The sequence below is a fragment of the Ruicaihuangia caeni genome, from assembly GCF_029952955.1.
GTDB lineage: Bacteria > Actinomycetota > Actinomycetes > Actinomycetales > Microbacteriaceae > Ruicaihuangia > Ruicaihuangia caeni.
Genome location: NZ_JASATX010000001.1, coordinates 920,920 through 1,036,262, shown reverse-complemented (window position 1 = coordinate 1,036,262; position 115,343 = coordinate 920,920). Strand labels below are relative to the sequence as shown.

Sequence of the window (115,343 nt, the reverse complement as noted above, 5' to 3'; positions counted from 1 at the left end):
ATCCTGTGCGCCGGAGGCCGTCGGCGCCGCTATGACGCAGCTCGAACGGCGAGTGGCAGGGGTCATGAAGGGCGCGGCGGCACGAAGAGCCGTGCGCGACGACGCCGAGCACTGGCCATGTGCGGCGGAGGGTGATGCGATGAAGATACTGCGTCGATTCCTAATTGAGATTCGCGCCTTCGTTGGCGCTCATCGAAAGTCTGTGGTGACAGCCTCACACCCGGCGGAACCGATTGACCATGGGACAGTCGAACGGATCACGTGCGGCGAGGCCGACCCGATTCAAGTACTCGATGACGATCGCGTACGAGCGAATCAGATTCGTCTCAGTGTAGGGCACGCCCAGCGTTTGGCAATGCTCGCGCACGATTGTGCGTGCTCTCGCGAGGTGCGGCCGGGGCATATTGGGGAACAAGTGGTGCTCGACCTGGTAGTTCAGGCCGCCCATGAGCGCCGAAGCCCACCAGCCGCCGCTGATGTTCCTCGAGGTGCGCACCTGCTTGCTGAAGAAGTCGAGCTTCTCGTCGGCTCCGATGATCGGCATGCCCTTGTGGTTGGGCGCGAACGAGGCGCCCATGTAGACGCCGAAGACCGCGAGCTGCACACCGAGGAATGCAAAGGCCATGCCGAGCGGGAGGCTCGCAAAGATCACCGTGAGGTACAGCGCGAACCGAATAGCGATCGCGGTGAGCTCGACCCATCGGCCCTTCACCGGCCCGCGCGCGAACAGGGTTCGGACCGAGCGGTAGTGCAGGTTCAAGCCTTCGAGCAGCAGCAGCGGGAAGAACAGGTAGCCCTGCTTGCGAGTGATCAGGGCGATGATGCCGCGTTGCTTGGCGGCATCCTGCTCGATGAACGAGATGGTGTCGAACTCGATGTCGGGGTCCTTGCCCACCTTGTTCGGGTTCGCGTGGTGCCTCGTGTGCTTGTTCATCCACCACGCGTAGCTCATGCCGACGACGAAGGTCGCGAGGAACCGTCCGAGCCGGTCGTTCGCCGGGCCGGAATGCAGCACCTGGCGGTGCGAGGCCTCATGAGCGAGGAAGGCGAACTGGGTGAAGATCACGCCGAGGGCCCCGGCGATGAGCAACTGGAGCCAGCTGTCGCCGAGCAGCACGAAGCCGAAGCCCGCGCCGACGAGCGCGGCCGTCAGCCCGAGCCCGAGCATCGCGTAGAACCGGTGCGTGCGGCGAAGCAGTCCTGATTCCTTGATCACGCGCGAGACGGCGGTGTACGACTGCGTGATGTTCGGACGGTCGGTCTTGGGGGTGGTGCCGCGCACGGCTCCGAGGGTCGAGGTCAGACCAGGGGTGGAATGAGTGGTGGAGATGAGAAACCCAATGAATCGGCGGCCAGAGCCGCAGCGGCGAGAGCCGCACGTACGCCAAAGGCAGAACGCCGATCGCTGGTTCCGAGCCTAACCCCGCTTGCCGTGAGGGGGCTGGCAGTTCGCCTTCTCGGTGGTTCGCCGGGCGCCGCCCGCCATTGGTTCAGCCGAGCAGTCAGCCGAGCCAGGTCACCGGCACGATCGCGGTGAGCACCGCCGCGATCGCGAAGATGCCGGTGCCGAACGCGATGAGCGTCCACTGCGTGCGACGGCGCCTGACGACGGCCGCGACACCGAGCAGGAACAGCGTGATGGCCATGAGCGTGGTGTTGAGCTCGAGACGGTCGGAGTAGGCGTTGTAGAGGTCGCCCTCTTCGATCATCGCGGCGCTGGCGCTGTCCTGCTCCTGCCAGGCGCCGAAGCGGGCGGCGAAGTACTCTTCCGAGTCGAACGGCCCGACGTAGCCGTCCGCGGCATCCTGCTCCTGCGACCAGATCATGGCTGCGTCGAGCACTTCATCGACCGAGACGAAGTGCAGAGTGTCGAACTTCGTCGACGCGGCTGCGGCGATCGCCGGGTCGGGGTTCTCCATGTCGACCGTGAGCTCGGTGAGCCGCGCGAAGGTCTGCACGTCCTGCACGAAGAGCTGGTTCGCCTCGAGGTAGAGCGACTCCGCCTCGGTCTGCGCGCTCTGGCCCTTCGCATACGACGAGTCCGTCATACCGCCGTAGAGGGCGGCCTGAAAGGTCGCCCAGGCAGTGAACACCGATGCGACGCCCAGCAGGATCACGATCACCAGCTCGGTGTTGCCGAAGAGGTCGGCGAGCCTGAAGCCGCGATCGGGCCCCTCCGACGCGGACGGCTGCGCGGCTTCTGGGGTGGTCTGAGTGGTGTCGAGCGTCGTCACTCGTGCTCCTGAGCTGTTCGGGAACGCGTCACCTCGCTGTCGAGCGATCGCGATCGACGACATGAGCGGGCGTGCGGGTGCGGGGGATGATCGGGGCGCCGCGGGTGCGGCGAGAGTACGGTACTGCGCCGGATGCCGTCAGCGGTGTCGTCGGCGCGGAACTTCCCGCGTTTTGGGGGTGTGCTCTCCGACGTGCGCGGAAGTCTGGCGCGAGCCTCGCGGAGCGCACAGAATGGCGGCGCGGGCCGCGCCCTGCGGTGCCACTGGCGAGGGCTGTCGGCGCAGACACTATTCCCAAAAGGTCTTGGAGGACGCCATGGCGCAGCTCAACGCTTATCTGCAGTTTCGCGACAATGCGCGCGAGGCGATCACGTTCTACCAGTCGGTCTTCGGCGGCGATCTGACGCTCAGCACCTTCGGCGAGTTCGGTATCACTGACGACCCTGCGCACTCGAACATGGTCATGCACGCGCAGTTGATGGCCCCGGGAGGGCTCGCCCTCATGGCTGCCGATACGCCCCCGGGCATGGACTACAACGGCGGTTCGAGCATCTCGCTCTCCCTCAGCGGCCCGGCCGGCGACGATGCACTGCTCAGGGGCTACTGGGAGAAGCTGCTCGAGGGCGGAGAAGTCCGAGAACCGCTTGCCCAGGCGCCGTGGGGCGACAGCTTCGGCATGCTGCGCGACCGTTTCGGCATCAACTGGATGGTCAATATCGCCGGGGCGGGAGAGGGCGCCGCGGGCTCGGGCATGGGCGAGAGCGTCGCCGAACCCGGCGGCGAGGCGTCCGGCGCGGCCGACTGAGGCGTGCGCCTCTCGCCCGATGCTGGTGCGCAATGCCATCCTGAGGCCATGGGCATGTGGGTCGGGTGGATCGAGTTCGACATCCTGCTCGGCGATGTGCATTCGCTGAAGGAGAAGCGTTCCTACGTGCGGCCCCTGATCGCCGATCTCCGCCGCAAGTTCCAGCTCTCGGCATCCGAAGTCGACCATCTCGATCTGCACCGCCGCGTGGCGGTCGGTGTCTGCGCCGCCTCATCGGCGAGGCAGCACCTGGTCGAGTTGATCGATGACGTCGAGCGGTACGTAGCCAACCGTCCAGAGATCGACCTGTTGGCGAGCCGCCGCGGCTATCACCACTCGGAGGACTGAGCTGCCTCGAAGACCGAGCGCTGGAAGAGGAAGAGGCACAAGGCCGTTCGGCTCTGGTGCCGCGGACGGCCGGAGAGCACGATGAACGCCATGCAGAAGATCACGCCGTGCCTGTGGTTCAACGAAGAAGCCGAGCAAGCAGCGATGTTCTATTGCTCGGTATTCAGGGAGGGGCGCGTGCTCTCGGTGTCGCGCTACGGACCGGACGACCGGATGCCGGAGGGCACCGCTCTCGTGGTCGAGTTCGAGCTCGCGGGGCAGCGGTTCCAGGCGCTCAACGGTGGTACCGACTTCCCATTCACCGAGGCGATCTCTCTCTCGATCGAAACAGCCGACCAGGCTGAGACCGACTACTACTGGGAAGCGCTCACCGCCGGCGGAGGAGCTCCCGGCCCGTGCGGCTGGTTGAAGGACCGGTTCGGGCTCTCATGGCAGGTCGTGCCGAAGGCATATGTCGACTTGATCTCGACGAGCGACTCCTCGGCCGTCGCTCGTATCAACGCGGCCCTGTACACGATGCAGAAGATCGTCATCGCCGACCTCGTCGCGGCTCGCGACGGCGAAGCAGCCGGCGACGCGGTCGGCGATCCTCGCTGAAGTGACCTGGTCGTTCGTCCCGTGAGCGCATGCCGTGCTCGCTCGCTCTCGGGTGCGCCGACGCTAGACTGAGCCGCAACTGCAGTGCTGCGGGGGCGCACGACTGCAGCGCTCCGGAGCTCTGCGACATCGGGCGACGACAAAGGCAGGGCCGGTGAACATCAGCCGACACGCGCGACTGGGTCGCGGGCTGCTTGCCGCCACGCTCGCCGTGCTCACCGCCGCGCTCTCACACGGCATCGCCGATGGTGCGGCTCCCAGTGTTCTCGCGCTCGTGCTCGGTCTCGCGGGAGCGGCGCTCGTCTCCGTTCCCCTGGCCGGTCGCAAGCTCAGCTGGGCCGCGCTCGTCGCCGCGGTGGTGCTGAGCCAGGCGATCTTCCACGGCCTCTTCACGCTGTTCGGGCCGCAGCACAGCTACGTCACCGGTTCGGCAGCGCGGGCGTCCACTCAGAACCACGCTCATCACCTGGTGACGCTCGCTGATCTCGGCGCAACGCAGGGAGCGGCTGTCAGCGCCGTCGACGCCCACGCGGGGCATGACGACGCCGTCATGTGGGTCGCGCACCTCGCTGCCGCGGTGGTCACGGTGCTCGCGCTGCGGCATGGCGAGTCGACTCTGTGGCGCCTGTTCGAACTCGCACTCGGCTGGCGGGTCGAGCGGATGTCGCAGCCGCTGCGACCGATCCGCCTCTCGCCGGCGCGCCTGCTCACATCGTTCACCGCTCCGCTCCGCCCCGTCTCCCTCACGATCGGTGGCGCCGCTCGCTATCGCGGGCCTCCCGTGATGTCTGTCTGATCAGACCGACCATCACGATTTCGCGCGCCGCTGACGCGTTCGACGCCGCCTGAGCCGGCGCGACGCCGCCTGCAGCAGCGCGATGCCGCCCGTCGGGCGGCCGAAGGAGCAACCCTTGAACACGAACACGAACACGAACACGAACACCCTCGCCCACGGCATCCTCGATAAGCACAGGAAGCGGAGCATCGCTCGCGGCCCTCGGAGCCGCTCGGTACTCGCCGCGGCGGCTCTCGCGATCGCCGCCGGCCTCTCGCTCGCATCCTGCGCCCCTCAGGCCGGCGCACGAGGCACGGAAGCGGAGAAGATCGAACTCCATGACGTCTGGGCCAAGGCGGCCCTGCAGGCCGACGGCATGACCGGCATCTTCGCCGAGGCGGTCAATGCCTCCGACTCGCTCGTCACGGTAACCGGTGTCGAGAGCGAGGTTGCCGGCGTCGCCGAACTGCACGAGATCGTCATCGACGATCGCGGGGCGAGCGTCATGCGCGAGAAGCAGGACGGCTTCGAGATCCCGGCGAACGGCACGCGCACCTTTGCGCCGGGAGGTGACCACCTCATGCTCATGCAACTCGAGCGAGACCTGAAGCCGGGGGAGAGCGTGGCGTTCACGTTGCGTTTCGCCGACGGGTCGAGCAGCGATCACGTGGCGATCGTGAAGGAGTACGCGGGCGCGAACGAGAACTACGGCGACCACGACCCCGACGGCGATCACGATCACGGCCACGACGGCGATCACGATCACGGCGGCGAGGACCACTGATGCCCGCCGAGCGCATCACCGACTCCCGGACGCGGAGCGAGCGGGGCGTCTCGCGGCGGCACCTTCTCACGGGAGGCGTCGCCGCGGCTGCCGGTGCCGCAGTGGCGCTCGGCGGCGATCGTGCCGCTCGGGCCATGGTCGCCGAGTCCGAGTCGGGCAGAGCGGATGCCGCTGGTTCTTCCATCGTTCCGTTCTTTGGGGCGCACCAAGCCGGAATCGCGACGCCGCCGCAGGCGCACGCGGTGTTCATCGCGTTCGATCTGCGCGATGACGTCGATCGTGACGGCATCCGCCGCCTGCTCGTGCTGCTCACCGACGATGCGGCCAGGCTGACCGCCGGCCGGCCGCCGCTCGGCGACCAGGAGCCCGAGTTGGCCGAGCACCCGGCGAATCTCACCGTCACCTTCGGGTTTGGACCCAGACTCGTCGAGCGTGTCGACCCCGGCAAGGTTCCTTCCTGGCTGGGGCCGCTGCCATCGTTCGGGATCGACCGGCTCGAAGCGCGGTGGAGCGATGGCGATCTCATGCTGCAGCTCGCGAGCGACGACCCGGTCACGCTCGCGCACGCCCTGCGGATGCTGCGAAAAGACGCGCGCGCGTTCACCACGGTGCGATGGGTGCAACCGGGCTTCCGGCGCGCGCACGGAACCGAACAACCGGGTGCGACCATGCGCAACCTCTTCGGGCAGCTCGACGGCACCGTGAACCCTCAGCCGGGCTCAGACGACTTCGACCGCCTGGTGTGGGTCGACGATGCCGGCTGGCTCAGCGCAGGAACGAGTCTCGTGCTGAGGCGCATCGCCATGGATCTGGATGCCTGGGACGAACTCGACCGGCCGGCGCGGGAGCAATCAGTGGGGCGCACGCTCGCCACGGGGGCGCCGCTGACCGGAGCCGACGAGCACGACGAGCCAGATCTCACGGCGACGAATGCGATCGGGCTGCCGGTCATTCCCGCGTTCGCTCACATTCGTCGGGCTCGCACCGGCGACGTTCGAGAGAGGATCTTCCGCCGGGCGTACAACTACGAGACGCCGGAGGGTTCGGCAGGGCTGCTCTTCGGCTCATTCCAAGCCGATCCCGAGCGGCAGTTCGTGCCCATCCAGCGGCGGCTCGACGAACTCGACCTGCTCAATGTGTGGACCACGCCGATCGGATCGGCGGTCTTCGCCGTGCCTCCTGGCTGCGCTGAAGGCGGGTTCATCGGCGAGTCGATGTTCTGAGCTCGTCGGATGCTGCGACAGCTCTGGGGCGGCCCTGCCACCGCCCCAGAGCGACGCCTTCCATTCGCCCCGGCCGTTCCCCTAGGCTGGTCGTTCACGATCGCTGCTGCGTGCTTCGCAGGGAAGCCCGTAGTGCGACCGTGCGCCGCGGCATCCGTGACCCGGACGCCGCAGCGACGCTTGGAACTGGCGCTGCCGTGACGTTCAGGAAACGACCGTCGCGCTTGGTTCCTGCGCTCGGCTCCGAGCGCGACAATGCTTCGATACGCTGGTTACAGGAGGGGTTCACGATGGCTGACGCCGGATTCGACGATCGCACTGACGATGGTCGTGAGCGCGCGTCCAAGGAACCCGACGCCGCGCCGCAGAGCTCTGAGCCGCCCGCCGATACGGTCGCGCGTGACAACGAGACGACCGCGACGTTCAACCACGACTTCGGTGCACTGCTCTCTGCGATGGAGGCGGGGGTCTCCACCGAGGAGCAGGAGGCGCTCCGGGCGCTTCCCTCGGGCTCTGCTCTGCTCATCGTTCGCCGCGGACCGAATGTCGGTGCTCGGTTCCTGCTCGATGCCGATGTGACCACCGCCGGTCGTCACCCCGACGCCGACATCTTCCTCGACGACGTCACGGTGTCGCGCAAGCACGCGGATTTCGTGCGCGTCGGAACGAAGTTCGAGGTGCGCGATCTCGGCTCCCTCAACGGCACGTACTACAACGGCCAGCGTGTCGACTCGGCGACGCTCGTCGATGGCGGCGAGGTGCAGGTCGGCAAGTACCGGCTGACGTTCTATGCGTCGCGCCTCGACCTGACCAGCCCGGCGGCCCGCTAGTGGCGCGCTCTGCGGCCGCGCGAGTCGCGGCAGCACCGGCCCCTACCCGCGCGCAGTTCAGCATCGGCCAAGTCCTCGCACGACTGAACCCCGATTTCCCCGAGCTCACGCCGTCGAAGCTGCGCTTCCTCGAGGAGCGGGGGCTCGTGTCGCCCGCGCGCACCGAATCGGGGTACCGCAAGTTCTCGCAGGCCGATCTCGAGCGGCTGCGGCTGATCCTCTCGATGCAGCGCGATCACTACCTGCCGTTGAAGGTGATTCGCAGCTACCTCGACGAACTGGATGCCGGCCGCCAGCCCGAGTTCCCCGGGCGCCCCGATGTGGCGCTGCCCTCCATGCTCATCGCCGAGCGCAGGTTCACCCGCGAGGAGCTCGTGCGAGAAGCGGGTGCGACGCCCATGCTGCTCGGCGACGCGATCTCAGCCTCGCTCATCGCCCCGAGCGATCTCTTCAACGAAGAGGCGCTGAGCGTGCTGCGCGCACTGGTCGAGCTCCAGCGGAGCGGCATCGAGCCGCGGCATCTCCGTACGTTCCGGGCGGCGGCCGAGCGAGAGCTCGGTCTCATCGAGAGCGCCCTCGTTCCGATCGCAAAGCGGAACGATGCCTCCAGCCGTGCCAAGGCGGCCGAGCTCGCGCGAGAGATCGCGGCTCAATTGGAGGTGGTCAGGGGTAGCCTGATCAGGACGGCGCTCACCCGGATGGACGGATAAGCGACCGGGCGTTCGACACGCCGCATCGTTTTTCACGACCGAGGCCGAGATGGGCGAGGGGTTCGATACGGTGGGATCACTCCCGCGAAGTATCAACTTCAACATGAAGGTTAGGAAGTGCCATGAGCGAACTCAGCCGTAGCGAGGAACAGCGCTACGACCTCGGACTGCTCTTCACCGACGGTCTTCCTGAGCTCGACGACGCAGCCGGCTATCGCGGGGCCGTGGCTGCGCGCGCGGCGGGCATCAGCTACCGGCAGCTCGACTACTGGGCACGCACCGACCTGGTGCAGCCGACGGTCAGGGGAGCAGCCGGCTCGGGTTCGCAGCGGCTCTACGGGTTCCGCGACATCCTCGTCCTGAAGCTCGTGAAGCGACTGCTCGACACCGGCATCTCGCTGCAGCAGATCCGCGTGGCGGTCAACCAGCTGCGCGAAGCCGGCATCCATGATCTCGCACAGACGACGCTCATGAGCGACGGTGCGAGCGTGTACCTCTGCACGTCCAACGACGAGGTGATCGACCTCGTCAGCCGCGGTCAGGGCGTGTTCGGCATCGCCGTCGGCAAGGTGCTGCGAGAGGTCGAGACGAGCCTCGTGGAGTTCGACACGGCGCGCGAAGACCCGATGGACGAACTGGCCGCACGCCGGGCGTCACGCTCGAAGACCGCCTGACACACGCCACCCACGAGACGGATGCTTCGGCATCCGTCTCTTTCGTTGCGGCGATGCAGACTGGGTCTGTAAGGCCCTCAGGCCGAAAGCTCGCCAGCGCTGATCGCCGTCGCGGCGATCAGACGAGTGAAACCCCCGCGCATAAACCGGATGCCGAGACGGCATCCGGCGCTGGCGTCGCGGCGAAGGCCAGAAATGGCCTTCGCTCCAAGCTCCAGCGCGCTACGCGGAAAGTTCGATGCGCCCAGTGCGCACGATCCGCTCGAGCAGCTGGTCGAAGTTATGCGCCATCTCCTGCGCGCTCTCGCCCGGCCACACGTGGAGCGGCTTCGCCGCGCCCTGCGCCTGCTGCAGCGAGGTGCGCTCAGGCAGCTGGGGGCTCAGCACGAGCGGGCCGAACATATCGCGCAGCTCCTTGATGCGGAACTGGTGCTCGAGCGACTGCACGCGGGCGCGGTTCACGATGATGCCGAGCGGCTGCAGCCGAGGTGAGAGGCCCCGCCGGATCTCCTCGATGGCGCGGAGGGCGCGGTCTGCTGCTGCGACCGAGAACAGCCCGGGCTCGGTCACGACCGCGACTCGGTCGCTCGCGGCCCACGCGGTTCGTGTCAGAGCGTTGAGGGAAGGCGCGCAGTCGATGAGTACCAGGTCGTACTCCGACTCGACGTGCGCGAGCGCCTCCTCGAGCTTCCAGATGTCGCGGATGCTCGGGTGGGGTCCGTCGAAGTTGATCGCCGAGGGACTGCCGATGAGCACGTCGACCTTGCCCGGGCGGCCACGAGTCCAGCCGCTCGGCGCGATGGCCTGTCGCACCGTCTTCTCCTTGGGAGAGGTCAGCACATCGGCGATGTTGAGGTGGCCCGCAGCCTGCACGTCCATGCCGGTCGAGACATCCGACTGCGGGTCGAGGTCGACCACGAGCGTGCGAAGACCCTTGGCGAACGCCGCCGACGCAAGGCCCAGCGTGACGGTGGTCTTCCCGACGCCCCCCTTGAGGGAGCTCACGCTCAGTACATGCACGAGAAGAGACGATACCTTCCCGAGACTTAAAAGCCCTAAATCTTGCTGGGAGCGCGTGCGAAACGCGGGGTTCGCCCGATCAGTAGGCTCAACCCGACTGGAAGGGGCTCAATGTTCAAGAAGATTCTTGTCGCGAACCGCGGCGAAATCGCTATTCGTGCATTCCGCGCCGCCTATGAACTCGGTGCGCGCACTGTCGCGGTGTTCCCATATGAGGACCGCAACTCGATGCACCGGTTGAAGGCGGACGAGGCGTATCAGATCGGCGAGGTGGGGCACCCTGTGCGCGCATACCTCGACGTGAACGAGATCATCCGCGTGGCGAAGCTCAGTGGCGCAGACGCCATCTACCCGGGCTATGGATTCTTGTCAGAGAACCCCGACCTCGCGCAGGCGGCCGCCGAGCACGGCATCGCGTTCATCGGTCCACCGAAGAGCGTGCTCGACATGGCCGGCAACAAGGTGACCGCCAAAGAGCACGCCGTCGCTGCGGGCGTGCCGGTGCTCAAGTCGTCTCCCGCGACGACCGACGTCGACGTGCTGCTCGCTGCGGCCGACGAGATCGGCTTCCCCGTCTTCGCGAAGGCCGTGGCCGGTGGCGGAGGCCGCGGCATGCGCCGGGTCGACACGCGTGAGGAGTTGCGTCCCGCACTCGAAGCCGCGATGCGCGAAGCCGGGAGCGCGTTCGGCGACTCCACCATGTTCCTGGAGCAGGCAGTGCTTCGCCCTCGGCACATCGAGGTGCAGGTGCTGGCCGACCAGACCGGCGAGACCGTGCACCTCTTCGAACGCGACTGCTCCGTGCAGCGTCGCAACCAGAAGGTCGTCGAGATCGCTCCCGCGCCGAACCTCAGCGACGAACTGCGGCAGGCGCTCTACCGAGACGCCGTGGCGTTTGCGAAGTCGATCGGCTACGTGAACGCCGGAACCGTCGAGTTCCTCGTCGACACGATCGGCGACCGCGCCGGCCAGCACGTCTTCATCGAGATGAACCCGCGCATCCAGGTCGAGCACACCGTGACCGAAGAGATCACCGACGTCGATCTCGTGCAGTCGCAGATGCGGATCGCGGCAGGGGAGACTCTCGACGATCTCGGCCTGCATCAGTCGTCGATCTCCATGCACGGGGCAGCGCTGCAGTGCCGTATCACCACTGAAGACCCGGCGCAGGGCTTCCGGCCCGACACCGGCAAGATCACCACGTACCGGTCGCCCGGTGGCGCCGGCATCCGTCTCGATGGCGGCACGATCGCCTCGGGCGCCCAAGTGAGCCCGCACTTCGACTCGATGCTCGCGAAGATGACGACCCGCGGCCGCGACTTCGCGTCGGCGGTGCGCCGGGCCCGCCGCGGCCTCGCCGAGTTCCGCATCCGCGGCGTGTCGACGAATATCCCGTTCCTGCAGGCCGTGCTCGACGACCCGGCCTTCATCGAGGGTGACCTCTCCACCGCGTTCATCGATGAGCGTCCGCAGTTGCTGAGCGGCAATCGCTCGCGAGACCGTGGCACCAAGATCTTGAACTGGCTCGCCGATGTCACCGTCAACCAGCCGTACGGCTCTGGCGAGGGCCTCATCGATCCCGCCGAGAAGCTGCCCGCCGTCGACTTGGAGGCGCCCGCGCCCGCCGGTTCGCGTCAGCGGCTGCTCGAGCTCGGCCCGGTGCGGTTCGCGGCAGACCTTCGAGCGCAACGAGCGCTGGCCGTCACCGACACGACGTTCCGCGACGCCCACCAATCGCTGCTGGCGACGCGCGTGCGAACCAAGGACCTCGCGGCGGTGATGCCTCACGTCGCGCGCCTGACATCGCAACTGCTGTCGGTCGAAGCCTGGGGCGGTGCGACCTACGACGTCGCGCTGCGCTTCCTCGGCGAGGACCCGTGGGAGCGACTCGCGCTCTTCCGGGAGCAGCTCCCGAACATCAACCTGCAGATGCTCCTGCGCGGACGCAACACCGTCGGCTACACGCCGTACCCGACCGAGGTCACCGACGCGTTCGTGCGAGAAGCGGCGGCCACCGGCGTCGACATCTTCCGCATCTTCGACGCGCTCAACGACGTCGACCAGATGCGCCCCGCGATCGATGCCGTGCTCGCCACGGGCTCCACGGTCGCCGAGGTGGCCCTGTGCTACTCGGGCGACATGCTGAGCCCTGACGAAGATCTGTACACGCTCGACTACTACCTCCGGCTCGCCGAGCGGATCGTGGAGGCCGGCGCGCACATCATCGCCATCAAGGACATGGCCGGGCTGCTGCGCGCGGGCGCAGCGTCGGTGCTCGTCAGGGAGCTGCGAGCCCGCTTCGACCTGCCAGTGCATGTGCACACGCACGACACTGCGGGCGGGCAGTTGGCGACGCTGCTCGCAGCGGCACAGGCCGGCGCGGATGCCGTCGACGCAGCGAGTGCTCCCATGTCGGGCACCACGAGCCAGCCGTCGATGTCGGCGCTGGTCGCGGCGGTCGCGCACACGGATCGCGACACCGGCCTCTCGCTCGACGCGGTCTCCGACCTGGAGCCGTATTGGGAAGCGGTGCGCCGCGTGTACCGTCCGTTCGAATCCGGTCTGCCCAGCCCCACCGGCCGGGTGTACCGCCACGAGATCCCCGGCGGGCAGTTGTCGAATCTGCGCCAGCAGGCGATCGCGCTCGGGCTCGCCGACCACTTCGAGAAGATCGAGGACTGGTACGCCGCAGCGAATCGGATGCTCGGCCGGCCGACGAAGGTCACCCCGTCGAGCAAGGTGGTCGGCGATCTCGCCCTGCACCTGGCCGCCATCGACGCCGACCCGGCCGACTTCGAGCAGAATCCGCAGAAGTACGACATCCCCGACTCGGTGATCGGATTCATGGCGGGCGAGCTGGGGGATCTCCCGGGAGGTTGGCCGGAGCCGTTCCGCTCGAAGGTGCTCGAAGGGCGCACCGTGAAGCTGGGCGTCACCGATCTCACCGACGACGACCGCGCGGCGCTCGGCGGAGAAGCCGCTCAGCGTCGCAGCACCCTCAACCGTCTCCTGTTCCCGCAGCCCACCAAGCAGTTCGAGGAGCTTCGCGAGGAGTACGGCGACCTCTCGGTCGTGAGTACGATCGACTACCTGTACGGGCTCAAGCCGGAGGCTGAGCACGTCGTGCAGATCGAGCCGGGCGTGAACCTCTTCGTGAGCCTCACGGCGATCGGCGAGGTCGACGACAAGGGCCAGCGCAGCGTCATGGCCTCGCTCAACGGTCAGCTGCGTCCGGTTCCGGTGCGCGACCGCTCGGTGAAGGTCGAGGAGCGAGCCGCAGAACGCGCGGATGCGTCGAAGCCCGGCCACGTGGCCGCGCCCTTCGCGGGTGTGGTCACGATCCAGGCCACGCCCGGCGCACTGGTCAGTGCGGGACAGGCGGTCGCGACGATCGAGGCGATGAAGATGGAGGCGTCGATCACCGCCCCGGTGGCCGGCACCATCGTCCGCATCCCGATCGCCGGAACGCAGCAGGTCGAGGCGGGCGACCTGCTCGTCGAGATCGAGCCGGCGCGGACCGATGCGCAGTCCCCGGAGCGCGCTGACGGGCAGGAGACCTCGTCGCAGCGGGCATCGTAACTACGATTGGATAGCGGTGGATGCCGTTCGCTTCGGTGAGCGGCGTCCACCGCGACCCGCGTGGATCGCTCGCCGAGTCGGCGAACGTTGCTCGCATCGCCGCGCCGGCCGGGATCGGCTTGCGCTCTCAGTTCCATCGCGCTGCTGCACGGCGGCGAAGGCTCCACACGCCCTCGCCCGATGCTCAGCGCGTTCGCTCGTTCGGAGGACCAGACACCCATGGCTGTGCGCGACATCCGTGTATTCGGAGACCCGGTACTCCGATCACCATCTGATCCGGTCGACCCTGCCGACCCCCGGGTGCGCGCGCTCGTCGACGACCTCGTCGACACCGTGAAAGTGCCTGGCCGGGCGGGCGTCGCCGCCTGCCAGATCGGTGTCAATTTGCGGGCATTCAGCTACAACGTCGACGGTGAGATCGGCTACATCCTCAACCCCGTCATCGCGGAACTCGCTGGTGAGCCCGAGTTGGTCGGCGAGGGCTGCCTCTCAGTGCCGAACCTGTCGTTCCCGCGCCGTCGCTATCCCTTCGCGCGCGTCACCGGCATCGATCTCGACGGCAATCCGGTGGAGCTGCAGGGCGAGGGCCTCATGGCACAGGCACTGCAGCACGAGTGCGATCACCTCGATGGTCACCTCTTCATCGAGGGACTCGAGGGCGAGACGAAGCGCGAAGCGATGCGGCAGATCCGCAACGCGCCCTGGTACTGACGCGGGTACCGGCGCGCCGCGGCTGGCGCCTTCACAGGGAGACGAACGGGCCCGGGCACAAGAAACCTCGTGCCCGGGCCCGTTCGTCGGTTGAGCCGGAGCTCAGTGCGCCAGGGAGTGCCCCTGCGTCTCGGGCTGCACCGAGTACATCTGCTCGATGACGTCGGCGTAGTCGGCGAGGATGCGGTCGCGCTTGATGCTCAGCTTCGGCGTGAGGTGTCCGGTCGCTTCGCTGAGCTCATCGGTGAGCACCGTGAACTTCCGCACCGATTCCGCCCGCGAGACGCGCTGATTCGCGTCGTCGATCGAGCGCTGCAACTCGGCGAGCACCTTCGGGTGCTTCGCCGCGGTCTCGACGCTCATTCCGGCATCCTCACCATTGTTGTGCAGCCACACCGGGAGCATCTCGGTGTCGAGCGTGATGAGCGCAGACACGAACGGCTTGCGATCGCCCACGACGATGACCTGCCCGACCAGCAGGTTCTGACGGATCGGATCCTCGAGCGCGGCCGGGGCGACGTTCTTGCCGCCGGCGGTCACGATGAGCTCCTTCTTCCGGCCCGTGATGACCAGGTAGCCGTCGTCGTCGAGCTCACCGATATCGCCGGTGTTGTACCACTCGCCGTCGAACGACGCTGCAGTCGCCTCGGGGTTGTTCCAATACCCGGCGAAGACATTGACGCCCTTCACCCAGATGACACCGTCGTCGTCGACACGGATGCCGGTGCCCGGCAGCGCCGGGCCTGTCGTGCCGATCTTGAACTTCGTCACCAGATTCACCGTCGCCGGTGCGGTCGTCTCAGTCAGCCCGTAGCCCTCGAGGATCTTGATGCCGAGGCTCCGGTAGAAGTGGCCGAGGTACAGGCCGAGCGGCGCCGAGCCCGAGACGGCATATTTCACGCGCCCGCCGAGCGCTGCGCGCAGCTTGCTGTACACGAGCTTGTCGAAGAGCGCGAACTGCAGCTTGAGGCCCAGTGGCACCTTGCCGGCGTCGAGCGCCTTCGAGTGCTCGACCGCGACGTGGGCCGCCTTGCGGAAGATGCGGCCCTTGCCGCCGGCCTCCGCCTTCTGCTCCGACGAGTTGTACACCTTCTCGAACACGCGCGGCACGGCGAGCAGGAAGGTCGGCTTGAAGGTCGCGAGCGCCGGGAGCAGCTGCTTGGTGTCGGGCTGGTGCCCGACTCGGACGCCGGCGTGCACCGCGAGGATCGAGATGAAGCGGGCGAAGACGTGCGCGGTCGTGATGAACAGCAGCGTCGATGCGCCCGGGGCCACGACCTCCTTCATCGCCTCCGCGGCGTTCCGCGAGAGCTCGACGAAGTTCGAGTGAGTCAGCACGCAGCCCTTGGGCTTGCCGGTAGAGCCCGAGGTGTAGATCAGGGTGGCCATGTCGGAACCCTTTGCGAGCGAGCGACGGCGCTCGACCTCGGCGTCGTCGACCTCGCTGCCGCTGGCGATGAGCTTGTCGAGATCCTCGAGGTCGATCTGCCAGACCTTGCTGACCTGCGGCACATCGCCGGCGATCTCGTCGAAACGCGCGAAGTGGTCGGCGGTCTCGAGGATCGCCGCGGTCGCACCGGCATCGGTGATGCTGAACTTCATCTGGCTCGGTGACGAGGTCTCGTACACCGGCACCAGCACAGCGCCGGCGAACCAGACCGCGAAGTCGATGAGCGTCCACTCGTATCGGGTCTTCGACATGAGCGCGATGCGTTCGCCGGGCTGGATGCCGGCAGCGATGAACCCCTTCGCGAGTGACCGTACCTGTGCGAGGAACTCGCGCGCCGAGATGTCGTCCCATTCACCGTCTTCCCGCTGCAGCGCGAACAGCGGAGCGTCCGGGGTCTCCTCGACGCGCTTGAGGAGCAGGTCGGTGGTGTTCGCCGCGGGGTCTGCGGGGATGACTGCGGGTACGGAATATTCCTTCACGGGGACTCCTTCGGCACCGTTTCGGCGATAGGGGTACGTACTCTCAACTGTACCGTCCCACTCTTCGCGCGCGCCCGAGGCGCTGGCGCGCGGAGAAGCGGTCAATAGACTCGGTCGGGTGCTGACCATCGGGATCGATATCGGCGGGACCAAGATCGCCGGCGCCGTCGTCGCGAGCGACGGACGCATCGTGGAGGAACGCCGACGAGCCACCCCGGCCGACGACGTCGACGCGGTGCTCGACGCCATCGCCGGCGTCATCGAAGAATTGGCCGCCACGCATCCCGCCCGCGCGGTCGGAGTGGCCGCCGCCGGCTTCCTCGATGCCCAGCGTTCCCGTATCGTGCAGGCGCCGAACCTCGCCTGGCGGAACGAACCCCTGCGAGAGCGCCTCGAACAGCGCGTGAGCCTGCCGATCGTGCTCGAGAACGACGCCAATGCGGCCGGCTGGGCCGAGTACCGCTTCGGCGCCGGCCGAGATGTCGCGCATATGACGATGCTCACGATCGGCACGGGCATCGGCGGCGCGATCGTCATCGACGGCAAGCTCTTCCGCGGCGGTTTCGGGGGAGGGGCGGAGCCCGGGCACACCCTCTTCCAGCCCGGCGGACTTCCGTGCGGGTGCGGCGCGGTCGGGTGCTTCGAGCAGTACGGCTCGGGCAGCGCGCTGTTGAGAATGGCAGACGAGGCGGCGGATGCCGCGGGCCCCGGTTCGGCCCTCGCGAGCGCGCGCGGAAGTGAGCCGGTGCTCCCGGCATCCGCTCTCATCCGCCTGCTCGAAGACCGAGACCCGTCGGCGCTCGCGGTGCTCGAGCGTCTCGGAGAGAACATCGGGCGCGGCTGCGCGTCGCTCGGGGCAGTGCTCGACCCGGAACGATTCGTGATCGGCGGGGGAGTCTCCGTCGCGGGCGAGCTGCTGCTCGAACCGATCCGCCGCGCCTACTTCGCGGCTGCGCCGGCCGCAGAGTGGCGGCCACGGCCCGACTTCCGCGTCGCGCAATTCGCGAACGACGCGGGCGTCATCGGAGCGGCTGAGCTCGCCAGGGCAGAAGCACCGCCCTCATAGCGAGGCGTCAGCGCCGCAGTACAGTTGAGCCGTCCGCCGAGAGCAGCGAGGAAACCCGGATGTTCTACTGGTTCATGAAGAACCTGATCGTCGCACCGATTCTGCTCACGCTGTTCAGGCCGTGGGTCGTCGGGCGGGAGCATGTGCCGTCCAAGGGCGCCGTGATCATCGCGAGCAACCATCTCTCGTTCATCGACTCGATCATTCTGCCGATCGTGCTCGACCGGCGAATCTCGTTCCTCGCCAAGAGCGACTACTTCACAGGGCGCGGGTTGAAGGGGTGGCTCACTCGCTCGTTCTTCCTGGCGGCCGGGCAACTGCCGATCGACCGCTCCGGCGGCAAAGCCTCTGAAGCGGCGCTCAACACGGGGCTCCAGGTGCTCGCTGCAGGCGAGCAGCTCGGCATCTACCCGGAGGGCACACGCAGCCCCGACGGCCGGCTGTACCGCGGTCGCACCGGCATCGCGCGCATGGTGCTCGAGGGGCGCGTTCCCGTGGTGCCCGTCGCCATGATCGCCACCGACGAGGTCATGCCGATCGGCAGCCGTTTGCCGAAGATCCGCCGTCTCGGGGTCGTGTTCGGCGAGCCGCTCGACTTCAGTCGTTACCGCGGGCTGGAGGGCGATCGGTTCATCCTGCGCGCGGTGACCGACGAGATCATGCACGAGCTGCGCAAGCTGAGCAATCAGGAGTACGTCGATGTCTATGCGTCGAGCGTCAAGGAGCGCACGCCCTCGTCGAAACGGTGACGCTCCCTGCACGCGAGTTCGGGGAGGTCGCTCGAGCCGGCCGCTTGAGCCGGCCGCGGCCCGAATGCCGGGCCACTGAGTGGGACGCGCTCCTATAGGCTTGCTCGAACGTCGCTAGTGCGCGCACGCGTCAATGGGCGCGGCGCCGTCGGCATCCCACCACTCACTCACTGAAGGAATACCCGTGTCGAAGTCCGCACCCGCCATGCTCGCAGATCCGGATCTGTTGGCGGGGCTCGACTATTGGCGCACGCTTCCCATCAAGCAGCAGCCGGCATGGCCGGATGCGGATGCCGTGGGAGCCGTTGTGGCCGAGCTCGCCACCATGCCGCCGCTGGTCTTCGCCGGCGAGGTCGACAACCTTCGAGAGCGCATCGCCAAGGCCGCACGCGGCGAGGCGTTCATGCTGCAGGGCGGCGATTGCGCTGAGACCTTCGCCGGAGCCACAGCGGATCAGATCCGCGACCGGGTCAAGACCATGCTGCAGATGGCCGTCGTGCTGACGTACGGCGCGTCGATGCCCGTTGTGAAGGTCGGTCGCATGGCCGGGCAGTTCGCCAAGCCCCGCTCGAGCGACACCGAGACGCGCGGCGATGTGACGCTTCCGGCATACCGCGGCGACATCGTGAACGGCTACGACTTCACTCCCGAGTCGCGCCAGGCCGACCCCTCGCGAATGCTCCGCGGCTACCACACCTCGGCCTCCACGCTGAACCTGATCCGCGCATTCACGCAGGGCGGGTTCGCCGACCTTCGCGAGGTGCACAGCTGGAATCGGGGCTTCGCGGCGAACCCGGCGAATCAGCGCTACGAGGGGCTCGCCCGCGAGATCGATCGCGCCATCCGTTTCATGGAGGCCGCCGGGGCCGATTTCGACGAACTGCGCCACGTCGACTTCTACTCGAGTCATGAGGGACTGCTCATGGACTACGAGCGGCCCATGACCCGCATCGATTCCCGCACAGGCACGGCGTACGACACCTCCGCGCACTTCATCTGGATCGGCGAGCGCACGCGCGATCTCGACGGCGCGCATGTCGACTTCTTCTCGCGCGTGCGGAACCCGATCGGCGTCAAGCTCGGACCGACGACGACGCCCGACACCATGCTGCGGCTCATCGACAAGCTCGACCCGCAGCGCGAGCCCGGGCGGCTCACGTTCATCACGCGCATGGGCGCCGGCAAGATCCGGGAGGCGCTGCCACCGCTCCTCGAGGCAATCAAGAACAGCGATGCGCAACCGCTCTGGATCACCGACCCGATGCACGGGAACGGCATCACTACGCCGACCGGCTACAAGACACGACGGTTCGACGACATCGTCGACGAGGTCAAGGGCTTCTTCGAGGCACATCGCGCGGTCGGTACGCATCCCGGCGGGCTCCACGTCGAACTGACCGGCGACGACGTCACCGAGTGCATGGGCGGTTCCGAGTTCATCGACGAGGCGACGCTCGCGACGCGCTACGAGTCGCTGTGCGACCCGCGGCTCAACCACAAGCAGTCGCTCGAGCTCGCGTTCCTGGTGGCGGAGGAGCTCTCGAAGCGCTGATGCAGGCGTGCTGCCGGGCCGAGCGGGAACGCCTCGTTCCGGCCCGGCGGCAGCGCGTCAGCTTCGCGGGTCCGCTTCGCCTCCGGCCTCGATGATCGGAATGCTCGAGGTGTGCTGGTACGCCTGAGTGCGCCTCGGGATGAACAGCGCGAGCAGGATGCCGACGACCACGACCGCCGCCCCCATCACGAAGACGGTGCGGTATGCGTCCTCGGTCGGCAGCGGACCGTGCGGCGTATCGATGCGCGACCCCGCCAGGATGAGCCCCACGACGGTGGCAGACACAGCGGAGCCCAGCGTGCGCATCACGGCATTCAGACCGTTCGCCGCGGCCGTCTCAGTGGCCGGCACCGAGTTCATGATCAGCGTCGGCTGGGCTGCGTAGGCGAAGCCCACGCCGATCCCCATGACGGTGCTGACCAGCAGCACATGCCACACCTCGGTGATGAGTAACGCGCCGAGCACGAACGCGAACGCGATCACGGTTGAACCGAGCACCAGGCTCGTCTTGGGGCCGCGAGCGGTCGACAGACGCGCGGCGAGCGGCGAGACGAAGAACATCATGAGGCCGCTCGGCATGAGGCAGAGGGCTGTTATGAGCAGAGGCTGGCCGAGACCGATGCCGTTCACCGTCGGCGCCTCCAGCAGCACCGGCAGCGTCGCTGAGGTCACGAAGAACGCGAAGCCCACGGTGATGGAGGACAGATTTGTGAAGAGCACCGGGCGCCGAGAGTTGACCCGAAGATCGACGAGCGGCGAGGGGTGGCGCAGTTCGTATGCGGCCCAGCCCACCAGCACGACCGCCCCACCCACGAGGAGCGCGAGCGTCGGTGCGCTCGTCCAGCCCCAGTCCGCTCCCTTGGAAACCGCGAGCAGCAGGCAGGTCAGACCGATCATGAGGCCCACTGCACCGAGGTAGTCGAAGCGTCCGGCCGTGCGCAAGGTGCTCACCGGAATGATCCACAGCACGACCACGAAGAGCGCGACGCCGGTGAGGGCTGCGGCCCAGAAGAGCACATGCCAGTCGAAGTTCTCAGCGATCACGCCCGCGATCGGCAGGCCGACCGCACCGCCGACACCCAGCGTCGCGCTCACGAGCGCGACCGCTCCAGGCAGGTTCTTCGGATGGATCACGTCGCGGAGCACGCTGATCGAAAGAGCGATCACCCCCAGCGAGATGCCCTGCAGCACGCGGCCCACCAGCATCGGGATGAGCGTGAAGGAGAGTGCCGAGATGAGGGAGCCGGCGACCAGGATCGCCAGCAGCACCAGCACCATACGGCGCTTGCCGTACATATCGCCCAGGCGCCCGCTCACCGGGGTCGACACCGCAGAGGCGAGCAGGGTCGAGATGAGCACCCACTGAGAATCGGCGACCGAGGTGTCGAGCAGCTCGGGCAAGCGGGGGAGCACCGGCACGATGATCGTCTGCATGAAGGCTGCCAGCAGACCGGTCGCGGTCAGCGCCGCGATCATCGCCCGGTCGCTCGGCCTGCGGGTGAGTCGCCTTCGTTCCGCCTCGCTCAGGACCGACTCGCCGGATGGCAGGGATGCCGTCGGCGGAAGTCGTTCCCCCATGCCGGCCGTCACCCGCGGAAGGTCAATTGCACCGTGACCGTGGCGCCCTTGTCGACGCTCGTGCCCCCGGCGGGATCAGTGCTCTCCACCCTGAACTGCCCCGGCGCGACATCGGCGATCGGGCTGTACTTCACCTTGAAGCCCGCGTCTTCGAGCACCTTGCGTGCCTTCGACCACGGCTCTCCGGCCACGTCTGGCACTGCCACCTGCTCGACCCCGCGTGAGGTGATCAGCGTGAGCTCGGCACCCGTGGATATCGGTCCCTCGGGGATGATGGCGCGGATGACGTTCCCCTTCGGAACGGTGTCGCTGTACTCCGAGTCGCCGAGCACGCTGCGCAGCCCCACGGCCTCCAGCGCCTGCTGCGCTTCCTCGGGCGACAACCCTGCCACGTCCGGGATCGGCCCGAGCGAGACGACGAGGGTCGTCTGCTGCAGCTCGCCGTACTCAGTGGCTGATGCGAGGCTCGAGCCCGCGGCATCCAACAGGTCGATGACCTGCCCGGCGGGCGCCTCGGCATTGAAGTACGTGATGCTCTCCTCGGCGACGGTGAACCCGGCGCCCTCGAGCGCGGGGCGAGCGACGTCCTCCTGCGTGCCGATCACGGTCGGCAGCGGCAGCATCTGCGGCCCGATCGAGAGGAGCAGGGTCACAGTCGTTCCGCGGTTCACGGTGCTGCCGAAGGCGGGGTCGGTCGCTGCCACAAGACCGGGTTCGATGAGCGGATCGTGGATCTCGCCGGTCGCCTCGGTGGGCTCGAGCCCGAGTTCGATCAGAGCATCGCGGGCGGCATCCGGCGTCAGGCCGGCGAGGGAGTCGGGAACCACAACCTGCGAGCCCGGGCCCGCACCGAACCACCAGCCGGCGCCGACTCCGGCTCCCGCGAGCAGGAGCACGAGCAGCAGCGCGATCCACCCTCGCCGGCGCCGAGCGCGCGTGCGCGTGCCGAGGCGCGCGGCCGGCTCCTCTGCAGGGGTCTCCGGCGCGGCCGTCCTCGCGGTTCGGCGAGGACCGAGCACCTGCGTCTCTGCTGTGCTGGGCGCGGTGGCGCCGAGCACGGTCGTGGCGGATGCCGGGAGCACCATGGTCGGTTGCGCGCCGGTCACGGGCTGTGGCGATGACTGCAACAGCTGCTGGACCTCCGTGAGGTGCAGCAGCAGTTCTCCGGCATCCGCGGGGCGCTCGTCAGGGTCTCGAGCGGTCGCCCACAGCACGAGCTCGTCGAGCTCGGCCGGCACCCGGTTGTTGACGCTGCTCGGAGCGGGCACCGTGTCGTTCGCGTGCTGGAACGCGATCTGCATCGGCTGCTCGCCCTTGAACGGCTGTTCGCCGGTGAGCATCTCGTACATCATGATTCCCGCCGCGTAGATGTCGCTGCGGGTGTCTGCGATGCCACGCGTCACGAGTTCGGGGGAGAGGTACGCGACCGTGCCGAGCAGTGCCGCGCCGGTGGCGGTGTTGGCCGAAGCGGCGCGCGCGAGGCCGAAGTCGCCGATCTTGATGCGGCCGTCGTCGGCGAGCAGTACGTTCTCGGGCTTCAGGTCGCGGTGCACGATGCCGGCCCGGTGCGCCGCCGCGAGCCCTGACAGCACCGCCTCGGCGATGTCCATCGTCTGCTCGGCGGTGAGCGTCGAGTACTCCTGCAGCAGTTCGCGCAGCGTGATGCCGGGCAGGTACTCCATCACGAGGTAGGCCGAGTCGGCATCCTGCCCCTGATCGAACACGTTCACGACGTTGGGGTGCGAGAGCCGGGCCGCGGAGCGCGCCTCCTGAATGAAGCGCTGCGTGAACTGCTCGTCGTCGGCGAGGTGGTGGTGCATGATCTTCAGAGCCACCTGGCGCTCGAGCCGGCGATCGATCGCCAAGTACACGGTCGCCATGCCGCCGCGAGCCACTCGCGAGCGCACCTCGTAGCGCCCATCGATGAGCCGCCCGATCATCGGATCGGTGGTCTGGCTGCTCGTGGTCACCCGTCGAGTCTACGGGCGAGGCACTGATGATACGGGGAGCGACGCTGTGCGCTGAACGGCACTCATGCGCGCCCCGTTCAGCGCAACTCGGAGTACCAGGCGCGGGCGCTCGTCTCCCACTTGGCGTACGCCTCCGGGTGAGCCGAGACCTGCACCGCCTGGGCGGCCTTGGTGAGGGTCATATCCTGCCAGCCGGGGATGTCGAGCAGGCCACGCGTCACGCCCCGGTTGGGGTTCTGCGGGCCTCCGTAGAACAGCTTCGCGGAGTGGGTCGCGTTGAGAATCTGGGCGGGAGTGCCCCACCCGGCGCTCGGCCGCTGCTGGAAGAGGCCGAGCGAGTCGCGGTCGCCGTAGTCGATGTTGCGCAGGCTCGACTCCTGCATCGCGGCGGCGAGCGCGATCACGATGCCGTACTCGGGCACGCCGAGCGAACGGCCGACATCGACGATGATGCGCGCGTTGGCTCGCATTTCGGCGGTCAGCGGGGTCACGGTCTCGCCGGTCTGAACCACCGCTGCAGCCGGGATGGTCAGAGTGCGACCGGCATAGATCATGCTCGACGACGTCAGACCGTTGGCGTCGAGAAGCGCACGAAGCGTCACGCCGGTCTTCTGGGCGATCGCGGTGAGCGTGTCGCCCCGAACGATCGTGTACGTGCCTCCCGCGAGGGTCGAGGGTCCGCTCACGACGGGCGTGGTGGGCTCGGCGGGGGTCGGCGCCGAGACGGTCGGAGCGGCGACCGAAGCGGCGCTGAGCCCCGGGATCGCGATGGTCTGGCCCGGGTAGATGATGCTCGACCAGCTCAAGCCATTGGCAGACAGCAGCGTCTGCGTCGACAGCCCGTGGCGGGCGGCGATGCCGCTGATCGTGTCGCCGGTCTTGATCGTGTAGCGGCTGCCGGAGGAGACGGCGGCGGTGGGCGCCGGCGCCTGCTTCGGCGCGGCGGTCGTTCCATTGGCGAGCTTCAGCACCTGGCCGGGGAAGATCAGCGACTTCCATCCCAGACCGTTCATCGCCAGTACGGATGCCGTGGACAGCCCGAACTTCGCGGCGATACCGCTCACCGTGTCGCCCGACACGACGCGGTAGGTCGAGGGGGCGGCAGCAGCGGCGAGGCTTCCTGTCGTGACCGAGTCCGGTGCGACAGCACCCGCGATCGCCTGGTCGAAGGCCTCGCGCAGTTGCTGCTTCGCGCGTGCACGTTCGGCGGCGGAATCGACGGATGCCGAGGAGGCGCCCCGCTCGGAGTGCGCGTGTCGTTCGTGATCGCGCTGTTCCAGCCCGTGGGCTGCGCTGATGCCCGTGACGGCGACTGAGCCGGCCACCACGATCGGCACGGTGTTCAGCAGGCTGCGACTCAACGCGTATGAGTCGATCCGCGATGAGCGAGGGAGTGGCTGCGACGCAACGCCCGGCGTGAGGCCGGCGAACACACGGTGTGCATTCGTCGTCGAGTGCTGGTTCTGCTCCATGTCGCGTCCCTTGCTCCTGCTCGCGGCCCCGTGTCGGCGCACGACATCGAATCGGCGCACACGCTCAAACGTGTCACAGAAGATTATTCAAGTCAATCAGAGTGCCTATTGATACCAATGTGATTTGAGTTAACGCGTTCGTAACATAAAGAGGCTCGCCGTGCCCGGGGTACCGCGTGGCACCCTTGTGTTGTGACCGAAATACCCAGTGCAGTCGACCCCGACGTCACCGAGAGCAGCATCCCGAACCCCGAGCCCGCGGCATCCGAGCACCGATCGTCTGAGGCGACCGACGGCGACGCGTGGCTGACCGTCCCTGACCTCGTCGAGCGCCTCGGCGTCTCGCCCGGCCGCGTGCGACGGCTCTTCGAGGAGAAGATCCTGCTCGCCACGCGCGTCGACGGCGTGCTCAAGGTGCCCGCTCTGTTCCTTGACGGCGCGGCTCCGCTCAAGGAGCTGCGCGGCACGCTGCTCGTGCTCGCCGACGCCGGCTTTTCCGACGACGAGGCCATGCGCTGGCTGCTGGAGCACGACGAGGTACTCGGCGCGCGGCCGATCGACGCACTTCGAGCGGGGCGTCGGTCTGAGGTGCGCCGCGTCGCTCAAGCGCTCGGCTTCTGAGCCCCCGGTAGGCGTTTGACGCGTCTGTGAGGAGCTGACGCGCCAATGGGAATGCGGGCGTGCGCGTGGAGGATGCGGCCGCCCGCGTGCTTCCTGGGCGGACAGAGCGGCACCTCGGGTTGCGCGCGTCAGTAGGCGCGGGCCGGCGATGGAAGTGTCGTGAGGCGCCAGCCGGCCTTGGAAGTCGCGTGCCTCAGGACTCGCGGCTGGCGACCGAGTCGGCGAGGCGCCTGAACTCACGAGTCGCCGCGGTGCTCAACGGTGCGCCGTCGAGTGCGGCGACGGCTTCGGAGACGTGATCGGCGATCAGGTGCTCCACATCGGCGAGCGCGCCGCTGTCACGAATGGTGGTCTGCAGCATCTCGATCTGATGCTGGTCGAGCGACGGGTCGCCGAGCAGTTCATCGAGCAGTCTTCGAGCCGGTGAGGGGAGCCGGCGCCGTGCGATCGCGATCAGCGTCGTGTGCTTGCCCTCGCGCAGGTCATCGCCCGATGGCTTCCCTGTGATGTGCTCGTCTCCGAACACTCCGAGCACGTCGTCCCGCAGCTGGTAGGCCACGCCGAGCGGGAGCCCGAAGTCCCGCAGGGCCGCGAACTGGGCGAGCGAAGCGCCACCGAGACTGCCGCCGATGGCGAGCGGGGCCTCGACCGTGTACTTGGCCGACTTGTAGACGATCACGCGCCTGGTGCGCTCGAGGGAATCCGCATCGTCGCCGTGCCGCCAGCTCACCTCCTCGAGCATGTCGAGGTACTGGCCCGCGGTGACCTCTGCGCGCATGCGGGTGAACTCGGCGCGTGCCGAGTGCGCGGCATCCGAGCTGCGCAGTGATCGAAGGCCGTCGTCGAGCAGTTCATCGCTCCAGCCGAGCAGTAGGTCGCCCAGGAGCAGGGCTCCTGACTGTCCGAAGTGCCGCCCATTGCCTTGCCACTCGGCGCCCGCGTGCAGCGACTCGAAGCGCCGATGCGCGGAGGGCATGCCCCGGCGGGTGTCGGAGTTGTCCATGATGTCGTCGTGCACGAGAGCCGCCGCGTGGAACAGCTCGAGCGCGGCCGACGCCTTGACCGCGGTATTGAGATCTGGGTGCTCCGACGGCTCGGCGAGCGGGTCGAACTCGTCGTAGCCGGTGACCGCCTGCCATCCCCAATAACAGAACAGCGCGCGGAACCGCTTGCCTCCGCTGAGCAGCGCGCGGCTGAACTCGATGAACGGGTCGAGATCAGGGGAGATGGCCTGCAAACGGTCGTGGTGGTCGGCGAGGAAGCGGTCGAGTTCGCGCTGAACAAGGTCAACTAACCGCGTACTCTCAGCCACCTGCCTAGCCTAGCCTTGGGGGCGCGCATACAATTGAGTGCACAACACCACGCGTCGAGCCCGAGCAAGAGGGGGTGCGAGATGCCACTGTCTGAGCAGGAGCAGCGTCTCCTGGAGGAGATGGAGCGAAGCCTCTACCAGCACGACGCGGATTTCGTCGCGACGGTCGGGTCGCACCGAGGCAAGCCGAACTACACGATCATCGTGGTCGGCGCGCTCATGGTGCTCGCCGGGATCGGCGTGCTCGTCGCGGGCGTTGCACTGAGCCAACCCATCGTGGGCGTGCTCGGCTTCATCCTCATGTTCGCGGGCGTACTGCTGATCGTCGCGCCGCCGCGGAAGCTGCAGCGCCAGCCTTCCTCCGGATTCAATGCGTCGAAGCCCGGTGGCTCGGGCAAGGCAGGGTCGAGCTCGTTCATGGACAACCTCAACGATCGGTGGGACCGTCGCGCTGACGGGCGCTGACCCGCATCCCTCCACTTCGAACCACGCCGGCCTTCGGGCCGGCGTTCTGGTTTAACACGCGGCCTCGGCGCGGCCCGACCCGGCCCGGCCCGGCCCGGCCTTGCCGGTAACCCCATGTGCCTATAACCCCTTGCCGCTAACGCCTTGGTGCGCGGGTTTGCTGCACCCGCGATGGTTGCATCCCGCGCGGCTGCAGCAAACCCTCGCGAAGGGGATCTTGAGCAGTTCGCGCAGGGCCACCGACGAGGCCCGCCGCCGCGCCGCCAGTTCGTGCCGCACTGCCACCTCGTGCTGCTGTGCCACCTCGTGCTGCTGTGCCACCTCGTGCCGCTGCCACCTCGTGCCGTGCTGACGCGTACGCCGGTGCAGCGTCGGTCCGCCGACCCCGCCGGTCGCTGGTGCGCGGGTTTGCTGCACCCGCGATGGTTGTATCCCGCGCGGCTGCAGCAAACCCTCGCGTGCGCTTGACCGTCGCGCGCTGTGCTGCCTCCGGACGTGCGAGCCCAGCTCAGCGTTCGGCCGCATGCCCCTCCACCGCGCTCCACCGCGCCAATCCAGGGCTAAACCCCAAATTGGGGCGGCGAAAACAGTGAAAACCCTAGAGTTGTGGTTGAGAGTGGAGTAAAGTGGAGGCATTGAATCCCGTGGGCCGGCGGAAGGGGGTGACGCAGTGCTCCTCGGTACGTACGCCCCCAAGCTCGACGAGAAGGGCCGCATCATCCTTCCCGCGAAGTTCCGAGACGAGCTCGGCGACGGAGTCGTGCTGACCCGTGGCCAGGAGCGCTGCATCTACGTCTTCTCGAACGAGGGCTTTGCAGCGCAGCACGACAAGATCCGCGAGGCACCGCTCACGAGCCGCGCGGCGCGAGACTTCTTGCGGCTGTTCCTCTCGGGGGCGAGCTCGGAGGTGCCTGACAAGCAGCACCGCATCACGATTCCCCCGATGCTGCGCGACTATGCGCAGCTCGACCGTGACCTCACGGTCATCGGCGCCGGCAACCGCGCCGAGATCTGGTCGACCGAAGCCTGGAACGAGTACTACGCGGCCCAGGAGGAAGCCTTCTCCAACACCGAGGAGGAGGTGATTCCGGGACTCTTCTGACCCTGTGAGGTGACTCCCAGCCGTTCAGCGCCCTGTCGCACCTTCCCCGGTGACAGGTCGGAATGGATGGGGATCACTCCACAGGATCACGACCCGAACGCTATGGCCCCGTTGCATATCCCCGTACTGCTCGAGCGATGCGTCGAGCTGCTCGCGCCTGCCCTGCAGCGCGAGGGCGCGGTCGTCGTCGACGCGACGCTCGGGATGGGCGGCCACTCCGAAGCACTGCTCGAGCGTTTCCCCGCGGTGACGCTCGTCGGCCTCGACCGCGATCCCGACGCCCTTCGGCTCGCAGGTGAACGGCTCGCTCGCTTCGGCGACCGCGCGCGCCTCGTGCACACGGTGTACGACCGGATGCCTGAGGCCCTCGACTCTCTCGGCATCCGCGCGGTCGACGGCATCCTGTTCGACCTCGGTGTCTCATCGCTCCAGCTCGACCGCGTCGACCGCGGGTTCTCCTATTCCAAGGACGCGCCGCTCGACATGCGCATGGACATGACGAGCGAGCTCACGGCGGCGCGCGTCCTCGCTGAGTACAGCGAGGACGCGCTGCGCCGCATCTTCTTCGAATACGGAGAGGAGCGCCTCGCCGGCCGCTACGCCCGGCGCATCGTCGAGCAGCGCCAGACTCGCCCGTTCACGACCTCGGCGGAACTCGTCGAACTGATCCAGGCGGCGACTCCTGCAGCCGTTCAGCGCGCGGGGCACCCTGCCAAGCGCGTGTTCCAGGCCTTGCGCATCGAGGTCAACCAAGAGCTCGAGGTGCTCAAGCGCGCCATTCCCGCCGCGCTCGACTCACTCGCCGTGGACGGACGCATCGTCGTCATGTCGTACCAATCGCTCGAGGACCGCATCGTGAAGCGCGAACTGCAAGCGCGCACGACCTCGAGCGCACCCGCGGGGCTGCCCGTCGAACTGCCCGAGCACAAGCCGGCGTTCCGCCTGCTCACGCGAGGGGCTGAACAGGCCAGCGCCGAAGAACAGCAGCTCAACCCGCGCGCGACCCCGGTGCGCCTGCGCGCGGCAATGAGGATCAGGAGCACCGCATGAACCTCGCACGCGTACTCGCCGAGCCGCAACCCACGACTCCCATTCCCGCGATCCCCGGCCGCGCGCCGCTGCGCGCCGTCGAGGTTGCGCCCTCGCGGGACCAGCGGAAAGCGAGGCCGCGGACGCTGTACGCGGCGATCACCGTCGCGGGAGTCTTCGGCATCCTCATCGCCCAATTGCTCATGAGCATCGCGCTGGGAGAGGGCGCGTACCAGATCTCGGCGCTGCAGGGCGATCAGAAGCAGCTGGATCGCCGGGCCGAGACGCTCACCGAGCGACTCGATCTGCTCAGCTCGCCGCAACTGCTCGCGACCAGCGCCGAGTTCCTCGGCATGCGCAACGCCACCACCCCGGCGTTCCTGCGCTTGAGCGACGGCGCCGTGCTCGGGGCACCTGCAAGCGCGGGCGTTGCCGCTGGAGCGGTGACCGGCCCGGATGGTCAGCTGCTCGTTGCCAACTCTCTGCTCGAGCAGGGAGTGCTCGCCGGCCAGGGCGTCGCCGCGGCGGGCGCGCTCGACGAGGCGCCGCCGGCAGCGCCCGCTCCCGGCACGTGGGTCGTCGTCGGTGACGCATCTGCCTCAGGCGCGGCAAGTGCATCCGGCGCGGCTGCGACCTCCGATCCGGCGGCCGCAGGCGCGTCGAGCGGCTCGGCAGTCGCCGGCTCAGTATCGTCGAGCACCAGCGGCTTGCCGACGCCGAACACCCACTGACCGGTCGCTTCGTCATTGCGCGAGGCGCGATCAAGTCGGCCGAGGGCCGAACGCCCACGTCGCTCGTCGGTCGGGGCACACAACACGACTACCGATGACGGCACGATTCAAGCACCCGGGAGGCGGAGTCAGGTGAGAGTTCAGGCCAGCCCTGCACGACGGAACCGTGCTCGACTCGCGGTATCGCTGCTGGCCGTGATGATCCTCGCTCTCGGGTTCGTGGTGCGACTCGTCGATATCCAGGTCGTGCGCGCCGCAGAACTCAACTCTGAGGCCGAGGGCAATCGTTCGATCCCCGTCACCACCTACGGCACGCGCGGCGACATCATCGATCGCAATGGCGTGCCGCTCGCAGCGAGCGTGATGCGCTACGACATCACCGCGGCACCGGCGAACATCAGGGACTTCAAGCGCCGGCTCGATGACGGTACGACGCTGACCATCAGCGTCGATCGCGCCCTCGAGGAGATCGCCGCGATCACCGGGCAGGATGCCGCGGCGCTCAAGACGCTCGTGCACGATGCGCTGCGCGACACACCCGACTCGCTCTGGATGCTCGTCGAGAAGGGCATCACCGGCGAGCAGCTCGGCAAGGTGCAGGCACTCCGCATCCCGTGGGTGTACTTCGAGAACCGGCCGAGCCGCACCTACCCGAATGGCGCTGTGGCCGGGAATCTCGTCGGCTTCATCGGCACCGATGGGCCGCAGGCGGGGCTCGAGTACAGCGCCGACACGTGCATCGCCGCGACCAACGGGAGCTCCACGTACGAGCGAAGCGGCGACGGCGTGAGGCTGCCCGGGAGCACCGTCGTGCAGGAGGAAGCGGTCGACGGCGGAACACTGCACCTCACGATCGACTCCGATCTTCAGTGGTTCGCCCAGCAGGCCCTGGCCGAGCAGGCGATGGCGGTCGGCGCGGAGTGGGCCACAGCGACCGTCGTGCAGGTCGACAACGGGCACATCCTCGCCGCCGCCGACTGGCCGAGCGTCGACCCGAACGATGTCAACGCGAGCAACGTGAACGACCTCGGCTCGCGCCTGTTCACCGCACCCTATGAGCCCGGCTCGACCTTCAAGGCGATGACCGTAGCGATGATGATCGACGCGGGGCTGGTCAGCCCGACCACCAAGCTCATCGCGCCCGGACGGTTCACCATCCCCGGCGGCTACGGCGAAATCACCGACGCGTGGGCGCACGACGACCTGCCGTACACGGTTGCAGGCATCCTCGCGAACTCCTCGAACACCGGCATCTCGGTGCTGACCGACATGATGAGCGCGGAGAAGCGCCACGCATACATGGAGGCCTTCGGCGTCGGTTCGAAGACGGCCGTCGGGTTCCTCGGGGAGGATGCCGGCAAGATCACAGACCCCGCGGCCCTCGACGTCATCACGAACTACACGGAGATGTTCGGTCAGGGCATCACCGCGACGAGTGCGCAGGTCGCGAGCATCTACCAGACGCTCGGGAATGGGGGAGTGCGGATGCCACTGACCCTCGTCACCGGATGCGAGCACCCGGACGGCACGATCGATCATCTTCCGCCCACAGACGGTGTGCGGGTGGTCTCGGAGAAGGCCGCCGACGAGACGGTGCAGATCCTCGAGAACGTCATCTCGCAGGGCGGCCTCAGGCATAACGCACAGATCCCCGGGTATCGTGTTGCAGCCAAGACCGGCACCGCCGAGGTCGCGGAGAACGGGCGCTACGGCGGCCAGCGGATCGTCTCGGTCGCCGGGCTGGCCCCGGCCGAAGACCCGAAGTACGTCGTCGTGGTGACTATCGGCAAGCCGGATACGATGAAGACGTCGGCTGCTGCGGCGCCGACGTTCAAGAAGATCATGACCCAGGTGCTCACGACGTACCGCGTCACCCCCTCCACCGTGCCGGCCCCGAACATACCGCTGACATGGTGAGCAGCAGCCCAAGAAAGTGAACGACGTGACCTCACGGATACCACCGGTCTTGCGACCGGAGCATCCTTCATCCTGTTCTCTCTCTCAACTCGTCATCGAGTTCGGTCTCGAGCACCGGGGTTCGCTCGCCGGCCTCGAGGTGACCGGTGTCACGCTGAGCACCGACGATCTGCAGCCCGGCGACCTCTACGTCGGCGTGCAGGGCGCGCACGCGCACGGCGCGTCCTTCGCCGAGAAGGCTCGGGATGGGGGAGCGGTCGCCATCCTGACCGATGAGCGCGGAGCGGAACTCGCCGCGGGCAGCGGGCTGCCGATCATCCTGGTCGACTCGCCTCGCGCGGCACTCGGTGCCGTCTCGGCGTGGGTGTATCGAACGGCCGAGAACCCGCCGCTGCTCTTCGGCACCACGGGGACGAACGGCAAGACCTCCGTCTCATACCTGCTCGAGGCGATCCTGAAGCAGCTCGGGCTGATCACGGGGCTGAGCTCCACCGCAGAGCGCCACATCGGCGAGACGACCGTCGTGAGCCGGCTGACCACGCCCGAGGCGAGCGAGATGCACGCGCTGCTGGCACGGATGCGCGAGCACGAGGTGCGCGCCGTGGCCATCGAGGTCAGCGCACAGGCCCTCAGCCGGCACAGGGTCGAAGGCATCGTGTTCGACGTCGTCGGCTTCACCAACCTCAGCCACGACCACCTCGACGACTACGCCGATATGGAGGAGTACTTCGAGGCGAAGCTCGAGCTCTTCACGCCCGAGCACGCGCGCCGCGGGGTGATCTCACTCGACACGCCATGGGGCCGCCGGGTCGTCGAGGGCTCAAGAGTGCCGGTCACGACCATCACCTCGCTGCCTGACACGGATGCCGAGTGGCGTCTGGAACTGCTCGACGAGCGTGCCGAGTACACCGAATTCACGCTCCACGGTCCGGAGGGTCGTTCGCTGACCACACGGGTTCCGCTCATCGGACGCCACATGGCGGCGAACGCGGGCCTGGCCATCGTCATGCTGGTCGAGGGCGGATTCGAGCTCGAGGCGATCGCCCACGTGCTCGACCGCGACGGCGGGATCGTCGCCTACCTGCCCGGTCGCACCGAGCGTGTCTCGGGCGATCGCGGCCCGACCGTCTACGTCGATTTCGGGCACAGCGCTGACGCGTTCGAGAACACGCTCTCCTCCGTTCGCCGGTTCACCACCGGCCGCACGATCATGGTCTTCGGAGCCGACGGCGACCGCGACCCGAGCAAGCGACTCGAGATGGGACGCGTCGCGGCGGAAGGCTGCGACATCCTGGTGATCACCGACCACCACCCGCGATTCGAGGACCCGGCCTCGATCCGGGCGACGCTCATCGAGGGTGCGCGCATGGCGGAGAACCGGCCGGAGATCCACGAGGTCAGCCCCCCGGAGCAGGCCATCAGGGTCGCCGTGTCGCTCGCTCGCGAGGGAGACTCCATCCTCTGGGCCGGACCCGGCCACCAGGACTACCGCGACATCCGCGGCGTGCGGACCCCGTACTCCGCGCGCGATGAGGCTCGTCGCGCCCTCGCCGAGGCGGGTTGGGCGTGATCGCGCTCACCCTGCACGAACTCGCCGCCGCCATGAGCGGCCGCATCGTGCTCCCCAAGGGAGCAGAACGATCGTCGGTGCTGCACGCCGCTGCGCATGCGGCCGCGACCGAGACTCACCGTGACGAGGCCCACGCGCTCGTTTTCGACGGCTCGGTCGAGACCGACTCACGCCTCGTCGGCCGCGGCTCGATCTTCTTCGCGCTGCCCGGCGAGACCACCGACGGTCACCGCTTCATCGAGCAATCGGTGGATGCTGGGGCCGCATTGGTCGTGGTCGAGCGGGAGCAGGAGCACCTGGAAGTGCCACAGATCGTCGTCGCTGACGGCGTGGTGGCACTCGCTGCGCTGGCGTCGGCCGTGGTCCGCAGGGTGCGCGCCGAGGGCCGGCTGAGCGTCATCGGGATCACGGGCTCGAACGGCAAGACGTCGACCAAGAACATGTTGCGCGCGATCCTCTCCGCAGAGGCGCCCACGGTCGCGCCCGAGGGGTCGTTCAACAACCACGTCGGTGCACCGATCTCCATGCTGCGCATCGACCATGGCACTCGCTACCTCATCGTCGAGATGGGCGCGAGCGGCGCGGGCGAGATCGCGAGGCTCGCGGCGATCGCAGAGCCGGATGTCGGCGTGGTCCTGAAGGTCGGACTCGCACACGCCGGCGAGTTCGGCGGCATCGAGGCGACCCAGCGTGCGAAGCAGGAACTCGTCGAGGCGCTCGGCGAGGACGGAGTCGCGGTGCTCAACGCCGACGACGGTCGAGTCGCGCAGATGGCCGACCATACGCGCGCTCGGGTCGTCTGGTTCGGGCACAGCGCGACGGACGGTCTGACCGCCCGCGACGTCGAGACGTCGGCCGCCGGAACCGGTTTCACCCTGCGGGGCGTCGGCTCCGCAGCCGATGCCGGTGAGCACCACGTGCAGCTCCGCATCATCGGTGAGCACCACGTCATGAACGCTCTGGCCGCGTTGACCGCCGTCCGAGAGCTCGGGGTGCCGCTCGATCGAGCGATCGAAGCGCTCGAAGGGATGCCGCGGGCCGAGCAGTGGCGGATGGAGCTGCTGCCCGAGCGCAACGGCGTGACCGTCATCAACGACGCCTACAACGCCAGCCCCGATTCGACCGCCGCCGCGCTCAAGACGCTCGCGCAATTGACCGCTGACGGTGCGGGACGCTCGGTCGCGGTGCTCGGTGAGATGGCCGAGCTCGGCGAGTTCGCCGACGAGGAGCACGACCGCATCGGGCGGCTCGTGGTGAGACTGAACATCAAGCAGCTCGTGGTGGTCGGCCAGGCAGCACGGCACATCCACAACGCGGCGGGCCTCGAGGGGTCGTGGAGCGGGGAGTCGATCCTCGTCGACACCATCGACGAGGCCGAACGGGTGCTGGAGACCATGCTGCGGCCAGGAGACGTCGTGCTCGTGAAATCGTCGAAATCTGCCGGGCTCCGGTTCCTCGGCGACCGGATCGCGGGAGTCGAGCGATGATCGCACTACTGCTCGCGGCCGCGTTCGCGCTGACGTTCTCGCTCTTCATGACGCCGCTGTTCGTGCGCCTCTTCCACCGCCTGGAGTGGGGCCAGTTCATCCGCGACGACGGACCGCAGAGCCACCACACGAAGCGCGGAACGCCCACCATGGGCGGCATCGTGTTCATCCTGGGCGCGGTGCTCGGCTATGTGTTCGGGCACGCGTTCGCGCCGAGCGTCCCTTACACGTCGAGCGGCTGGCTCGTCGTGCTGCTGATGGTCGGCCTCGCCATCGTAGGGTTCATCGACGACTTCATGAAGGTGCGCAATCAGCGCAGTCTCGGGCTCACCGGGTGGGCGAAGGTCGCCGGACAGGTCATCGTCGCGGTCGTGTTCGCGGTGCTGGCGCTCCAGTTCACGAACGAGCACGGACTCGCACCTGCCTCAACCGCGGTGTCGCTCGTGCGCGACATCGAATGGCTGGACTTCGCGTTCTTCGGCACCGTCATCGGCGGCATCCTGTTCGCCATCTGGGTGATCGTCATCGTCGTCAGCACCTCGAACGGCGTCAACGTCGCCGACGGCCTCGACGGACTTGCGACCGGTGCGTCGATCCTCGCGATCGGCTCGTTCGTCTTCATCGCCTTCTGGCAGTTCAACCAGGCGTGCCACAACCCCGGTCTCGACCCGACAGTCGCCTACAAGTGCTACGAGGTGCGTGATCCTCTCGATCTCGCGGTGATCGCCGCCGCCATCGCGGGGAGCCTCATCGGCTTCCTCTGGTGGAACACGTCTCCGGCTCAGATCTTCATGGGCGACACCGGGTCGCTCGGCCTGGGCGGCGCGTTGGCGGCGCTGGCGATCCTCACCCGCACGGAGCTCCTGCTGGTGCTCATCGGCGGACTGTTCCTCATCGTGACCGGATCGGTCATCGTGCAGCGCGTGTACTTCAAGCTCACCAAGGGCAAGCGCATCTTCCTGATGAGCCCGCTGCACCACCACTTCGAGCTCAAGGGCTGGGCCGAGGTGACGGTGGTCGTGCGCTTCTGGATCATCGCGGGCCTGTGCGTCGCAGCCGGTGTGGGCCTGTTCTACCTGGAGTGGGCGAACCGGTGACCGAGCTCGACGACGGCGCCCGCGAGCCCCGCGACCTGAGCTCGCTCACCAGCTGGCACGCCGATTGGCGAGGCCTCCGGGTCGCGGTCTACGGGCTCGGTGTGACTGGATTCGCCGTGGCGGACACCCTCACAGAGCTCGGCGCTGACGTGCTGGTGCTGGCGGAGCGGGCGTCGGACGACCACCGTCGGCTCCTCGATGTGATCGGTGCGCGACTCTTCGAAGGTGCGCTCTCGGCCCCACCGGCGGCCCTTGTCGACTTCGATCCCGAGTTGGTCGTCGTCTCACCCGGATTCCATCCCGATCACCCCCTGCTCGAATGGGCGGAAGCACAGCGCATCGCGATCTGGGGCGATATCGAACTCGCATGGCGCCTGCGCGACAAGAGCGGCATCGCGGCCGAATGGCTCTGCGTCACAGGCACCAACGGCAAGACCACCACCACGCAATTGACCGCGACCATGGTGCAGCAGTCGGGGCGCCGCGTCGCCCCGGCGGGGAACATCGGCATCCCGGTGCTCGACGCCATCCGCGATCCGCAGGGATTCGATGTGCTCGTCGTCGAGCTGTCGAGCTATCAACTGCACTGGATCAACCGCAACCCAGGCGGTGAGCTCTCTCCGTGGTCGAGCGTGTGCTTGAACATCGCAGACGACCACTACGACTGGCACGGCTCCGCCGAAGCGTATCGTGACGCCAAGGCGAAGGTCTACGACAACACGAAGGTGGCCTGCGTCTACAACAAGGCCGACGTCGCGACGCTTCGCATGGTGGAGAACGCGGATGTCGTCGAAGGCGCGCGTGCCATCGGCTTCGACCTCGGCGCGCCCGGGCCGAGCGATTTCGGTGTGGTCGACGGCATCCTCGTCGATCGCGCGTTCCTCGAGGAACGCCGCACGTCCGCGCTCGAATTGACGACGGTGGGGGAGTTGCAGGCGCTCGGTCTCGGCGCGCCTCATACGGTCGCCAATGTGCTCGCGGCATCAGCGCTTGCTCGATCGGTCGGCGTGACGCCGGCCGAGATCCGCGACGCGCTGAGACGGTTCAAGGTCGACCATCACCGCACCGAGGTCATTGCGGTCGCTGATGAACTGCGCTGGGTCGACGACTCGAAAGCGACGAACCCCCATGCGGCGGATGCGTCGCTGAGCGCGTACCCGTCGGTCGTCTGGGTCGTCGGCGGGCTGTTGAAGGGCGTCGACATCGCACCGCTTGTGCAGCGGCACGCGGCACGGCTGACCGCCGCCATCGTGATCGGCGTCGACCGAGCGGCCGTGGTCGAGGCGTTCGGGCGACACGCGCCGGCGCTCCCGGTCTACGAAGTGGATGAGCCGGAGACTGAACAGGTCATGCGGCACGTCGTGGAGTTCGCAGCGGCCGCCGCCCGACCGGGCGACACTGTGCTGCTCGCTCCCGCCGCCGCATCGATGGACCAGTTCACCGACTACATGGACCGCGGTCGGCGCTTCGCCGAAGCGGTCCGCCGCCATCTGGAAGGGGGCTCGGATGACAACCTCGGCCGAACAGCCCCGCACCCGGAGCACTGAGCCCGAGCAGTCGAGGGGGCGCGGGAGCGAGCCACGCACCGCCGTGGTCGCGATCAAGCGGATCTTCGCCGCCGAAGGCGCGAACTACTTCCTGCTGCTCGGCACCACGATCTTCCTGGTCGTTCTGGGCCTGGTCATGGTGCTCTCATCGTCTGCCGTCGAGTCGTTGCGAGACGGCGGCGGCGGGTTCAGCGGCTTCACCAATCAGGGCCTCTACGCCCTCATCGGCGTGCCGCTGATGCTCGTGGTCTCACGCCTGCCGGTGTCGTTCTTCAAGCGATGGGCACCGATCGGGATCGCCGTCGGCATCGTGCTTCAACTGCTGGTGTTCACGCCCCTCGGCTGGGGCTATGGCGGCAACAGGAACTGGCTGAGCCTCGCCGGGTTCTCGATGCAGCCCTCCGAGCTCGTCAAGCTTGCGCTCTGCCTCTGGCTCGCCTGGGTGCTCTCGGCGAAGCCCGAGCGGCTGCACGACTGGCGGCAGCTGCTCAAAGTCGTGGCCCCGGTGGCGGCGGCGTCGATCGGCCTGGTGCTCGTGGGCAACGACCTCGGCACGGCGGTGATCATGCTCGCCATCGTGTTCGGCAGTTTGTTCTTCGCCGGCGTGCGGCTGCGCTTCTTGGTGGTCCCGGGCATCCTCATCGGAATGTTCGGCGTGCTGTTCGCGCAGCTCAGCGCCTCGCGCCGCGCGCGTATCGAAGCATGGCTCAGCGGCTGCGAGACCGACTATCTCGACACGTGCTGGCAGGTGCAGCACGGCACGTGGGCGCTCGCCTCCGGTGGTGTGTTCGGTGTCGGTCTCGGAAACTCGCGCACGAAATGGTCATGGCTGCCCGAAGCCGAGAACGACTTCATCTTCGCCATCATCGGGGAGGAGCTCGGCCTGCTCGGGGCCGCTGTGGTGCTCCTGCTCTTCGTGGTGCTCGCCATCGCCTTCGTCCGCATCATCCGCCAGCAGCGCGACCCCTTCTCCCGCATCGTCGCCAGCGGGATCATGGTGTGGGTGATCTCGCAGGCCTTCGTCAACATCGCCGTCGTGCTCGGCATCCTGCCCGTGCTGGGGGTGCCGTTGCCGCTCATCTCGGCCGGGGGTTCCGCGCTCATCACGACGCTCCTCGGCATCGGTGTGGCCCTCGCTCTCGCGCGCAATCGCGCCATGCCCACCGGAGCCGTGGGCGCACCCGCCTCGGAACGGGGCGGCGCTGCATGACCACCTACCTGCTTGCCGGAGGCGGGACCGCCGGCCACGTGAATCCGCTGCTCGCCGTCGCCGACCGGCTGCGCGAGCGCGAACCCGACGCGGAGATCCTCGTGCTCGGCACCGCGGAGGGGCTCGAGGCGCGTCTCGTGCCGGCGCGCGGCTACGAACTGCTCACAATTCCCAAGCTGCCGCTTCCCCGCCGGCCGAATCGGGCCGCGCTCGGGTTCCCGAAGCGGCTACTCGCGACCGTCGAGCAAACCCGGCGGATCATCCGCGAGCGCCAGGTCGACATCGTGGTCGGTTTCGGCGGGTACGTCTGCCCGCCCGCGTACCTGGCTGCGCGGCGCGAGAGGATCCCGATCGCCATCCACGAGGCGAACGCGAAACCCGGCATCGCCAATCGCCTCGGCAGCCTGCTCACGAAGCATGTCGGCGTCACCTTCCAGCACACCAGGCTCCGCCACGGAACGGTGGTCGGGATGCCGCTGCGCAGCGAGATCGAGACGCTCGACGCGCGTGATGCCCGCGGCGAGGCGCTCGCGTTCTTCGGGCTCGACGCCGAACGGCCCACGCTGCTGGTGACGGGTGGTTCGACGGGTGCGCGTCGCATCAACGAGACCGTGCGCGAATCGGTCACGCTGCTGCTGGGAGCCGGATGGCAGGTGCTGCATCTCACCGGCGAGCGCGCCCAGCTCGACGACCCCGGCCTCGACGGGTACCGATTGGTCAAGTACGTCGACCGCATGGAGCTCGCGCTCTCGGCCGCGAGTCTTGCGGTGTCGCGGTCTGGAGCGGCGACCGTCACCGAACTCGGGGCGCTCGGCATCCCTGCCGTCTTCGTTCCCTACCCAGTCGGCAATGGTGAGCAGCGCTACAACGCCCTCGACATGGTCGAGGACGGCGCTGCCCTGCTGGTGCGCGACGAGGAGTTCACTCCGGCATGGGTGCGCGACCACCTGGTGCCGCTGCTGCTCGACCCGGCGCGCGTCGCCGATATGACAGCACGCGCTCACGCCGCCGGTCGACGAGACGGAGCCGACCGGATGGTGGAGCTCATCCGGAACGCCTTGGCCGACCGCCGAGGCCTGAGCGCGTAAGTTAGTGGCGATGATCAAACCCGACCTCTCGCTCGAACTGCCCGAAGACCTCGGCGCCATCCACTTCGCCGGCATCGGCGGCTCAGGCATGAGCGGCATCGCCCGCTTGTTCATGGGTGCCGGTCACCGCGTGACAGGCTCCGACGTGCGCGATAGTCAGGCGATCGCCGAGTTGCGCGCGATGGGCGCCACCATCACGATCGGCCACGATGCGGCCAACGTGGGGGATGCCGACACACTGGTCGTCACCGGGGCCCTCTGGGAGGACAACCCCGAATACCAGTACGCGCTCGCCCACGGCATCCCCGTTCTGCACCGTTCGCAGGCGCTCGCGTGGCTGATCAACAAGCAGCGCCTCGTCGCCGTCGCGGGCGCCCATGGCAAGACGACCTCCACCGGCATGATCGTCACCGCGCTGCTGGCCCTCGGACGGCATCCGAGCTTCGTCAACGGCGGTGTCATCCAGCGTCTGGGCGTGAGTGCCGCGTTCGGAACCGACGAGCTCTTCATCGCGGAGGCCGATGAGTCCGACGGCTCGTTCCTGCTCTATGACACCGCTGTGGCGTTGATCACCAATGTCGACGCCGATCACCTCGATCACTTCGGCACCCACGAAGCCTTCGACGACGCCTTCGTGCAGTTCGCCGCGGGAGTCGACGAGTTCGTGGCGATCTCCTGCGACGATCCTGGCGCGCTGCGCGTGAGCGAGAAGCTCCGCGCCGAGGCACCTCAGGTTCGGCTGCTGACGTTCGGCGAAGCCGCGAGCGCAGATGTGCGCGTGAGCGACATCGCTGAGCAGGGTCCGGTGTCGTTCACGATCCACTGGCGAGGCTCGGAGTACCCGGTCTCGATGCGCGTGCCCGGGCGCCACAACGCGATCAACGCCGCGGGGGCCTTCACGGTGCTGACGGGGCTCGGCATCCCGCCCCACGAGGCCGCTCGCGGCATCGGCGAGTTCGAGGGCACCGGTCGCAGGTTCGAACTGCACGGCGTCGTGCGCGGTGTGAGTGTCTACGATGACTACGCCCACCACCCGACCGAAGTCGCCGCCGCCTTGCAGACCGCGCGTTCAGTGGTCGGCGACGGCCGGATCATCGCGATTCATCAGCCGCACCTCTACAGCCGCACCCGGATGATGGCCGGCGAGTTCGCCGAGACCTACGAACGGCTCGCCGACCACACGGTGGTACTCGACGTGTTCGGTGCGCGTGAGGACCCGGAGCCCGGGGTGACCGGTGAACTCGTCTCGCGCCGATTCCAAGACCCGGAGAACGTCGACTACCTGCCGGATTGGCAGCAGGCAGCCGATCAGGCAGCGCGCATCGCGCGCGAGGGCGACATCATCATGACCCTCAGTTGTGGCGACGTGTACCGCATCATTCCTCAGGTGCTCGAGTCTCTCGAGCGGGTCGAACCTATCGAGCAGTGATGCAGGGGCCACTCACGCTGCGAGCATCGATGTTGCACCCGTCGCCCCGGGGCGCGTCGGTTCCGAGCGCATCGATGCTCTGCGCAGTCGCGCCTTGCAGCGGCACCGGAGCCCGTCGACGGATGCCCCGGTGAGACGGCCCGAGGGGTTCGACGAGGCACCGCCTCAGCCCGTTCCGCCGCAGGACTCTCCGCACGGGTCAGCTCGCGTGCCGCTGGGGGAGCGGCTGCGCCGGCTGAGATCGACGTCGCGACCGGGCCCAGACAGTCAGCGCGCCGGGTCCGAGGTCGACGGCCTGAGTGCGAACGACGCCGATACCCGAGCCCAAGCCGCGCCCATGGTGCAGCGCGACGCTCCTGCTGCTTCGAGTCGGCGAACGGGCGACCCTTCAGCGGGCTCGAACCTGCCTACCGAACCGATCCCCGTGATCGACCCGGCCGCGCAGCCCGCTGCGGCAAGCGCCGGGCGTACGGCTGAGGCGCAGTCCGCGGGCGCCGATGCTCGCGAGCATGCTGAGGCGCCACCCACAGCAGCCGAGCCCGCGGCCGGCTCGCGGCAGCATCCCCTCGCCCCAGGCGAGCGAGCGGAGCGCCGTGCGGCCCGGGCGCTCCGCCGCGCCGAGAGGGCGCGGCGACGCTACGAGCGCGCGGAGGTCCGGCGCTTCACTCGCCGCTCTCGGCGGCGTCGAATCGTCGGGATCACGGTCGGTGGAGTGTTCGCTGCGCTCGTGGGCGCCGTCGCCCTCGCCGTGTTCTCGCCCCTGTTCGCGTTGAAGACCATCACGATCGAGGGAACGCAGCGCATCGACCAAGCCGCCCTGCACGACGCACTCGAACCGCACCTCGGCACCCCGCTCGCGATGCTCGACCACAGCACTCTGCGCGACGACCTCAGCGCCTTCCCGCTCATCCGCTCATTCGTCACAGAGACCTTGCCCCCCGACACGCTCGTGGTGCGCATCGTCGAGCGGGAGCCGATCGCCGCGATCGCCACGGCCGATGGCTTCCAACTCGTCGACCCCGCAGGGGTGGGCGTGCTCTCGAGCGAGGCGCCGGTCGAAGGGATGCCGGTCGTCGACCTGCGAGGGCAGAGCACCGACTCCGTGGCGTTCCGCTCGGTGGTCGAAGTGCTGCTCGCGGCGCCGCCGGAGCTCCGCGGGCGCATCGTGGAGGTCGTTGCGGCGAGCAAAGACGACGTGACCCTCGTGCTCGACGGCATCGGCCAGACGGTCGTGTGGGGGAGCGCTGAGGAGTCAGCGCTGAAGGCCCGTGTGCTGGCTCGGCTCATCGCGACCGTGGAGCCGGGGCGTGCGGGCGAATTCGACGTCTCGGCGCCGACGATCGCGATCTTCCGCCCCGCGTAGCGGCGTCCCCAACGATTTCCTTCGCGACACGCGGCACGCCTCGCGGCGCGCAGTCGCCGTGCCGCCTACCTTCGAAATCAGGAAATGCATACTGAGCATAACTTTAGACCTCAAGTAGAGGTTGAAGGTTCCACCGGAGGCCGAACGTGACCACAAACCAGAACTACCTCGCCGTGATCAAGGTGGTCGGCATCGGGGGCGGCGGCGTCAACGCCGTCAACCGGATGATCGAACTCGGGCTTCGCGGAGTCGAATTCATCGCGATCAACACCGATGCCCAGGCGCTCCTCATGAGCGACGCCGACGTCAAGCTGGATGTCGGGCGCGAGATCACCAGAGGACTCGGCGCAGGTGCCGACCCCGAGGTCGGCCGTCGCGCTGCTGAGGACCACGCCGAGGAGATCGAAGAGGCCCTCGCGGGCGCAGACATGGTCTTCGTCACCGCCGGTGAGGGCGGTGGCACCGGTACGGGTGGCGCCCCGGTCGTGGCGCGCATCGCCAAGTCGATCGGCGCGTTGACGATCGGCGTCGTGACCAAGCCGTTCAGCTTCGAGGGCAAGCGCCGCCAGGCGCAGGCCGAGGCGGGCGTCGCCACCCTCAAGAACGAGGTCGACACGCTCATCGTCGTGCCGAACGACCGTCTGCTCGAGATCAGCGACCGCGGCATCAGCATGCTCGAGGCGTTCGCGACGGCAGACCAGGTGCTCCTCGCCGGCGTGCAGGGCATCACCGACCTCATCACCACTCCGGGTCTCATCAACCTCGACTTCGCCGACGTCAAGAGCGTGATGCAGGGTGCCGGTTCGGCACTCATGGGCATCGGGTCGGCGCGAGGTGCCGACCGTGCGATCAAAGCAGCCGAACTCGCCGTGGCATCGCCGCTGCTCGAGGCGAGCATCGATGGCGCCCACGGTGTGCTGCTGTCGATCCAGGGCGGCTCGAATCTCGGGATCTTCGAGATCAATGACGCTGCCCGGCTCGTGCAGGAGGCCGTGCACGCCGAGGCGAACATCATCTTCGGCGCCGTCATCGACGACACGCTCGGCGACGAGGTTCGGGTGACCGTCATCGCCGCCGGCTTCGACGGCGGAGAGCCGTCGCCCAAGGCGAAGGCCGCCAGGCGCTCCAGCTACCTCGAGGCGGGTCAGAGCGGCACCCAGCAGGGCGGCGGCGCACAGGCAGCAGGCGGCTCGGCCGCGCCTCGAGATGCCGCAACCAGTGCACCCTCGGCTCCCGCGGTCGCGGTGCCGTCGGCGGCTCCCGCGGCATCCGCGGCGCAGGGCAGCTCCTGGGGTTCAGAGCCTGAACTGCCGCGCACCCGCAGCTTCGACCGTGACTTCGACGACGACGGTGAGCTCGACGTGCCCGAGTTCCTCAAGTAGGCAGGTCACGTGGTCGACGAGCAGCTCGCTGCGCGCCTCGAACAGGTGCGTGCCGATATCGCCGACGCGGCACGAGCGGCGGGGAGGGATGCTGCGGAACTCACGACGATCGTCGTGACGAAGTTCCACCCGGCATCCCTGATCCGCGACCTCGTGGCACTCGGCGTGCGCGACTTCGGTGAGAACCGGCATCAGGAGGCGCAGGCGAAGGCCGCGGAGCTCCACGACCTCGACCTCCGGTGGCACTTCGTGGGGCAGCTCCAGACGAAGAAGGCCCGCCAAGTGCGACGCTATGCCGACGTCATCCACTCGATCGACCGTGATGCCCTGGTCGATGCGTTGGCCGAGGGCGACCGCGTTCAGTGCTTCGTGCAACTGAACCTCACCGACGACCCCGCTCGCGGTGGCGTGGCAGACGCCGAGCTCGAGGCGCTGGTCGAGCGCGTGCTCGCTGCGCCGGCCCTCGACCTGCTCGGTGTCATGGCCGTCGCGCCGCTCGACGAGGATCCCCGTCGGGCATTCGCGCGGGTGAGGGCTGCGTCGGAGCGGGTACGGAGCCTGGCACCGGATGCCGGGGCCATTTCTGCCGGCATGTCGCACGACTTCGCCGAGGCCATCGCCGAGGGTGCGACACACCTGCGCATCGGATCGGCAATCACGGGAAACCGCCCCGAGCGCCTTTAACCTCGAAGCACGGATCCACCACGGAGGAACAATGGCAAACCCGCTGCGCAAGACCATGGTCTACCTGGGCCTCGCCGACGAAGAGTACGACGACGAGCAGCCGCAGCCCGCTCCTGCCGCCGCGTCGCAGGCTTCGACTCCGCAGCCGAGCGCGTCAGCCCCGGCACCTCAGCAGAGCGCTGCTCCCGCGGGCCGGGCACCGGTCACCCCGCTGCGCCGAGCTTCCGCACCACGACCCACCCAGGCGGCAGAGATGAACGAGATCCTCACGGTGCACCCGCGCCAGTACAAAGACGCGCAGGTCATCGCAGAGAACTTCCGTGAGGGCATCCCGGTCATCATCAACCTGTCGCAGATGACCGAGTCGGATGCGCGCCGTCTCGTCGACTTCTCGAGCGGTCTCACGCTCGGGCTGCGCGGCAAGATCGAACGGGTCACTGCCAAGGTGTTCCTGCTGTCGCCCGAGCACATCGCTGTGAGCGGCGAGCAGCCCGAGGCGGACTCGGACGTCGAGGCCTCGTTCTTCTCGCACCAGTAGTCTGGTGCGGTGATTGTGTCGATCATCGCGAGCGTTCTCTACTACGTCCTACTGGTCTTCCTCCTCGCGATGTGGGCTCGGTTCATCTTCGACTGGGTGCGGGTGCTGTCGCGCAACTGGCGTCCGAAGGGATTCCTGCTCGTGGTCGCCGAGGCGAGCTACACCGTGACCGACCCGCCCATCCGCGCGATCCGCAAGATCATCCCGCCGCTGCGCATCGGTGGGGCCGCGATCGACTTCGGATGGACCATCGTGCTGATCGCCTGCATCATCCTGATGCAGATCATGGTGGCTATCGCGTGACCCCAGACCGAGGGGTTCCGACGCGCCGACACCCGGCGGGAGCGCCTCGAGGGGTCGCGCGCGGGCGCTAGGCTTGTGCGCAGCATCCGCGCATAGGCCGGAAGCCGCTAGCCGTAGCTGGCGATACTGTCTGCGACCAAGACTTGTAAGAGGTGACGGAATGGCGCTCACGCCTGAAGATGTAGTCAACAAGCGGTTCCAACCGACGAAGTTCCGCGAAGGCTACGACCAGGATGAGGTCGATGACTTCCTCGACGAGGTCGTTGTCGAGCTGCGCCGCCTGAACCAGGAGAACGACGAGCTTCGGCAGCGCATCACCGAGCTGCAGGCCGGCGGCGCCGTCGCACCGGTTTCGGTTCCTTCCGCCGCTGAGCCGACTCCCGAACCGGCCGAGCCCGCGCCCGCGACCCCTGTTGCCGGCGACGACATGGCGGGCACGCACAACCTGCTGCAGCTCGCACGCCGTCTCCACGAGGAGCACGTGCGCGAGGGCATCGAGAAGAAGGAAGCCCTCATCGCCGAGGGCCAGGCGACCGCCGACCGTCTCGTGGCCGAGGGCGAGGCGAAGCACCGCCAGCAGCTCGACTCGCTGAACCAGGAGCGCAGCATCCTCGAGCGCCGCCTCGAAGAGCTCCGCAGCTTCGAGCGCGACTACCGCCAGCAGCTGCGCGCCTACATCGAGGGGCAGCTCCAGGAGCTCGACGCAACCAACGGCGCGCCCGCATCGCCTGTCGGGTCCGCTGCCGCACCGAGCGCACCCGTGGGCTCGGCCTCCGCCCCATCGCAGAGCTTCACCGGCTTTGGCGGAGGCGCCTGAGCCCGGGGCGGTCGCGCCGGCGACGAGGCTGAGCGTTCGCTCGCTCGTACTCATCGTCGCCGTCGCCATCGTCGCGTACGCGCTCGACCAGGGCAGCAAGCTCTTCGTCACGAGCTCGCTGCCGCTGGGCGAGGCCGTTCCGGTGCTCGGCGAGGTGCTCGAGTTCAGGTATGTGAAGAATCCGGGCGCCGCGTTCTCGCTCGGCGTGGGCTACACCTGGATCTTCTCGATCGCGGCGGCCGGCGTGGTCGTGTTCGTGCTGCTGTTCGCTCGGAAGATCCGTTCAGCGCGGTGGGCCCTGCTGTTCGGGATGCTGCTCGGCGGCACGCTCGGCAATCTCACCGACCGGCTCTTCCGCGAGCCGAGCTTCGGTCAGGGCCATGTGATCGACTTCATCCAGGTCTGGGGCTTCCCGGCGATCTTCAACGTCGCTGATATCTTCATCGTCTCGAGCATGGTGCTCTTCGTGCTGCTGACCCTGCTCGGAGTGAGCCTCGACGGCCGGCGCCATGCGAGCGAGGCCGTTGCCGGCAGCCCGACCGGGTCGCGCGAACCTGAACCGCCGTCAGGTGCAGAAGACCGCTGAGCGAGCGGTCACGGCATCCGATCATTCATCACCGAACCAGGAGTCGTCACCATGGAAACCCGAAGCCTTCCGGTGCCCGACGGGCTCGAGGGGGAGCGGGTCGACACGGCGCTCGCGCGGCTGCTCGGGTTCTCGCGCAGCTTCGCCGCTGAGGTGGCCGAAGCGGGCGGGGTGACGCTCGACGGCGCGGTGCTGGGGAAGTCCGACCGGCTGCACGCCGGGGCCTGGCTCGAGGTCAGCTGGCGGCCGCGCGAGCAGCCGACGATCGTCCCGACGCTCGTGCCCGAACTCACCGTGGTGCACGATGACGATGACATCGTCGTGATCGACAAGCCGGTCGGCGTGGCGGCCCACCCCGCAGTCGGATGGACCGGCCCGACGGTGCTCGGCGCACTCGCGGGAGCGGGGTTCCGCATCTCGACCTCCGGCGCCGCAGAGCGAGCGGGCATCGTGCACCGCCTCGACGCGGGCACGAGCGGTCTGATGGTCGTGGCCAAGAGCGAGCGCGCGTATACGGCGCTGAAGCGCGCATTCCACGACCGTCAGGTCGACAAGGTGTACCACGCGGTGGTGCAGGGGCACCCCGACCCGCTGCGAGGCACGATCGACGCACCCATCGGCAGGCACCCCTCGTCGAGTTGGAAGTTCGCGGTGGTCGCGGGCGGAAAACCGTCGATCACCCACTACGAGACGATCGAGGCGTTCCCCTCCGCGTCGCTGCTCGAGATCCACCTCGAGACCGGACGCACGCACCAGATCCGCGTGCACATGAGCGCTCAGCGGCACCCCTGCGCGGGCGACGCGATGTACGGCGCCGATCCGACGCTGTCGGCGAGGCTCGGGCTCACACGGCAGTGGCTGCACGCCATGCGACTGGGCTTCAGGCATCCGGGCACGGGCGAACCGGTGGAGTACACGACGCGGTACCCCGACGACCTGCAGCATGCCCTCGATGTCCTCCGTGGCACGTAGGCTGGGAGTCCCTCCCTCGGCCGCGCCCCGACCGTCGATCGAACAGCACCACCCGGAGACGACTTGACCGCTCGCGACGATTCCTTCGTGCACCTGCACGTGCACAGCGAGTACTCGATGCTCGACGGCGCGGCGCATGTGAAGCCTCTGATCGAAGCGGCCGTCGACCAGCGGATGCCGGCGATCGCCGTCACCGACCATGGCAACGTCTTCGGCGCCTACGACTTCTGGAAGACGGCGACGTCTGCCGGTATCAAACCCATCATCGGCACGGAGGCGTATCTCACGCCGGGCACGCACCGCACCGATAAGACGCGCGTGCGCTGGGGCAATGGCGGTGAGGACGACGTCTCTGGCGCCGGTGCCTACACTCACATGACGCTGCTGTCGGAGACGACCGAGGGCATGCACAACCTCTTCCGATTGTCGTCCCTCGCCTCGATCGAGGGCTACTACTTCAAGCCGCGCATGGACCGCGAATTGCTGAGCACCTACGGCAAGGGACTCATCGCGACGACCGGGTGCCCGAGTGGCGAGGTGCAGACGCGCCTCCGTCTCGGACAGTACGAGCAGGCCCGTCAGGCTGCCGCCGACTTCCGTGACATCTTCGGTGCGGAGAACTACTTCGCCGAGGTCATGGACCACGGCCTCGGCATCGAACGCCGCATCATGGATGATCTCTTCCGCCTCGCGAAGGATCTCGGCCTGCCGCTGGTCGCGACCAACGATCTTCACTACACGCACGCTCATGACGCCGCGAGCCACGCGGCGCTCCTCTGCGTGCAGTCGGGTTCGACGCTCGACGACCCCAACCGCTTCAAGTTCGACGCCGACGAGTTCTATCTGAAGTCCGCCTCGCAGATGCGGCACCTCTTCCGCGACCACCCTGAGGCCTGCGACAACACGCTGCTCATCGCCGAGCGCTGCACCGTCGAGTTCAACGAGAGCGCGAACTTCATGCCGCGCTTCCCGGTGCCCGAGGGCGAGACCGAGGAGACCTGGTTCATCAAGGAGGTCGAGAAGGGGCTGCACTACCGCTACCCGGCCGGCATCCCCGATGACGTGCGCAAGCAGGCCGATTACGAGGTCGGCGTCATCGTGCAGATGGGCTTCCCCGGATACTTCCTCGTGGTCGCCGACTTCATCAACTGGGCGAAGAACAACGGCATCCGCGTCGGTCCGGGGCGCGGTTCCGGTGCCGGCTCGATGGCCGCGTACGCCATGCGCATCACCGATCTCGACCCGCTGCGGCACGGTCTGATCTTCGAGCGGTTCCTCAACCCCGATCGTGTTTCGATGCCCGACTTCGATGTCGACTTCGACGACCGTCGTCGTGGCGAGGTCATCAAGTACGTCACCGACAAGTACGGCGACGAGCGCGTCGCGCAGATCGTCACCTACGGCACCATCAAGGCCAAGCAGGCACTGAAAGACGCCTCGCGAGTGCTCGGCTTCCCGTTCGGCATGGGAGAGAAGCTCACCAAGGCCATGCCGCCCGCGGTGATGGGCAAAGACATCCCGCTCACCGGCATCTTCGACCCGGAGCATCCGCGGTACCGCGAAGCGGGCGACATCCGCTCGGTCGTCGAGACCGATCCTGAAGCGAAGACCGTGTTCGACACGGCGCTCGGGCTCGAGAACCTCAAGCGGCAATGGGGAGTGCACGCGGCCGGCGTGATCATGTCGAGCGAGCCGCTGATCGACATCATCCCGATCATGAAGCGCGAGCAAGACGGCCAGATCGTCACGCAGTTCGACTACCCGGCCTGCGAGTCGCTCGGCCTCATCAAGATGGACTTCCTGGGGCTGCGGAACCTCACCATCATCGACGATGCGCTCGACAACATCGAAGCCAACCGCGGGTTCCGCCCCGTGCTCGAAGAGCTCGAACTCGACGACCCAGCCGCCTACGAACTGCTCGCTCGCGGCGACACGCTCGGGGTGTTCCAGCTCGATGGCGGGCCCATGCGCGGCCTGCTGCGGCTCATGAAGCCTGACAACTTCGAAGACATCTCCGCTGTGCTCGCGCTCTACCGGCCCGGTCCGATGGGCGCCGACTCGCACACGAACTACGCGCTGCGCAAGAACGGGCTACAGCCCATCACGCCCATCCACCCCGAGCTCGAAGAACCGCTCGAAGAGATCCTCGGGGGCACCTACGGCCTGATCATCTATCAGGAGCAGGTCATGTCGATCGCGCAGAAGGTGGCCGGGTTCTCGCTCGGCCAAGCCGACATCCTGCGCCGAGCGATGGGCAAGAAGAAGAAGTCGGAGCTCGACAAGCAGTTCGAGGGTTTCAGCGCGGGCATGAAGGAACGCGGCTATTCGGATGCCGCGGTGAAGACCCTGTGGGACATCCTCCTCCCGTTCTCCGACTACGCGTTCAACAAGGCGCACTCGGCGGCATACGGGGTGGTGTCGTATTGGACGGCCTATCTCAAGGCCCACTACCCGGCCGAGTACATGGCCGCACTGCTGACGAGCGTCGGTGATGCGAAGGACAAGCTCGCGATCTACCTCAACGAGTGCCGCCGGATGGGCATCAAGGTGCTGCCGCCCGATGTCAACGAGTCGATCGGCTTCTTCGCCGCCGTGGGCGACGACATCAGGTTCGGTCTGGGCGCGGTGCGGAACGTCGGCTTCAACGTGGTCGAGCTGATCCGCGGGGCCCGCGACGAGAAGGGCCGGTTCTCGTCATTCCACGACTTCCTGGCGAAGATCCCGCTTCAGGCCGCGAACAAGCGCACCGTCGAGTCGCTCATCAAGGCCGGTGCATTCGATTCACTCGGGGCCACTCGCCGCGCGCTGCTCGAGATTCACGAGAGCGCGGTCGAGAGCGCGGTGAAGGTCAAGCGCGACGAGGAGCACGGCAACGTCGGCTTCGACTTCGACTCGCTCTTCGACGAGCCGCAGCAGCACGAGCAGGTGCCCGACCGTCCAGAGTGGTCGAAGCGCGACAAGCTCGCCTTCGAGCGGGAGATGCTCGGTCTCTATGTCAGCGATCATCCCCTCGCAGGTCTCGAGGTGACGCTCGCCAAGCACGCCTCGCACACCATCGCCGACCTCATCGCCGGTGAGACGGTGCGCGAGGGCGAGACCGTGACGATCGCGGGTCTGGTCACGAGCGTGCAGCACCGCGTGGCGCGGTCCTCAGGCAACCAGTACGGAATGGTGCAGGTGGAGGACTTCGGCGGCGAGATCACCGCGATGTTCATGGGCAAGACCTACCAGGAGTTCGCGCCGCTGCTCGAGAACGACAGCATCGTCGTCCTCAGGGCGCGGGTCAATGTGCGCGACGACGGCGTGAACCTGCACGCGGTGAGCATGTTCGTTCCCGACGTGGGGGATGCGCTCGGCTCCGGGCCGCTCACACTGACGGTCCCGGAGCAGTACGCCACCACGACGGTCGTGCACGGTCTGCGCGAGACGCTCGGCCGCCACGCGGGGGAGAACGAGGTGCGCCTGCGAATGGTGAAGGACGACACCGCGCGGCTCTTCGAGTTGCCGTACCAGGTGCAGCTCACGCCCGACCTCTTCGGAGAGTTGAAGAGCCTGCTCGGACCCCACTGTCTCAGCTGAGCGCGGATACGATTGAATCGTCATGATTCAGCGCATCGACCTCCGCGGTCGCACCCTCGACCACGCCGAGCTGCTCGCACTCGTTCCGCGTCCGGATAGCGACGTCAGTTCGGTGGCGCCGCAGGTCGCGGAGCTGATCGCCGACGTGCGTGAGCGCGGCGAGACCGCGCTGCTCGACCAGGCTGAGCGCTTCGATCGTGTGCGACCGGCATCCGTGCGCGTCGACCCTCAAGCGCTCCGTGACGCCGAGGCCGCCCTCGATCCAGCGGTCCGTGAGGCGCTCGAGGGCGCCATCAGCCGCGTGCGACTGGCGACAGCAGCCCAGGTGCCGCCGGCGACCACCACCGAACTCGCACCCGGAGCGGTCATCGAACAGCGCTGGCACCCGGTCTCGCGCGTCGGGCTCTACGTGCCGGGCGGCAAGGCCGTGTATCCGTCAAGCGTCGTCATGAACGTCGTTGCCGCCCAGGTCGCGGGCGTGCGGTCGATCGCGCTCGCGTCGCCTCCGCAGCACGACGCGGGAGCATCGGTGCACCCGACGATCCTCGCAGCGGCCTCGCTGCTGGGTGTCGATGAGGTGTACGCGATGGGCGGCGCCGGCGCCATCGGCGCGCTCGCCTACGGAGTGCCGCAGATCGGGCTCCTGCCCGTCGACGTCGTCACCGGTCCGGGCAATGTGTTCGTCGCAGCGGCGAAGCGGGCCGTGCAGGGCGTCGCGGGTATCGACGCCGAGGCCGGGCCGACCGAGATCCTCATCATCGCCGACGACAGTGCCGATCCCGACTTCATCGCCGCCGACCTCATCAGCCAGGCCGAGCACGATGAACTCGCCTCGTCCGTGCTCGTCACCGACTCGGTGGATCTCGCTGACCGCGTCGAAGCGGCTCTCACCGGTCCTGCCGCGGCGACGCGGCACGCCGAGCGGGTCGGGGTCGCGCTCGCCGGTCGCCAGTCGGCCATCGTCGTCATGGATTCGATCGCGGATGCCGCGGCCTTCAGCAATGCCTACGGCCCTGAGCACCTCGAGCTTCACACCAGTGATGACGACTCCCTGCTCGCGATGATCGACAACGCCGGGGCCATCTTCATGGGCTCCTACTCGCCGGTCAGCCTCGGCGATTACCTTGCCGGTTCGAACCACGTGCTGCCGACCGGCGGCCAGGCTCGATACTCGGCGGGCCTCGGGGCGTACACCTTCCTTCGGCCGCAGCAGATCGTGCGCTACACGCGCGACGGCCTGCGCGAGGTGAGCGAACGCATCGTCGCGCTGAGCGGGGCAGAAGACCTGCCTGCCCACGGCGAGGCCGTGACGGCGCGCTTCAGCAAGTGATTGGTTGCAGCGGAATAGGCTGAAGCACCATGTACTGCCCGTTCTGCCGCCACCCAGACAGCCGCGTGGTCGATTCGCGCACCAGTGACGACGGCTCGTCGATCCGCCGGCGCCGCCAGTGCCCCGAGTGCGGCCGTCGCTTCAGCACGACCGAGACCGCGAGCCTGAGCGTCATCAAGCGCAACGGGGTGATCGAGCCGTTCAGCAGGGAGAAGATCGTCTCGGGCGTGCGCAAGGCGTGCCAGGGCCGACCGGTGACCGACACCGACCTCGCCCTGCTGGCACAGCGGGTCGAGGAGTCGATCAGGCAGGGCGGAGCCTCCCAGGTGGAGGCCAACGACATCGGACTCGCGATCCTGCCTCCGCTGCGCGAGCTCGACGAGGTCGCCTACCTGCGCTTCGCGAGCGTGTATCAGGGCTTCGACTCGCTCGAAGACTTCGAGCAGGCGATCGACGTGCTGCGGAGCGAGCACGCGGCGGCGGCGTCTGCCGACGCGAACGACGAGACCGACTCGACTCCGGTGGCCCGTTCCACCGGTGCGGCGAGCTGACGCATGTACAAGCTGCTCTTCCGCGCGGTCTTGACGCGCCTCGATCCCGAACGCGCCCACCATCTGGCCTTCGCGGTGATCAGGGCGTTGCCTCGTGTCGGCCTGGGTCGTATTGCCGCGCGGGCGTGCGCTCCCGATCCATCGCTCGCGGTGCAGACGCTCGGCCTCCAATTCGCCTCGCCCTTCGGCCTCGCTGCCGGGTTCGACAAGGACGGCAAGGGCATCGCCGGCCTCGGCCAGCTGGGCTTCGGCCACGTCGAGGTCGGCACGATCACCGCCAAGCCGCAGCCAGGCAATGAACGCCCCCGTCTCTTCCGCCTGCTGGCGGATCGAGCACTGATCAATCGCATGGGCTTCAACAACGAGGGCGCGGCGGCGGCGCTTCCGCGGCTTCGGGCTGCAGCATCCTCCCCGAATCGTCCGGTCATCGGTGTGAACATCGGCAAGTCGCGGGTGGTCGACGTCGACGATGCGCTGGACGACTACCTCGAGAGCACCAGGTCACTCGCGCCGGTCGCCGACTACCTCGTCGTCAACGTGAGCTCGCCGAACACGCCGGGCCTGCGCGGCCTGCAGGAGCTCGAGCGTCTCGAACCGCTGCTCACGGGTGTGCGCGATGCGGCCGGAGCGACTCCGGTGCTCGTGAAGATCGCGCCAGACCTCACCGACGAGCAGGCGGAGCGCATCGCCGCGCTCGTCGTCCGGATCGGCCTCGCCGGCATCATCGCGACCAACACCACGCTCTCTCGTGAGGGACTGCGAACGGATGCCGCGACCGTCGCCGCGATCGGGCCCGGCGGAGTCAGCGGCCCGCCGCTCAAGCACCGCTCGCTCGAGCTGTTGCGCCTGCTTCGCTCGCTGGTACCGGCCGAGCTCTGCATCATCTCGGTCGGGGGCGTCGAAACCGCGGAGGATGTGCGTGAGCGATTGAACGCGGGGGCGACACTAGTGCAGGGCTACACCGGGTTCATCTACCGCGGCCCGCTCTGGGCGAGGCAGATCAACCGCGGACTCGTCCGGCGCGCCGCCTGACGGGTCGGCGCTGATGGCGCCTCGATTCAGTCGACGGAGTCGCTGCATCGAGCGCGCGACTCACACCGCGTAGCGACCGCTCGCTGTGGCCAGTGGCCGGTCACTCGGGGTACTGGCCGCGCTTCACCTGGGGCTTGGGCAGGCGCATCACGCGCATCTGCAGTCCGCGCATGGCCGCGTACCAGCGCACACCGCGCTCGAGGCGGTCTGCTCCGAACTTCGCGCTCAGCTTTCGCCGCACCTGCCACCCGAGGAAGATGCTGTCGAGCACGGCCAGGCCGAAGAACACCCACAGGGCGACCATCGAGATCAGCTGGATCATCGGATCCTGCACGAAGGTGATCACCAGCACGATCAGCATGAGGGGGATCAGGAACTCGCCGACGCTGAACCTCGCATCGACGTAGTCGCGCACCCATCGCTTCTGCGGGCCGCGGTCGCGCTCGGGAAGGTAGCGCTCCTCACCGTTGGCCAGACCGATGCGCGCCCGTTCGCGGGCCACGTTGAGCTTCGCCCGGGCCTCGCGCCGCGCCTCTTTGCTCTGATCCGCGACCAGTGGGCGCTTGCGAGCGGCTTCCTGCTGGCGCCGGCTCGGCGTGGGGCGTCCCTTGCCCTCGACGGCCGACGGCTCGTCCGACGGCTTGTCGGCGGGGGAGTGCGAAGCGCGATCAGTTGTCTTAGCCATGAGTCCTCAGAAGTCGGGTCTCCCTAAGATTACCCGCATGACTGCCAACCCCGCCCCGGCCAGCGAGCCGGCACCGGCCGCACAGACCGAATCTTCGCACGGGGCGGATGCCGCGACATCCGGCTCTGTCGCCGACGCGCTTCGCGAGGCCGTGCACCTCGGCCTTCCCTCCACCATCGCCGACTTGAGCGCGCTGGCGCGCATCCCCTCGGTGTCGTGGGACGGCTTCGACCCGGCCGAAGTGCTGCGAAGCGCGAAGGCGGTCAAAGGCCTGCTCGACGGGCTCGGAATCTTCGACAGCGTGCGGATCTCGAGCGCTCCGATCGGAGCGGCACTCAGCGGTGCAGACGCGGTCGGTGGGATCGACGAGCGGCCACACGGGCAGCCGGCTGTTCTGGCAACCCGGGCCGCAAGGAACGGCAAGCCCACTGTGCTCCTCTACGCCCACCACGACGTGCAACCGCCAGGCGATGAGTCGCAGTGGCGAACCCCTCCGTTCCAGCCCACGCTGCACGAGGGGCGGCTGTACGGCCGGGGGACCGCGGACGACAAGGCGGGAATCATGGCGCATGTCGGCGCGATCCGCGCTCTCGTCGAAGTGCTGGGCGAGGACTTCGACCTCGGACTCGCGGTGTTCATCGAGGGCGAGGAGGAATTCGGCAGCCGCTCGTTCAAGAACTTCTTGCAGCAGCATCGTTCCGAGCTCGCCGCTGACGCGATCGTCGTCGCCGACTCGGGCAATTGGGACGCCGACACCCCTGCGCTCACGGTCGGGCTGCGCGGCAATGTGACGTTCAAGCTACGCGTCGAGACGCTCGACCACGCGCTGCACTCGGGCATGTTCGGGGGAGCAGTCCCCGACGCCATGCTCGCCGCCACCCGATTGCTCGCGACCCTTCATGACGCCGACGGCGCGGTGGCGGTCGAGGGCATGAGTTCGCACGAGCAGCAGACACCCGAGTACTCGGAAACGCAGTTGCGCGATGAATCCGGACTGCTCGAGGGCGTGCAGCCTGTTGGACGCGGCAGCCTTCTCAGCCGCATCTGGGCCCAGCCCGCGATCACCGTCACGGGGATCGACGCGCCGAGCGTGCAGCATGCCTCCAACACGCTGCTGCCGAGCGTGACGGTGAAGGTCAGTGCACGTGTGGCGCCGGGACAGTCCGCGGCATCCGCCTACGAAGCCCTGGAGCGTCACCTGCGCGCGCACGCACCATTCGGCAGTCGGCTCGAGTTCAGCGATGTCGATCTGGGAGATCCGTTCCTCGTCGACACGGAGGGGCCGGCGGTGGCTGCCGCGAAGCAGGCCATGCATGACGCCTGGGGGCGCCCCGCTGTGGAGATGGGCGTCGGAGGGTCCATTCCCTTCATCGCCGATCTCGTCACCATGTTCCCGGATGCCGAGATCCTCGTCACCGGTGTCGAAGACCCCGATTCCAGGGCCCACGCGCCCGACGAATCGCTGCATCTGGGAGTGTTCCACCGGGCGGTCTTGACAGAGGCGTATCTGCTAGCGGCCCTCAACTCGCGCGCGTAGACTGCCAGGCGTCTTCAGAAGGAGAGATCATGACCGATACGACGATGGCTCCCGCGCATGGTGTGAAGCTCAGCACTGCCGCCGCCGACAAGGTGCGCAGCCTGCTCGAGCAGGAGGGGCGCGACGACCTGCGGCTGCGCGTGGCCGTGCAGCCGGGCGGATGCTCGGGTCTCATCTATCAGCTCTACTTCGACGAGCGCCTGCTCGACGGTGACGTGACGGTCGATTTCAGCGGCGTCGAGGTGGTCGTCGACAAGATGAGCGTGCCGTATCTCGACGGCGCGAACATCGACTTCGAAGACTCGATTCAGAAGCAGGGCTTCACCATCGACAACCCGAACGCGGCGGGGAGCTGCGCCTGCGGTGACTCATTCCACTGAGTGCTCATCAGACCTGGTGAAGGGGTGTCGGCCGCACGGCCGGCGCCCCTTTCTGGCTATAGACTGAAGTACGTCGCACTTATTCACAGCACTTTCTGAGGGGTTGACGTTGCGCTCTAATCGCCGTTACCGATGGGCTGCGATCCCGATCGGACTTGGGATCTCGATCGTTCTCGCCGGATGCACGCAGGCGCAGCTGAACGGCTTCTTGCCGGGCTCGACCGAGACCACCGATCACGCCGGGCGCATCGCCGGCCTGTGGGTCACCTCGTGGACGGTGCTCACGCTCGTCGGCCTGATCACGTGGGCGCTCATCCTCTGGGCAGGCGTCGTGTACCGCCGGCGCAAGGGCCAGACCGGTCTGCCCGTGCAGTTGCGTTACAACCTCCCGATCGAGGTCTTCTACACGATCGTGCCGTTCATCCTGGTCATCGGCTTCTTCGCCTTCACGGCGCGCGACCAGGAGGCCATCGAGGCCCCCATCGCCGAGCCCGACGTGCAGATCGAGGTCTTCGGCAAGCGCTGGGCCTGGGACTTCAACTACGTGACCGACGACGTCTACTACCAGGGCGTGCAGGCCCGCGAGACGCGCGACGACAACACGATCGACCCTGAGACGCTCCCGACGCTCTACCTTCCGGTGAACCAGAAGGTCGAGATCAAGATCGAGTCGCGTGACGTCGCCCACTCCTTCTGGATCGTGGACTTCCTCTACAAGAAGGACATGCTCCCGGGCAAGACCAACTACATGTACTTCGAGCCCCTCGAGACCGGCACGTTCGCCGGCAAGTGCGCGGAGCTCTGCGGCGAGTACCACTCGCTCATGCTCTTCAACGTCAAGGTCGTCGAGCAGGACGAGTACGAGGCTTACATCGATTCACTGCGCGCCGAGGGCAATGTGGGTCAGGTCGGTGCCGAATACGACACCAACCAGAACCAGCCCGGCAACGAGAACCTGCGTGGCGGCGAGTAGGGCGGGATAGGACTATGAGCACAACCATGACCAATGCCCCGACCGTGAGCGGCATGACGCCGCGCATGGAGCGCAAGGGCAACATCCTGGTCAAGTGGACGACCTCCACTGACCACAAGACCATCGGGTACATGTACCTGATCACGTCGTTCATCTACTTCTGCCTCGCAGGTGTGATGGCGCTCGTGATCCGTGCGCAGCTCTTCGCGCCGGGGCTCGAGATCGTCGCCACCAAGGAGCAGTACAACCAGCTGTTCACGATGCACGGCACGATCATGCTGCTCATGTTCGCGACGCCGCTCTTCGCTGGCTTCGCAAACGTGATCATGCCGCTGCAGATCGGTGCGCCGGATGTCGCCTTCCCCCGTTTGAACGCGTTCGCGTTCTGGCTGTTCAACTTCGGCTCGCTGCTCGCGGTCGCCGGGTTCCTCACGCCTCAGGGTGCGGCGTCGTTCGGCTGGTTCGCCTACACGCCGCTGTCGAACGCCACCTTCTCGCCGGGCCTCGGTGGGAACCTGTGGGTGCTCGGCCTCTTGATGAGTGGTTTCGGCACGATCCTCGGTGCGGTGAACTTCATCACGACGATCATCACCATGCGCGTTCCTGGCATGACGATGTGGCGGATGCCGATCTTCTCGTGGAACACGCTGATCACCTCGATCCTCATCCTGATGGCCTTCCCTGTGCTGGCCGCAGCGCTGGCCGGCCTCGCGATCGACCGTGTGTTCGACGGGCAGGTCTACAACCCAGCAAACGGTGGGGCGCTCCTCTGGCAGCACCTCTTCTGGTTCTTCGGACACCCAGAGGTGTATGTCATCGCGCTGCCGTTCTTCGGCATCGTCTCCGAGGTCTTCCCTGTGTTCAGCCGCAAGCCGATCTTCGGATACAAGACTCTCGTCTACGCGACCATTGCGATCGCTGCCCTGTCCGTGACCGTGTGGGCTCACCACATGTACGTCACCGGCTCGGTGCTGCTGCCGTTCTTCGCGCTGATGACGATGCTCATCGCCGTACCGACGGGTGTGAAGATCTTCAACTGGGTCGGCACGATGTGGCGAGGCTCATTGACGTTCGAGACTCCGATGCTGTGGGCGATCGGCTTCCTGGTCACCTTCACCTTCGGTGGTCTGACCGGTGTCATTCTCGCCTCGCCGCCGTTGGACTTCCACGTCTCCGACACGTACTTCGTGGTGGCGCACTTCCACTATGTGGTCTTCGGCACCGTGGTGTTCGCGATGTTCTCCGGCTTCTACTTCTGGTGGCCGAAGTTCACCGGCAAGATGCTGAACGAGCGTCTGGGCAAGATCCACTTCTGGCTGCTGTTCATCGGGTTCCACACGACCTTCCTGATCCAGCACTGGATCGGCGTGGTCGGCGGTGTGCGTCGTTACGCGACCTACCTGCACGAAGACGGCATCACCTGGATGAACCAGCTGTCGACGATCGGTGCCGGCATCCTCGCCGTCTCGCTCGTGCCGTTCTTCCTGAACGTGTGGATCACGGCGCGCAATGCACCGAAGGTGACCGTGAACGACCCGTGGGGCTACGGACGCTCGCTCGAGTGGGCCACCTCGTGCCCGCCGCCTCGCCACAACTTCACGTCGATCCCGCGCATCCGTTCGGAGTCGCCGGCGTTCGACCTGAACCACCCCGAGGTCAACCTGCCCGCACTCGCACCTGCCGGTGCCCCGGCTCGCGCTGCGAACGACGAGAAGGACCGCTGATCCATGAAGAGCAACGTCGTCATCTACTGGACGCTGGCCGTATTCTTCCTGTTCGTCGCCACGATGTACACCGTGTGGGCGTACCTGTACTACGGGTACGTCGAGTGGGTAGGTGTCGTCGCGGTCTACCTGCTGGCCGTGCTGTTCGCGTTCCTCGCTTTCTACTTGGGCAAGGTGTACAAGGCTCAGGGCGGCGAGCTGCCCGAGGACCGTTACGACGCGAACATCGACGATGGTGACCCTGAGATGGGCCATTTCGCGCCGTGGAGCTGGTGGCCGATCGCACTTGCGGGTGGGGCTGCCATCGTGCTGCTCGGAATCGCTGTGGGCGCGTGGATCGTGCCCATCGGCGTTGCGATCGTGCTCGTGGCGCTACCCGGATGGGTCTACGAGCACTACCGCGGAAACTTCGTGCACTGACCGTGGTGCACTGACGCGAAACCGTTGAAGAGCGGGCGAATCCTTCGGGACTCGCCCGCTCTTCGCTTGTGTGCCCGAGATGGGCCTATCCCTGCACCTCTTGGTGCCGGAACGTCCGTTTGGCGCAGCGGTTGGTCAGCAGCCGGGTCCTGCGGGATTCGTGCCGCAGTGCTGATCGACCAGCACGGTCTGCGCGCTGAGGACCGACACGACGAGGTCGTTCGCAGGAGCGCTCAGCTCTCCAGGAACCGGTTGCCAGGGGCCGCCGGCGTAGCGGTACTCGGCGCTGTAGCGGACAGTGAGCGCGACCGTGAAAGTCCCTGGAGAGCCGTAGGCGTGACTCGTCGAGGTTGGGCTGAACTCGCTGAGTTGCAGCGTGGCCCACGTGGCTCCTGGACCGTGCGCCTGGCGAGTCACACCGTCACCGTAGCTCCAGTCGTAACGCAGGGGTGAGAACCTCACCTCGGCGGGCGCTCCCAGCAGCGTTGCGGATCGCGTGTGCCGCGAAGCCGCTGCGATGAAGTTCGCGTCGAGACCGACGATCGCCCATCCGTCCGGTTCCATCGACTGCCTCGGACGCTCCACGAAGAACGACGCGACCTCCTCGATCGTCATACTCGGACGCCCCGGGATGCCGCCTCTGTCGTCGCCGGTCCTCGGGGGAGCCGCAGCACGGGGCGGCGCCGTGCTGTACACCAAGTCGCAGAGCACTCGACTCCCAGCCCTCGCCCACACCGGGCAAGGCGGCGGAGGCGGCGCCTGCCTGGGTCGCGTTGCCCAAGATGCTTCATCAGTGCCTGTCGAGCTCGGTCGCGTCTGCTGTGCTTCGGCTGCGCCGCCCGCGGCCGGCGCGGCCGCGCGGCCTGGAGAGCTTCTCTTGCCAGACTGGCCTGCGGAGATGCGAACGTCCACACGGTCGCCATTTGCGAGTGCTCGGGAGCTACAGGAGCCGAGTATTTCCGCCGCCGGTGCGCACTGGCCGGCAGTTTGTGACGCTGATGACAGTGGTGCCGATAGCAGCAGCGTGATCAACAGAAGTCTGTGCCAGGCCAACGATCCGCCTCGTCAACGAGAAGCCGCGGTGGCGTGCCGGTCGACACCATTTGGAGGCTGTAAGGCGTCTTGGCGCTGCGGTCAAGGGGCGTCACATCCTCTCCGGCATCGTTGGTAAGCGTCGTCTCCGAAATGTCGAGGCACGCATAGATCGACACATGAGCTAGCCCATCGGACTCGAAGTAGCTCTGGAGTGCCATTGACGCCCATATCGGCGCTCCCTGCATGGCTACACCGTTGCTTGCGAAGTCAGCGTAGGTACCAAGCAGAAGGTCGCTGTGCTCCGCCGTTGCGACCTCACGCATGCGCATCGCATCCTGACCGCCTTCGGAAGCGATTTCGGTTGTGACTTGGAGATATCGCTCCGCGGCTCGCTCGGCCGCAGCAAACGCCTCAGCCTCGGATACGAATACGCTCTCCGCCACCTCGCTGCTTTCGCGGATCTGCGCTGGAGCGGGGGAGCAAGCGCTCAAGAGCACGGCGAGTATCCCAAGGAGCGCCGAGACCCTGGCATTCTGACGTGCGGTGGAGTCCACGCGCTGTGATCTCGGTGGTTTGAAGCGGGGCGAACCGAAGGGCATGCGGCCACGGTAGGGGAGCGGCATCCGGGGTGCAGGAGTTGTCCACACGCACGAGAACGCCCCCGGGGGAATGGATCCCGCAGGGGCGTTCTCAGTGGTGACTCAACGTCAGAGCCGCTGCATCACTCGTGGTGGTGTGCGCGCTCCAGCTCGCTCCGGGTGACCGGCTCGATGCGGTCCTCGAAGAACCAGCGCGACAGACCGGCACGCACGCGCTGTCCGACGGTGATGCGGCCGCGCTCGTTGGGGCGGATCATCAGCGGACGGTACGTCTCGTGTGCGACCAGGCGCCAGCGGTCGTACTCGTTGAGGGGCTCGTGCACCTCGATGTACTCGCCACCGGGCAGACGCACGATGCGGCCGGTCTCGAACCCGTGCAGAGCGATCTCGCGATCCTTCTTCTGCAGCGCCAGGCAGACGCGCTTGGTGATGATGTACGCCGCGATCGGCCCGAGGATGAGCGAGATCTGCAGCGCCACGATCACGCCCTCGATCGTGAGCATGAAGTGCGTTGCCATCAGGTCGGAGCTCGCGCCCGCCCACATGACGCCGTAGAACGTCACACCGGCGGCACCGATCGCGGTACGCGTCGGAGCGTTGCGCGGACGCTCGGCCATGTGGTGCTCGCGCTTGTCGCCGGTGATCCACGCCTCGATGAAGGGGTAGAAGGTGACCAGCACGAGGAAGACCATGATCACGAGGATCGGGATCAGGATGTTCATCGACCAGGTGTAGCCGAGGAACACGAACTCCCAGTGCGGTGGCACCAGACGCAAGGCACCATCGGCGAATCCGATGTACCAGTCGGGCTGCGTACCCGCCGACACTGGCGACGGGTCGTACGGGCCGTAGTTCCAGATCGGGTTGATCGTGAAGACCGAAGCGATCAGCACGATGGCGCCGAACACGATGAAGAAGAACCCGCCGGCCTTGGCCGCGAACACGGGGAGGATCGGCGAGCCGACCACGTTCTGGTTCGTGCGACCGGGCGCCGCGAACTGCGTGTGCTTGTTAACGATCAGGAGCAGCATGTGCACGCCGATCAGCGCGATCAGGATCGCCGGCAGCAGCATGATGTGCAGCACGTAGAGCCTCGGAACGATGTCGTGGCCCGGGAACTCGCCGCCGAAGAGCAGGTACGAGATCCAGACGCCGATGACCGGCATCCCCTTGACCATTCCGTCGATGATCCGCAGACCGTTGCCGGAGAGCAGGTCGTCAGGGAGCGAGTAGCCGGTGAAGCCCTCGGCCATTGCCAGGATGAACAGCACGAAGCCGATCACCCAGTTGATCTCGCGAGGCTTGCGGAACGCACCCGTGAAGAACACGCGGAGCATGTGCAGCCCGATCGACGCCACGAACAGCAGCGCCGCCCAGTGGTGCACCTGCCGCATGAGCAGACCGCCGCGGATGTCGAAGCTGATGTCGAGGGTCGACGCGTACGCGACCGACATCTCGACGCCCTTCAACGGCACGTACGAGCCCTGATAGTGCGTCGCGGTCATCGACGGGTCGAAGAAGAACGTCAGGAAGGTACCGCTCAGCAGAATCGCGACGAAGCTGTAGAGCGCGACCTCGCCGAGCATGAACGACCAGTGGTCGGGGAAGATCTTGCGACCGAGCTCGCGCACGAATCCCGACGCGCTGGTGCGCTCGTCGATGTAGTTCGCGGCTGCGCTCGTGAAGCGCATCCCGGGACCAGGCTTGGTCACGGTATCAGTGGTTGCAGTGCTCAACGCTCACGCTCCCAGAAGCTCGGACCGACAGGCTCGTGGAAGTCGCTCTGCGCGACCAGGTAGCCTTCTGCGTCCACGGTGATCGGAAGTTGGGGGAGGGGACGTGCTGCCGGTCCGAAGATCACTTCGCAGTGGTTCGCCACGTCGAACTCCGACTGGTGGCAGGGGCAGAGCAGGTGGTGGGTCTGCTGCTCGTACAGCGCCACGGGGCATCCGACGTGGGTGCAGATCTTCGAGTACGCGACGATGCCGTCGTACGACCAGTCCTTGCGGTCCTCGGCTTCGTTGAGCTCCTCAGGACGCAGACGCATCATGAGGACGACAGCCTTGGCCTTCTCCTCGAGGTAGCCATCTCCGTGGCCGAGCTTCGCCAGGCTTTCGGGGATGACGTGGAAGACCGAGCCGACGGTGACGTCGGAGGCCTTGATCGGTGCGCCGCTCGGGTCGAGTGCGAGCCGTGTGCCCTTCTCCCACATGGTGTGGCGGAGCAGCTCGTGGGGCTCGTCGGCGGGTGCGAGGTCGCGGAACAGCACCACAGCGGGGAGCGGGGCCACGACCAGCGCGCCGATGAGGCTGTTGCGGAGGAGTCGACGGCGGGTGAAGCCGGATTCGGCATTCGCCTGCTGGAAGATCTCCACCGCGCGAGCGCGGGTCGCCTCGGTTCCGCGGGTGTCGTGCCGGGGCTCGACCTCCTCGTGGCCGTGCATGAGGGACTTCGCCCAGTTCACAGCACCGAGGCCGATGCCGAACAGGCCGAGCGTGATGCCGATGCCCAGCATGAGGTTGTTCATGCGGGTGGAGGTCATGTTGCCCGGCTCGATGGGCCAGATGAAGTATGCGGCGATAGCGAAGACGCTGCCGATGAGCGAGAGCCAGAACAGCCAGATGATGCGGCGTTCCGCCTTGCGCTCCTGCGCCGGGTCGAGATCGGTGACTCGCTGGTGGTCAACCGGAAGGCCGGGGTTCTCGAACCGGTCGGCCGAGATGACAGCAGTACCGGAAGTGACCGTTCGTGGCTCGCTCAACTCGACAGCCGACCCGTCAGCCGCGCTGTCGTGGTGCTCTGCCATGCTTTTCCCTTTCAAAGAACGTTCGCGGATCGAGATCGCGCGCGACTAGTTGGACCGAGCGGTCAGCCACACGGTGATCGCGACGAGGCCGCCCAGACCGAAGATCCAGATGAAGAGGCCTTCCGAGACCGGGCCGAGGCTGCCGAGGTCGAAGCCGCCCACAGAGGGGTTCTCGCTCACGTAGTCGAGGTACGTGATGATGTCGCGCTTCTCTTCGGGGGAGATGTTCAGGTCGTTGAAGACCGGCATGGCCTGCGGGCCGGTGACCATGGCGCCGTAGATGTACCGCGCGTCGAGCCCCTTGAGCTGCGGGGCCCACTTGCCCTCGGTGAGCGCGCCACCGGCGCCGGCGACGTTGTGGCACATCGCGCAGTTGATGCGGAAGAGCTCGGCGCCCTTCGCGGCATCGCCGGTCGCCTCGAGGAAGCGCTCGTCAGGGAGTGCCGGGCCGGGGCCGCTCGAAGCGACGTACGCGGCCATGGCGTCGATCTGGTCCTGCGTGAACTGCGGCGCCTTGCGGGCCGCCTGCGGGCCCTGGAATGCCATCGGCATCCGGCCAGTTCCCACCTGGAAGTCGACCGCCAGGGCACCCACGCCGACCAGCGCCGGGCCTTCCTTCGATCCTTCGAGGTTCAGCCCGTGGCAGGAGGCGCAGTTCGCCGCGAACAGCTTCTTGCCCTCCTCGATGAGCTGCTCGTTGGCTGCGGCGGCCTGGCTCTCGGCGGTCGCCGTCGTGGTGGCCAGCGCGTAAGCGCCGCCCGTCGTGAGCAGGCCGATCGCCAGGAGCGCGACGGTCGCGAGGGGAGAGCGACGGCCGGTCGACCGGTGCTTACGTGAAATCTTCGCCATGATGCTGTGTCTGTCTTCTCTTTGGTGCGCCGACTGGCTTATCTCAGGAAGTAGATGATGAGGAACAGGCCGATCCACACCACGTCGACGAAGTGCCAGTAGTACGACACGACGATGGTGGTGGTGGCTTCCTTGCGGCCGAAGTTCTTGGCCGCGTATGCCCGCCCGATCGTGAACAGCATGGCGATGAGGCCGCCGATCACGTGCAGGCCGTGGAAGCCGGTGGTGATGTAGAACGCGGAGCCGTAGGCGTTGGAGCTGAGGCTGACGTGCTCGCTGACGAGGATCGCGTACTCGTACGACTGACCGACCACGAAGATGGCGCCGAGGATGTAGCTCAGCCAGAACCACTCGATCATGCCCCACTGGCTCGGCTTCCAGCCGGTCCGGCGTGCCTGGTGGCGCTCCGCCGCGAACACGCCGAACTGCGCGGTCACCGACGAGAGCACCAGGATGACGGTGATCGTCGCCGCGAGCGGCACGTTGAGGACGGAGGTCTCACCCGCCCACAGTTCAGGAGAGGTGCCGCGGAGTGTGAAGTAGATCGCGAACAGGCCCGCGAAGAACATGACTTCGCTGCCCAGCCAGACGATCGTTCCCACAGCGACGACGTTTGGGCGGTTGATCAAGGGCGCGCCCGTCGGCCTGGAGAGAGAGGAGCTGGTCACGTCCTCCATTATGTCGGAAATCTGGGGAGGGGCTGAACCGGGATGCGGCCAGTCCCGATGTTTCCGCATGCCGCCACGCGCCCGCTCCGAGAAGGGGGTGTTCGAGGCGCCTCATGGAAGCGTGAGAGGCACGCGAGTCCGGGCATATTGTTGATGCATGTCGTCATCGCCCACTTGGCCGGACCTGCTCACGACGCTGCTCGAAGGGGAGGACCTGAGCATCAGCGAGTCCGCCTGGGCGATGCAGCAGGTGATGGATGGAAAGGCGTCGGAGGCGCAGCTCTCGGCCTTCCTGGTCGCTCTGCGCGCCAAGGGCGAAACGGTCAACGAACTCGTCGGGTTCCGCGACGCGATCATGCACTCGGCGCTGCCGCTCGCGGTCGATCCGATGGCGGTCGACATCGTCGGCACCGGGGGAGACCGTCACGGCACGGTGAACGTTTCGACGATGGCGTCAGTGGTCGCCGCTGCAGCGGGTGCACGCGTGATCAAGCACGGCAACCGCGCGGCGAGCTCTGCGTCAGGCGCCTCCGATGTGCTGGCGGCGCTCGGAATCGACCTCACGCTCGACCCGAAGCGGGTTGCGGAGATCCTCGATGAGGCGGGCATCACATTCGCGTACGCGGCGCTCTTCCACCCGGGCTTCAAGCACGCGGGCGCAGTGCGCAAGGAACTCGGCATCCCGACGATCTTCAACTATCTGGGGCCGCTTGTGAACCCGGCCAGAGCGGAGGCGTCAGCCGTGGGCGTCGCCTCGGCGGCGATGCTGCCGCTGATCGCGGGCGTCTTCCAGACGCGCGGCGCGACGGCCCTTGTGTTCCGCGGCGACGACGGTCTCGACGAGCTCACCACGACCGGGCACAGCCAATTGGTCGAGGTGTCGCGCGGCATGCTCACCGAGCACGACATCGACCCTGCCGACTTCGGGATGCCGCGGGCGGAGCTGAGCGATCTGATCGGCGGAACACCGGAGTACAACGCCGAAGTGGCTCGTCGCACGCTCGCGGGGGAGCAGGGGCCGGTGCGCGACATCGTGCTGCTCAATGCTGCGGCAGGCCTCGTCGCATGGGATCTCGCACGCGATCACGAACAGTCGCAGCGACCGATCCGCGAACGCTTCGCCGAGCGCATCGCCGACGCCGCGTCGACGATCGACTCCGGAGCTGCGACGGCCAAGCTCCGGGAGTGGGCTTCGGCAACGCAGCGCTGACCGGCGGCGCACGCGCGCCGGGCAGCACACACCAGGTCGATCTTGAAGAAGATTCCCTGGTGAGGGCGCGAATCGCTCACGGGCGAAGGACGGCGGATGCTCAGCATCCGACTGTTCCATTTCTGGCCCATGCGGGTTAGCCTGTACGAACAATTCAAGGTTTGGGCACCGTCCGGGCGCTGGAAGCGAATCGACGCGATGCGATGCTCATGTCCGAGCACAATGTGGCCGAGCAGGCCTCGACGACTCACCTCGATGCTGAGTCGCGGCCGGGGAACATGGACAGAGGAACCCCATCGGTTTTCCGCTCGATGAGCCGCTTTTCGCAGTCCCGCCCGGGCGGTGCTCATCCTCTGCGGTGCTCGTCCTCTTGAGTGTGGCTGCAATCGCGCGTCGCGCTTGACTGCAGTCCGGCTGCGGGGCGTCCTCGTGCGGGGCGTCCTCCTGCGCGACACAGACGACCCGCCGCTTGTCGCCGTGGTTGGCGACGAGACGGTTTCCCTTCACCCGGTGCCCTGTGGGCAGCGCCGAGGTTCGGACGTACGCTGTCGCCATGAGCGAGAAGACGAGCCAACGAGATTCCGGCGACGGCTTCGTGCGGATGACCGATTGGCTGAATGAGAAGCTGTTGAAGGCGTTCGGGCCACCGCCTCTCGGACCTTACGACGACACGCAGGAGAGCGATGTCGTGCAGCGGATGGGGAACGCGACGTGTCCCCTGTGCGACCACCCGATGTCGGAGCACTTCATCGACCACTCCACCAGCAACGCGAAGTTGCTGTGTCCGGTCGATCACAAACCGGTGCACGAGTCGATGGAACGGTTGAACGAGGTCGGCATGCCGAAGCGAGCGAAAGGCGACGAGGCCGATTGAGCTCGACCAGGGCGCACCTATTCGTCGAGCGCCCCCGCCTTGCGCTGAAGCGTCTCGCGTTCCTTGCTGTTCGCCGTGAGCGACGCGGCCGCCAGGAACGCGGCACGCGCTTCCCGCGTCCTTCCGAGTCGCGCGAGCAGCTCGCCACGGACGCTCGGGAGCAGATGGGATGCCGGCAGCGGACTTCCTGAGGCGAGCCGGTCGACCATCTGCAGGGCCCGAGCGGAATCACCAGCCATTGAGACGGCGACCGCCCGATTGAGTTCGACCACCGGGCTCCGGCTGAGTTCTGCGAGCGCCTCGTACAGCAGCGCGATCTGCTCCCAGTCGGTGGTGTCGACGGTCGTTGCGGTCGCGTGGCACTCGGCGATCGCGGCCTGCAATTCGTAGTACCCGCGACCCCGGCCCAGCGCATCCGACCGCGCAAGAGCGGCGCTGCCTCGAGCGATGGCGCTCCGATCCCACCTCGATCGATCCTGATCCGCCAGCAGCACCGGCGAGCCGTCCGCTGCCGTTCGCGCAGCGAACCGAGATGACTGGAACTCCATCAGCGCGACCAGCGCGTGGGTCTCAGGTTCGCGCGGAGCCAGACTCGCCAGCATCCGCCCCAGCCGCAATGCCTCGCAGGCGAGTTCCGGCCGCAGCCATCGATCACCGCTGGTGGGGGCGTAGCCCTCCGTGAAGATGAGATAGATCACGGCGAGCACGGCTCGGAGTCGTGGCGGCCAATCGGCCGGTTCTGGTGTCTCGAACGGGATGCGAGCGGCCGCAAGCGTCTTCTTCGCGCGCACGATGCGCTGCTGCACGGCGCTCGTTTGAACGAGGAGCAGTCGGGCGATCTCCTCGGTGGTGAGTCCACCGACGACGCGAAGCGTCAGTGCCACTTGCACGGGTCGAGCCAGCACCGGGTGGCAGGCCACGAAGATGAGGCGCAGCAAGTCGTCTTCGATCGGCTCCCATGCCCGGTCATCCAGGGTCTCGAGGTCGGCGGCGATCGTGCGGTACTTGCCCTCAAGCGTCGCCTGCCGCCTCCAGGTGTCGATCGCCTTGCGCTTCGCCACTGTGGTCAACCACGCAGCGGGATTTCTGGGCACGCCCGTGCTCGGCCACTGCGTCATGGCATCGATCAGGGCATCTTGCGCAAGATCTTCCGCGAGCGCCAGGTCACCGGTGACGCGTGCTATCGCTGCGACGATGCGCGCACCTTCGATCCGCCAGATCGCGTCGATGGAGCGCGCCGTCGCCGGAGGGTGAGCGGGTGGAGGGGCTCCGTCATCCATGCCGGGGCCCGCTCCGCGCATGGATCAGGCCGTGCCCAGCTGCTCGCGCCATCCGACCTCTTTCTTCACATACTCGTTCTCGGAGTACGCCTCGAAATCGCTCTCGTCGGTGACCCGCCGCACTTCGAGCTTGGCGCCGGGGCCGAGCGGGCAACGCTTCGCCCACTCCGCCGCCTCTTCGCGGCTGGATACCTGGATGATCCAGAACCCATTGAACAACTCGTGCGTCTCGCCGTACGGCCCGTCGGTGACGAGGGGCGGCTCGTCGCTGAAGTCCACCACGAAGCCTTCGCTCGGATCGGAGAGCCCTTCACCGGCGAGCAGCACGCCCGCCTCGATCATCGACTCGTTGTACCGCCCCATCTGGTTGATGATCTCTTCGAAGTCGACTTCCTTCGAGGCTTCGATCGCGGCATCGGTCGCGCGCATGATCAGCATGTACTTCATCGTCTGCTCCTTAGAGTCGAGGCGCCCAGCACGCCTCTTACTATTGCGTCGAACGGCGAAGTGCGAAATCGACACGGCGAAGAAAGATCTCCGAAGAGACGTCTTGCAGGTGCAGCGTCATCAGAAAAGCGTCGGCTGCATGATGGCTCGGGCGGCTAGAGCAGGCATCTCAGCGGCGATCAAGCCGGTGCTGCGTGCAGCTCGTGGGGTGGCCGAGGCGGCCGGCCCGGGGGAGGGGCGACGACCGGCGGGACGCGTCTGCGCGGCATCCTGCTTGGAAAGCCGGTGCTTCTTGAGCAGAGGCGCGATTCTGGCGGCGAGCTCGGAACGGTACTCCACCGGCGCGTATGAGCGGCGCGAATACAGCGACCGATAGTAGGGGACGAGTTCGGGATGCCGTTGCCCGAGCCATTGCATGAACCACTCCCGCGCCCCGGGGCGCAGGTGCAACGTGCCGTACACCACACGGCTGGCGCCCGCGGCGGCAATGCGCGAGAGCGCGTAGTCGAGGTGTTCGCGACTGTCGGTGAGCCGGGGAAGGACTGGCATGAGGAACACCGTGGGGCGCAGCCCCAACTCCGCCGCCGCCGTGATGGAGGCGAGGCGTGCCGAGGCCGTCGGGGTGCCGGGCTCGACCGATTGCTGCAACTCGTCGTCGAAGATCGCGATCGACGTGGCGATGTCGACCGGCACCTGCTGAGCGGCCTCGCTCAGCAGTGGGAGATCACGTCGCAGCAGTGTGCCCTTCGTGAGCAGCGACAGGGGAGTGCCGGAGGCCGCGAGTGCCGCGATGATGCCAGGCATGAACCGGTAGCGGCCCTCCGCGCGCTGGTAGGGGTCGGTGTTGGTACCGAGGGCGACACGCTCCCGACGCCACGACGGTCGTCCGAGCTCGGCCGCCAGCACGTCGACGACGTTCACCTTCACGACGATCTGCCGGTCGAAGTCATCTCCTGAGTCGAGCCCTAGGTACTCGTGCGTGCCTCGTGCGAAGCAGTACGTGCAGCGGTGGAGGCACCCCCGCATCGGGTTGATCGTCCAATCGAATGGCATCGAGCTCGACTTCGGCACCTTGTTCAGCGCTGACTTGGCGAGCACCTCGTGAAACGTCACCCCGTCGAAGTCGGGAGTGCGCACCGTGCGCACGAACGTGTCGAGCCGGGCGAGGCCCGGCAACGCGTTCTCGCTCTCGGTGTCAGTGGAACCGTTGACTGCTTGCCCTGCCCAACGCATACTCGTATTCGAACATACGTTCGAGCCCCTCGCAAGCGTTCCTTGGGTGGGCGGCGGGGGAGTTGGAGAGAGGATGCGCCATGCTGACACAGCCCACCGCGATCGATCCGGAAGGCATGCAGCGCAGTGCGGCGTTCGCTCACGGTATGGTCGCGCCAGCCGGGCCGACGCTGTACATCGGTGGTCAGAACGGGGTGGACGGATCGGGTCGGATGCTGGAGGGGCTCGCCGCGCAGACGCAGCAGGCGCTGCGGAATGTGCTCGCCGTGCTCGAGGCGGCTGGGAGCGGGCCCGACTTCGTGGTCAAGCTCACGATCTATCTCGCGCCGGGCGTTGAGGTCAACGAGGCGTACGCCGCCGCGGCTGAAGTGTGGGGTACACGGCGCACATCGGTGACGGTGCTGTCGGTCGCGCCGGCGAAGCCGGGTGCGCTCGTCGAGATCGATGCGATCGCCGCGGCGCCCAGTTGATCAACGGTGTGCAGTTGATCCACGGTGTACAACGAATCGTGCTTCCTGGGCCGAGCAGTGGCCGGCGTCGGTCTGCGCGGGCCGGGACGGGGCAGCGGTCGACCTCGCTAGACCTGACATAATGGTGATTATCGGCGTCTGTTTCAGTGCTGGAGTTGGGCACGCCGGGCTGTGACAAGTGCACGCACGGCATCATCCGGAATCGGGTTCTCTGGCTGGAATCTGATCGTTCCTTTGTCGAGACCGATGCCAGGGTGTCCGTCGAGCTCCGGCGAAACCGCTGTGACGACGTCCGCGCTGTACGGATACACGCCGATGTGCTTCTTCATGCGCATGACCGAGATCAGCGGCTTGCCGTGCAGCGTGAGCGCCGGCATGCCGTAGCCCTCACCTTGCTCGGCATCTGGAGCGACTTCACGCGCGACTCGATACACGTGCTCGATGATCGCGCGATCGCTGTCAGACAGCGTTGCGACGTAGTCGTCGATGGTTCCCACGTCAGCATCCTGACGCCTGACAGCGCTGCGCGGCAGGCAGCTCGGGCGCAGTATCGAGGCATGAGACGCGTCCATGTGCTCGTGCGCGGGGATGTGCAGGGCGTCGGCTACCGCTTCACGATGCAATCCGTGGCACGAGATTCAGATGTGACGGGCTGGGTGAGAAATCGTCGAGACGGAACTGTCGAAGCCGAAGTGCAGGGCGATTCGCAGCACGTCGACCGTGTGCTCGAGTGGATGTCGGTGGGTCCGCCAACCGGACACGTCGAGTCGGTCACGGTCACCGATGTGGAGCCGTTCGACGAGTCAGGCTTCCGACTGGTCGCAACGGTGTGACCGACGCAAGGTCCTCATCGTCAGCTCGCCGCCTGCTTCAGCAACGCTTGGATCCGTTTCCTCGCGGCATCCGTCAACTCCGTGATCGCGAACGACGTCGGCCACATCTCGCCGTCATCCAGGTTCGCGCCTTCGTCGAACCCCAGTGTTGAATAGCGCGTACCGAACTTCGCCGCCGCTTGGAAGAGCAGACGATCTTCCCGTCTTTGAGATAGGTCGGCATGCCATAGCGAAGTTTGGTCGTGAGTTCTGGCACAGTCTCGACGATCAGCTTGTGAACGCGTTCTGTGAGCGAACGGTCCGGCTCCGGAAGCTCGGCTATCGCCTCTCGTACGGCCTGCTCCGGATCTTTCTTGCTCTTTCCCGTGCGGCTCGTTCTGAGTTCGGCCGCGCTCCCTTCATTGCCTTTCGCTCCGCCTCCGAGAAACTCTCAGATACGGTGCCATCTGACTGCTTTGCGCTCATCGTGACTCTTCCCTCTCGTGCGATGTGATTTCGCGGCGCTCCCAGTAGGGCGGACCTGCCGAACAGCTAAGCGACCTTGACGTATTCTGCGAGGTGCTTGCCGGTGAGGGTCGAGCGGTCGGCGATGAGCGCCGCGGGCGTTCCTTCGAATACCACTCGTCCACCGTCATGGCCGGCTCCCGGTCCAAGGTCGATGATCCAGTCGGCGTGCGCCATCACCGCCTGGTGGTGCTCGATGACCACGACGGATCTCCCCGAGTCGACGAGCCGATCGAGCAGGCCGAGCAGATTCTCGACATCGGCCAGGTGCAAGCCGGTCGTCGGCTCGTCGAGCACGTAGACCGCCCCCTTCTCCCCCATGTGCACGGCAAGCTTGAGCCGTTGACGCTCGCCGCCCGACAGCGTCGTGAGCGGCTGCCCGATGGTGAGGTAGCCGAGGCCCACATCGACGAGCCGCTGCAGGATGGCATGGGCGGCAGGGATGCGCGCCTCCCCCTCCGAGAAGAACGACGCGGCTTGGGTCACGGGCATCGCGAGCACCTCGCTGATGTCACGGCCGCCGAGCTTGTACTCGAGCACCTCGGCCTGGAAGCGATTCCCGCCGCACTCCTCGCAGGTGGTCTCGACGCCGGCCATCATGCCGAGGTCGGTGTAGATGACGCCGGCGCCCTTGCACGCAGGGCAGGCGCCTTCAGAGTTGGCGCTGAACAGTGCCGGCTTGACGCCGTTCGCCTTCGCGAAGGCCTTCCGGATCGGTTCGAGCAGCCCCGTGTAGGTCGCGGGGTTGCTGCGCCTGGAGCCTTTGATGGCACCTTGGTCGATCGAGACGACGCCGTCGCGTCGCGATACGGAACCGTGGATGAGCGAGCTCTTCCCCGAGCCGGCCACCCCGGTGATGACCGTGAGCACGCCGAGCGGGATATCGACGTCCACGTTCTGAAGATTGTGGGTGGATGCACCGCGCACCTCGAGCGCCCCCGATGGCCGGCGAACGGCATCCTTCACGCTCACTCGATCGTCCAAATGCCGACCCGTCAGAGTGCCGCTCCCTCGCAGGCCGTCGACGCTCCCCTCGAAGACGACCTCTCCCCCGGCTGTACCGGCGCCCGGGCCCAGGTCGACGACATGGTCGGCGATGGCGATCGCCTCGGGCTTGTGCTCCACAACGAGTACGGTGTTGCCCTTGTCGCGCAATTGCAGCAGCAATTCGTTCATGCGCTGGATGTCGTGAGGGTGCAGTCCGATCGTCGGCTCGTCGAAGACGTAGGTGACATCGGTGAGCGACGAACCGAGGTGACGGATCATCTTGGTGCGCTGCGCCTCACCTCCTGAGAGCGTTCCAGACGAACGGTCGAGACTGAGATAGCCGAGACCGATCTCGACGAACGAGTCCAGCGTCTCGCTGAGCGACTTCAACAACGGAGCGACGGTCGGCTCATCGAGTTCTCGCACCCATTGCGCGAGGTCGCTGATCTGCATCGCGCAGGCGTCGGCGATGCTGAGTCCCTTGATCTTCGAAGACCGAGCCAATTCGCTGAGCCGAGTGCCGCCGCACTCGGGGCATGTGCTGAAGGTGATCGCGCGCTCGACGAACGCGCGGATATGCGGCTGCATCGCCTCCTTGTCCTTGCTCAGGAACGATTTCTGAATCTTCGGGATCAGGCCCTCGTAGGTGATGTTGATGCCGTCGACCTTGATCTTCGTCGGCTCCTTGTGGAGCAGATCATGCAGCTGCTTCTTGGTGAAGTCGCGGATCGGCCTATCCGGATCGAAAAACCCGCTCCCCCGGAAGATGCGCCCGTACCAGCCGTCCATGCTGTAGCCGGGAATGGTCAGCGCGCCCTGGTTGAGCGACAGATTCTCGTCGTACAGCGCACTCAGGTCGAAGTCGGTGACCGAACCGAGGCCCTCGCAGCGAAGGCACATGCCACCGGTGACGCTGAACTCGCGGCGTTCCTTGACGGTAGTACCCGCCCGTTCCATCGTGACGGCGCCGGCGCCGCTCATGGACGCGACGTTGAACGAGAAGGCCTGCGGTGATCCGATATGCGGGCGACCCAGCCGGCTGAACACGATCCGAAGCATCGCATTGGCGTCGGTGACCGTGCCGACAGTCGACCGCGGGTTGGCGCCCAGGCGCTCCTGATCGACGATGATCGCCGTCGTGAGGCCCTCCAGCACGTCCACGTCGGGACGTGCCAGCGTGGGCATGAATCCCTGCACGAACGCGCTGTAGGTCTCGTTGATCATGCGCTGCGACTCGGCGGCGATCGTCGCGAACACGAGGGAGCTCTTGCCGGATCCTGAAACGCCGGTGAAGACCGTGAGTCGCCGTTTCGGGAGCTCGACACTCACGTCCTTGAGGTTGTTCTCGCGAGCGCCCTGCACACGGATCAACTCGTGCGTATCTGCGGGGTGCGCCTGCTCGCGCTCGGGCTTCTCGCTCGGCGAGGTACTGGTGCCGGTCGAGGCAATGCTCATAGGTGTCTCCGTCGGTGAAGAAGTCGTCGCGAGGCGCTGGCCCTGGTGGGCGAAGCGCCGCCGCCGCGGTCTGTCGGGGGTCGGCGTCGCGTTCCGGTCAGTCGCGTCGCTGCTGGATGCGGAGCATGTTGCCGGACGGGTCGCGGAACGCGCAGTCCCGGATGCCGTACGGCTGGTCCGTGGGCTCTTGCACGACCTCTGCGCCGCTCGCCTCCAGCTTCGAGAAGACACCGTCGAGGTCGTCGGTTGCGAGGTTGACGCCGAAGTAGCTGCCCTTCGCCATGAGCTCCAGCAGCATCCGACGCTCATCGTCGGTGATGCCGGGTGCCGCCGTCGGCGGCATGAGCACGATCGCGGTATCGGGCTGATCAGCGGGACCGACGGTGATCCAACGCATGCCCTCGTAGCCCACGTCGTTGCGCACCTCGAAGCCGAGCGTGTCGCGGTAGAACGCGAGCGAGGCATCCGGGTCTGTGTGCGGGAGGAAGCTTTCGTGAATGGTGATGTCCATGTCGATCACGCTACTTTCGCTTCACCTGATGACGCTTCTCGATTCCTGACCGGTCTGGTCACCTGCTTCGCCACGCACGGGGCCATCCCCGCCGTCGACTGAGCGTTCCGTCGATACGCGCTGGGCGGCATGCCGACGAGTTCGGAGAAGCGCGTGCTGAACGTGCCCAGCGACGTGCAGCCGACGGCGAAGCAGACCTCGGTGACGCTGAGATCCCCGCGGCGCAGCAGCGCCATGGCACGCTCGATGCGGCGTGTCATCAAGTAGCTGTAGGGAGACTCGCCGTAGGCGAGCCGGAACTGACGGCTCAGGTGACCCGCGGAGAGATTGACCCCGAGCGCGAGTGCCTCGACATTGAGCGGCTTGGCGTACTCGCGGTCGATCCGATCGCGTACGCGGCGAAGCAGCGCGAGATCGCGCAAGCGCTGGGCCTCAGCCGGCGTGCTGGTCACGTGCGCGATGGTGCCACAGGGGGGCCGGACTTGTCCAGTGATGGCCGACGACGTGCCACCCGTCGGCTGGTGCATTTGGTTATCCGTGAGCGGCTACCGTACGCTCCCGGTCAGGCGCACCGCCTCGACAACGGCGTCTTGACGGTGCAGCCGTGCGCCTGGCACGAACGGCCACGCTTGTTCGCCTCGCGACCAGAGGACGAGACGTCGACTCAGCGGTGCGGGGGGAACATCGGCAACTGGATGATGCCGGTGCGGTTCTCGTCGGTCGGCAGGTGACGGCGCCACCAATTGAGGATCAGCTCGAAGCGCTGCAGCCTGTGCCGAGGCCTGCCTGTGCGCGAGAGCTCATGGTTCTCGCCGGGGAACAGCACCAGTTCGGCATCCGTGCCGTGCTCGCGCAGAGCCTGGTAATAGCGCTCGGCCTGATCCACCGGGCATCTCAGGTCGTCTTCGGAGTGCATGATCAGCGTCGGCGTCTTCACGAGATGCGCTCGGTCCTGGGGGTTCTGCGCCGCGACCAGGGTGCGATCAGTGCCCAAGTACTCCTGCCCGAAAAACGTGCCGATGTCGGAGTTGCCCGCGAACGCCGTCGCGTCGAGGAACCCGCGCTCGACGATGGCGGCCTCGAACCGATGCTCGTGCGATGTGATCCAGGCGGTCAGGTAGCCGCCGTACGACCCGCCCATGATTCCCACGCGGCCGCGATCCAGGGTGCGGTGCCGGTCAAGCGCGCCGTCGAGGAACGCGAGCACATCCTGCATGTCGACGGTTCCCATTGCGTGCCGGATGCTGCGCCCATGCCGCTGTCCGTAGCCCGCCGAACCCCGCGGATTGCACATGACGACTGCGTATCCTGCGCTCGCGTACACCTGCGCCTCGTCGAAGAGGGAGTGCAGATACGAGGCATACGGGCCGCCGTGGATGTTCAGCAGCACCGGATGCGGTCCCTCCCCCTCCGGCAGGACCACCCACCCGTGCACCGGGTAGCCGTCACTCGATGCCACCTCGAGCTCGAGCGCACGACGGATGCCTGCCCGCCGCAGGGGGGCTGAGAAGTCTGTGCGCAGGTCGTATCCGCCGTCGCGCAACACCACCAGATCGCCGTAGGTGTGGCCGGCGGCAAGGGTCAGCGCGATACCGCGACCCTCGGCAAGCGCCTGCGACCCGTTCACCACCACGGCTCCCGATGTCAGCGGAGCCACACTGGTCGTCGCGGCTCGGTCGCCCTCGCGGTGCTCGACGAGCCGCAACTGCACGGTGCCGCGCGTGAGCTCGTGCACGAGCACGCGATTGTCGTCGAGCACGGTCATGCCGGATGCCGCTTGCAGGTCGACGCTTTCCGCGTCGGTCAGTCGTAGCGCGGGCGATGCGCCGTCGAAGCGATACAGTCCCGTGTTCCGCGCGACGAAGTCCCTCGCAGTGTGGCCGAGTTCCTGGGCCAGGAAGAACAGTGCTCCACCGGGCGCGTGCTCGACGAGCGAGATCGCGCGTGGGGGCTCATCGCCCGTGAGGAGCCGCGGAGTCACCGAACGCCGGTTGAGCGCGATGCGCCACAGGTCGGTTCGCAGGTCATCGTCGCGTGACTCGTGCCTCGCAGCGACCGCGACGATCGATTCGGAGTCGGATCCGAAGCAGAACGCGGTGAAGTGGTACTCCCCCGTCGTGAGTCGACGCGCATCCGGCACGGCCGTCGGATGCTTGGGCTTCGGGTCGCGCACGCCCGGTGCGACCGGGTATACCGGTTCGTCGTTCAGCGCCGGAACGTCGAGCACGAAGAGGCGCATGAACCGGTCACTGACGAACCCCACACCATCGGCCCGATAGCGGCGCCTGGTGATGTGGCGCGCGGGCTCCGCCGACGGCGGGAGACCGTCGATCGTGCCGTAACGTCCCTCCTCCGGGTCGAACGCTCTGAACGCGATGCGCTTCGAATCGGGAGACCACCGGAACTCGATGACGCCGAGCGCAGCGTCGGTGAGCGGTCTCGGTTCACCGCCCACGGCATCCATGAGCCAGACCTGCGGGTGCTCGCCTGCAGCCGTCGAGCGCAGGAAGGCGACCATGGTGCCATCCGGTGAGAACTGCGGATCGGTGTCACGGAAGCCGCGAGTGATCCGGCGCTGACGGGCGCGGCCGCTCAACGCGACCTCCCACAACTGACCGACGTACGCGTCGGCGCCGAGGTGCGGGTACGTCGCCGAGACGATCGCGCGGTCGCCGCCCGGATGGACGCTCGGCCGCGAGATGCTCTTGAGAAGGGGCAGCTCGTCGGCTCGCAACGCGATCAGTCCTGAGCGCGCTCGGGCTCGAAGGAGGACGTGTCGCCGACAAGCCTGGTGTGGTCTTCGGGCACGGGATCGACGGCCGCCTGGGCGACCTCTGCCGCGAACTCGCTCACGTTGTACAGACGGCCCGCAGAAGCCTTGCGCTGCTCGATCGCGCCGGGGTTCAGGCGCTCGAGCAGGGTCGCGGTGATGGTGCCCTCGATCATGTCGCCTGAGACCACGACGAACTCGATGCCGGCGGCATCCAGCTCGGGGATCAACTCGCGCAGCGCATCTTCACCGGCACGCTTGCTCAGCGCCACGGGAACGTACTCGGGCATCGTCGGAGTGGTGCGGATGAAGTGCGCCTGGTGGCTCGTCACGAACACGACCCTGCTGCCGCGATCGAGCAGCGGGAGCGCACCCTTGAGCGTGTTCACCTGCGCGTCGCGGTTGAGGCGCATGGCGTAGTCCTCACCCATGCCGCTCTCCATGCCACCCGAGGCATTGAGCACCAGGACGTCAAGGCCGCCCCACTGCTCCTTGATCTGCCGGAACATCTCGGCGACCGAATCGGGGTCGGTGAGGTCGGCGCCCACGGCGATCGCGGAAGCGCCGGTGGCCTCGAGCTCGGCGACGAGCTTCTCAGCACGGGCCGCCTTGTTCCGGTAGTTGATCACGACGCTCGCGCCCGCCGCCGCGAAATACCGCGCCGTATCGGCCCCGATCCCTCTCGACGAGCCCGTCACGAGCGCGCGTTTGCCGGCCAGAGCATCGGGAGCGAGAGCAGCGTTCACAGCATCCGACCCTACCCCAGGGAGCGCTGGCGCCCCTGCGATGGTCGGGAGCCGAGGAGCGCTGTCGCACGGCTCTGGTAGTTTCGGGATCACAGCACGCGAGGTGAAGCGGAGGCACTGTCAGCGATGATCGACGTCACCTCGTACCTGTGGATCGTGTGGCTGATCTTCGTGCTGATCTGCGTCATCATCGAGTTGCTCACGCTCGAGTTCACGTTTCTGATGATCGCGTTCGGCAGCCTGGCCGGTCTCGGTGCGAACCTGCTCGGATGGCCCTGGTGGCTGCAGATCGTCGTGGGTGCGGTGGTCGCTGTGCTGCTGATCCTCACCATCAGGCCGCTGCTGCTCAGAGTCATGCGGCGCGGGGCCGACCCGACGCCGAGCAACGTTCCCGCGCTCATCGGCATGCGCGCTCGGGTGCTCGAACCGGTTGACGCGATCAGCGGGCTCGTGAAACTCGCGAACGGCGAGACGTGGTCGGCACGGCTCGCCACAGCATCCGCCGCCGCGCTCGAAGCGGGCAGCTGGGCCACAGTGGAGTCGATCGCCGGTTCGATCGCCATGGTCGCTCCGGGCGAACCGACTCCTGATCCGTCTGCGACGGAAGAGAGGCAATGACCATGCTCTCCCCTAGTGAGTTCATCGGGCAGTTCTTCATCATCGCGTTGCTGGTGGTGCTGGGCGTCTTCGTGCTCGTCGTGCTGATCCGCGCGATCCGCATCATTCCGCAGGCGTACGCCGGCGTTGTGGAACGGCTCGGCAGATATCACAAGACCCTTCAACCGGGTCTCAACGTGCTCGTGCCCTTCATCGATCGGGTGCGCCCGCTCGTCGACATGCGCGAGCAGGTCGTCTCGTTCCCTCCGCAGCCGGTCATCACCGAAGACAACCTGGTCGTCTCGATCGACACCGTCGTCTACTTCCAAGTGACGGATGCCCGGGCCGCCACCTACGAGATCGCCAACTACCTTGCGGCGGTCGAACAGCTCACCACCACGACCCTCCGCAACGTCGTGGGTGGGCTCAACCTCGAAGAAGCGCTGACCAGCCGCGACGAGATCAACAGCAAGCTGCGGATCGTGCTCGACGAGGCGACTGGGAAATGGGGGCTCCGCGTCAGCCGGGTCGAGCTCAAAGCGATCGACCCGCCGCACTCGATCCAGGACTCCATGGAGAAGCAGATGCGCGCGGAGCGCGACCGGCGCGCGGTCATCCTCACGGCCGAGGGCACGAAGCAAGCTGCGATTCTCGAGGCGGAGGGCAGCAGGCAGGCGGCGATCCTCGAGGCAGAGGGCGAGGCCAAGGCGCGCGTGCTGCGGGCGCAGGGCGAGGCCGAAGCGATCACCACGGTATTCCAGGCGATTCACGATGGGCGGCCCGACCCGGAACTGCTCGCCTACCAGTACCTGCTCACGCTGCCGAAGATCGCCGATGGTGCCTCGAACAAGCTGTGGATCATCCCGAGCGAGTTCAGCGAGGCGCTCAAGGGTGTGGGCGAAGGGCTGTTCGGGGCCTCGCAGCGCGCGGCAGCGGCATCGAGCGCGGCAGGCGCCTCGTCGACTACTCCGCCCGGCTCTGCCCCGATCGTCTGAGCCGATGTACTTCTCGCCCGAGCCGCCGCGCGTTCTCGCACACCGAGGGTTCTCACTCGAGGCACCAGAGAACACCTTGCTGGCGTTCGCGAAGGCGATCGCCGCGGGTTGCACGCACATCGAGACCGACACGCGGGCGACCGCAGACGGCGTCGCCGTGCTCTGCCACGACCGCACGCTGGAACGCGTGGCAGGCGAGGGCCGGCGCGTGTCGTCGTGCACCATGGACGAGCTGAGAGCGATCGATCTCGGCGAGGGTCAGGGCTTCTGCTCACTGGAGGAGGCCCTCAACGCATTTCCGGAGACGCGGTTCAACATCGACATCAAGTCTGCGGATGCCGTTGGCCCGACCGTCGCCGCGATCATCAAGGCCAAGGCGATCGATCGCGTGCTGGTCACCTCGTTCGACGAGGGCCGGCGGCTGAAGGCAGTCAACATGCTTCCCGGCGTGGCCACCTCAGCGGCGTCGCGGAGCCTCGGTGTCGCGTTGATCGCCGCCAAACTCGGGCTCGGCCAGGTCGTGCGAATGGCGTTCAAGGGCATCGGGGCGGTGCAGGCTCCCGAACGCGCCGGAAGGCTCAAGGTCACCACGCGCCGCGTCATCCGCGCCTGGCAGCGCGCCGGGCTCGAGGTGCACATCTGGACCGTGAACGACCAACAGCGGATGCGTGAGCTTCTCGACCTCGGCGTCGACGGCATCGTCACCGATCGGCCAGACCTCGCCTTCGAGGTGCTCCGGGAACGCGGCCAGCATCGGCCCTGACGCGATCGCTCGCGCAGCATGCCGGTCCAACGCCGCACGTCCACCACTTCAGTCACCCCTACCGCCTCCGGCCGCCGAAGCATGGAACAAACGCACAGGTGGACGCGTTATACCTATGAGTTGCGTTTCAGGAAGGAGGCCTCAGCATGGCGGATCGCAGTTTGCGAGGTATGAGGCTAGGAAGCCAGAGTCTTCAAAGCGAGGAGGGCGTCGAGTTCTCAGCGCGTCGACGGGTGACCTATCGCGCGGAAGACGGCACGACGTTCGAGGTGGTCTTCGCGGCAGACGCAGAAGTGCCTGAGACGTGGGAGTCGCCGAAGTCAGGCATCGAAGGGCGTCTGGTGGGCGAGGATGGCGAACTCGTCAAGACCGAAGCGGTCGAGGAGAAGCCCGTGCGCACGCACTGGGACATGCTCCTCGAACGGCGTTCGCGAGCAGAGCTCGAGGAACTGCTCGAGGAGCGCCTGCAGATTCTGCGCGCGCGGCGCGGCCAGCAGCAGCAGAAGCTCGGCGCGTGATGGCGTAGCAGCTTCACTCAGCGAATGAAGGGTCAGCTTCGGCTGGCCCTTTTTCGTGCCGCCACGGCGCCCGATGTGGCGAGCCGGGTCACTCCGAGCGCCGCGACCACCAGGACCGACGTGATAGCGATCGTCCACTCGAGCGGCGCTCCGAGACGCAGCGCCGGTGTCTCGGTCGAGCTCAGCGGAATCTCGCGCACCATGGCGTCTTGGGTGTACCACTCGAGTTGATCGAGAGTCGACCCGTCGGGCGCCACGATGGCGCTCGTGCCGACAGTCGAGATGTTGACGACCGTGCGCCCCAGCTCAAGGGCCCGAATGCGCGCGAAGGCGAGCTGCTGCACGCTCTCGTCGGTGCGGCCGAAGTCTGCGTTATTGGTCTGGGCGAAGATCACCTGGGCGCCGTCGCGCACCGACTCCCGCAGCAGGCCGTCGTCGACGATGTCGAAGCAGATGTTCACCCCCACGCGCACACCGGCGGGCAGTTCGAAGACCGAGTCAGTGGTGCCCGGCGTGTACTCGCGCTGGATCAGCCCGATCAGGTCAGGCGCGAGCGGCTCCCAGAACTCGCGGTCGGGAACATACTCGCCGAAGGGCACGGGGTGCCGCTTGTCGTAGATGTCCGCCAGCCCCTCCCCCGGCAGCCATAGCAATGAGCTGTTATGGATGACATCGGGCTCGCGTTCGGTGATGGTGCCGGCGATGAACGGAGCGTCGAACGTGTCGGCCACGAGATCGAACGCCATCGCGGCGTAGTCGTTTCGCAGCGGATCGAGGTCGGAGCCTCCCTCCGGCCAGACGACGAGATCGACATCCTCCCCGCGCAGCGCCATGGTCGCATCGAGCTGGTCGCGCAGGTTGTCGCCGCTGTCTCGCTGCTGAAAGTACCCGGTCTTGCCATTGCCCTGCACTGCAGCGATCCGCAGCTGACCGTCGATGGTCACAGGGAATGCGGGCGTGCCGAGCATCAGGACGAGCACGACGGATGCCGGCACGAACCGTAGCGTCGCCCGCGCCTGCTGCGTCAGCACGGCCTCGATGGCGAGCGCCACGAAGAACACCATCACGAAGCTCACGCCCGAGACCCCGAGCCACGCGAACAGCGTGCCCAGCGGACTCTCCGACTGCGACTGGGCCACCCTTCCCCATGCGAACCCCCCGTACGGCCACACGCTCTGCACCGCCTCCCGGGCGGTCCAGAGCCCGGCGACCAGGGCGGGCAGGGCGATGAGGCGCACCACGATGCGCCGCCGCAACCGCAGCAGCATCCGGTAGGCGATGCCGATCAGCGTCGCCCCGATTCCTCCGAACAGCGCCATGACCACAGAGAGCGCGGCCCAAGGCACCGGTCCGAGGAAGAGCGTGGCCCACTGGATATGCAGGAGGTAGAAGCTGAGGCTGCCGACGAGGCCGATGTGGAACGCCCAGCGCGCGGGTTGATTGCGCAGCGCGAGCAGCATCATGGCGATGCCGAGGAATGCCAGTGGCCAGACGCCCAGGTCTGGGAACGCCGCGTCGAGCACAGGGCCGGAGGCCGCCGCGAGCAGCAGTGCGACCCAGGAAGGGATCGTCGGTCGCGGGTCGAGGGGCAATGGCGTGTTCATCGGGCTCGATCGAGCCTACGCGACACTGCTGTACGCCACGACGCCGCGGCGCACCGCTTCGAGCGCCTGTCTCGCCACCCGGTCGACGGGACTCTGCGCCACCACTGAGAGCTGGTCGAGCAGGTCGATGGTCTGCTTCGCCCAGCGTACGAAGTCACCTGCAGGAAGATCTGCTTCGCGCAGCACCTCATCGAGACGCCCGCCCTTGGCCCACCGGTGCATCGCGAGGCACAGCCCGGTCGCGAGCGGCTCACTGCCGGGAAGCTTGTGGTCGTGCTCGAGGTCGTCGAGCCTCGCCCAGAGGTCACGCGTCTCGTCGAGCGCTTCTCGGAATCGTCCGCGGGGAAGGTCGGCGTCGTGCTGCGACCCCTCATCTCGTCGAGGTTCGTACACGATGGCTGTCGCCATCGCGGCCAACGAGGGCGCGTCCAAGCCGTCCCAGACGCCTCGCCGGAGACTCTCGGCCACCAGGAGGTCGCGCTCTCCGTAGATGCGGCGAAGCGCGCGGCCGTGCTCGTTCAGCACGATGCGCCCGTGCTGGTCTCGTTCGAGATACCCGCCCTCGAGCAGCACATCGACCACGCGGTCGAAGACCTTCGCAACCGCGCCGGTGCGTCCTTTGATCTGCGAACTGAGCCGATCATGCTCGCGCTTGAGACGCCACCAACGCTCCGCCCAGCGGGCATGCGCCTCGCGATCGGCGCAGCTGTGGCACGGATGCTGCCGCATCCGTTTCCGCAACGAGGTCAATTGGCGCTGCCTGCGTTCCCGTTCGCCCCGGCGATCGGCGGGAACGCTCCGTCGCTCCAGATCGCTGAGCTCGCGCCGCATGGCGGCGTACTCGCGGAAGTCGCCGAGGTGGCACTGCATGGCTTCCTCATACCCGCTCAACGACTGCTCCATCTCGCGCACCTTGCGAGCGAGGTCGACGACGGAGCGGTCGGCTTGGAACTGGGCGAAGGAGCTCTCGAGAATGCGTCGAGCCCGTTCCCGACCGAATTGCTCGATCAGGTTCACGGCCATGTTGTACGTCGGTTTGAAGCTCGAATTGAGCGGGTAGCTTCGGCGGGACGCGAGAGCGGCGACGGCCTGCGGGTCGAGCCCTGACATCCATTGGATGACCGAGTGGCCCTCGACGTCGATGCCGCGACGACCGGCTCGGCCCGTGAGCTGCGTGTACTCCCCCGGCGTGATCGGTACGCGGGCTTCGCCGTTGAACTTCTCGAGCTTCTCAAGCACGACCGTGCGAGCGGGCATGTTGATGCCGAGCGCGAGCGTCTCCGTGGCGAACACGGCTTTGAGCAGCTTGCGCTGGAAGAGCTCTTCGACGACCTCCTTGAATGCGGGCAGCAAACCAGCGTGGTGAGCCGCGACTCCGCGCTGCAGCCCGTCGAGCCACTCCCAGTACCCCAGGACGGCGAGGTCTTCGTCGAGCAGGGTTCGGCAGCGCTCCTCGGCGATGGCGCGGATCTCGTCGCGCTCGTGCCGTTCGGTGAGGCTCACACCGGCTCGGAGCACCTGGCGCACCGCCGCGTCGCAGCCGGCTCGGCTGAAAATGAAGAAGATCGCCGGCAGCAGCCGTTTCGACTCGAGCAGGCGGACGACATCCGGGCGGTCCATGCGTTCGAACCGGCCGGGCCCCTGGGGTCCGCGACCGCGATGGCGCCGGTCGCGCGCCGAAGGGTGGCCTCGGCCCGTGCGATCCGCCCGGTTCGCGGCGTTGGTGAGGCGGATCAGTTCGGGATTGACACGGTTCGCCGACACGTGCGCCGGGTCGGTGTCGAAGAGGTCGACGAGCTTCGTGCGCACGAGCACGTGCTGGTCGAGCGGTACCGGACGCTCCTCTGAGACGATCACGTCGGTATCGCCTCGCACAGCCTGCAGCCAGTCGCCGAACTCCTCGGCGTTCGACACCGTGGCGCTCAACGAGACCATGCGCACCTGCCTGGGAAGGTGGATGATCACTTCCTCCCAGACGGCGCCTCTGAAGCGATCTGCGAGGTAGTGCACCTCGTCCATCACGACGAACCGGAGGTCCGGCAGCAGGTCGCTGTCGGCGTAGAGCATGTTGCGCAGCACCTCGGTAGTCATCACCACGATGCGCGCGCTGCTGTTCACCGAGGTGTCGCCGGTGAGCAGGCCCACCTCTTCCGGTCCGTACTCCTCGACCAGCTCATGGAACTTCTGGTTGCTCAGCGCCTTCATCGGCGTCGTGTAGAAGACCTTCGCGCGCGCGTCGAACATGGCGAGGAAGACCGCGAACTCGGCGACGATCGTCTTGCCGGCGCCGGTCGGCGCCGCGACCAGCACGCTTCGGCCGGCCTCGAGGCTCTCGCAGGCGGCGAGCTGGAAGGGGTCGAGGTCGAAGCGCTGACGGTCGCGAAACGCCTGCAGCCGAGGGGTCGAACTGCGGCTGCGGGATGCCGCATACCGCTCCGCGGGAGAGAGCGCCTCGGTGCCGGTCATGGTGCCTCCGCAGAGCCGCGGTCGGAGCGAGTCATGTGGAGCACCGTGCTCAGGCCTCGGCCAGGCCCGCGTCGAAGGCGGCCGCGTCTCGCTTCGCCATACGACGATCGTGCAGCCAGGCGACACCCGCGGCAATGAAGTAGAGCAGCACCATGGGAATCATGAGGAGGAACATCGACAGCACGTCTGCGGCCGGAGTGGCCATTGCGGTGAACACGGCGATCACGAGCACCGCGACCCGCCAGCCCTTGAGGATGGCCTGAGCGCTGAGCACACGTGCGAAGTTCAGCAACACCAGGAAGACGGGGAGCACGAAGGCGACGCCGACCGCGAGCAGGAGCTTGATCGTGAAATCGAGGTAGGTCTTCGCGGTGAGCAGGGAGACGTCTTCAGCCGGGGCGAAGCTCGTGAGCAGCGTGACCATATTGGGCAGCACGAGCCAACCCGCGAGGCAGCCGCCGAGGAAGAGCGGCACCGCGCTGCCGAGGAACCCGATGGCGAACTGCTTCTCGCGGCGCTGCAGAGCGGGCATGAGGAACGCCCAGATCTGGTAGAGCCAGACAGGGCTGGCGATCACCAACCCCACCGCGAACGCGATCTGGAGCCTGGTGTCGAATGCCTCGGTGACATAGGTGTAGCTGATCTCAGCAGTGCGGCCTTGTTCCTCAGCGATCCGAAGCACTGGCTCGCGCAGGCGCGCCCAGACCCAGTCGGCGACGATGAAGCCGCCGACAGCCGCCGCGACGATCGCCGCGGCCGAGATGAAGAGCCGTTTGCGCAGTTCGAGCAGATGCTCGCCGAGGGACATCCTCGCTTCGCGGTTCGAGCTCCGTTTCGCGCGACCCGCCACGCTGCCTACTGCTTCGATTCGGTCTCGGAGGTCGGCGCGTCGCCGGCGCCGGTCTCGGCGTCGCCCTTCTGCTCGGTCTTGACCTCGTTCTTGAAGATCTTCATCGATTGACCGAGGCTTCGTGCGAGGGCGGGCAGCTTGGGAGCGCCGAAGAGCAGCAGGATGATGACCAGCAGAATGATCGCGTGCCAGCCGTTGAGGTTAGCGAACATGGGAGCACATCCTTCGAGTCGTTGCGGTGCCAGCGGTCAGTCTAGCCACCATGGCTGTGGACTCAGGCGTCGTATGCCGCACGCGCGTCGCGCGCCCAAGCGCGCACCGCCTCGCGCGCCTCCGGAGGTGAGAGCACTTCGACGAGTCCGGGAAGCGCTGCAACCTGACGCTTCAAGGTGTGGAAGTGCGCGACCCGGGTCTCCACGCGAACCCGGTCGCCCGCGGCCGCGATCTCCGCATCATCGGAGACGAACTCGCCCAGGAGAGGCAGCGCGGCCGGCACGACCTCGAGGGTCACCACCACGCTCGCCTCGGCATCGTTGAACAGCCTGTCGTCCACGAGCCGATGCACGGCTGCGGCTGCGGGTCGCCCGGTGTCTGCCGCCTCGTCGAGAACGCGCACCTCCGACATCCGATCGAGTCGGTACGTGCGCACCGCCTCGCGTTCGACATCCCAACCGCGGAGGTACCAGTCGTTGTCGACCGAATCGACGCGCAGCGGTTCGACCCGTCGCTCGTGTCCCTCCCCCTTGGCGTTGCGGTACCAGAACGCCAGGCGGCGGCCGTGCTCGACAGCCGACCTGATGATGGCAAGCGCCCCATCATCGGTCGAGGCCTCGATCGATACAGCACTGATGGCACCTGAAGCGCCGCGCGAGAGTTTGTCGGTCAGCGATGCGATCGCCGCTCGGTCGGATGCCTCGGGCAGCGCCGCGAGGTATTGCAGCCCCGCGATCAGCGCCGATGCCTCGCGAGCCGAGAGCCGCGGTGCGTCCTCGATCGCGACCAGATTCGTGAGCACGATGATGTCGTCCTGCTCGAAGTCGTCCCAGGCGATGTCGAAGAGGTCGTCGGGCTGGTACGCCTTGGTGGTTCCCGGGACGCCGGTCACGACGAGCAGTCGTACGGCCTCGCGGATCTGGGCCGCGTCGACATCGAAGTGCGCGGCTGCCTCCGCGACCGAGACACGGCCGCGATCACGCAGATACGCGACGAGCGAGAGCAGGAAGGCGAGCTTGTCCTGCGCGTGCGGAAGCCGTGGGTGCTCAGCCATGGTCTCCCCCGACGCGATCGAGCCGTGAGCGCACGGCGCGCTTCAACTCCTCGGGTGCGATGACGACGACCTCCGGCCCGTATGAGCAGAGCTGATCGGCGAGCACAGACAGATCAGTGAAGTGCACGACGAGCAATCCGTCGTCGCGCCTGCTCGTTCCCGGACGTCGGAGCAACCGCGACTCGGCATCCGTGGATGGCTGTGCCTCGAGGAGTGCCGACTGCTCGGCCCAGAGCTTCTCCAGTTCCGCGCGTGATTCCGCGGCGGGATCCCCGTCACGCGCCGGCAGTTCGGTCTTGGTGATGGTGACCGGCGTGGTGATTCGCGACAGCAGGAACGTCTTCCGCCGGCCGGTGCCGGGTTCTTCGGCGTACAGGTGCCAGAGCTCGGCGAACCGCGTGAGAGCGAGCGGTGCGAGCTCGCGCTGGGTCGCCGCATCCTCGCCCGGCTTGAGGTACCCGAAGCGTACGACGCGCCGCTTCTCGATCGCGGAGCGCAACGGTTCGAATGCGGCGTCGCGCACCCGGAGCCGAGGCGCGTACTGCAGCGCGAGCTCGGCTGTGTCGACGCCGAGCCCGGAGAGCTTCAGCATCGCGCGGCGCGCCTCGGCCGATGCCGCGCCGTCACGCCACACCATCGCGGCGAGCTTGAGCAGCGCGCTCTCCTCAGGCGTGAACGCGATGTCGTGCGGCAACTCGTACCCGACGCGCGGGATGCGATACCGCGTGTTCTGGTTGTTCCCGGGCTCTCCTGGCGGCTCGAGCGTCTCAAGAGGAACGCCGAGCTCGCGGATGTCGTCCTTGTCGCGCTCGAACTGCCGCTCGAGGTTCGTGAGGTCGCCGCCGAACTCGTAACGCTCGCGGTACCCCTGAACGGTCGAGAGGATCTCGTTCTTGGTGAGCCCGTGCTCGCTCGTGAGCAGGGCCAGCACCAGGCTGAACAGGCGCTCCTCAGCGCGAATCCGCTCGGCCATGCGGCCCCTTACTGGATGCCGAGCACGTCGACGACGTAGACGACGGTCGAATCGGCCGAGGCGCCGCCGGGGCCCGAGCCCTGAGGGAAGCCCTCGGATGGCGGGATCACCGCCACGAGCTGCGACCCGACAGGTGCTCCGACGAGCCCCTTCAGGAGCCCTGGGGCGATGCCCTGGGCGTCGTCCTCGATGTCTTCGATGAGCCAGCTGGCCGGAGCCTTCCGATCCCAGGTCGACTGGAGCACGCGGTTGCGTTCCCAATCGAGCGCCGTGAAGTGCACCACCACGCGGTCGCCCCGCTCGACGACTTCGCCGCCACCGCGCTTGGAGAGGGCGAGCCGCAGGTCGTCTGGAGCCGATTCGTTCGGAAGCGTGATGCCAGGCGTGCCGTCGGGAGCGGTGACGACTGCCGGCATCCCGTTCGTCGCAAGCTGGTCGGGCCCGTTCGCCTTACCGAGGAACGCCCGCTCGACGTCGACGACCGCGATGAGCGTGACATCGTTTCCGATCCCGATGTTCAGCAGCGCATTCTCGCCGTACACCGCTTCGACAGTCGTGGCGGAGGCGATCCGGCCTCCGGGTTTCGCGCACTCGACGATGGAGCCGAAGAAGTCTTCGTCGTCGCCGGCGACGCGACGCACAGGCTGGTCGGGGTCATAGCTCGTCTCCGTGAGCACCTGGCCGGTCTCGCCCAGATACAGCGTGACCTGCATGTCGACGACCTGGCCCTCTTGGATGCGGTCGCCCTCCCCCTCGACGAGCACTGACCGTTCAGTGTCCTGCGCGATGAGCGGAGTCGGGAAGCTGGCGCGCGGCTGCTGACCGACGGGGCCGGTGGCTTCGACGAGCTCGGATGCCTTGCCGGGTTCGAAAGGGCCGCATCCGTTCGCTGCCGACGAGGATGCCGTGCATGCGGTGAGTGACGCGAGGAGCGCAGCGGCGATGGCGAGCGCTGGGGTCTTGCGCACGGGTCCTACTTTCGATCGAGGCAACAGGTCGTCTCAGTCGTTCAGGCGGTGACCGCCATGACGCGGCCTGGATCCGCACGCCGGCGCGGTCCTGGCTCGCATTACTCTACTGTGCCGGTTTCGTCAGGCGCTCTGCCGCCGGCGGTTGCCGAAGGGATGTGCCCGCCGCCCGACTCCGCTTCTGCGTCAGGATCGCTGTCTCCCTCGCCGCTCGGGATGTGTCGGCGGCGCTCGGCGAGCCGTTGGGCTTCGCGAGCAGCCTTGCGAAGCCGCTTGTCGCTCACGTCCCGCTCCCCGAGTGCCCCCGGCGTCCACAGCTCGACATCCTCTTCTGAGAACTCCGTCTTCGAGGCCCGCCGCTTCAATTGGGGCAGCACCGTGCCAGGGGCGAGCCGACGGGCCGTGACGAGGAAACCGGTGTGACCGACCATGCGGTGATCGGGGCGCACGGCGAGCCCTTCGACGTGCCAGCCTCGAATCAGCGTCTCGAAGGGTTCGGGGTGCGTGTAGTCGCCGCTCGCGCGCATGGCTTCGACCACCCGCGAAAGCTGCGTGACCGTCGCGACGTAGCAGATCACGAGCCCGCCGGGGGCGAGTGCGTCGGATACTGCATCGAGGCACTCCCAGGGAGCCAGCATGTCGAGCACGACCCGGTCGACCGAGCCCGGAGACACAGTGGCCGGCAGAGCCTTGGCCAGATCGCCCACCGTGATCGACCAATTGTCGGGCGCCTCGCCCATGAATGCCGTGACGTTGCCCTCGGCGACCGCCGCGAAGTCCTCGCGCCGCTCGAATGAGAGCAGCCGGCCCTCATTGCCGATCGCCCGGAGCAGCCACAGCGAAAGGGCCCCGGATCCCACACCGGCCTCGACCACGGTGGCGCCGGGGAAGATATCGGCGAACGCGACGATCTGGGCGGCATCCTTCGGGTAGACGATCGCTGCCCCGCGCGGCATGGACATGACGAAGTCGTTGAGCAGCGGACGCAGGGCCAGGTATTCGTCGCCGTTGCTGGCTGTGAGCACCGAGCCGTCGTCACGACCGATGAGCTCGTCGTGCGCGAGCACGCCGCGGTGGGTGTGGAATGAGGCACCCGGCTTCAGCGTGATCGTGTTGAGGCGACCTTTCGGGCCGGTGAGCTGCACGCGCTCGCCCGGCCGGAACGGCCCTCTGAAGGCCCCCGGCCCGGTTCCGGGAGCCGCGGGCAGGTCTGCGGTCGGCTCGCTCATGCGGCGCGCCGGATGCCGTGCAACTCGGCGAGGTCGGCGAGTACGCGGCCCTCGAGCGTCGGCCACAGCGTGTACACCTCGCTCTCGGGGATCGGCGCGTGCGCGAGCACGCCGATCGCGGTCGCGCCTGCGGCCACCGCGGAGCGCAACCCGGGCTCGGAGTCTTCGATCGCCACCGAGTCGGCCGCGTCGACGCCGATGCTCTCGGCACCGAGGAGGTATGGCTGGGGGTGCGGCTTCGCATGGTCGACGCTGTCGCCGGTCACGATCGCGTCGAACACCTCGAACCCGATCGCCTCGACCACCTGGTCGGCCATGCGTCTGAACGACATGGTCACGAGTGCCATCGGCAGTCCCGCTTCTCGCGCCTCCGAGAGCAGTTCCCTCGCGCCCGGACGCCACGGCACGCGCTCGGCGATCTTCGCCATCACGCGGTCGGTCAACTCGTCGATGATCGCGGCCTCATCCATCGCCACGCCCTTGCTCCGGAGCAGCCGGGCAGAGTGCCACAAGCCCTGACCGATGAGCTGCTTCGCGTCATCGATGCCCCATTCGCCGCCGTACTCTCGCACCAGGGCGACCTCGGCTTCCATCCAGTAGGGCTCGGTGTCGACGATGGTGCCGTCCATGTCCCAGAGGATCGCGGCGGGGTTCTGCGTGGTCACGCTCATCGAGTCTAGACGGCGCGCGTCATAGTCTTGAGGGCGCAGGGTCGACCGCGCGCGTAGTCGCCGCGCGGTGGTCCAGTCGAGGTCGCCGTAGAGATGGCGAGGCAAGGAGACCAGTGAGCGATTCACCCGACTTCACCCGAGGCCGACTGCTGGTCATCGCGTTCGAGGGGTGGAATGACGCAGGCGACGCGGCGAGCGGCGCCGTGGCTGAACTGCGCGATCGCTTTCCGCTGCAGCCGGTGTATCAGGTCGAGTCGGAGGACTACTTCGACTACCAGTTCAATCGCCCGATGCTCCAGCGCGACGACTCCGGTGAGCGCGTCATCGTGTGGCCCTCGGTGACGCTGTACGGTCCGTTCGGTGCCGCCGGCGAATTCGGCGCGGATGCCGACACTCAGCGCGAAGCAGCGGTGGTGGCTGGCGAAGAAGCCCCGAGCGCCGAGTCGGCACCCACCGACTTCCAGGGCGAGCTCTTCGTGCTGCTGGGCAGTGAGCCGTCACGCGGCTGGAAGACCTTCACCAACGAGATCCTCGACGCCGCTATCGATCATGGGATCACGGGGATCGTGATGCTCGGTGCGATGCTCGCCGATGTGCCGCACACGCGACCGATCTCGATCTTCGCGACGAGCGAGAACGACGAGACGCGTCGCCGTCTGAACCTCGAGCGCAGCACGTACGAAGGCCCGACAGGCATCCTGAGCGTGCTCGCCGATGCTGCTGAGAGAGCCGGGATTCCGAGCGTCATGGTGTGGGCGTCAGTGCCCCACTACGTGCACAATGCGCCTTCTCCCAAGGCGACTCTGGCGCTGCTTGACAAGCTGCGCGATCTGTTCGGCGTGGAGGTTCCGCGTGAGCGCCTGGTGAACGAGTCGCTCGCTTGGGAGGCGGGCATCGACGCGCTCGCCGACGATGACGACGAGATGTCGGCGTACATCGAGCAGCTCGAGCAGGCGCGTGACACTGTCGAGTCGCCGCTGGCGAGCGGTGAAGCCATCGCCGAGGAGTTCGAGCGCTATCTGCGTCGCCGCGGAGGGCCCGGAGGTGCTGCTGCTGCAGGAACCGGCGGACCGGCGACGGCGCCAGGCGGGCGGATGCCGGGGCTGCCGGATGCCGGCAGCGCCCCGTCGAGCCCGAACGCGCCCGACGACCAAAGCGCAGAGTCAGAAGGTGGTTCGCGCGACGTTGCGGCCGATGACGACAGCGCCGATGACCGCGGCGCGGATGACCGCAGTGCCGACGGCCTCAGCGGCGACGGCCTCAGCGGCGACGGCCTCAGCGGCGACGACGACGCTCGCGGCGCAGAACGCGGAGACACCGGCTCTGATGACGCCGACGGCGGCGAGCCGGGCACGGACGACCCGAGCGCCGGTCGCGACTGAGGAGCCCGCCCGCGCAGCGTCACGTCGCAGCGCAACGGGCGGTCGATGTCTTCGCTACAGCTGGATGCCGAGTAACGCCCGGATCGCGTCGAGCTCCACGATCGACGGCGCTCGCCCTGCGGCCACCTGCCGATCGATCGCAGCGATTGCGGCGGGCGTGTCGAGGTCGTGATGCAGCGCGTCGCGCAGCTCGTCGAGCAACCGGAACTCCGGTCGCGCCTCCTGCTTCGTCGCCCACTGCAGCCAGCGCTGCAAGCGGGCCACCGCATCGGCGAGCACCTCGTCGGTCCACTCCCAGTCGGACCGGTAGTGGTGAGCGAGCACCGCGAGCCTGATCGCTCGCGGGTCGACCCCGTCGCGCCGAAGCGCAGAGACGAAGACCAGGTTGCCGAGCGACTTCGACATCTTGGTGCCCTGGTACGCGACCATTCCCGCGTGCGAGTAGATGCCGGCGAGCGGCTTGCCGGTGAGCGCGGCCATGTGACCGGCGCTGAACTCGTGATGCGGGAAGATCAGGTCGGATCCCCCACCGTTGACGGTGACCGGGATGTCGAGGTACTCCCCCGCGATCACCGTGCACTCGATGTGCCAGCCAGGCCTTCCCGCGCCGACTGCGGCCGGCCAGGCAGGCTCCCCGGGTCGCTCCGCGCGCCAGAGCAGCGCGTCGAGCGGGTCGCGCTTGCCGTCGCGTTCAGGATCGCCGCCGCGTTCGGCGGAGAGCTTGAGCATGGTCTCGCGCGAGTATCCCGACTCGTCGCCGAGGCGCCATGGCGTGACCCTCGCTGCCGCAGCGCTGTCGAAGTAGACGTCGTCATCGACGCGGTACCCGATCCCCTGCTCGACGAGCTGCTCGACGGCATCTGCGATGGGGTCGATCACCTCGGTCACCGCGATGAAGTGGTCGGGCGGGATGACCGCGAGGGCCGCCATGTCTTCGCGGAACAACTCCGTCTGCTCACGGGCGATCTCGCGCCAGTCGCGGCCGGTAGCGGCAGCCCGCTCGAGGAGCGGGTCGTCGATGTCGGTCGTGTTCTGCACGTAGCGCACATCGAGGCCGGCATCGAGCCACAGGCGGATGAGCGTATCGAACGCGAGGTAGGTGGCCGCATGGCCGATGTGAGTCGCGTCGTACGGGGTGATGCCGCAGACGTAGATCCCCGCCGTGCCGTCGGCCGCGGCTTCGCGCAGTGCGCTGCTCGCGGTGTCGTAGATCACCGGCACGCGGCCGGTGCCGGGCAGTCGGGGAACCGCGGGACGGTTCCAGGACTTCATGCCCCCAGCCTAGAGGGGCTGGAGGACGCCCGTGCTCAGCAGCACGAGCAGAACCGCGCCCAGGAGCACCCGATATACGACGAACGGCATGAACGAGCCGCGTTGGATGTACCGCATGAGGAAGGCGATCACGGCGTAGCCGACCACGAACGCGACGACGGTCGCCACCGCAGTTTCGGCATAGCCGTAGTAGCCCGCGGGCTCCTTCACGCTGTTGACCAGTTCGTAGAGGCCGCTGCCGAAGACGGCGGGCACTGCCAGCAGGAAGGCGTACCGAGCCGCCGCGGGACGGTTGTAGCCCAAGGCACGCCCCATGGTGGTGGTCGCTCCGGAGCGCGAGACTCCTGGGATCAGCGCGAGCGTCTGGGCAAGCCCGAACCAGAGCCCGTGGGGGTAGGTCAGGTCGTCGAGGTCTCGGTCGCGCTTGCCGTACCGGTCGGCGATGCCGAGCAGGATGCCGAAGACGATGAGCACGATGGCGACGAGCCACAGGCTGCGGAACACGGAGCGGATGCTCTCCTGCGCGAGGTATCCGACCACGACGATCGGGATCGTGCCGATGATGATGAGCCAACCCATGCGCACGTCGGGGTCGCCCGGGGCGATGGCGGTCGCGCCAGGACGGGTGGCGTGGCGGGCGCCGCCGCTGTGCACCGCGTCGCGGGCGGATGCCCCGGCATCCGCACTGCTTCTCGGTCGACGCGCACGGGAGCCGCCGAACACCGCGCGGAACCATCGCCCGATGATTCGGGTGATGTCGTTCCAGAAGTAGAGCAGCACCGCGAGCTCGGTGCCGATCTGGGTGATGGCAGTGAAGGTGGCGCCGGGGTCGGTGGCGCTCGGCAGGAACTCGCCCACGATGCGCAAGTGGGCGCTCGAAGAGATGGGCAGGAACTCGGTGAGGCCCTGCACAAGGCCAAGGATGATCGCCTCGATGAATTGCACGCGGCTCCCGTCAGTGATGCGACGCCCGGGCGCCCGAGCTCAGTAGCTGAGGAGCAGGTCGGTGAGCACCTGCCTACCGAAGGTTAGTGCGTCGAGCGGCACTCGCTCGTCGACACCGTGGAACATCCCCGGGAAATCGAGCTCGGGGGGAAGCTTCAGCGGAGCGAAGCCATACCCCTTGATGCCGAGTGTCGCGAGCGCCTTGTTATCGGTGCCGCCGGAGAGCAGGTACGGCAGCACCTGAGCGCCGGGATCGTGGCGCTGCAGCGTCGAGGTCACAGCGTCGACGAGCGGCCCCTCGAACGGCGTCTCAAGTCCGATGTCGCGATGCAGCACCTGCACCTCGATATCGTCGCCGACGATCTCGCCTATCTGGGCGAGTGCCTCGTCTTCGCCATCGGGCAGTGTGCGGATGTCGATGAGTGCTTCGGCGCGTTCGGGGATGACATTGTGCTTGTAGCCGGCGCTGAGCACAGTCGGATTCGTCGTGGTTCGGAGCGTCGCGCGGATGAACCCGGCGGCGGTACCCGTGGCGATGGCCAGCTCGTCGGGTCCGACCTCTTGCGGGTCGGCTCCGAGCAGCCGGGCGACCTCGTGCAGCAGGCGATCGGTTGTGGCGGTCAAGCGGATCGGCCACTGCTGGCGTCCGAGTTTGGCGACGGCCTCGGCCAGTCGCGTGACGGCGTTGTCTTCGACGAGACGAGAGCCGTGGGCGGCTCTTCCCCTGGCGATGAGCTTCGCCCAGACCAGGCTCTTCTCGCCCGTCTGCAGCAGGTAGGCCCGTTGCCCGTCGAGCGTGATCGAGTAGCCGCCGACCTCGCTGATGGCCTCCGTGGCGCCCGCGAAGAGCTCTGGACGATGCTTCACGAGGTGGCCCGAGCCGAGCACTCCCCCGGCCTCTTCATCCGCGAAGAACGCGATCACGAGATCGCGAGCGGGCCGGCGACCAGACCCGATGATCTCCTGCAACGCGGTGATGATCATCGCGTCCATGTTCTTCATGTCGACCGCGCCGCGTCCCCACAGCATCCCGTCGCGGATCACGCCCGCGAACGGGTCGACCGTCCACTCGGCCGGGTCGGCAGGTACGACATCCAAATGCCCGTGCACGACGAGCGCCGGCTTCGAACGATCAGCACCCTCCACACGAGCGACCACGCTGGTGCGACCGGGCTCGGAGTCGATCAGCTCGGGCTGGAGCTCCAGCGCGCGAAGGTGGGCCGCCATGTATTCAGCCGCTTCGGTCTCGCTGTTCGCGCGGCCCTCGCCCCAGTTCGTCGTGTCGAAGCGGATGAGGTCGCGCGCGATGATGGCCGTCGCGTCGAGCAACTCGTCTGGCTGATCGTGCTCGTGGGCAGTCATACCGCTCACGCTACCGGCAGGCGGCGACACCCGGCCGGCCGCCCCTGTGAAGGCGCCATCAGGGTCGTGGCAGGGATGCGTCTGAGGCGTCAAAAGGCCTTCGATTTCCGTGCTATCGTCGTACGTCGGCGGGTGAGCAACCCGCTGAAATCACCTGAGTCCGGGTGGCGGAATTGGTAGACGCGCTAGCTTGAGGTGCTAGTGCCCTTTATCGGGCGTGGGGGTTCAAGTCCCCCCTCGGACACCACTTGTCATGAGTCGCGACATCGTTGAGAAACGGGTCGCGACTCGGTCGTTTCGGCGCGGCTTCGGTCGGGTTCTCGAGGCATCGATGTGACCGGCGATCGGCCTGGGGCGGCTCCCACGACCGCCCTAGGGTGAAATCGTGTCTCACTCTTCTTCGTCGGCACCGTCGGCAGCGTCGGCTCGTGCGACTGCGTCACGACTGCAGGACAACCACGCGTTCCAACTCGCCGCGCGCACGGGGTTCGCGGTCAACGGTCTGCTCCACCTGCTCATCGGTGGGATCGCGTTCGGCATCGCCTTCGGCTCCGGCGGTGAAGCGGATCAGGGCGGTGCGCTGAGCGGACTCGCGGCGAGCCCCGGTGGTGTGCTCGTGCTCTGGGTCGTAGCCATCGGGTTGCTCGCGCTCGGGCTCTTCCAGGTGCTCGAGGCGCTCCTGATTCGCGGTACCGATACCACTGCCTGGACCGGCCGAGCCAAGGAAGGCGGAAAGGCGATCGCCTACCTCGCGATCGGGTTCTCCGCGGCAAGCACTGCGATGGGCAGCGGGAGCGACAGCGAGCGCCAGACGCAGGGCATGACCTCGACCCTGCTCTCCACGCCCGGTGGTGTGTTCCTCGTGGTTCTCCTCGGGCTCGGTGTTCTGGCCATTGGCGTGTACTTCATCGTCAAGGGCGCGAACAAGAAGTTCCTGCGAGATATCGCTGCGCCGGCGGGCAAGGCCGGTCGCTCGATCACGATGCTCGGTCGCATCGGATACTTCGCCAAGGGCATCGCGATCGCTGTCGTCGGCATCCTGTTCTGCGTGGCTGCGATCACTTCCGACCCGAGCGAGGCCACCGGTCTCGACGGCGCCCTCAAGTCCCTCGCCGAACTGCCACTCGGGCCGGCGATTCTCACCGTCGTCGCTCTCGGACTCATGGCCTACGGCGTGTACTGCTTCGCCCGCGCGAAGTACGCGCGGCTGTAGCTTTCGCCGGCGAGGGCCACCGGCACGCGTCGGCACCAGTCATCGGCAACTTCGCCGCCTTCGCCTTGACGGACCACCCTCGACCGACTCATAGTCGTGCACGTCATGCGAAGCACACCATCACCGCCGCGTCGCTGGCCCTCCCTGCTGATGCGGGTTCGGAGCCTCCCTCGGTGGGTCCGCGTCGCTCTCGCGCTGGTGGCCGTCGTTCTGGGCGCCTACCTGATCACACGGCCGACAACGTCACTCGACGTGCTGGCGATCGCCGTCGGCGTCGGCTTCGTGCTGCAGGGCGTGATCGTGCTCGACAGCGAGGATGAGGGACCACCGCCCCGACGTTGGGAGTCGCGTGCACGGGTCGCGGTCGCCGTGCTCTGGGTCTCCGCCGGCGTCTTCGTGCTCTTGTTCCTGGGTCTGACGGTGCGTCTGCTCGCAGAAGTGATCGCGATCGCGCTCGTCGCCAATGGCATCCTCCAACTCATCGGCGCCTTCCGGCGCTCACTCGCCCTCGACGCTCGTATCGCGGCCATCGCATTCGGCGCCGCATCGTTCGGGTTCGGCATTCTGGCGGGCTTCTGGCCCGATATCACGTTGTTGATCGCCGCGGTCGCATTCGGGGCGCAGCTCATCATCTCGGGCATCGCCGAAGGCCGGCACGCCTTGCACGGCGCACCTCCCGAACGCACCTCGACGGCCCGACCGCTTCACAGGTTCGCTCGCACCACTGCGGCAGTGGTCAGCCTCGCGCTGGTGGGCGCGGCAGGAGTCGTCAGCATCGGTCTACGCGGTGCGACACCGGTGGTCGACGAGTTCTACGCGGCCCCACGTGACGTGCCCGACGAGCCGGGGCAACTGATCCGCAGTGAGCCGTTCAGCCGCGACGTGCCGAGCAATGCCACCGCTTGGCGCATCCTCTACACCACCACTCGGGGAGACGGCAGTCCCGCGGTCGCCAGTGGCATAGTCGTCGCGCCCACTGAGGGAATCGGCTACCGGCCTGTCATCGGATGGGCGCACGGCACGACCGGTTTTGCACAGCCGTGCGCGCCGTCACTGCTCGAGCGTCCGTTCGCGTCGGGCACGCTCTTCGTGCTGACACGGGTGATCGAGGCAGGATGGGCGCTTGTCGCCACCGACTACATCGGCCTCGGCACCGCCGGCCCGCATCCGTACCTGATCGGCAGGGACTCCGCGCACGCGATACTCGATGCCCTTCGGGCGTCCCGACAGCTCACACCCGGTTTGATCGGCGGCGAGTCGGTGATCTGGGGACATTCCCAGGGCGGCGGCGCGGCACTATGGGCGGGCGCGCTCGCCGAGGACTACGCGCCGCTGGTCAGCGTCGAGGGCGTCGCGGCACTGGCGCCGGCTTCTGAGTTGAATCGCCTGATCACCCAGCTCTCGCGGGTGCGAGGCGGCAGTGTCATCGAGTCGTTCGCGCTGGCCAGCTTCGCCGCCAACTACCACGATGTCACCTGGCGCGAATACGTCCGCCACGGCGCCGAACCGATCGTGCGAGCGATTTCCGAGCGCTGCCTCACCGAGCCCGGGGTGCTCATCTCTGGGCTCGAGGGCCTTGCCCTTCGCAGGGATCCGGCCGTCTTCAAGAAGAACCCGCTGGCTGGGCCGTTCGGCGCGCGCATCATGGAGAACATCCCGCCGGCCACAGTGTCGGCTCCGCTGCTGGTCGCCCAGGGGGAAGCTGACGAGTTGATTCCACCCCGCGTGCAGCAGGCCTTCATCGAGCGGATCCGTGAGGCCGGTCAAGACGTCGACTACCGCACCTACCCGGGACGCGACCACATCACTCTCGTCTATCAGACCTCACCGCTGATGGACGAACTGTTCGCGTGGAGCGCCGAACGCTTCGCGGGTGTCGAGGGTGTGGCCGACTGACGGACTACGTCGGGTCAATCAAGCGCCTTCCTCTGCTCGAGGAGCCGGATGTACTCGGTGATACGGCGGGCGCGAGTCTCCGGCCGTTTGAGGCTCATGAGCCGGAAGAGGAACGCGAACCGCGCCTGGGCCGACAAGGTCGCGAAGAATTCGGCGGCGGTGGGTGAAGCGTCGAGGGCTGCCTGGAAGTCGTCGGGCACTGCGGCATCCTTCTGCCGGTAGGCCGCCTCCCAACGGCCGTCCGCCTTCGCGCGGTCGATCTCGGCCTGACCAGCGGGGCGCATTCTGCCCTCTCGGATGAGGCGCTCCGCATGCTCACGATTGAGCTGCGACCAGGGACTGCGCGAGCGGCGGGGAGTGAACGACTGGAGCATGTAGTCGTCATCGAGCCGCGCCGATTGCCCGTCGATCCATCCGAAGCAGAGCGCGACATCGAGCGCTTCCGCATATTGGATTCCGGGGGCCGTGCTGTTCTTCTTGCGAAGCTGCAGTCGCACGCCATCGGGCGACGGATCGCCGTCGAGGTAAGCCTCCCAGTCCGCCGTCGTGTGCGGGTGGAAGAGCGGCTTGTCGGCGAACGACACCATGCACGCACGATAGCGAGCGCTGAACCCTCTAGTCACCTGCGGTGAGAGGCGCGATGACGCGTCGAGGACGAGCGACTTTCGCAGGAGCGACGCGGATGCGGGTTGTCGGCCGGCGCGGCGTCAGGCCTCAGCCCGGTCCTGCCCCCTGCTCGCGGCCACGTCGCGCAGTGCCGGCTCGAGTTCGGGCCAACGGAAGACGTACCCGCTTGCGCTCAAGCGCTCGGGCAGCACCCAACGGCTCTTGAGCACGAGCTCCGGTTCGGTACGCAGCAGCCACATCGCGGGTTCCAGCATCCACCGAAACGCCGGCAGTCCGATGGGCTGCCTCACCACCTTCCGCAGGGTCGCCATCAGTGACCGGTTGTCAGAAGGGTTCGGGCTCGCGACATTGACCGGTCCATCGAGCTCGGGATGCGCGATCACGTGCCGAATCGCCCCCAGCACGTCGTTGATGTGCACCCAGCTGAACCTCTGACGCCCGCGCGTGTGATGCATCGGTGCGCTGCCGTCGCCGCTCGGATCGGGGCCGATGCCGCGGTACCTGCGGTGCGGAAACCACCAGCCGTCATGCTGCGCGCCACCGAGACCGAGGCGTGCGAGCGCGAGCAGCATCGCAGTAGCCGGACCGTCGCCAAGGACGATCGCGATACGGAGTGCCACGCGACGCGTCTCGGGCAACTCGTCCGCGAAGAGCTCCCGCTCCCAGCTGCGCGCCACATCGACCGAGAATCCGGTTCCGTACTCCCCCGCGGTCTCGGTCATCGGTCGATCCATCGCGTGCCGGTAGATCGTCGCGGTGCTGGCGTTGATCCACACTCGGGGCGGTGTCTCGCATGCCGCGATCGCCCCGCGCAGTTCGCGGCTCGTGTCGGTGCGCGAGCGGAGCACCTCGGCGCGATTGCGGTCGGTGTACCGGCAGTTGACACTCTTGCCGGCCAGGTTCACCACGACGTCGGCGCCTTCCAAGACGCGGCGGATGGAGTCGGAGTCGCCCCAACGCGCGTGCGGCTCGCCCCGGCCGATGCGCTTCACCGTGTAGCCGTGCGAAGCGAAGTCGGCGGTGAGGCTCCGCCCGATGAACCCTGATGCCCCGGCTATCACCGCTGTCTTGGCCACGTCGCGAGCCTATCGGCCCGCCACCCGCTGGGTCAGCGTGCCAGAGTGTCGATAGGCAGTGCCGATGGTCGACAGTTCGCAGCGTCAGCGGCGTGGGAGTCCTCGATACAGTCGTGACACTTCAACCGCACCGAGCAAGGAGCACTATGTCGATGGCGACGACCGAGACCACCCTGGCAACAGTGCCGCACTGGATCGACGGCAAAGAGGTCACGGTTGACGGCGGCCGTACCGCACCCGTGTTCGACCCTGCGCTCGGCATCGCCACGAAGCACGTCGGCCTCGCGGATAGTGCCGAGATCGAGGCGGCCATCGCGAGCGCGAAGGCCGCCTTCCCGGCCTGGCGAGACCTCTCACTCGCGCGTCGACAGGCGGTGCTGTTCAAGTTCCGCGAACTGCTCGATGCTCGCAAGCACGAACTCGCCGAGATCATCACCGGCGAACACGGCAAGGTGCTCTCGGACGCGCTCGGCGAGATCTCACGCGGACAAGAGGTCGTCGAGTTCGCAACGGGCCTGGCCCACCACCTCAAGGGCGAGTTCTCCGAGCAGGTGTCGACTGACGTCGATGTGTACTCGCTCCGTCAGCCACTGGGAGTCGTCGGCATCATCTCTCCGTTCAACTTCCCCGCCATGGTTCCGATGTGGTTCTTCCCCATCGCCATCGCCGCAGGCAACACCGTTGTGCTGAAGCCGAGCGAGAAGGACCCATCAGCCGCCATCTGGCTTGCGAAGCTGTGGAAGGAGGCGGGCCTGCCCGATGGCGTGTTCACCGTGCTCAACGGTGACAAGGCAGCGGTCGACGGGCTGCTCGAGCATCCAGACGTCAAGGCGATCTCATTCGTCGGCTCGACGCCCATCGCCAAGTACGTCTATGAGCAGGGCAGCAAGCATGGCAAGCGCGTGCAGGCGCTCGGCGGCGCGAAGAACCACATGCTGGTGCTTCCGGATGCCGATCTCGATCTCGTTGCCGACTCGGCGATCAACGCCGGTTTCGGCTCGGCCGGCGAGCGGTGCATGGCCATCTCCGTGGTCGTGGCCGTCGAACCCATCGCCGACGACCTCATCGACAAGATCGTCGACCGCATGCGCGGACTGAAGGTGGGAGACGGGCGCCGCAACTGCGACATGGGGCCCCTCGTCACCGAGCAGCACCGTGACAAGGTCGCCTCGTACATCGACATCGCGGCAGCAGACGGCGCAACCGTGGTCATCGACGGTCGCGGCATCGAGGTGGACGGCGAGGCGGACGGCTTCTGGCTCGGCCCGACCCTGCTCGACAAGGTGCCCACCACTTCGCGCGCGTATACCGAGGAGATCTTCGGCCCGGTGCTCTCGGTCGTGCGAGTGGGCTCGTACGAAGAGGGCGTCGAGCTGATCAACAGTGGAGCGTTCGGCAACGGCACGGCGATCTTCACGAATGACGGGGGCGCCGCGCGGCGTTTCCAGCGCGAGATCGAGGTCGGGATGATCGGCATCAATGTGCCGATCCCTGTGCCGGTGGCGACCTTCTCGTTCGGCGGCTGGAAGTCGTCGCTGTTCGGCGACACCAAGGCGCACGGCGCCGAGGGCGTGCGCTTCTTCACGCAGCAGAAGGCCGTGACCGCCCGCTGGCTCGACCCGAGCCACGGCGGCATCAACCTGGGCTTCCCTCAGAACTGACTCAACGCCGCTCCGCCGGAACTGACCGCGAGCCGTGCTGCCAACGGCGGCCGCGGTCAGTACCGGTGGGCACACGGGGCCGGCGAGCGAGGTCATTCCCTCGCTGGCGCGGTGAGTTGCAGCGCATTCCACACTTCCGCGCGAGCCGCGAAGGCGTCGAGGTCGAGTCCCAGGAGCGCGCTTGCGAGATCGACCCGGTTGCGGAGGGTGTGCCGGTGCACGCCCAGCGCTCTAGCCGATGGATCCCATGCGCCATTGTGCGAGAGCCAGACCACGAGCGACTCGCGGATCGACTCAGCACCATCAGGATGCCGGTCGAGCGGCTCGAGCAGACGATTCGCGACGGCACGCGCTCCCGATTGCTCGAGCATCCCTAGCAGCCCTTCATCGACCAGTTGGTCGAACCGCACGGCCGGATGGAATGCAGAACTGCGCCGCAGAGCCAGCGATGCCTCGCCCAGCGCATCACTGAACCGGCTCCATTCGGCCGGCGCCGAGAACCCGCTGTGAGCCTGGTGCCCCGACAGCAGTTGCTCGATCCAGCGGGTGTCGTCGGCGTGACAGACGACCAGCGTTCGTCCGTCGCGCTCGCCGAAGAACAGCCGTCCGGGGTTGCGCTCGGCGGCCAGTTCGAGCGTCGCGAGCAGTGCGTCGCCGCTGGGGTCGCCCACGGCGTCCTGCCCGCCCGTGCTGACGCGCGCGACGCGGATGGGCTCAGCTGGCAGTTCGCCCCATAGGGGACGGACTGAGCTGCGAGCCACGTCGATGGCGCCGGCGAGGAGCAGTTCGAGGATGCCGGAGCGAAGGGTTCTTCGCGCCGTGTCGAGGGCGCGACTCTGCTCGAGCGCGATGCTCGCGAGCGCGATGACGCTCTCGACGAGATCGACGCCTGCTCGATCGAGCTCGGCTCCGGTGCCGACCACCAGCGCACCGCGCACGCTGCCGTGATGGCCGACGGTCTGGATGGTGATCTCGGTGTCCTCGATGGTGATCCTCGCTGCGGCCGCTCGCCCCTTCGACAGCGTTCTGCGCACTGCAGCCGACACCCGTTCGTCGATCGTCGCAGGCACCTGCAGCTGCGCGGGAAAGGCGAGGCGGTCACCGGCCGCGTCGAAGAGCGCGACCCAGCATCCGAGATTGCGTTCGAGCTCCCGCAGGATCGCCGCGAGACCGTCGGGCCGGAGCGCGGCCCTCGCCACAGAGCGCTGGGCGCGCAGTGATCGCTCGAGCTGTTCGCGCTGGTCGCGGTCAGTTGCGTCGCTGACGAGACGGATGATCGCCATGAACGGGGTGCGATCGGCGACTTCGATCAGCGGCAGCCGGTGCTCAGCGCAAGCGTCGATGAGCGCGGGTGGGATGCTGTCGTGCACGATCTGCGTGGCGAACCCAAGCGCGGCGACACCGCAGTCGACGAGCCGCTCGACGTACGGCTGAGCCTCTGCGGGCGCCGGCCCAGCGAATTGGAGGCCGTCGGTGAGCAGGAGGCCATCGGGCTCGAGCCACGGCGTCGGATCGGCCAGGTCGGAGTTGTGCGCCCAGAGCAGCGGGCGCGCGAGCTGGTCGGACGAGAGCGAGATGGCGGGGCGCAGCCGAAGCCCTTGCGTCGCGAGCAGGGTGCGAAGATCTGCTGACATGGGGCCTTTCAAATGCGGAAGTGTCGATCCGAAGTGATTGACATCGACAGTGTGGCGGTCGCTGTCGGCCGGTCGCAAACCGGAGAATCGTGATCGTCCACGAGTGAGGAGTCCCAGTGAGCATCACGACATCGAAGAGCGACCGCCCCGTCGAGCCCAGCGGAGGGCACAGCCGCGAGTCGCAGGCGGGCCGCGCGCCGCTCCCCGGTGGCAGCAGTCCGATCGTCGAGGCCGACCGCACTCACGTCTTCCATTCCTGGTCTGCCCAGGCGTCGCTTTCGCCTATCGCCATCGCCGGCGGTCTCGGCTGCACCGTCTGGGACGCCGACGGCCGTGAGTACCTCGATCTCTCGAGCCAACTCGTCAACGTGAACATCGGGCACCAGCATCCGCGAGTGGTCGCTGCGATCCAAGAGCAGGCGAGCGTGCTGGCCACCGTCGCCCCCGCGCACGCGAATGCGACCCGAGCGGAAGCGGCACGCCTCATCACTGAGCTCGCCCCTGAAGGCCTCAACAAGGTGTTCTTCACGAATGGCGGCGCCGACGCCAATGAGAACGCCATCCGCATGGCACGGCAGTTCACGGGACGCGACAAGGTCATCTCGCACTACCGCTCGTACCACGGCAACACCGGGTCGGCCATCGCGGCGACCGGTGACTGGAGGCGTGTGCCAAACGAATACGCGCGCGGGCATGTGCATGTCTTCGGCCCCTACCTCTATCGCAGCGAGTTCTGGGCCGAGACGCCCGAACAAGAGGCCGAGCGCGCGCTGCACCACCTCGAGCGCGTGATCCAGGCCGAGGGTCCTTCGAGCATCGCGGCGATGCTCTTCGAGACCGTGCCGGGCACCGCCGGCATCCTCACGCCCCCGCCTGGCTATCTCCGTGGGGTGCGCGAGATCGCTGATCGGTACGGCATCGTGCTGATCCTCGACGAGGTCATGGCCGGCTTCGGGCGCACGGGCGAGTGGTTCGCGTTCGACGGCTACGACGTGCGCCCAGACCTCGTCACCTTCGCGAAGGGCGTGAACTCCGGTTATGTCCCTGTCGGCGGTGTCATCATCAGCGACGCGATCGCGCGCCACTTCGACGACACCGTGTTCCCCGGCGGGCTCACCTACTCGGGCCACCCGCTCGCGGCTGCAAGCATCGTCGCGACGATCGAGGCGATGCGTGATGAGGGCATCGTCGGCAACGCCGCTCGCATCGGCGCCGATGTCCTCGGGCCTCGCCTGCGCGAGCTCGCGTCGCGGCACGAACTGATCGGCGAGGTGCGCGGCAAGGGCGTGTTCTGGGCGGTCGAACTGGTCGCTGATCGTGTCACGAAGGCGCCGCTCGCCGCGGCGGAGATGGCACGGCTCAAGAACGAGTTGCTCGCGCTGGGCGTGCTGCCGTTCACTGCCGAGAACCGCCTGCACGTGGTGCCCCCGGCAGTGATCACGGATGCCGAGGCCGAGCGCGGCATCGCGGCGATCGACGCCGCGCTTTCTGCGATGTCATAGGCGCCCCTGCTGCACTCGACTGCATCGCGCTGCGGCACGACCGCGCAGCGCGATGCAGCATGGGGGCATGTCGCCCGACTCCCCCGAGCACGATGCCGAGCGCGACGACCCGGTCCGGAACTCTGCGAGAGACGAGGCGCTCGACGGTCGCGGCGCCGCGGAGGCGGACCGTACCGAGGAACAGAACGCCCAACGGACCCCCGGGCAGGCCGCCGGCGTGCGGCGCGCTTCGCAGCACCTCGATCTCGCCGCGAAGACCGGTGCCGCGCTGCTCGGCAGCACGGCGCCGGCGATGGAAGTCGTCGACGCCATGCTCGACATCGTTGAGCACGGGGGTGTCGATCACGTCGATGTCGATGTCACCTACAGCCAGATCACGCTGACGCATCGCCCTCGAATCGGACCGCACTCGGTCGAGCTCGAGCACATCCGCGCGCGTACCTTCGACTACGGACGCTACGTGCACGCCGAGATGCTGGTGCAGCGGTTCCTCAGCGGTGAGCTCGAACTCGACGACGCGCTCGCGCAAGCCGGCCGGTTGCGACGTGACGCCCACCGCTATCCCTGGTGGCTCACGCGTCTGGCTGCCGGTACGGCCGGCGTCGCCGCAGCGGTGATCTTCGGCGCTGGATGGATCACCGCGGTCTTCGCGTTCATCGCGAACGTGATGGTCGACTGGCTGTTCGCCCGGCTGAGCTCACGCGCGTGGCCCGTGTTCTTCACCCAGGCCTTCGCGGGCGTCATCGCGGTCGCCGCCGCTGCCGGGGTCAACGCGATCAGCCCGGAGGTCGACTCTTCGCAGGTCGTGGTCTCCGTGATCATCATGATGCTGGCCGGCATGACCTCCACCGGCGGGGTGCACGACCTCATCACGGGCTGGTACCTGACCGGCGTGGGACGGCTCGCCGAAGGGGTGGTCAACACGGTCGGCCTCGTCGTCGGCATCCAGATCGGCATCGCGCTCGCGCATGGCGCGGGCGCCGCACTCACCATCACGCCCGAGGTGCGGTTCGGCGCAGATCCGCTGCTGCTCACTGCGCTCACGAGTGCGGCGCTCGCTGTGTGCTTCGGCGTCTGGGCACAACTGCCTCCTCGATCGTTCCCTCTCGCCGCCCTGCTCTCGCTCATCGGATGGGTGCTCTTCGGGGTTGCGATCGATCGGGACATCGATCCGGTCTGGGCCTCCGGCATCGCCGCCGTGGTGATCGGGCTCGCCTCTCCGGTCGCCGCGCAGCTCGTCCGAGTGCCGTCGTGGATCCTCGCGAGTGTCGCGATCGTTCCGCTGCTGCCGGGCGTGGCGCTCTATCGGGGGCTCTTCGCCGGCGCGGACGGCGATGTCGGCACGGGGATGCTGCTCCTGCTCTCGGCGCTCGGCACAGCGCTGGTGCTGGCGAGCGGCATCACGCTCGGGCAGTACTTGACGGCGGCGCTCCTGCGTGGACCCTTCAAACTGCGCAGTCGCTTCGTGCCGCAATTCCTCGGACCCTTCAGCACCTCCCGGGAGCGCATCGATCGGCTCAGTGAAGCGCATGACCAAGAAGAGGATGAGCGCTCCGTCGATTGAGCGACATGCGACATGGCCCCAGAGTTGGGGTGCGGAGTTCGGTGGGAGATTCACTACCCGCTACCGTGATTGATCGTGCCGCCACCGTGAAGCTCGCTGCTTCGATCCGGCTGAGCACCGGCTGCCGCGGCATCCGACCCCCTTCACTCCTAGGAGCCATTCGTGAGCGAACGCGCGAACACCGCGCCCGCCGGCAACGATCTGCCCGGCGAATCCGACAGCCATCACCGCCGCGGAAGCGGCAGCAACCTGCGCGAGCGATTCGACTCGTTCTTCGAAATCAGCCGCCGAGGCTCGACTCTCGGGCGCGAGGTGCGAGGAGGCCTGGTCACGTTCATGACCATGGCCTACATCGTGATTCTGAACCCGCTGATCCTCGGCGGGTTCAGCGCCGATCAGGCGACGCTCGACGTGGCGGGCGGGTGGCTCGAAGCGACGCAGGTCGCCGCCGTCACCGGGCTCACCGCCGGCCTCATGACGATCCTCTTCGGGCTCGTCGCCAACCTGCCGTTCGGCATCGCGGCCGGCCTCGGCATCAACTCGTTCCTCGCGGTGAGCGTCGTCGGCCAGGTGACCTGGGCCGAGGCGATGGGGCTCGTGGTCATCAACGGCCTGATCATCGTGCTGCTCTCGGCGACCAAGCTGCGCGAGATGATCTTCCGGGCCGTTCCCCCGCAGTTGAAGACAGCGATCACGGTCGGCATCGGCCTCTTCATCGCCTTCATCGGGCTCGTGGATGCCGGCTTCGTCCGTTCCAGCGGAGCGGCCTCCCCGCCGGTGCAGCTCGGCGATGGCGGCTCCGTCGCTTCCATCCCGACGCTCATCTTCCTGCTCGGGCTGCTGATCATGGGCATCCTGATGGCGCGCAGAGTCAAGGGTGCGCTGCTCATCGGCATCCTGGTGACCACGGTCGTCGCAGTGATCGTCGAAGCCGTCATGAAGCTCGGCCCCGGGTTCGCGAACCCCGGCGGCTGGAGCCTCAACACGCCCGTCATCCCCGAGCAGATCATCTCGCTCCCCGACTTCAGCCTCATCGGCGCGTTCAGCTTCGGCGCGTTCGAGCGGATCGGCGCGCTTGCGGCGATCATGCTCATCTTCACGCTCGTGTTCACGAACTTCTTCGACGCCGTCGGCACGCTCACGGGGCTCACTCGTGAGGCCGGCCTGCAGGACGCGAAGGGCGACTTCCCTCGGTTGAAGTCGGCGCTCATCGTCGAGGGCGTCGGCGCGGTGGCCGGTGGCGCGACCTCGTCATCGTCGAACACGATCTTCATCGACTCGGCTGCCGGTGTCGGGGAGGGTGCGCGCACCGGTTTCGCGAACGTGGTGACGGGCGTGCTCTTCCTGCTGGCGGTCTTCTTCACTCCCCTCACCCAGGTGGTCCCGCTCGAGGTCGCGGGAGCGGCTCTGGTGGTCGTCGGTGTGCTGATGGCAGCGCAGATCCGCGAGATCGACTGGAGCGAGTTCTCGGCGGCCATGCCGGTCTTCCTGACCATCATCGTGATGCCCCTCACCTATTCGATCGCGAACGGCATCGGCGTCGGCTTCATCACGTGGGTGATCCTGCGGGCGACCGCGGGCAAGGCGCGTGAGATCTCGCCCCTGCTGTGGATCGTCGCGGCGGGCTTCGCGCTGTACTTCGCGCGTGGACCGATCGAGACGCTGCTCGGAGGCTGACGCCCAGCATCCGACGAACGGCACGGCCCGGGACGAATTCCACGTCCCGGGCCGTGCCGTTGAAGGGCCCGATGGGCGTTGTGGCCTTGCAGTAGGGTCGCCTGCATGGACATCGTGCTCGTTCCCGGTTTCTGGCTCGACGGCTCGTCCTGGGAGCAGGTGACCCCAGCACTGGAGCGAGCGGGCCACCGCGTGCATCCCCTCACGCTTCCCGGCCTCGAGTCGGTGGATTCGTCGAGGAGCGGCATCGGTCTGCGCGATCACATCGACGCCGTGGTCGCGCTCGTCGACGCGCTCGACCCCGGCGTGGTGCTCGTGGGTCACTCGGGCGGCGGGGCCATCGTGCACGGCGTCGTCGACGCCCGTCCCGACCGTGTCTCGAGAGTCGTCTATGTCGACAGCGGTCCGCTCGGCGATGGCGGAGTCATCAACGACCAGTTGCCGGTCGACGGCGACGAGATCCCCCTCCCCGATTGGGATGTCTTTGACGCACCCGACCTTCGCGACCTCGATCCGGAGCTTCGCGAACAGTTCCGGGCGCGTGCCATCCCCCAGCCGCGCGCGGTGGCTCAGGATCAGCAACGGCTGAGCGATGAGCGCCGCTTCGATGTGCCGGCCACGGTGATCGCCTGCGAGTTCAGCCGAGCAGAGCTCGAGCAGTGGATCTCCGCCGGCAGCCCGTACATGGCCGAGCTCGCACGCGTCAAGGACTTCGAGATCGTGGAACTGCCGACGGGACACTGGCCGCAGTTCACCCGACCCGCCGAACTCGCCGAGGCGATCCTCGCGGCGGTCAGCAAGGAGTCGGCTGCTCCCACGGAGGGATCCGCCGTTGCGGCAACGGCCTCGGCGGATTCGCCGCGCTGGGAGTCTCGTGCCGTGATTGCGACGGAACGGCCTGAACGCTGGTCGAAGCAGCTCGTATCGCATCTGGGACGCCGAGCGGCCATCGAGGAGACGAGTGAAGGGCGGGCGCTCGCACTCAGCAAGGGCACCGGCATCGTCTCGACCGGCGACGGCGCGCTCACCCTGATCGCCCGCGGGAGCGACGAAGAGCACACCGCGGCCGTGCAAGACATCCTGCAGCGGCACCTCCTGCGCTTCGCTACCCGCGAGCAGCTCACCATCGAGTGGGAGCCGATCGCACCGATCGACTGATCGGCTCTGCCCACGGATGCCGGTCGCAGTATCACCGAGGTGCGGTCCCGCCGCGAGGGCTACGCTGGCGGCACGTTCCCGTGCGAACTCGCGCGGCCTGAAGATCGAGGTGACCTGTATGACGACCCCAGCGCCCATGCGCGTCGACGAAGGCATCGTCATCGCGAAGAATCCTGACGCGTCTCGGTACGAGCTCCGCGATGGCGATCGAGTCATCGGTTTCGCGCACTACTCCGACCGCAATGGCGAACTCGCGTTCGACCACACGGTGGTCGGCAAGGAATACGGCGGCCGAGGACTCGCCACAAGGCTTGCCGAGTACGCCTTCGCCGATGTGCGATCGATGGGTCGAACGCTCGTTCCCATGTGCTCGTTCATCGAGGCTTGGGCTCGCAAGCATCCGGAGTATGACGACATCGTCGTGTGGGGGGGTGCCGACGGGCAGGAGCGGCACGAGCGGGCTGCGGAAGGCGGCGCCGCCGAGGCGGCGAGCGGCCGGTGACACTCGCCGAACGGGTCTATCTCGACAAGCAGCACCGGTCGGCGTTCCTCGCGCTGTCGGCCCTGGCGAAGGAGGCGAAGACCGCTGCGCTGAATGCAGGGCTCGACGAAGTGCTCGTCGAGCTCGTCAACATGCGGGTCTCCCAGCTCAACGGTTGTGCCTACTGTCTCGACGTGCACCATCGCACTGCCCTGCGCGTGGGGGTCACCGAGCAACGGCTCGCGGTGCTGCCGGCATGGCGTGACACCGCGCTGTTCGATGAGCGGGAGCGGGCGGCACTGGCACTGGCGGAATCGATCACGCTCCTCCCCGAGCCTGCCGTTCAAGACCGCGAGTACGCCTTCGCCGCGTCGGTGCTCAGCGAGGAGCAGTTATCGGCAGTGAGTTGGGTGACCATCGCGATAGGGTCGATGAACCGCATGTCGATCGCGAGCCGGCATCCGGTGCGGCCGCGATGATCGACGCCGGCCCCTGGCCGCGCATTGAACCGCGAGCGGATCGGACAATGAGGGCGGTTCAAAGACTCCGTTGACACCGACTGGCCCCTGAGTAGCGTTGGCGCCATGGATGCGGCGATCAGCATCGAGGGGCTCGTCAAGCGATTCGGCGGCACAGTGGCGCTCGACGGTCTCGATCTCGAGATCCCCGTGGGCGAGGTGCGGGGCTTCCTCGGTCCGAATGGCGCAGGGAAGTCGACCACGATCCGGGTCCTCCTCGGACTGCTGCGCGCCGACAGCGGCAACGTGCGGGTGCTCGGGCACGACCCGTGGCGAGAGCTCGTCGACCTGCACCGACGCCTCGCCTACGTGCCGGGCGACGTGACCCTCTGGCCCTCGATCACCGGCGGCGAGGCGATCGACCTGCTCGGCCGACTGCGAGGGGGCCTCGATGAGCGGCGCCGCGCCGAACTGCTCGAGCGCTTCGAACTCGACCCCAGAAAGCACGGACGCACCTACTCCAAGGGAAACCGGCAGAAGGTGGCGATCGTCGCGGCCCTCGCATCGCGCGTCGAACTGCTCGTGCTCGACGAGCCGACGTCGGGCCTCGACCCGCTCATGGAAGCGGTGTTCCAGGACGAGATCCGTCGCGAGAAGGCGGACGGACGCACGATCCTGCTCTCGAGCCACATCATGAGCGAGGCCGAGGCGCTCGCCGACCGCATCAGCATCATCAGAGACGGCCGAGTCGTGCAGACCGGCACACTCGCGGAGATGCGGCAGCAGGCGCAGAACACCGTGCATGCGACGCTGCGCCGGCCACTGGCCGGTCTTGCCAGGATGCCGGGGGTGCATCGCGTGGTCGAAGACGGCGACACCGTGCGCTTCGACGTCGACACGACCGCCCTCGCACCCGTGATCTCGGCGCTCGGCGCCGCCGACGTCGTAGCCCTGGAAGTCGCGCCACCGTCGCTCGAGGCGTTGTTCCTCAGCCACTACGAGCCGTCCGGCGCGGGTGGGGCCGCTCCTCCCCCACGTGGGACGACGGCTGAGAGCGAGCGGCGGCACGGTAGGCACGCGGCGCACGAAGCGTCACTCGGATGAGCGCAGCCACCGGCATCCGGCACCTCGTTCCCGTCGGCATGCGCCACGACGGACCTCGTATCGCGCCGTGGGTCGTCTTGATCAGCGCGCTGGTCGCCACCTCAGTGCTCGCGTACAACCTGCTCTTCACGGATGCCGCCTCCATCAGGAACCTCACCGTCTCCCTCAGCGCGAATCCCGCGTTCAGTCTGCTGTTCGGGCCGGTCGAAGACCTCTCGACGGTCGACGCGTTCACCACCTGGCGCTCCCTCGCGCTCGGCGACTTCTTCGCGGGCATGATGGCCATCTTCATCGTGACGAGGAACAGCCGGGCGCACGAGGACAGCAACCAGGCGGAACTCGTGGCCTCTGGTGTGGTCGGGCGGAGTGCCCGACTGCTCGCGGCAGTCGCGATGGCGGCCGTCGCAGCCGTCGTGCTCGGGGTCGTTTCCTGGGTCGTGAACATGCTGTGCGGAGGCGAACCGATCGCAAGCCTCTGGCTCTCGGCGACGCTCACGGCAAGCGCTCTCGTCTTCGCGGGCGTCGCGGCGATCACGTCACAACTCGCATCGACCGCCGGCGCCGCGAACAGCATCGCGATCGTCGTGCTGGGTGCGGCCTACCTGCTGCGCGGCATCGCCGACTCGACGCCAGGACTGGAAGAGCTCATCTGGTGGACGCCGCTCGGGTGGGCCGAGCGCATCGAGCCCGTCGGAGCTCAGGATTGGCGCCCGCTCGTCGCCTGCGTGGGACTCGCGGTCGTGCTGGTCGCGGTCGCGGCACTGCTGCAATCCAGGCGCGACTACGGTGCCGCGCTGATCCCTCAGCGTGCCGGACGCGCGCGCGGCGGACTGGTCGCGAGCAGCTGGGGGCTGGCGCTACGGCTGAACCGCGCCTCCGTGATCGGCTGGCTGATCGGATTCGCACTCATCGGCACCGTGCTCGGCAATGTCGCCGCATCGATCGGAGACGAGTTCACGAAGAACCCGGTGCTGCGGCAGATCATCACCGCGAGCGGAGGCGCGAGCGACGACCTCATCTTCGCGTATATGGCGACGCTGACGCACCTGCTGGCGATCATTGCGTCGGCGTTCGGCGTGCAGGTCATGATGCGCATGTATTCGGAGGAGAGCACTGGTCGCACCGAGGCCGTGCTCGCCGGAGCGATCACGCGCCAGCGCCACCTCGCGGGCCACGCGGCAATTGCCTTTCTCGCGCCGGCTGTCGCACTGGCGCTGGGCACGGCCGCCCTCACCGTGTCGGCGCGCGCCGCCGGCAGCGATGTCGACGCCGGCGAGCTCCTTGTGCAGGGCCTGTTGGCAGTGCCCGCGGTCTGGGTGATCGTCGCGCTGGCGGTCGCGCTGGTCGGAGCTCGCCCCGCCGCGAGGCTGCTCGCCTGGATCGCGGTGGTCGCCATGTTCGGTCTGACCATCCTCGGGCCCACATTCAACCTGTGGGAATGGGTGCTCGCGATCAGTCCCCTCTGGCACATCCCGGATGTCTCGGCTTCGGATGCCGATTGGTGGCAGCTGCTCTGCCTCGCTCTCGTGATCGTGCTCTTCACCGCGATCGGGTTCATCGGGTACCGGCGGCGCGACCTCCGCTTCGGCAAGCCCTGACCCTCGGCCATTGCGCCCCGGGTGCGCGATGGCCGATATGGCGTCGAGCGGGGTGCTCGCTGCGGCCGCAGCCGCTGAGCCGCCTGGTCTCAGGCGTGGATGACGACCACGGCGGTCGGGATATTGACGAGCACGTCGTGGCTGACCGACCCGAGCAGTACGCGGGGCAGGCCGCGACGGCCTCGGTTGCCCACGACGAGCAGGCGCGCGCTCTCGGCTGCGTCGACCAGCGCCCAGGCGGGGTACCCCCGCACGACGCTGCGCTTGATCTCCAGGTCGGGATACTGCTCCGAGAGGCCCGCCAAGGACTCCGAGAGCACGATCTCCTCATCCGACGAGATGCTCGAGACCATATCGTCGCTCGGCAGGTACTCGATCCCCCAACCCGCCGGGAGATCCCACGCGAGCACGGCATGCAGAGGCTCGCCCGAACGATCGGCCTCGGCAGCGGCGAATGCGATCGCCTTGAGAGAGGCCTCCGACCCGTC

At 67.4% G+C, this 115,343-nt stretch carries 104 protein-coding genes, 1 tRNA gene and 1 pseudogene (1 of these 106 running past the window's edge); 66 read left to right on the top strand and 40 right to left on the bottom strand.

Translation table 11 applies throughout. The annotated features are described in order from the left end of the window. Positions 1-214: 214 nt before the first annotated feature. Both QF206_RS04745 and QF206_RS04740 read right to left on the bottom strand, forming a co-directional pair. Positions 215-1,303, bottom strand: coding sequence for a fatty acid desaturase family protein (locus QF206_RS04745; RefSeq protein ID WP_281488141.1), 1,089 nt, complete (start codon positions 1,301-1,303; stop codon positions 215-217). 199 nt (positions 1,304-1,502) lie between these two features. Continuing rightward, a complete protein-coding gene (locus tag QF206_RS04740) occupies positions 1,503-2,234 on the bottom strand; it encodes a hypothetical protein (RefSeq protein ID WP_281488019.1) in 732 nt (243 codons plus the stop codon). 316 nt (positions 2,235-2,550) lie between these two features. Between QF206_RS04740 and QF206_RS04735 the strand changes: the two genes are divergently transcribed. The 9 genes from QF206_RS04735 (at position 2,551) to QF206_RS04695 (ending at position 8,980) form a co-directional block, all read left to right on the top strand. Next, on the top strand, positions 2,551-3,039 hold the full coding sequence (locus tag QF206_RS04735; protein ID WP_281488018.1) for a VOC family protein: 489 nt from the start codon (positions 2,551-2,553) through the stop codon (positions 3,037-3,039). A gap of 54 nt (positions 3,040-3,093) precedes the next feature. Beyond that, a complete protein-coding gene (locus QF206_RS04730; RefSeq protein ID WP_281488140.1) occupies positions 3,094-3,387 on the top strand; it encodes a DUF503 domain-containing protein in 294 nt (97 codons plus the stop codon). An 81-nt stretch (positions 3,388-3,468) separates the two neighbouring features. Then, the gene (locus tag QF206_RS04725) at positions 3,469-3,984 is read left to right on the top strand and encodes a VOC family protein (RefSeq protein ID WP_340309586.1); all 516 of its coding nucleotides are present in this window, start codon (positions 3,469-3,471) and stop codon (positions 3,982-3,984) included. 154 nt (positions 3,985-4,138) lie between these two features. Then, the gene (locus tag QF206_RS04720) at positions 4,139-4,780 is read left to right on the top strand and encodes a hypothetical protein (RefSeq protein ID WP_281488017.1); all 642 of its coding nucleotides are present in this window, start codon (positions 4,139-4,141) and stop codon (positions 4,778-4,780) included. Between the two features lie 115 nt (positions 4,781-4,895). Further along, a complete protein-coding gene (locus QF206_RS04715; protein WP_281488016.1) occupies positions 4,896-5,543 on the top strand; it encodes a copper chaperone PCu(A)C in 648 nt (215 codons plus the stop codon). After that, positions 5,543-6,766, top strand: coding sequence for a Dyp-type peroxidase (locus QF206_RS04710; RefSeq protein ID WP_281488015.1), 1,224 nt, complete (start codon positions 5,543-5,545; stop codon positions 6,764-6,766). Before QF206_RS04715 ends, QF206_RS04710 begins: the two co-directional genes overlap by 1 nt. Positions 6,767-7,056: 290 nt before the next feature. Beyond that, entirely contained in the window at positions 7,057-7,596 is a 540-nt protein-coding gene (locus tag QF206_RS04705; protein ID WP_281488014.1) for an FHA domain-containing protein, read from the top strand. Then, on the top strand, positions 7,596-8,306 hold the full coding sequence (gene ftsR, locus QF206_RS04700) for a transcriptional regulator FtsR (protein WP_281488013.1): 711 nt from the start codon (positions 7,596-7,598) through the stop codon (positions 8,304-8,306). Before QF206_RS04705 ends, ftsR begins: the two co-directional genes overlap by 1 nt. Before the next feature lie 122 nt (positions 8,307-8,428). Continuing rightward, entirely contained in the window at positions 8,429-8,980 is a 552-nt protein-coding gene (locus QF206_RS04695; protein ID WP_281488012.1) for a MerR family transcriptional regulator, read from the top strand. Between the two features lie 222 nt (positions 8,981-9,202). Here QF206_RS04695 and QF206_RS04690 read toward each other — a convergent pair whose 3' ends face one another. Next, entirely contained in the window at positions 9,203-10,000 is a 798-nt protein-coding gene (locus QF206_RS04690) for a ParA family protein (protein WP_281488011.1), read from the bottom strand. A 111-nt stretch (positions 10,001-10,111) separates the two neighbouring features. On the opposite strand from QF206_RS04690, the gene QF206_RS04685 reads away from it, so the two are divergent. Both QF206_RS04685 and QF206_RS04680 read left to right on the top strand, forming a co-directional pair. Beyond that, positions 10,112-13,579 (top strand): pyruvate carboxylase, encoded by a 3,468-nt coding sequence (locus QF206_RS04685; RefSeq protein ID WP_281488010.1) that lies wholly within the window; start codon positions 10,112-10,114, stop codon positions 13,577-13,579. A 219-nt stretch (positions 13,580-13,798) separates the two neighbouring features. Beyond that, positions 13,799-14,290 carry a peptide deformylase gene (locus QF206_RS04680; RefSeq protein ID WP_281488009.1) on the top strand — a complete coding sequence of 164 codons (492 nt, stop codon included), beginning with the start codon at positions 13,799-13,801 and terminating at the stop codon, positions 14,288-14,290. 102 nt (positions 14,291-14,392) lie between these two features. Here QF206_RS04680 and QF206_RS04675 read toward each other — a convergent pair whose 3' ends face one another. Then, positions 14,393-16,219 (bottom strand): AMP-dependent synthetase/ligase, encoded by a 1,827-nt coding sequence (locus QF206_RS04675; RefSeq protein ID WP_281488008.1) that lies wholly within the window; start codon positions 16,217-16,219, stop codon positions 14,393-14,395. A 118-nt stretch (positions 16,220-16,337) separates the two neighbouring features. Here QF206_RS04675 and QF206_RS04670 point away from each other — a divergent pair, with 118 nt between their 5' ends. The 3 genes from QF206_RS04670 (at position 16,338) to QF206_RS04660 (ending at position 19,586) form a co-directional block, all read left to right on the top strand. Beyond that, the gene (locus QF206_RS04670; RefSeq protein WP_281488007.1) at positions 16,338-17,285 is read left to right on the top strand and encodes an ROK family protein; all 948 of its coding nucleotides are present in this window, start codon (positions 16,338-16,340) and stop codon (positions 17,283-17,285) included. A 59-nt stretch (positions 17,286-17,344) separates the two neighbouring features. Then, positions 17,345-18,034, top strand: a complete 690-nt coding sequence (locus QF206_RS04665; RefSeq protein WP_281488006.1) for a lysophospholipid acyltransferase family protein — start codon at positions 17,345-17,347, stop codon at positions 18,032-18,034. A 205-nt stretch (positions 18,035-18,239) separates the two neighbouring features. After that, positions 18,240-19,586, top strand: coding sequence for a class II 3-deoxy-7-phosphoheptulonate synthase (locus tag QF206_RS04660; RefSeq protein ID WP_281488138.1), 1,347 nt, complete (start codon positions 18,240-18,242; stop codon positions 19,584-19,586). Positions 19,587-19,643: 57 nt separating this feature from the next. Here QF206_RS04660 and QF206_RS04655 read toward each other — a convergent pair whose 3' ends face one another. The 3 genes from QF206_RS04655 to QF206_RS04645 all read right to left on the bottom strand — a co-directional run bounded on the left by QF206_RS04655 (position 19,644) and on the right by QF206_RS04645 (position 24,471). Continuing rightward, positions 19,644-21,164, bottom strand: a complete 1,521-nt coding sequence (locus QF206_RS04655; protein ID WP_281488005.1) for an MFS transporter — start codon at positions 21,162-21,164, stop codon at positions 19,644-19,646. Between the two features lie 8 nt (positions 21,165-21,172). Continuing rightward, a complete protein-coding gene (gene pknB / locus QF206_RS04650; RefSeq protein WP_422785356.1) occupies positions 21,173-23,104 on the bottom strand; it encodes a Stk1 family PASTA domain-containing Ser/Thr kinase in 1,932 nt (643 codons plus the stop codon). Positions 23,105-23,211: 107 nt separating this feature from the next. Then, positions 23,212-24,471: a LysM peptidoglycan-binding domain-containing protein gene (locus QF206_RS04645; RefSeq protein ID WP_479692169.1), complete on the bottom strand. Its 1,260-nt coding sequence runs from the start codon at positions 24,469-24,471 to the stop codon at positions 23,212-23,214. A 441-nt stretch (positions 24,472-24,912) separates the two neighbouring features. On the opposite strand from QF206_RS04645, the gene QF206_RS04640 reads away from it, so the two are divergent. After that, the gene (locus tag QF206_RS04640) at positions 24,913-25,227 is read left to right on the top strand and encodes an Rv2175c family DNA-binding protein (RefSeq protein ID WP_281488137.1); all 315 of its coding nucleotides are present in this window, start codon (positions 24,913-24,915) and stop codon (positions 25,225-25,227) included. A gap of 193 nt (positions 25,228-25,420) precedes the next feature. On the opposite strand, the gene QF206_RS04635 is transcribed toward QF206_RS04640, so the two are convergent. Then, positions 25,421-26,539 (bottom strand): polyprenyl synthetase family protein, encoded by a 1,119-nt coding sequence (locus tag QF206_RS04635; RefSeq protein ID WP_281488002.1) that lies wholly within the window; start codon positions 26,537-26,539, stop codon positions 25,421-25,423. An 81-nt stretch (positions 26,540-26,620) separates the two neighbouring features. On the opposite strand from QF206_RS04635, the gene QF206_RS04630 reads away from it, so the two are divergent. From QF206_RS04630 to QF206_RS04515, 24 genes are all read left to right on the top strand, one after another. Beyond that, the gene (locus QF206_RS04630; protein ID WP_281488001.1) at positions 26,621-27,004 is read left to right on the top strand and encodes a DUF3040 domain-containing protein; all 384 of its coding nucleotides are present in this window, start codon (positions 26,621-26,623) and stop codon (positions 27,002-27,004) included. A gap of 670 nt (positions 27,005-27,674) precedes the next feature. Next, on the top strand, positions 27,675-28,106 hold the full coding sequence (mraZ, locus tag QF206_RS04625; RefSeq protein ID WP_281488000.1) for a division/cell wall cluster transcriptional repressor MraZ: 432 nt from the start codon (positions 27,675-27,677) through the stop codon (positions 28,104-28,106). Positions 28,107-28,208: 102 nt separating this feature from the next. Further along, the gene (gene rsmH / locus QF206_RS04620; protein ID WP_422785349.1) at positions 28,209-29,156 is read left to right on the top strand and encodes a 16S rRNA (cytosine(1402)-N(4))-methyltransferase RsmH; all 948 of its coding nucleotides are present in this window, start codon (positions 28,209-28,211) and stop codon (positions 29,154-29,156) included. Continuing rightward, positions 29,153-29,866, top strand: coding sequence for a cell division protein FtsL (gene ftsL, locus QF206_RS04615; protein WP_281487998.1), 714 nt, complete (start codon positions 29,153-29,155; stop codon positions 29,864-29,866). The genes rsmH and ftsL overlap by 4 nt, the downstream gene beginning before the upstream one ends. A gap of 132 nt (positions 29,867-29,998) precedes the next feature. Beyond that, positions 29,999-31,783: a peptidoglycan D,D-transpeptidase FtsI family protein gene (locus QF206_RS04610; protein ID WP_281487997.1), complete on the top strand. Its 1,785-nt coding sequence runs from the start codon at positions 29,999-30,001 to the stop codon at positions 31,781-31,783. A gap of 25 nt (positions 31,784-31,808) precedes the next feature. After that, positions 31,809-33,353: a Mur ligase family protein gene (locus tag QF206_RS04605; RefSeq protein WP_281487996.1), complete on the top strand. Its 1,545-nt coding sequence runs from the start codon at positions 31,809-31,811 to the stop codon at positions 33,351-33,353. After that, positions 33,350-34,840: a UDP-N-acetylmuramoyl-tripeptide--D-alanyl-D-alanine ligase gene (locus tag QF206_RS04600; protein WP_281487995.1), complete on the top strand. Its 1,491-nt coding sequence runs from the start codon at positions 33,350-33,352 to the stop codon at positions 34,838-34,840. Before QF206_RS04605 ends, QF206_RS04600 begins: the two co-directional genes overlap by 4 nt. After that, positions 34,837-35,937 carry a phospho-N-acetylmuramoyl-pentapeptide-transferase gene (mraY, locus tag QF206_RS04595; protein WP_281487994.1) on the top strand — a complete coding sequence of 367 codons (1,101 nt, stop codon included), beginning with the start codon at positions 34,837-34,839 and terminating at the stop codon, positions 35,935-35,937. Before QF206_RS04600 ends, mraY begins: the two co-directional genes overlap by 4 nt. Continuing rightward, on the top strand, positions 35,934-37,484 hold the full coding sequence (murD, locus tag QF206_RS04590) for a UDP-N-acetylmuramoyl-L-alanine--D-glutamate ligase (protein ID WP_281487993.1): 1,551 nt from the start codon (positions 35,934-35,936) through the stop codon (positions 37,482-37,484). The genes mraY and murD overlap by 4 nt, the downstream gene beginning before the upstream one ends. After that, positions 37,444-38,694, top strand: coding sequence for a putative lipid II flippase FtsW (gene ftsW / locus QF206_RS04585; RefSeq protein WP_281487992.1), 1,251 nt, complete (start codon positions 37,444-37,446; stop codon positions 38,692-38,694). The genes murD and ftsW overlap by 41 nt, the downstream gene beginning before the upstream one ends. Beyond that, entirely contained in the window at positions 38,691-39,782 is a 1,092-nt protein-coding gene (gene murG / locus QF206_RS04580; RefSeq protein ID WP_281487991.1) for an undecaprenyldiphospho-muramoylpentapeptide beta-N-acetylglucosaminyltransferase, read from the top strand. The genes ftsW and murG overlap by 4 nt, the downstream gene beginning before the upstream one ends. Positions 39,783-39,792: 10 nt before the next feature. After that, entirely contained in the window at positions 39,793-41,211 is a 1,419-nt protein-coding gene (gene murC / locus QF206_RS04575) for a UDP-N-acetylmuramate--L-alanine ligase (RefSeq protein WP_281487990.1), read from the top strand. Between the two features lie 130 nt (positions 41,212-41,341). Then, a complete protein-coding gene (locus QF206_RS04570) occupies positions 41,342-42,574 on the top strand; it encodes a cell division protein FtsQ/DivIB (protein WP_281487989.1) in 1,233 nt (410 codons plus the stop codon). A gap of 146 nt (positions 42,575-42,720) precedes the next feature. Then, positions 42,721-43,956 (top strand): cell division protein FtsZ, encoded by a 1,236-nt coding sequence (gene ftsZ / locus QF206_RS04565; protein ID WP_281487988.1) that lies wholly within the window; start codon positions 42,721-42,723, stop codon positions 43,954-43,956. 9 nt (positions 43,957-43,965) lie between these two features. Then, a complete protein-coding gene (locus tag QF206_RS04560) occupies positions 43,966-44,640 on the top strand; it encodes a YggS family pyridoxal phosphate-dependent enzyme (RefSeq protein ID WP_281487987.1) in 675 nt (224 codons plus the stop codon). A 31-nt stretch (positions 44,641-44,671) separates the two neighbouring features. Next, positions 44,672-45,178: a cell division protein SepF gene (locus tag QF206_RS04555; RefSeq protein ID WP_281487986.1), complete on the top strand. Its 507-nt coding sequence runs from the start codon at positions 44,672-44,674 to the stop codon at positions 45,176-45,178. A 9-nt stretch (positions 45,179-45,187) separates the two neighbouring features. Continuing rightward, positions 45,188-45,481 carry a YggT family protein gene (locus tag QF206_RS04550; RefSeq protein WP_281487985.1) on the top strand — a complete coding sequence of 98 codons (294 nt, stop codon included), beginning with the start codon at positions 45,188-45,190 and terminating at the stop codon, positions 45,479-45,481. A gap of 160 nt (positions 45,482-45,641) precedes the next feature. After that, complete coding sequence (locus QF206_RS04545) at positions 45,642-46,298, top strand: DivIVA domain-containing protein (RefSeq protein ID WP_281487984.1); 657 nt, start codon at positions 45,642-45,644, stop codon at positions 46,296-46,298. Beyond that, the gene (gene lspA / locus QF206_RS04540; protein ID WP_281487983.1) at positions 46,282-46,884 is read left to right on the top strand and encodes a signal peptidase II; all 603 of its coding nucleotides are present in this window, start codon (positions 46,282-46,284) and stop codon (positions 46,882-46,884) included. The genes QF206_RS04545 and lspA overlap by 17 nt, the downstream gene beginning before the upstream one ends. A 51-nt stretch (positions 46,885-46,935) precedes the next feature. Beyond that, positions 46,936-47,856 carry an RluA family pseudouridine synthase gene (locus QF206_RS04535; protein ID WP_281487982.1) on the top strand — a complete coding sequence of 307 codons (921 nt, stop codon included), beginning with the start codon at positions 46,936-46,938 and terminating at the stop codon, positions 47,854-47,856. 117 nt (positions 47,857-47,973) lie between these two features. Then, entirely contained in the window at positions 47,974-51,435 is a 3,462-nt protein-coding gene (gene dnaE, locus QF206_RS04530; RefSeq protein ID WP_422785355.1) for a DNA polymerase III subunit alpha, read from the top strand. A 22-nt stretch (positions 51,436-51,457) separates the two neighbouring features. Next, positions 51,458-52,765, top strand: a complete 1,308-nt coding sequence (gene hisD, locus QF206_RS04525; protein ID WP_281487980.1) for a histidinol dehydrogenase — start codon at positions 51,458-51,460, stop codon at positions 52,763-52,765. A 29-nt stretch (positions 52,766-52,794) separates the two neighbouring features. Then, positions 52,795-53,316 carry a transcriptional regulator NrdR gene (gene nrdR / locus QF206_RS04520; protein WP_281487979.1) on the top strand — a complete coding sequence of 174 codons (522 nt, stop codon included), beginning with the start codon at positions 52,795-52,797 and terminating at the stop codon, positions 53,314-53,316. 3 nt (positions 53,317-53,319) lie between these two features. Further along, positions 53,320-54,348, top strand: coding sequence for a quinone-dependent dihydroorotate dehydrogenase (locus QF206_RS04515; protein ID WP_281487978.1), 1,029 nt, complete (start codon positions 53,320-53,322; stop codon positions 54,346-54,348). Positions 54,349-54,448: 100 nt separating this feature from the next. On the opposite strand, the gene QF206_RS04510 is transcribed toward QF206_RS04515, so the two are convergent. Further along, positions 54,449-55,033, bottom strand: coding sequence for a DUF3043 domain-containing protein (locus tag QF206_RS04510; RefSeq protein WP_281487977.1), 585 nt, complete (start codon positions 55,031-55,033; stop codon positions 54,449-54,451). A 37-nt stretch (positions 55,034-55,070) separates the two neighbouring features. On the opposite strand from QF206_RS04510, the gene QF206_RS04505 reads away from it, so the two are divergent. The 5 genes from QF206_RS04505 to ctaF all read left to right on the top strand — a co-directional run bounded on the left by QF206_RS04505 (position 55,071) and on the right by ctaF (position 60,067). Beyond that, complete coding sequence (locus tag QF206_RS04505; protein WP_281487976.1) at positions 55,071-56,570, top strand: dipeptidase; 1,500 nt, start codon at positions 55,071-55,073, stop codon at positions 56,568-56,570. Positions 56,571-56,599: 29 nt separating this feature from the next. Further along, entirely contained in the window at positions 56,600-56,950 is a 351-nt protein-coding gene (gene erpA, locus QF206_RS04500) for an iron-sulfur cluster insertion protein ErpA (RefSeq protein ID WP_281487975.1), read from the top strand. 109 nt (positions 56,951-57,059) lie between these two features. Further along, a complete protein-coding gene (gene ctaC, locus QF206_RS04495) occupies positions 57,060-57,923 on the top strand; it encodes an aa3-type cytochrome oxidase subunit II (protein WP_281487974.1) in 864 nt (287 codons plus the stop codon). 26 nt (positions 57,924-57,949) lie between these two features. Then, complete coding sequence (gene ctaD / locus QF206_RS04490) at positions 57,950-59,647, top strand: aa3-type cytochrome oxidase subunit I (protein ID WP_422785348.1); 1,698 nt, start codon at positions 57,950-57,952, stop codon at positions 59,645-59,647. Between the two features lie 3 nt (positions 59,648-59,650). Continuing rightward, positions 59,651-60,067: an aa3-type cytochrome oxidase subunit IV gene (gene ctaF, locus QF206_RS04485; RefSeq protein ID WP_281487972.1), complete on the top strand. Its 417-nt coding sequence runs from the start codon at positions 59,651-59,653 to the stop codon at positions 60,065-60,067. 135 nt (positions 60,068-60,202) lie between these two features. Here the strand turns inward: ctaF and QF206_RS04480 are convergent, their stop codons facing one another. The 6 genes from QF206_RS04480 to ctaE all read right to left on the bottom strand — a co-directional run bounded on the left by QF206_RS04480 (position 60,203) and on the right by ctaE (position 66,033). Continuing rightward, a complete protein-coding gene (locus tag QF206_RS04480) occupies positions 60,203-60,682 on the bottom strand; it encodes a hypothetical protein (RefSeq protein ID WP_281487971.1) in 480 nt (159 codons plus the stop codon). Positions 60,683-61,095: 413 nt separating this feature from the next. Further along, positions 61,096-61,701, bottom strand: a complete 606-nt coding sequence (locus QF206_RS04475; RefSeq protein ID WP_281487970.1) for a hypothetical protein — start codon at positions 61,699-61,701, stop codon at positions 61,096-61,098. Between the two features lie 122 nt (positions 61,702-61,823). Further along, the gene (gene qcrB / locus QF206_RS04470; protein WP_281488136.1) at positions 61,824-63,392 is read right to left on the bottom strand and encodes a cytochrome bc1 complex cytochrome b subunit; all 1,569 of its coding nucleotides are present in this window, start codon (positions 63,390-63,392) and stop codon (positions 61,824-61,826) included. Positions 63,393-63,433: 41 nt separating this feature from the next. Continuing rightward, positions 63,434-64,507 (bottom strand): cytochrome bc1 complex Rieske iron-sulfur subunit, encoded by a 1,074-nt coding sequence (gene qcrA, locus QF206_RS04465; protein WP_281487969.1) that lies wholly within the window; start codon positions 64,505-64,507, stop codon positions 63,434-63,436. A 45-nt stretch (positions 64,508-64,552) separates the two neighbouring features. Beyond that, the gene (gene qcrC / locus QF206_RS04460; protein WP_281487968.1) at positions 64,553-65,356 is read right to left on the bottom strand and encodes a cytochrome bc1 complex diheme cytochrome c subunit; all 804 of its coding nucleotides are present in this window, start codon (positions 65,354-65,356) and stop codon (positions 64,553-64,555) included. A gap of 38 nt (positions 65,357-65,394) precedes the next feature. Beyond that, entirely contained in the window at positions 65,395-66,033 is a 639-nt protein-coding gene (gene ctaE, locus QF206_RS04455; protein WP_281487967.1) for an aa3-type cytochrome oxidase subunit III, read from the bottom strand. A gap of 148 nt (positions 66,034-66,181) precedes the next feature. On the opposite strand from ctaE, the gene trpD reads away from it, so the two are divergent. Both trpD and QF206_RS04445 read left to right on the top strand, forming a co-directional pair. Beyond that, entirely contained in the window at positions 66,182-67,234 is a 1,053-nt protein-coding gene (trpD, locus tag QF206_RS04450; protein ID WP_281487966.1) for an anthranilate phosphoribosyltransferase, read from the top strand. A 553-nt stretch (positions 67,235-67,787) separates the two neighbouring features. Next, a complete protein-coding gene (locus QF206_RS04445; RefSeq protein WP_281487965.1) occupies positions 67,788-68,108 on the top strand; it encodes a hypothetical protein in 321 nt (106 codons plus the stop codon). Between the two features lie 17 nt (positions 68,109-68,125). Here QF206_RS04445 and QF206_RS04440 read toward each other — a convergent pair whose 3' ends face one another. From QF206_RS04440 to QF206_RS04430, 3 genes are all read right to left on the bottom strand, one after another. Continuing rightward, positions 68,126-69,388, bottom strand: coding sequence for an RNA polymerase sigma factor (locus tag QF206_RS04440; protein WP_281487964.1), 1,263 nt, complete (start codon positions 69,386-69,388; stop codon positions 68,126-68,128). Between the two features lie 24 nt (positions 69,389-69,412). After that, positions 69,413-69,835: a YciI family protein gene (locus QF206_RS04435; RefSeq protein ID WP_281487963.1), complete on the bottom strand. Its 423-nt coding sequence runs from the start codon at positions 69,833-69,835 to the stop codon at positions 69,413-69,415. A gap of 120 nt (positions 69,836-69,955) precedes the next feature. After that, a complete protein-coding gene (locus QF206_RS04430) occupies positions 69,956-71,068 on the bottom strand; it encodes an Rv2578c family radical SAM protein (protein ID WP_281487962.1) in 1,113 nt (370 codons plus the stop codon). Positions 71,069-71,148: 80 nt separating this feature from the next. Here QF206_RS04430 and QF206_RS04425 point away from each other — a divergent pair, with 80 nt between their 5' ends. Then, complete coding sequence (locus tag QF206_RS04425) at positions 71,149-71,538, top strand: RidA family protein (RefSeq protein WP_281487961.1); 390 nt, start codon at positions 71,149-71,151, stop codon at positions 71,536-71,538. A gap of 143 nt (positions 71,539-71,681) precedes the next feature. Here the strand turns inward: QF206_RS04425 and QF206_RS04420 are convergent, their stop codons facing one another. Beyond that, the gene (locus QF206_RS04420) at positions 71,682-72,035 is read right to left on the bottom strand and encodes an iron chaperone (protein ID WP_281487960.1); all 354 of its coding nucleotides are present in this window, start codon (positions 72,033-72,035) and stop codon (positions 71,682-71,684) included. Between the two features lie 60 nt (positions 72,036-72,095). On the opposite strand from QF206_RS04420, the gene QF206_RS04415 reads away from it, so the two are divergent. Beyond that, complete coding sequence (locus tag QF206_RS04415) at positions 72,096-72,371, top strand: acylphosphatase (protein ID WP_281487959.1); 276 nt, start codon at positions 72,096-72,098, stop codon at positions 72,369-72,371. A gap of 531 nt (positions 72,372-72,902) precedes the next feature. Here the strand turns inward: QF206_RS04415 and QF206_RS04410 are convergent. The 5 genes from QF206_RS04410 to QF206_RS04390 form a co-directional block, all read right to left on the bottom strand. Continuing rightward, positions 72,903-75,317, bottom strand: a complete 2,415-nt coding sequence (locus QF206_RS04410; protein ID WP_281487958.1) for an excinuclease ABC subunit UvrA — start codon at positions 75,315-75,317, stop codon at positions 72,903-72,905. Positions 75,318-75,414: 97 nt separating this feature from the next. Further along, positions 75,415-75,828, bottom strand: a complete 414-nt coding sequence (locus QF206_RS04405; protein ID WP_281487957.1) for a VOC family protein — start codon at positions 75,826-75,828, stop codon at positions 75,415-75,417. 5 nt (positions 75,829-75,833) lie between these two features. After that, positions 75,834-76,280, bottom strand: coding sequence for a helix-turn-helix transcriptional regulator (locus tag QF206_RS04400; protein ID WP_281487956.1), 447 nt, complete (start codon positions 76,278-76,280; stop codon positions 75,834-75,836). A 212-nt stretch (positions 76,281-76,492) separates the two neighbouring features. Then, entirely contained in the window at positions 76,493-78,562 is a 2,070-nt protein-coding gene (locus QF206_RS04395; protein ID WP_281487955.1) for a S9 family peptidase, read from the bottom strand. Positions 78,563-78,567: 5 nt separating this feature from the next. Then, positions 78,568-79,344, bottom strand: a complete 777-nt coding sequence (locus QF206_RS04390) for an SDR family oxidoreductase (RefSeq protein ID WP_281487954.1) — start codon at positions 79,342-79,344, stop codon at positions 78,568-78,570. Between the two features lie 126 nt (positions 79,345-79,470). On the opposite strand from QF206_RS04390, the gene QF206_RS04385 reads away from it, so the two are divergent. The 4 genes from QF206_RS04385 to QF206_RS04370 all read left to right on the top strand — a co-directional run bounded on the left by QF206_RS04385 (position 79,471) and on the right by QF206_RS04370 (position 82,217). Further along, positions 79,471-79,962: an NfeD family protein gene (locus QF206_RS04385; RefSeq protein WP_281487953.1), complete on the top strand. Its 492-nt coding sequence runs from the start codon at positions 79,471-79,473 to the stop codon at positions 79,960-79,962. 2 nt (positions 79,963-79,964) lie between these two features. Beyond that, the gene (locus QF206_RS04380) at positions 79,965-80,936 is read left to right on the top strand and encodes an SPFH domain-containing protein (RefSeq protein WP_281488135.1); all 972 of its coding nucleotides are present in this window, start codon (positions 79,965-79,967) and stop codon (positions 80,934-80,936) included. 4 nt (positions 80,937-80,940) lie between these two features. Continuing rightward, on the top strand, positions 80,941-81,699 hold the full coding sequence (locus QF206_RS04375; RefSeq protein ID WP_281487952.1) for a glycerophosphodiester phosphodiesterase family protein: 759 nt from the start codon (positions 80,941-80,943) through the stop codon (positions 81,697-81,699). 146 nt (positions 81,700-81,845) lie between these two features. Next, positions 81,846-82,217 (top strand): RNA polymerase-binding protein RbpA, encoded by a 372-nt coding sequence (locus QF206_RS04370; protein ID WP_281487951.1) that lies wholly within the window; start codon positions 81,846-81,848, stop codon positions 82,215-82,217. A 32-nt stretch (positions 82,218-82,249) separates the two neighbouring features. On the opposite strand, the gene lnt is transcribed toward QF206_RS04370, so the two are convergent. The 9 genes from lnt to QF206_RS04325 all read right to left on the bottom strand — a co-directional run bounded on the left by lnt (position 82,250) and on the right by QF206_RS04325 (position 92,239). After that, positions 82,250-83,821 (bottom strand): apolipoprotein N-acyltransferase, encoded by a 1,572-nt coding sequence (gene lnt / locus QF206_RS04365; protein WP_281487950.1) that lies wholly within the window; start codon positions 83,819-83,821, stop codon positions 82,250-82,252. A gap of 15 nt (positions 83,822-83,836) precedes the next feature. Next, positions 83,837-86,287 carry a DEAD/DEAH box helicase gene (locus tag QF206_RS04360; RefSeq protein ID WP_281487949.1) on the bottom strand — a complete coding sequence of 817 codons (2,451 nt, stop codon included), beginning with the start codon at positions 86,285-86,287 and terminating at the stop codon, positions 83,837-83,839. Positions 86,288-86,336: 49 nt separating this feature from the next. Next, entirely contained in the window at positions 86,337-87,095 is a 759-nt protein-coding gene (gene tatC, locus QF206_RS04355) for a twin-arginine translocase subunit TatC (protein WP_281487948.1), read from the bottom strand. A gap of 47 nt (positions 87,096-87,142) precedes the next feature. Continuing rightward, entirely contained in the window at positions 87,143-87,349 is a 207-nt protein-coding gene (tatA, locus tag QF206_RS04350; RefSeq protein WP_281487947.1) for a twin-arginine translocase TatA/TatE family subunit, read from the bottom strand. Positions 87,350-87,411: 62 nt separating this feature from the next. Then, positions 87,412-88,404 (bottom strand): helix-turn-helix transcriptional regulator, encoded by a 993-nt coding sequence (locus QF206_RS04345; protein ID WP_281487946.1) that lies wholly within the window; start codon positions 88,402-88,404, stop codon positions 87,412-87,414. After that, positions 88,397-89,377 (bottom strand): helix-turn-helix transcriptional regulator, encoded by a 981-nt coding sequence (locus QF206_RS04340; RefSeq protein ID WP_281487945.1) that lies wholly within the window; start codon positions 89,375-89,377, stop codon positions 88,397-88,399. Before QF206_RS04340 ends, QF206_RS04345 begins: the two co-directional genes overlap by 8 nt. 8 nt (positions 89,378-89,385) lie before the next feature. Next, positions 89,386-90,345 (bottom strand): FKBP-type peptidyl-prolyl cis-trans isomerase, encoded by a 960-nt coding sequence (locus QF206_RS04335; RefSeq protein WP_281487944.1) that lies wholly within the window; start codon positions 90,343-90,345, stop codon positions 89,386-89,388. Between the two features lie 101 nt (positions 90,346-90,446). Continuing rightward, positions 90,447-91,574, bottom strand: a complete 1,128-nt coding sequence (locus QF206_RS04330) for a tRNA (adenine-N1)-methyltransferase (RefSeq protein WP_281487943.1) — start codon at positions 91,572-91,574, stop codon at positions 90,447-90,449. Next, positions 91,571-92,239: an HAD family hydrolase gene (locus tag QF206_RS04325; protein WP_281487942.1), complete on the bottom strand. Its 669-nt coding sequence runs from the start codon at positions 92,237-92,239 to the stop codon at positions 91,571-91,573. Before QF206_RS04325 ends, QF206_RS04330 begins: the two co-directional genes overlap by 4 nt. Before the next feature lie 119 nt (positions 92,240-92,358). Between QF206_RS04325 and QF206_RS04320 the strand changes: the two genes are divergently transcribed. Further along, positions 92,359-93,627 carry a PAC2 family protein gene (locus tag QF206_RS04320; protein WP_340309584.1) on the top strand — a complete coding sequence of 423 codons (1,269 nt, stop codon included), beginning with the start codon at positions 92,359-92,361 and terminating at the stop codon, positions 93,625-93,627. A 54-nt stretch (positions 93,628-93,681) separates the two neighbouring features. On the opposite strand, the gene mshC is transcribed toward QF206_RS04320, so the two are convergent. From mshC to QF206_RS04305, 3 genes are read right to left on the bottom strand one after another with little or no spacing between them, the layout of a single operon-like run. Then, the gene (gene mshC / locus QF206_RS04315; RefSeq protein WP_281487941.1) at positions 93,682-94,899 is read right to left on the bottom strand and encodes a cysteine--1-D-myo-inosityl 2-amino-2-deoxy-alpha-D-glucopyranoside ligase; all 1,218 of its coding nucleotides are present in this window, start codon (positions 94,897-94,899) and stop codon (positions 93,682-93,684) included. A gap of 9 nt (positions 94,900-94,908) precedes the next feature. Then, positions 94,909-95,844, bottom strand: coding sequence for an undecaprenyl-diphosphate phosphatase (locus tag QF206_RS04310; protein WP_281487940.1), 936 nt, complete (start codon positions 95,842-95,844; stop codon positions 94,909-94,911). Between the two features lie 39 nt (positions 95,845-95,883). Continuing rightward, complete coding sequence (locus QF206_RS04305; RefSeq protein WP_281487939.1) at positions 95,884-97,206, bottom strand: M20/M25/M40 family metallo-hydrolase; 1,323 nt, start codon at positions 97,204-97,206, stop codon at positions 95,884-95,886. Between the two features lie 158 nt (positions 97,207-97,364). Between QF206_RS04305 and QF206_RS04300 the strand changes: the two genes are divergently transcribed. From QF206_RS04300 to QF206_RS04290, 3 genes are all read left to right on the top strand, one after another. Beyond that, positions 97,365-97,453, top strand: a tRNA-Leu gene (locus QF206_RS04300). 138 nt (positions 97,454-97,591) lie between these two features. After that, positions 97,592-98,419: a DUF1206 domain-containing protein gene (locus QF206_RS04295; protein ID WP_281487938.1), complete on the top strand. Its 828-nt coding sequence runs from the start codon at positions 97,592-97,594 to the stop codon at positions 98,417-98,419. A 198-nt stretch (positions 98,420-98,617) separates the two neighbouring features. Further along, positions 98,618-100,315, top strand: coding sequence for a lipase family protein (locus QF206_RS04290; protein ID WP_281487937.1), 1,698 nt, complete (start codon positions 98,618-98,620; stop codon positions 100,313-100,315). 14 nt (positions 100,316-100,329) lie between these two features. Here the strand turns inward: QF206_RS04290 and QF206_RS04285 are convergent, their stop codons facing one another. Both QF206_RS04285 and QF206_RS04280 read right to left on the bottom strand, forming a co-directional pair. After that, positions 100,330-100,902, bottom strand: coding sequence for a YdeI/OmpD-associated family protein (locus QF206_RS04285; protein ID WP_281487936.1), 573 nt, complete (start codon positions 100,900-100,902; stop codon positions 100,330-100,332). Between the two features lie 120 nt (positions 100,903-101,022). Next, positions 101,023-102,018, bottom strand: coding sequence for an epimerase (locus QF206_RS04280; protein ID WP_281487935.1), 996 nt, complete (start codon positions 102,016-102,018; stop codon positions 101,023-101,025). 152 nt (positions 102,019-102,170) lie between these two features. Here QF206_RS04280 and QF206_RS04275 point away from each other — a divergent pair, with 152 nt between their 5' ends. Continuing rightward, positions 102,171-103,679 carry a CoA-acylating methylmalonate-semialdehyde dehydrogenase gene (locus QF206_RS04275; protein ID WP_281487934.1) on the top strand — a complete coding sequence of 503 codons (1,509 nt, stop codon included), beginning with the start codon at positions 102,171-102,173 and terminating at the stop codon, positions 103,677-103,679. Positions 103,680-103,771: 92 nt separating this feature from the next. On the opposite strand, the gene QF206_RS04270 is transcribed toward QF206_RS04275, so the two are convergent. After that, positions 103,772-105,313: a PucR family transcriptional regulator gene (locus QF206_RS04270; protein ID WP_281487933.1), complete on the bottom strand. Its 1,542-nt coding sequence runs from the start codon at positions 105,311-105,313 to the stop codon at positions 103,772-103,774. Between the two features lie 221 nt (positions 105,314-105,534). Here QF206_RS04270 and QF206_RS04265 point away from each other — a divergent pair, with 221 nt between their 5' ends. The 9 genes and pseudogenes from QF206_RS04265 (at position 105,535) to QF206_RS04225 (ending at position 114,855) form a co-directional block, all read left to right on the top strand. Then, positions 105,535-106,815 (top strand): aspartate aminotransferase family protein, encoded by a 1,281-nt coding sequence (locus tag QF206_RS04265; RefSeq protein WP_281488134.1) that lies wholly within the window; start codon positions 105,535-105,537, stop codon positions 106,813-106,815. Between the two features lie 67 nt (positions 106,816-106,882). Continuing rightward, positions 106,883-108,379, top strand: coding sequence for a threonine/serine exporter family protein (locus tag QF206_RS04260; protein ID WP_281487932.1), 1,497 nt, complete (start codon positions 106,883-106,885; stop codon positions 108,377-108,379). A gap of 249 nt (positions 108,380-108,628) precedes the next feature. Further along, positions 108,629-110,056, top strand: a complete 1,428-nt coding sequence (locus QF206_RS04255; protein WP_281488133.1) for an NCS2 family permease — start codon at positions 108,629-108,631, stop codon at positions 110,054-110,056. 105 nt (positions 110,057-110,161) lie between these two features. Next, positions 110,162-110,857: pseudogene (locus QF206_RS04250) on the top strand (alpha/beta fold hydrolase); the annotation flags it as partial. Between the two features lie 78 nt (positions 110,858-110,935). Next, complete coding sequence (locus QF206_RS04245) at positions 110,936-111,214, top strand: DUF2218 domain-containing protein (RefSeq protein WP_281488132.1); 279 nt, start codon at positions 110,936-110,938, stop codon at positions 111,212-111,214. A gap of 118 nt (positions 111,215-111,332) precedes the next feature. Then, entirely contained in the window at positions 111,333-111,716 is a 384-nt protein-coding gene (locus QF206_RS04240; protein ID WP_281487931.1) for a GNAT family N-acetyltransferase, read from the top strand. Then, on the top strand, positions 111,713-112,174 hold the full coding sequence (locus QF206_RS04235) for a carboxymuconolactone decarboxylase family protein (RefSeq protein ID WP_281487930.1): 462 nt from the start codon (positions 111,713-111,715) through the stop codon (positions 112,172-112,174). Before QF206_RS04240 ends, QF206_RS04235 begins: the two co-directional genes overlap by 4 nt. 105 nt (positions 112,175-112,279) lie before the next feature. After that, a complete protein-coding gene (locus tag QF206_RS04230; protein ID WP_281487929.1) occupies positions 112,280-113,257 on the top strand; it encodes an ABC transporter ATP-binding protein in 978 nt (325 codons plus the stop codon). Next, the gene (locus QF206_RS04225) at positions 113,254-114,855 is read left to right on the top strand and encodes an ABC transporter permease (RefSeq protein ID WP_281487928.1); all 1,602 of its coding nucleotides are present in this window, start codon (positions 113,254-113,256) and stop codon (positions 114,853-114,855) included. Before QF206_RS04230 ends, QF206_RS04225 begins: the two co-directional genes overlap by 4 nt. An 89-nt stretch (positions 114,856-114,944) precedes the next feature. Here QF206_RS04225 and QF206_RS04220 read toward each other — a convergent pair whose 3' ends face one another. Beyond that, positions 114,945-115,343, bottom strand: partial view of a universal stress protein gene (locus QF206_RS04220; protein ID WP_281487927.1) — the 3' portion only. 450 nt of this gene lie beyond the right edge of the window; only the last 399 of its 849 coding nucleotides appear in the window; the start codon falls outside the window, past its right edge — the gene reads right to left on this strand; its stop codon occupies positions 114,945-114,947.

Coding starts and splice junctions, on each gene's coding strand:
- QF206_RS04735 (WP_281488018.1), top strand. CDS start 2,551: ATGGCGCAGCTCAACGCTTATCTGCAGTTTCGCGACAATGCGCGCGAG.
- QF206_RS04730 (WP_281488140.1), top strand. CDS start 3,094: ATGTGGGTCGGGTGGATCGAGTTCGACATCCTGCTCGGCGATGTGCAT.
- QF206_RS04725 (WP_340309586.1), top strand. CDS start 3,469: ATGAACGCCATGCAGAAGATCACGCCGTGCCTGTGGTTCAACGAAGAA.
- QF206_RS04710 (WP_281488015.1), top strand. CDS start 5,543: ATGCCCGCCGAGCGCATCACCGACTCCCGGACGCGGAGCGAGCGGGGC.
- QF206_RS04705 (WP_281488014.1), top strand. CDS start 7,057: ATGGCTGACGCCGGATTCGACGATCGCACTGACGATGGTCGTGAGCGC.
- QF206_RS04695 (WP_281488012.1), top strand. CDS start 8,429: ATGAGCGAACTCAGCCGTAGCGAGGAACAGCGCTACGACCTCGGACTG.
- QF206_RS04685 (WP_281488010.1), top strand. CDS start 10,112: ATGTTCAAGAAGATTCTTGTCGCGAACCGCGGCGAAATCGCTATTCGT.
- QF206_RS04680 (WP_281488009.1), top strand. CDS start 13,799: ATGGCTGTGCGCGACATCCGTGTATTCGGAGACCCGGTACTCCGATCA.
- QF206_RS04665 (WP_281488006.1), top strand. CDS start 17,345: ATGTTCTACTGGTTCATGAAGAACCTGATCGTCGCACCGATTCTGCTC.
- QF206_RS04660 (WP_281488138.1), top strand. CDS start 18,240: ATGCTCGCAGATCCGGATCTGTTGGCGGGGCTCGACTATTGGCGCACG.
- QF206_RS04655 (WP_281488005.1), bottom strand. CDS start 21,164: ATGGGGGAACGACTTCCGCCGACGGCATCCCTGCCATCCGGCGAGTCG.
- pknB (WP_422785356.1), bottom strand. CDS start 23,104: ATGATCGGGCGGCTCATCGATGGGCGCTACGAGGTGCGCTCGCGAGTG.
- QF206_RS04630 (WP_281488001.1), top strand. CDS start 26,621: ATGCCACTGTCTGAGCAGGAGCAGCGTCTCCTGGAGGAGATGGAGCGA.
- rsmH (WP_422785349.1), top strand. CDS start 28,209: ATGGCCCCGTTGCATATCCCCGTACTGCTCGAGCGATGCGTCGAGCTG.
- ftsL (WP_281487998.1), top strand. CDS start 29,153: ATGAACCTCGCACGCGTACTCGCCGAGCCGCAACCCACGACTCCCATT.
- mraY (WP_281487994.1), top strand. CDS start 34,837: ATGATCGCACTACTGCTCGCGGCCGCGTTCGCGCTGACGTTCTCGCTC.
- ftsW (WP_281487992.1), top strand. CDS start 37,444: ATGACAACCTCGGCCGAACAGCCCCGCACCCGGAGCACTGAGCCCGAG.
- murG (WP_281487991.1), top strand. CDS start 38,691: ATGACCACCTACCTGCTTGCCGGAGGCGGGACCGCCGGCCACGTGAAT.
- murC (WP_281487990.1), top strand. CDS start 39,793: ATGATCAAACCCGACCTCTCGCTCGAACTGCCCGAAGACCTCGGCGCC.
- QF206_RS04555 (WP_281487986.1), top strand. CDS start 44,672: ATGGCAAACCCGCTGCGCAAGACCATGGTCTACCTGGGCCTCGCCGAC.
- QF206_RS04545 (WP_281487984.1), top strand. CDS start 45,642: ATGGCGCTCACGCCTGAAGATGTAGTCAACAAGCGGTTCCAACCGACG.
- QF206_RS04535 (WP_281487982.1), top strand. CDS start 46,936: ATGGAAACCCGAAGCCTTCCGGTGCCCGACGGGCTCGAGGGGGAGCGG.
- dnaE (WP_422785355.1), top strand. CDS start 47,974: ATGCTCGACGGCGCGGCGCATGTGAAGCCTCTGATCGAAGCGGCCGTC.
- hisD (WP_281487980.1), top strand. CDS start 51,458: ATGATTCAGCGCATCGACCTCCGCGGTCGCACCCTCGACCACGCCGAG.
- nrdR (WP_281487979.1), top strand. CDS start 52,795: ATGTACTGCCCGTTCTGCCGCCACCCAGACAGCCGCGTGGTCGATTCG.
- QF206_RS04515 (WP_281487978.1), top strand. CDS start 53,320: ATGTACAAGCTGCTCTTCCGCGCGGTCTTGACGCGCCTCGATCCCGAA.
- QF206_RS04510 (WP_281487977.1), bottom strand. CDS start 55,033: ATGGCTAAGACAACTGATCGCGCTTCGCACTCCCCCGCCGACAAGCCG.
- QF206_RS04505 (WP_281487976.1), top strand. CDS start 55,071: ATGACTGCCAACCCCGCCCCGGCCAGCGAGCCGGCACCGGCCGCACAG.
- erpA (WP_281487975.1), top strand. CDS start 56,600: ATGACCGATACGACGATGGCTCCCGCGCATGGTGTGAAGCTCAGCACT.
- ctaD (WP_422785348.1), top strand. CDS start 57,950: ATGACCAATGCCCCGACCGTGAGCGGCATGACGCCGCGCATGGAGCGC.
- ctaF (WP_281487972.1), top strand. CDS start 59,651: ATGAAGAGCAACGTCGTCATCTACTGGACGCTGGCCGTATTCTTCCTG.
- QF206_RS04480 (WP_281487971.1), bottom strand. CDS start 60,682: ATGACGATCGAGGAGGTCGCGTCGTTCTTCGTGGAGCGTCCGAGGCAG.
- QF206_RS04475 (WP_281487970.1), bottom strand. CDS start 61,701: ATGCCCTTCGGTTCGCCCCGCTTCAAACCACCGAGATCACAGCGCGTG.
- qcrB (WP_281488136.1), bottom strand. CDS start 63,392: ATGCGCTTCACGAGCGCAGCCGCGAACTACATCGACGAGCGCACCAGC.
- qcrA (WP_281487969.1), bottom strand. CDS start 64,507: ATGGCAGAGCACCACGACAGCGCGGCTGACGGGTCGGCTGTCGAGTTG.
- qcrC (WP_281487968.1), bottom strand. CDS start 65,356: ATGGCGAAGATTTCACGTAAGCACCGGTCGACCGGCCGTCGCTCTCCC.
- ctaE (WP_281487967.1), bottom strand. CDS start 66,033: ATGGAGGACGTGACCAGCTCCTCTCTCTCCAGGCCGACGGGCGCGCCC.
- trpD (WP_281487966.1), top strand. CDS start 66,182: ATGTCGTCATCGCCCACTTGGCCGGACCTGCTCACGACGCTGCTCGAA.
- QF206_RS04445 (WP_281487965.1), top strand. CDS start 67,788: ATGAGCGAGAAGACGAGCCAACGAGATTCCGGCGACGGCTTCGTGCGG.
- QF206_RS04440 (WP_281487964.1), bottom strand. CDS start 69,388: ATGGATGACGGAGCCCCTCCACCCGCTCACCCTCCGGCGACGGCGCGC.
- QF206_RS04435 (WP_281487963.1), bottom strand. CDS start 69,835: ATGAAGTACATGCTGATCATGCGCGCGACCGATGCCGCGATCGAAGCC.
- QF206_RS04430 (WP_281487962.1), bottom strand. CDS start 71,068: ATGCGTTGGGCAGGGCAAGCAGTCAACGGTTCCACTGACACCGAGAGC.
- QF206_RS04425 (WP_281487961.1), top strand. CDS start 71,149: ATGCTGACACAGCCCACCGCGATCGATCCGGAAGGCATGCAGCGCAGT.
- QF206_RS04415 (WP_281487959.1), top strand. CDS start 72,096: ATGAGACGCGTCCATGTGCTCGTGCGCGGGGATGTGCAGGGCGTCGGC.
- QF206_RS04410 (WP_281487958.1), bottom strand. CDS start 75,317: ATGAGCATTGCCTCGACCGGCACCAGTACCTCGCCGAGCGAGAAGCCC.
- QF206_RS04405 (WP_281487957.1), bottom strand. CDS start 75,828: ATGGACATCACCATTCACGAAAGCTTCCTCCCGCACACAGACCCGGAT.
- QF206_RS04385 (WP_281487953.1), top strand. CDS start 79,471: ATGATCGACGTCACCTCGTACCTGTGGATCGTGTGGCTGATCTTCGTG.
- QF206_RS04380 (WP_281488135.1), top strand. CDS start 79,965: ATGCTCTCCCCTAGTGAGTTCATCGGGCAGTTCTTCATCATCGCGTTG.
- QF206_RS04375 (WP_281487952.1), top strand. CDS start 80,941: ATGTACTTCTCGCCCGAGCCGCCGCGCGTTCTCGCACACCGAGGGTTC.
- QF206_RS04370 (WP_281487951.1), top strand. CDS start 81,846: ATGGCGGATCGCAGTTTGCGAGGTATGAGGCTAGGAAGCCAGAGTCTT.
- lnt (WP_281487950.1), bottom strand. CDS start 83,821: ATGAACACGCCATTGCCCCTCGACCCGCGACCGACGATCCCTTCCTGG.
- QF206_RS04360 (WP_281487949.1), bottom strand. CDS start 86,287: ATGACCGGCACCGAGGCGCTCTCTCCCGCGGAGCGGTATGCGGCATCC.
- tatC (WP_281487948.1), bottom strand. CDS start 87,095: ATGTCCCTCGGCGAGCATCTGCTCGAACTGCGCAAACGGCTCTTCATC.
- tatA (WP_281487947.1), bottom strand. CDS start 87,349: ATGTTCGCTAACCTCAACGGCTGGCACGCGATCATTCTGCTGGTCATC.
- QF206_RS04345 (WP_281487946.1), bottom strand. CDS start 88,404: ATGGCTGAGCACCCACGGCTTCCGCACGCGCAGGACAAGCTCGCCTTC.
- QF206_RS04340 (WP_281487945.1), bottom strand. CDS start 89,377: ATGGCCGAGCGGATTCGCGCTGAGGAGCGCCTGTTCAGCCTGGTGCTG.
- QF206_RS04330 (WP_281487943.1), bottom strand. CDS start 91,574: ATGAGCGAGCCGACCGCAGACCTGCCCGCGGCTCCCGGAACCGGGCCG.
- mshC (WP_281487941.1), bottom strand. CDS start 94,899: ATGAAGTCCTGGAACCGTCCCGCGGTTCCCCGACTGCCCGGCACCGGC.
- QF206_RS04305 (WP_281487939.1), bottom strand. CDS start 97,206: ATGACTGCCCACGAGCACGATCAGCCAGACGAGTTGCTCGACGCGACG.
- QF206_RS04285 (WP_281487936.1), bottom strand. CDS start 100,902: ATGGTGTCGTTCGCCGACAAGCCGCTCTTCCACCCGCACACGACGGCG.
- QF206_RS04275 (WP_281487934.1), top strand. CDS start 102,171: ATGGCGACGACCGAGACCACCCTGGCAACAGTGCCGCACTGGATCGAC.
- QF206_RS04270 (WP_281487933.1), bottom strand. CDS start 105,313: ATGTCAGCAGATCTTCGCACCCTGCTCGCGACGCAAGGGCTTCGGCTG.
- QF206_RS04260 (WP_281487932.1), top strand. CDS start 106,883: ATGTCGCCCGACTCCCCCGAGCACGATGCCGAGCGCGACGACCCGGTC.
- QF206_RS04240 (WP_281487931.1), top strand. CDS start 111,333: ATGACGACCCCAGCGCCCATGCGCGTCGACGAAGGCATCGTCATCGCG.
- QF206_RS04230 (WP_281487929.1), top strand. CDS start 112,280: ATGGATGCGGCGATCAGCATCGAGGGGCTCGTCAAGCGATTCGGCGGC.
- QF206_RS04225 (WP_281487928.1), top strand. CDS start 113,254: ATGAGCGCAGCCACCGGCATCCGGCACCTCGTTCCCGTCGGCATGCGC.